We start from the raw sequence: 113,607 nt of genomic DNA, 5'->3' as shown, positions 1-113,607 counted from the left end.
TGCACGGCAGGCCCGCCACGCTGCACCTCGAAGAACTGTGGATCAAGAACGTGACGATCACGACCGGGCTGGTGGACACCCACTCGACGCCCACCCTGCTGCGGATGGCCGCGGCCGGCCGGCTGCCCGTCTCCGCGCTCGTCACGCACACCTTCCCGCTGAACGAGATGCAGGAGGCGTACGACATCTTCGCCCGCGCCGCCGACACCGGCGCCATCAAGGTCGTACTCGGCGCGGAGCGGCCCGAAGCCGTCGTGGTCCGGGACGGCTGAGGGGAACGGACAGGGTGCCGGACAGGGCCGGGGAAGGCCGGAGAAGACCGGACAAGGCCGGAGAAGAACAAGGGGACGAGTAGGTCGAAAGGGGTAATCCTGAAGTAGAAGCGACAGCGGGACAGCCGGCGCACGACGGCCGGGCGGCCGGGCGGCGCGACCAGCGTGATGACAAGGAGTGACGGGACATGACAGCACCGACCCCTTCGAACGCGCACGAGGACATCGCCCTGGGCGACCTCGGCCGTCGGCTCGTCCAGCGCCGCGCCCAGCTCGGCCTCACCCGGCGGGAGACGGCGGCCCGTGCGGGCATGGCCCCGGGATATCTCCAGTACCTGGAGGAGCATCCCGCCGCGGCACCCGGCATCAGCACCCTGCTCCGCCTGGCCGAGGTGCTGCACACCACCGTCACCGAGCTCACCGGAGGGGAGACCCATATGCCGCCCGGCCCGGGCCGGGCGGCACGTCACCCCGAGTTCACCGAGCTCAGCGTGCAGGAGTGCCGCACCCTGCTGGGCACCCACGGTGTCGGCCGGATCGCCGTCCCCACCGCCGAGGGCCCGCTGATCGTGCCCGTCAACTACACCGTCATCGACGGCGGGATCGTCTTCAGCACCGCCCCCGGGACGGTCCCGGCGCAGGCCGACGGCTGCCGGGTGGCCTTCGAGATCGACCGTATCGACGACGTGTTCAGCCAGGGCTGGAGCGTGCTGGTGCGCGGTCTCGCCCGTGCTGTGACCGACCCCGACGAGGTGCACCGGCTGATCGACCGGGCCTACAGCGAACCCTGGGCGGGCGGACGCCGCTCCATGTGGGTGCGTGTCGAACCCCTGCGCATCACCGGCCGCCGGATCAGGGTCTGAGCCGGACGACAGCCCCGCGGTGCCGGACCGGCAGTCCTATTGTCCGGACTTTCGGGACCGATGGCCCTTGGAACCCCGGCGGGGAGCAGCGAAAGATGGACGCGCACCTCCTTTTCCCAACGCCCCGGCGACGGACGACTGGCTGAGAGACGACTGGCTGATGTATCCCAATGACGGATTCCGCGAACTAGAGCAGCAGGAGTGCCTCCGCCTGCTGGCGAAGGTGCCGGTCGGCCGTATCGTGCACACGCGTCAGGCGCTGCCCGCGGTGCTGCCGGTCAACTTCTGCCTCGACGTGGACGGCGCCGTGGTGCTGCGCACGTCGGCCGAGTCGGAACTGGTCCGCGCCATCGACGGCGCGGTCGTCGCCTTCGAGGCGGACGAGGTCGACGCCTCGGTGCACTCCGGCTGGAGCGTGGTCGTCACCGGCTCGGCCACCGTGGTCGCCGACCCCGACGAGCACGAGCGGCTCGCCCGCGGCGGCCCCGCCTCCTGGGCGCCCTCGCCGCGGGAGGTGTTCGTGCGGATCGAGCCCGAACTGGTGACCGGACGGGAGCTGGTCGCCGGACGCACGATGTACGGGGTGAACCTGCCGAGCTGAACCGCCCGGGGCCGGACCCGCCGCCGCCCCCGCACAACCCCATAGCGCCCGTATCCCGCACCCCGTACCCCGCCCTCGCGCCCCTCCCGTTCCTCGCCCGCCCCTGTGCCGGCCCCCGCGGTGTCGCCGCCCGCCCGGGTCCACAGGGCCCATCGACGAAGGGGCCCTACGGCCGGGTCGTGGAGTGCAGGCGGACCCTGCCCGCCGTACGGGCGGGGCAGCACGATCGTGCGCGGAGCCGCCGCGCGCACCCATGGCCCCGGTGGCCCCTTCACGCCGCACGACAAGAGCACGGCACAGAAGGGAACGGGACATGACTGTGCACCATGTGGTCGCCGGAGTGGACGGCTCGCTGAACGCCGTACGCGCGCTGGACCGCGCCGCTGCGGAGGCCGAGCGGCTGGGCGCCGAACTGCGCGTCGTGTACGCCGTGACGGACCACGACGAGGCGGCGCCCATCCTGGAGTCGGCCGCCGCCCGGATCCACGACCGGTACCCGCTGCTCCCGGTCACCACCAGGGCGGTCCAGGACGGAGCCGCGAAAGCGCTGGTCCGGGAGAGCCAGGGCGCGGACCTCACCGTGGTCGGCACGCGCGGCTTCGCGGGGTTCACCGGGATGGTGCTCGGCTCGGTCAGTGTGCGCGTGGCCGCGGACGTGCACAGCCCGCTGCTGGTGGTGCGCGGGGACCCGCAGCGCGAGGAGAAGGGCGAGGTGCTGCTCGGTCTGGAGAGCGACGACGACACCGAGGCCGCGGCGTACGCCTTCGACGAGGCGGAGCGGCGCGGTGTCTGGCTGCGGGTGCTGCACGCCCACGGGCAGCGGCACCACACCCCCGAGCTGCCTTCCGTACTGCCCGCGACCAGTCCCGGTCAGCGGCGCGAGGCACTGGACGACCGCTCCGAGGACGCCGTGCCCCGCTTCAGCCTGGCCCGGCTCCAGGAACGCCACCCCAAGGTGGGCGTCGACGCGCGCACGGTGCGCTCGGCGCCGGCCCAGCTGCTGGTCGACGCCACCCGTGAGGCGTCCCTCGTGGTGATCGGCGTCCACCGGCACGGAGGCCGTCCGGGTCCCTGGCTCGGCCCTGTCGCGCACGCCCTGCTGCACCGCTCGCACTGCCCGGTGCTTCTCGTTCCCACGTCTGGCTGAGAGCGCTTTCACGCGGGGTCCCGAGTGGTCCCGCCGGAGGGGACTAACGGACCGTGGTCCGGGTCCGTGCAGCCCATCTGAGAAAGGCTCTGGGAGCGAGACATTGAATTCGCAACGACAACGCACGACAGCTCGACCGAAGGCCCCGAAGCCTTCCGCAAAGAGTCGTCCGCGAACCGCATGACACTCCATCAGAGGGGATGGACATCATGGCAGTGCACGACCAATCACAGGGCCACACCGGGTTCCACTTCTCGTTCCTGAACCGGGGCGAGGCTGTCGAGACGGACCTGGCGGCATCGACCACGACCCGCGGCCGTGTGCTCGCTGTCCTGCGGATCGTCACCGGATTCGTCTTCCTGTGGGCCTTCCTGGACAAGACGTTCGGTCTCGGCTACGCGACCCAGTCCGCCAAGAGCTGGATCAACGGCGGCTCGCCGACCAAGGGCTTCCTGAGCAGTGTGGCCGCCGGTCCGATGAAGGACACCTTCCACAACTGGGCCGGCGCGGGCTGGTGCGACGCGCTGTTCATGCTCGCCCTCCTCGGTGTCGGCCTCGGCCTGATCCTGGGTATCGCGCTCCGTCCCACCGCCGTGGCCGGCTCGCTGCTCATGGCCTTCATGTGGATGGCCGAGTGGCCGCCCGCGAAGAGCCTGGCCGACGGCAGCCCGAGCATGTCGTCCAACCCGCTCGTCGACTACCACGTGGCCTACGCCCTCATCATGATCGCCCTCGCGGCGGTCGGCGCGGGCGCCACCTGGGGCTTCGGCAAGTTCTGGGCCCAGCTCGTCAAGGGCAACCGCTGGCTGATCTGATCACCCCACCCGCACCACACCAGCAGGACACGGCGCCGCCACCGAGGGAACCTCCCCGGGGGCGGCGCCCCTTGTGGTTCAGGGACCCCTTCCGGGGTCCAAGGGACGAAGCCCCCTCGGGGTGGCGCGGGAAGACCTGAGCCCGGCAAAAGGACCCCCATCCGTCGCCAGGCGACCCACGGCCCCGGCGGGCCACGCATCCTCCCGGGGGGTCCAGGGGGCAGAGCCCCCTCGGGGGCCCCACAGGCGGGCCTGGGCCCCATGAAGGAACCACCCACCCGCCGTCAGGCGACCCGAGGCCCCGGCGGGCACCCTCCTCGACGGGGGTCCAGGGGGCGGAGCCCCCCCAGGGGTGCGGCGATAACCCCGGCAGCATTCGTCCCGCCCGCCCCGGAAGGGCACGGCGCAAGCCAGGGTGCATAGGGGGCGCAGGGCGTGCGCCCTGCCGGGGAACGGCGCCGTGCGCCTACAGTGGCGCCCCGGCCGCAGCGGCGGCTGCCGATGGCGGCACGTGCGACGCCGGGCTTCATCCCTGGGACGACCGCTCGGCCGCGCCACCGGGTGTGCGCGGCAGCGTGCGTCGTGAACCGCTGGAGGCCGCCATGTTCCGACCCGTGTTCGCCCTGATCGCCGATCCCACCTCCCCCGAAGGCTGCCGCGAGTATCTGGCCGAGGCCGTGGAACTGCTGACCGGAACGCCCCCCGTACGGATCGACGCACGGCACTTCGCATCCGGCGGAACCGGCCGCGGTACGCGGGACGGCGACCGCTTACGCCTCCAAGTCCCCGAGGAGGAGCTGGACTTCACCCCCGACGCGGTCGTCCTGTACGAGATCCCGCCGCACCGGCGTGCCGCGCTCGCCGGATTCCAGCGGCAGCTCGACGGCCATCGCACGGTGTCCTTCCACGCCGACCCGGCCGCCTGGCGCACCGCGACGGAGAAGGACCTCACCGTGCGGCGCTTCGAACGCGACGGCATCGCCCAGATGGAGACCGTCGTGCTGTCGCGCCCGAGCCCCGAGGAGGCGGCCGACGCCTTCGAACGGCTGGGCCGGGACACCTGGGCCCGCCCGGTCGTCGGCACCGGCGGCAGCGACACCTTCCACCTCACCACCTCCGCCCACCTGGAGAGCGCCGCCGCCTTCTACGCCGCCCACGGCACCGACTGGCTGCTGTCGCGCGACGCGGGCAACATCACCGCCGACGGCGACCGCCACCAGTTCCGGGTGTTCGTCCTCGGCGACCGGATCGTCCACGCCCGCGAGCACATCCAGCCCAGCCCCGACACCCCCTGCAACACCTGCCGCGGCGCCACCCCCCTGCACATCGCCCCCGAGGACCTCCCGCCCCGCCTCGCCGACCTCGCGGTCCGCGCGACCGCCTCCGTGGGCCTGCCGTTCGCCGGGGTGGACCTTGCCATCGAGAACGGCGGCGTGGTCTTCGAGGTCAACGTGCACCCCGCGTTCGTGGAGGGCGAACTCGAACTCGTCGCCGTCCCATACATCCAGGCGCACCTCGACACCATGGCCGCGACGGCCCCCGTAGGGGCCCCGGCGCCCCTTGGGCTGAGCGGCGCCGGGACCCTCGGGCCGATCGGCTTCACACAGGGACCTGTGGACCTACCTGCCTCAGGCGTCGAAACTGGAGAGTAATAAAGAGATCGCAAGGAGGCCCGCTCATGTCCCGCACCGTCACCGTCGGTCTGGACGGCTCCCCCGAGAGCCGTGCCGCCGCCGACTGGGCCGCCCGAGAAGCCGTGTTGCACTCGGCCGCGCTGCGGGTGGTGTACGCCGGGGAACAACAGCCGTCCAGCTACGTGCCGTTCGGCGGCGAGGACGTGGCGCCGCCCGGGACGGACCGGGCCGCCCATCTGCTGCACGACGCGGAGACCGTCCTCGCCCACCGTCATCCCGGACTGCGCGTCACCGCGGAGCGGCTGCCCGGCCGGCCCGCCGGGGCCCTCCTGGACGCCGCGCGGAACGCCGACGTCCTCGTCCTCGGCTCCCGGGGCCTGGGCCGGGCCGCCGGCTATCTGCTCGGCTCCCTCGCCACCACCGTGGTGAGCAGGACCGAGCGGCCCGTCGTCCTGGTGCGCGCCGGGGCCGAGGCGGCGGACGAGCATCAGCCGGACGCCGCCGGGATCGCCTCCGAGAACACGCCCTACCGGGACGTCGTGGTCGGTCTCGAACTGTACGACCAGACCCACGACGACGTCCTGTGGTTCGCCTTCGAGGCCGCCGCGCGCCGCGCCGCCGTGCTCAAGGTGGTGCACGGCTGGCGGCTGCCGCCCTACGGCACCGCCTGGTCCGGTACCCCCGACCAGGCGCAGCAGGACGAACTGGAGGCCCGCGGGCAGCAGACGCTGGAGGCGCTGCTCGAACCGTGGCGCGCCAAGTATCCCGGTGTCGAGGTCGTCAAGGAGGCCGTGGTCGGCCAGGCGGGCGCGCATCTGGTGGACGCCTCACGGGGCGCCTCGCTGGTCGTCATGGGGCGCCGGAGCCGGGGCACCGCCCTGGTCGGCACGCTGATCGGACCCGTCACCCACGAGGTGCTGCGCAACGCCGCGGCCCCGGTCGTCGTCGTCCCGCACGACTAGGGCTTGTCCGGCGGATCATGCCGGAGACGCGGGGGTTGGCACGCACATCTGCGGCGTTGTCCTCGGTCGCCGACGCTCCGCGTCGACTCCCTCCTCCGCCTTGCAGCTGCACGCACCAACCCCCGCTCACCTGGGTTGACGGGTACCGCCGGTTTCCTCCGACTTGATCCGCCGGACAAGCCCTGATCCGTACCGCGGCGGACGGCGGACCGCACCCGTCACACGCACGTCCCCGTCGGGTCAGTCGTCGGCGGGGACGATGCGGATGCCGGTGACCAGATCGGGGCGGATACGGACCGCGTAGTCCATGGTCCGGTCCACCCACGGGCGCAACAGGGCCTGGTAGCGGGAGAGTTCGCCGGGATCGGTGACCAGCTGGGCAAAGCCGGTGACCACCACGCTCCAGCCGAGATGGGCCGCCGGATCGATCGAGTCGGCCTCGTAGGCGACGACCACCCCGGGCGTCCCGGCCTGCCGGGTGCGTGAGGTCAGTGCCGCGCGCTCATGGGTGCGCAGGACGATGTGGCCGTCGTCGAGGACATGGTTGACCGGGCGGACGGTCGGCAGCGCGTGCTGGGTGAAGACGATCCGCCCGACCGTGACGCTGCCCAGCAGCCGCAGGGCCTCGGCACTGTCGAGCGCCACGCTCGCGCGGGGGCCGGCGGCGAGCAGCGGCCGGGCTTGGTCCAGGGCCATGGGGCTTCCGTGTTGGGTGCGGCGGATAGGGGCTCGTGCGTCTGGTGTGGCTCGTGCGTCTTGTACGGGTTCTGCGTCTTGTACGGGTTCTGCGTCTGGTACGTGTTCCGCGGCGCGTGCGGTCCGGCCGTCCGGACGGGTGCCGGTGCCGGTGACGCAAGGGCCGTACGGCCCTGTGGCGGGCCGCTGCTCCCGGCCTCCGCGGCACACCCGCCGTGAACGCCGGGTGAACGGTGCCGGAACGCCAGGGGGAGCGACACCGCGGGGGATCGGCGCCGCTCCCGAGTTCAGTGTCGTACCGGCCCCTGGGCGCCCCAAGGACCAATGGTCCCTCCTCCAGGGCCGGTCGGCCCAGCGGGGCGCCGGGCGCCGGTGGCACGGCCGGGCGGCCGGAGGCTCACCCCTGTGCCGCCCGTGCGTCGTCCTCGACGCGGAACCTGAGGCCGTTGACCACGCCCACGACCCCCTCGACCTGCCATGCCGAGCGCACCGCCGCCGGGATGTCGTCACGGCGCTCCACGGTCCCCGCCAGCGTGACCATTCCGTCCCGCACCGACACCTCGACCGCGTCGGGCGCCAGCCCGAGCCGGGTCACCAGCACCTCCTCGATCACCTCGGCGCGGATCGCGCCGTCGGTGCGCAGAAAGACCCGCAGCAGGTCGCGCCGGGTGGCGATGCCGATCAGGCGGTCCTCCTCGTCCACCACCGGCAGCCGCTCGATGCCGTGCCGCTCCATCACCCGGGCCGCGTCGGAGACGGCCTGCTCCGGGTGCACGGTGATCGCCGGGGACGTCATCAGCGCGCCCGCGGTGGACGCGGCGGGCCGGTGCCGGCGGGCGCGGATCGCCTGCGCCCGCACCAGGTCCGTCCCGGAGACCACACCGACCACCTTGTCGTCGTCGTCGATCACCGGTACGCCGCTGATGCGGTGCCGGTCCAGCAGCCTGACGAGCTCCTTGAACGGCGTCTTTCGGTGGGCGAGGACAACCTCGCTGGTCATCACCTCGCCCACGGTGTGCGGTTTCACGGCACCTTCCTCCTCACCTGCACGGGGACGGGGGCGTCCCGCACCGGGACGCCCCTGCCTGACGGCGGAACTGTTCGGACGACGCGCGCTACACCTGCTTCCCGTCCGCCGTGCCACCGCGCCACGGGGGCGGGGCGGCGGACCTGCGGGCCGTCTCCCTGCGGTCGGCCACGCGCTCCAGCCGGCCCTTCAGCCGGTCCTGGAGCCGGTCGCCGAGCTCATGGGCACTGGCCTCGCGCGCGTGCACGACCAGGAGGTCGCTGCCCACCCGGAACTCGCCCCCGGCCCGCCAGGGGAATTCCGCGTGGTGCGCGGTGGCCCGGACGATCCGGACCTCGCCGTCCACGACGGGCAGGCCCGGACGGTCCAGGGCCGCGTTAACCTTGGTGCGGACGTACTCCAGTGCTTCCTCGCCCACGTCGCCTTCCGCCCGTACGCGGACGGCGTCGGTCGCGGAGGCACGGGTTCTGGTGTCCCTGAGGGTCATGTGCCGCTCCTTAGATCGTCGTCCGTGAGCGATTCCAGGGTGGCGCGGGCCCCGGCGAGCCCCCAGGGGCCGCCCGGCCCGGGCACCGGGGCCGTGGGTCCTGACGGGCCCGGATACGTCCACAGGTCCTGCCCCGGAGGTCCCGGGGCGGGGAGGAAAAGGCGCCGATCAGGGTCGTACGGCCCTGGCCCTTCGGCCCGCGGACGTGCAGAATCGCGCCACGGGAGAGGGTTTTGCGGTAGACGCGCGGAGCCACGAGACGTACGAGGAGCATTCTGATGGCGGACGGCCAAAGGCCCGGCCCCGAGGGACCGATCCGGGTCTTCCTGCTGGACGACCACGAGGTGGTACGCCGCGGTGTGCACGACCTGCTGAACGACGAGCCCGACATCACCGTGGTCGGCGAGGCCGGCACCGTGGAGCAGGCCCTCGTGCGCGTCCCCGCGCTGCGTCCCGATGTGGCGGTGCTCGACGTCCGGCTGCCGGACGGCGACGGCGTCACCGTGTGCCGTGAGCTCAGGTCCCGGATGCCGGAACTGACCTGTCTGATGCTGACCTCCTTCGACGACGAGGAGGCCCTGCTGGACTCGATCATGGCGGGCGCGTCGGGGTATGTGCTGAAGCAGATCCAGGGCTCCGACCTGGTGTCGGCGGTGCGCACGGTCGCCTCCGGGCAGTCGCTGCTCGACCCGAGCGCCACCACCCGGCTGATGGCCCGGCTGCGCCACGACCAGCAGCAGGAGGAGGAGCCGGACGCGCTGCCCGGCCTCACCGACCGTGAGCGCGAGATCCTCACCCTGATCGGCGAGGGCCTGACCAACCGCCAGATCGGCCAGCGCCTGTTCCTCGCCGAGAAGACGGTGAAGAACCACATCTCCCGCCTCCTGGCCAAGCTGGGCGTCGAACGCCGCATCCAGGCGGCGGTCATCGCCACCCAGGCCCAGGACCGCCTCCGTCCTCCGGGCCAGTAGCCGCCCCCGTCAACCTCAGCCCCCGGCCCCGACTTCGTCGACGGCCGGGGCTGTGGCTTGTCCCGGCCCGGCCCGGTGCCCGCGCCCGGCGGCCATGCGACCGGCTCGCCGGATGCGGCCCGGCCGCCCCCGCAGCCGACTTCCGCTCCTGACCGTCTCGACCGTCCCTGCCTTTTCGGCTGCGCCCTCGGTCCCGGTCGTCGAGTCGTGGCGTCGGACGCAGGCCCGGCCTGGACGCGGGCACGCTGAACCGAACGGCGTGAGCGCGACGCCGCACGGCGGGTTTCGCCCCCGCCGCCCCTTCCCGTTCCCGTCCCTGGGGGCTGCGCCCCCAGACCCCCCTTTCGGCCCTTCGGGCCTCGTCCTCAAACGCCGGACGGGCTGAAGATTCAGCCCCTCCGGCGTTTGAGGAGCGGGGGTACGGGGGGCGGAGCCCCCGGGTCGGGACGGGAAGGGGCGGCGGGGGCGAGGAACCCACTAGGCCTGATGGCCCGGGCTGCGAAACGGCCGTAGGGCCCCCGCTCCGGGGCGGCGCCGTGAACGCGTCATGTGCACCGGACGGGTGGTGTGTGCGGCGAAACAGGGGACCGTTACCGTGGCAGGTGGCCGGGGCGGAAGGCTCTCGGCCGGGTATCGGATCTGGAGGACCACCGGTGGGACGCTCCGAGGACACCGGGGAGGCCCGCCTCAGGCTGCCGCAGCTGAGGCTGGACGAACTGCTGGAGGAGCTGCAGGCACGACTCGACGCGGCCCGCGGCACACGCGACCGGGTGCACAGCCTCCTGGAGGCCGTGCTGGCGGTCGGCCGCGAACTGGACCTCGAACAGGCCCTGCACAGCATCGTCGAGGCCGCCGCCGTCCTGGTGGACGCCGAGTACGCGGCCCTCGGCGTGATCGGCCCGGACGGCCGCACCCTGTCCGCCTTCCACACCGTCGGCGTCACCGACGAGCAGATCGCCAGGATCGGTTCCTTCCCGGAGGGGCACGGCATCCTCGGCGAACTCATCCGCCACCCCGAGCCGCTGCGGATCGCGAAGATCGCCGAGCACCCCTCCTCCTACGGCTTCCCCGTCCACCACCCGCCGATGAACACCTTCCTCGGCGTCCCCATCCGGGTCCGCGACCAGGTCTTCGGCAACCTCTACCTCACCGAGAAGCGCGGCGGGGCCCAGTTCGACGAGGAGGACGAGTCGGTCCTGTCCACCCTCGCCGTCGCCGCCGGCGTCGCCATCGACAACGCCCGCCTCTACGAGGAGTCCCGGACGCGCGAACGCTGGCTGCGGGCCAACGCGGAGATCACCCACAGCCTGATGTCCGGCGCCGAGCGGGCCGAGGTGCTCGGGCTGATCGCCGAGCGGGCCCGTGACATCACCGGCGCCGCCCTCGCCCTGGTGGCGATGCCCATGGAGGACACCGACTCACTGTCGGTCGAACTCGCCATGGGCAGCCTGGCCGACACCCACCGCGGCCTGGTGCTGCCCGTCGACGACAGCCTCATGGGCGCCGCCTTCACCGCCGCCACCCCCGTCACCAGCCAGGACATCTCCGACGACCCCCGCGTCTCGACCGGGCCGCAGCGCTTCACCGGACTCGGCCCCGCCGTGGCCGTCCCGGTAGGGACCGGCGTGGGCGATGTGCGCGGTGTCGTCCTGCTGGTCCGCGACAGCGCCCGCTCCCCGTTCTCCGAGAAGGAACTCCTGCCGCTGCAGGGCTTCGCCGCCCAGGCGGCCATCGCCATGGAACTGGCCGAGCACCGCCACGACGTCGAGGAGATCGCGGTGCTCAAGGACCGCGACCGGATCGCCCGCGACCTCCACGACCTGGCCATCCAGCGGCTGTTCGCGACCGGTATGACCCTCCAGAGCGCCGGCCGCTTCATCGAGCACCCGGCGGCCGCCGAACGCGTGGTGCGGGCCGTGGACGACCTCGACGAGACCATCAAGATCATCAGATCGACCATCTTCGGGCTGCGGGCCCGCGACGGTGCCTCCAGCACGGGACTGCGCGCCCGCGTCGTCCATGCCGTCGGCGAGGCCGCCCCGGTGCTCGGCTTCACGCCCAGTGTCCGCATGGAAGGGCTGGTCGACACCGACGTACCGCGCGAGATCGCCGACCATGTCGTCGCCGTGCTCTCCGAGAGCCTCACCAACGTCGCCCGCCATTCCCAGGCGGACCGCACCGCCGTCGTCCTGGTCACCGACGGCCGCGAGGTACGGCTGAAGGTCACCGACAACGGCGTCGGCATCCCCGCCTCGGGCCGCCGCAGCGGGCTGCGCAACATGGCGGAGCGCGCCGAGCAGCTCGGCGGCTCTCTCACCGTCGACTCACCCGAAGGCGGCGGTACGACCCTGGTGTGGCTTGTGCCGGTCGAGTGACAGCGCGCGGGCAGGGCGCAGCCCACCGGCGTCGTACGCCCAAGTGGGGCCCTGTGGCCGCTGCGCACGGCCAGCCGGCCCCTCCCCGGCCGTCCCGCACCGGCACACGCTGGGAGCAGACAGGCCCTCCAGGAAGGAGGAGTGTCATGAAGGCCAAGCGGCTGTTCCTCGGTACGGAAGAAGGAGTGCTCTACGCGCTCGTCGCGCTGCTGCTCCTCCTGTCCGCACTGCTCGCCTTCTCCATGGTCGGGATCATCGTCGTACCGTTCACGTTCTTCGGCGCCGTAGGGGCGTTCATGCTCGCACGGCACCTCGCGGAGGTACGGCACGCCCCGACGCCCCGCCACTGAGACCCACCGAGACCTCACCGAGACCCCGACGGGGTCCTCGGGCCCCGCAGCCGGGGCCGTTCGGCCTCTCCAGTGTGCCGCCGCGCCCAGGTGAGGTGGGAGGGGACAAGAGCACAGGCTGACACGTGGGAGGTGCCATGGACGTGCCCACCGCCCTTCCGGCACCCGCGACCCGGGCGGCGCACGAGCGACTCGTGACGCCGCCCGACGGCGCGCCCGCCTCCCGCGTGCCCGGCCCGGCCACCGAAGCCCGGCGGCGCCGCACAGCTCACGAGGCACTGCGCCCCGGCGGCCGCCGCCTTCCCTCCTCACGCCGTACCGGCGACGCGCACCCCGCCCCCGCCCCCGCCCACGAGACCGCCCTCCCACCGTCCCCGGCCGCTCTCCCGCCGCTCTCAGAGCCCCGCACGAAATGGGAGCCCGGCTCGCGACGCCTGGCACGCACGCTCGCCGCGTTGCCGAAAGGCCCTAGTAGCTCCTCCCCCAAGCTCTCGGCTTCGCTCGAGCAGGGGGGACCCCCATCGAGGACCTTCCGGCGCCTTGCGATCGCACGCACCAGACGCCGCGAGCTGATCGGGCTCCCATTTCGTGCGGGGCTCTCATGGCCGTCCCACGGGCCCGGCGGCACTGCCGTATCTGGACCGGCCGGCACCCCGAACCGTCCGGGCCGGGCAGGCCCGCCGAGAGCCGCCGAGGAGTGCAGCGCCATGCCGGCGAACCTCCGGAACGGAAACGCCGGACGCGTCACCGCGACCGAAGCGGCACACCGGGCGATCGCCGCCCTGCGGGCCGCCCACGGCGGACCGGTGATGTTCGTCCAGCCCCGCGAGCACGGCGACGGCGGCGGCCGGGCCCCGGACGGCGGCGACCCGTGGTGCTTCCCGGGCGGTCAGGTCCACGTCGGCGAGGGCGACATGCTGCTCGGCGTCCTGGACGGCTGCACGTTCCACATCGACGCCGACCTGTACCAGGCGCTCGGCCGCCCCCGCCTCCTGCTGGACGTGGCCCCCGGCGACCCCGACGGACACTCCCTGGCCCCCGGCCTCGGTCTCCGCTTCGTCACCCGGGTCAACCGCCCCCGCCACAAAGCCGGCTGAACCGACGGCACAGCGACAGCGACCTCAGCAGCGAGAGCAGCGACAGCAGTGACGCACCACAGCTCACCCGTTCCGGCGGACGCCGGACGCATCACCGATCCAGGAGCACACCCGAGGCACCATCACCCCGGCCCACCGCCGGACGAGCAACAGGCAGCAAGAACGGACTAGGGACGCCGGCGGTACCGCCGGCCGAGGAGCGGATCATGAAGGCAGCGGTCGTCACCGACTTCGGCAAGCCCCTGGAGATCCAGGACCTCCCCGTCCCCGCACCCGGCCCCGGCCAGGTGCAGGTGAGGATGGAGGCCTCCGGGCTCTGCCACACCGACATCCACGCCGCGCACGGCGACTGGCCGGTCAAGCCCCGGCCGCCGTTCGTCCCCGGCCACGAGGGCGTCGGCCCGGTCACCGCCGTCGGCACGGGCGTCCCGGCCGACCTGCTCGGCCAGCGGGTGGCGATCCCCTGGCTCGGCTCGTCCTGCGGCACCTGCAAGTACTGCGTCTCCGGCCGGGAGACCCTCTGCGAGCAGCAGGTCAACTCCGGGTACTCCGTGGACGGCTGCTACGCCGAGTACGCCGTCGCCGACGCGGGCGCCGTCGTCAGGGTCCCCGACGGCGTGACGTCCTTCGACGCGGCGCCGCTGACCTGCGCGGGCGTCACCACGTACAAGGCGGTCAAGGTCGCGCAGGTCGTCCCGGCCGAACGGGTCGCCGTCTTCGGCATCGGCGGCCTCGGGCATCTCGCCGTCCAGTACGCGCGCCTGGTCGGCGGCTTCGTCACCGCCGTGGACGTCGAGCCCGACAAGCTCGGCATGGCCCACCGGCTCGGCGCCGACGAACTGGTCAACGCCCGCACCCACGACCCCGTGGAGGAGATCAGGAAGGCCGGCGGAGCCGATGTCGCCGTCGTCCTCGCCGCCGCTCCCCGCGCGTTCGAACAGGCGTACCGGTCGCTGAACCGCGGCGGCCGTCTGGTGATGGTCGGCCTCCCCGCCGACAACGCCGCGATACACATTCCGATTTTCGGGACTGTGCTCGGTGGTATCACCGTCATAGGCTCCATCGTCGGTACTCGCCAGGACCTGTCCGAGGTGTTCGCCCTGCACGCGGCCGGACGCACCCGGGTCGTCGCGGAGAGCCGGCGGCTGGACCAGGTCAACGAATCCTTCGATGAGGTACTGGGCGGACGGGCCGAGGCACGGCTCGTCTTCCGGTTCTGAACGCAGGACCCAAGCAGTCCGGCGCCACCCCCGCGCCCCCGGACCCAGAGGAAGAGGCAGTAGAACATGGGAACCGTCACCGTAGGTGCCGTAAGGGAACGAGCGCCCGGCGAACGCCGGGTCGCCCTCGTCCCCGAGGCCGTCACACTCCTGCGCCGGGCCGGGATCGACGTCCTGGTCGAGTCCGGTGCGGGCTCCGGCGCATGGTTCACCGACGCCGACTACACCGAGGCGGGCGCCACCGTCGTCCCGGCGGAGGAGCTGTACGAGCGTGCCGACGCCGTGCTGTGCGTGGCTCCGCCGGAGGCCGAGAACGTCGGGGCGCTGCGCGAGGGGCAGGTCCTCGTCGGCCTGCTCGAACTGCGCCGCCACCCGGAGCTGGCCGAGCAGCTCGCCGGGCGCTCCGTGCGCACGGTGAGCCTGGACCTGCTGCCCCGCACCCTGAGCCGCGCCCAGTCCATGGACGCGCTCACCTCGCAGGCCAACGTCGCCGGCTACAAGGCGGCGGTCCTCGCGGCGGACTCGTACGACCGCTTCTTCCCGATGCTGACCACTGCGGCGGGCACCATGCGCCCGGCGCAGGTCCTCGTCCTCGGCGCCGGTGTCGCCGGCCTCCAGGCCATCGCCACCGCCCGCCGGCTCGGCGCCGTCGTCACCGCGTACGACGTGCGTCCCGCCTCGCGCGGCGAGGTGGAGTCGCTGGGCGCGAAGTTCCTGGACCTCCAGGGCGCCGCGCAGGGCGGCCAGGGCGACGGCGGGGGCGGCTACGCCCGTGAGCTGACCGAGGAGGAGTCGAAGGCCCAGCGCGCCGCCCTCGACGCGCACATCGCCAAGACCGACATCGTCATCACCACGGCCCAGGTGCCGGGCCGCAAGCCCCCGCTGCTGGTCACGGCGACCGCGGTCGAGGCCATGAAGCCCGGCTCGGTCGTCGTCGACCTCGCGGCGAGCGAACTCGGCGGCAACGTCGAGGGCTCCGAACCCGACAAGACCGTCGTCCTCGACAACGGCGTGACCGTCATCGGCGCCGGACGGCTGCCGTCCGCGATGGCCACCGCCGCGTCCACCGCCTACGCCCGCAACCTCGCCGCGCTGCTGCGGCACCTTGTGCGCGACGGCGAACTCGTCCTCGACGCCGACGACGAGATCACCGGCGCCCTGATGGGCGGAACCTCACCCACCGAAGGCGTGTCCTCATGAACAACCTCGACCTGCTCACCGCGATCACCGTGTTCGTGCTGAGCGTGCTGGTCGGCATCGAAGTGATCAGCAAGGTCCCTGCGACCCTGCACACTCCGCTGATGTCCGGCTCCAACTCGGTGCACGGCATCGTCGTCATCGGCGCCATGCTGATCGCTGCCGAGTCGCACAACTGGATCGGCTACACCCTCGCGTTCGTCGCGATGGTGTTCGGCGCGATGAACGTCGTCGGCGGCTACGCGGTCACGGACCGGATGCTGGAGATGTTCAAGCCGAAGACCCCCGAGAAGCCGGCGGAGACGGCGGCGGAGCCAGCGGCAGAATCAGTGTCCGAGGCCGCTCAGCAGCAGCCGAAGGCCGGGGTGTGAACGCCATGGACAACGTCACCAACGCCATCCACTACATCTTCCTCGCGGCGGCCGCCTGCTTCGTCATCGGCCTGCACCTGATGAACCACCCGCGCACCGCCCGCCGCGGCAACACGCTCTCCGCGGGCGCCATGGCCGTGGCGATCGCCGCGACCGTGTGGCTGGTCGCCCACGAGGGCAATATCAGCACCACCGGCTGGCTGGTGCTCGCCTCCGGCGGCCTGATCGGCGGCGCTCTCGGGCTGTACATGGCCCGCGAGGTCAAGATGACCGCCATGCCCCAGCTGGTCAGCCTCTTCAACGCGGTGGGCGGCGGGGCGGCCGCACTCATCGCCGTCAACGACCTGCTCCAGGCCGAGGATCCGGCCGTGCTCGGCGCCCGGGTCTCGCTGCCCGGTGCCCTCGACATCATCATCGGCGCGGTCACCTTCTCCGGCTCGCTGATCGCCGCGGGCAAGCTCCAGGGCCTCATCTCCGGTGCGCCGGTGGTGTTCCCGGGGGCCCGGCTGCTGAATGTGGTGCTGCCGGTGTCGTTCGTCGCCGGGACGGTGTGGCTGGTCCTGGCGCCCGACTCCCTCTTCGCCCTGTACGGGCTGCTGCTGGTGGCGCTGCTGTTCGGCGTGACCATGGTGCTGCCCATCGGCGGCGCCGACATGCCCGTCGTCATCGCCCTGCTGAACGCCTTCACCGGCTCCGCGGTCGCCATGGCGGGCTTCGTCCTGAACGAGACCGCCCTGATCATCGCGGGCATGCTGGTCAGCTCCTCCGGCGGCATCCTCACCAAGCTGATGGCCGACGCGATGAACCGGTCCATCGCCAACATCGTGATCGGCGGCTTCGGCACCGGTGACGGCGGCACGGCGGACGCGGGCCCCGGCGGGGCCCCGGCCCAGGTGCGGTCGGTGTCCGCGGACGACGTGGCGATCCAGCTGGCCTACGCCAGCAAGGTCATCTTCGTCCCCGGCTACGGTCTCGCCGCCGCCCAGGCCCAGCACGAGCTCGGCGACCTCGCCAAGCTGCTCACCGAGAACGGCATCGACGTCAGCTACGCCGTCCACCCGGTCGCCGGCCGTATGCCCGGGCACATGAACGTGCTGCTGGCCGAGGCCAATGTGCCGTACACGCAGCTGAAGGAGATGGACGAGGTCAACCCGGTGTTCCCGCAGGCCGATGTCGCCCTGGTGATCGGCGCCAACGACGTCACCAACCCGATGGCCCGCCGCTCCGGCAACGCCATCTCGGGCATGCCGATCCTCGATGTCGACAAGGCCAAGAGCGTCGTCGTCATCAAGCGGTCCATGGGCCACGGTTACGCGGGCATCGACAACGAGCTCTACACCGATCCCAAGACCGGCATGTTCTTCAGTGACGCGAAGAAGGGTCTGAGCGAACTGAAGGCGGCCGTCGCGGAGTTCGTCTCCTGACACTCCGGCCCGGCACGACGCGTGCCCCCTGCGGTGGACGTCCGCAGGGGGCACACGGCTGTGTTCCCGGTGACCGCGCTACGAAGGCCGCGTCACCGGAAACCTTCGAGGATGCCCCGTCCTTCATTTCCTGCCGGGTAGGAATCACCCTTGCGCAGCAGGGCGAGGAACGGCGACTTCGCCCCCGAGGTGAATCCCCGCCCGCGCGACCGGGTAAGGTAGTTCGTGCGCGTTGCGAGAACCAAGCACGTGCACCCCTCTTGAACTTGTTTCAAGACCCCGGGCTGGTTTCAACCCGGCTGGTGTTGATCGCGGAAGACTCGATTGCTCGCTAAGCAACCGAGCAGCGTGAGCCAGGAATCTCCCAACTTCAGCTGGGAGAGGATTCAAACCGAAGAAGAACCGCGCGGGCTGCGCCTCATGTCACTTGGCCATCTGCCGAACTATCGGCATCAGGCGCTAGCCCGACCGCCCGCCACGAACCAGCGCGGCCGCAGCCCCGTCTCCCGCAGCCCGAACGCGCCCTGCGGGCCCTGCACCGTCAACGAGTCGCCGATCCGGGCCCGTTCGGCCAGATACCCGGAGAACAGCCCGCCCGGCCGCAGCCGGACGAACAGCTCCACCCGGCCGTCCCAGTTCCCGGTGTTGGCGAGCGAGTACGCCCGCCGCTCCTCGCCGCCGGGCACCTGCACCTCGACGAACTGCCCGGCGTCGAACTGGAATCCGGCGCCCTGCTCGTCGTCCTCCGTGAGCGTCAGCTCCAGCCGTACGGTGTCCCGGGCGACCGTCTCCAGCGCGGTGACCGTGCCCTTGCGCACCGGGATCCCGCCGTACAGGATGCGGGAGTCGTCGTAGGGGAGGGCGGCAGCCAGCTCTCCGCGCGGGTAGGTGCGGCACAGCAGGACGCCGCCCGCCTCCCGTTCGGCGGTCGGCAGGGCGTCCGCACCGCACGCGCCGAGGTCGTAGGCGCCCTCGGCGACGGTGGCCCGGCAGGAGCCGCAGGTGCCCTGGCGACAGGCCGCGGGCAGGGCGGCGCCCCACTCCGCGGCGGCCTCCAGGACGTTCTGCCCGTCCTCGCAGCCGAACTCCAGGCGCTGCCCGTCGGCGGTGGCCAGGGTGACGGTCATGCCCCGGCCCTCTGCAGCGCGGCGGCGACATCGGCCTTCGCGTCGCCGACCGGGCGCAGCGCGAACCGGTCCACCAGGACGCCCAGCAGATCCGGTGTGAGATAGGCGGGCAGGGTCGGGCCGAGATGGATGTTGCGCAGGCCGAGGGCGAGCAGGCTGAGCAGCACGGCGACCGCCTTCTGCTCGGTCCACGACAGGGCGATGGTCAGCGGCAGGTCGTTGAGGCCGCAGTCGAAGGCGTCCGCGAGCGCGGCCGCGATACGCACCGCGGAGTGCGTGTCGTTGCACTGGCCGAGGTCCAGCAGCCGCGGGATGCCGTCGATGGCGCCGAAGTCGTGCTGGTTGAAGCGGTACTTGCCGCAGCCGAGGGTGAGCACGACCGCGTTGTCCGGGGCGGCGAGCGCGAAGTCGCGGTAGTAGTCCCGGCCGGTGGTGGGGCCGTCGCAGCCGCCGACCAGGAAGAAGTGCCGGATCGCGCCGCGGCGTACGGCGTCGGTGATGTCGTCGGCGGCGGCGAGCAGTGCGTCACGGCCGAAGCCGACGGTGATGTACCGTTCCGGCGCGTCCGCGCGGAAGCCGGGCATCGCCTTGGCCGCCTGGACCAGCGGGGTGAAGTCGCCGTCGGCGAGGTGGCGAACGCCGGGCCAGCCGACCGGTCCGGTGGTGAAGATGCGGCGCCGGTAGGCGGGGTACGGCTCGACGATGCAGTTCGACGTCATCAGGATCGGGCCGGGGAACTTGGCGAACTCGCGCTGCTGGTCCTGCCAGGCGCCGCCGTAGTTCCCCACCAGGTGCGGATACGACCGCAGCTCGGGGTAGGCGTGGGCGGGCAGCAGCTCGCCGTGGGTGTAGACGCTGATGCCGGTGCCCTCGGTCTGCATCAGCACCGCGGCCAGGTCCCGCAGATCGTGCCCGCTGACCAGGATCGCCTTGCCGGCGACGGGGGTCGTGCGCACCACGGTCGGCTCCTGGGCGCCGAACGTGCCGGTGTTGGCGGCGTCCAGCAGCTCCAGCACGGCGAGGTTGAGATGACCGAGGCCGATCGCCCGTTCCAGCAGGTCGTCCACATCGGCCGGTTCGCCGGCGAGATAGGCGAGCCCGTCCTCGACGCCCGCGAAGACCTGCGCGCTGTCCTTGCCGAGCACATGGGCGTGGTGCGCGTAGGCGCAGATCCCCTTCAGTGCGTACAGGTGCAGGGAGCGCAGTCCCACGACGTCCGGGCCGACCAGATCGAGACCGGCGTCCACCCGGAAGGCCGGGGCCTGGGTCAGGAGGCCCTCCAGATCCGGCGCGGGCTGCCACAGGGCGGGCCCGGTGAGCCGGTCGGGCTCCATGCCGTGGTCGTGCGCGGCGTCCTCGTAGCGGGCCCGTACCCGGTCCCGTACGGCGGCTGCCTCCTGGAGCAGGGCGACGAAGCGGGTCGGGTTGAAGTTCACGTTCGTCAGGGTGGTGAACATCGCCGACAGGACGAACGCCGCCGCCTCGTCGTCGGGGGCGCCCAGCGCCCGCGCCCGCACCGCGTACTGGGCGATGCCCTTCACGGAGTGGATCAGCAGGTCCTGCACCTCGGCGGTGGCCGGATCCTTCCCGCAGTTCCCGACCGGTCCGGCACACCCCGGTACTACGCCGGTGCGGTCGGCCTGCTCACACTGGTAACAGAACATGCGTGTGCTCCTAGGGACATGTCGATTCGACTGCGAAGTCGATTGCGATGCCGACTGCGATCCCGACGGGCATGCCGGCCGCGATGTCGACTGCGATGGATGTGCTTTCCGCGGCGCAGCAGCCGCGCGAGGGCGGGTCCCGGGTAAGCGGTCGGTGCCGCCGGGCCCGATCGCCCGTCGTTCCCACGGCGGCCGGAGAAGGGGCGGCCGTAAGAGCCCCGAACAAAATGGGCGCCCGGCTCGCGGCGTCTGGCACGCACGCTCGCCGCGTTGCCGAAAGGTCCTAGTAGCTCCGCTACGAGGACCTTCCGGCGCCTTGCGATCGCACGCACCAGACGCCGCGAGCTGATCGGACTCCCATCTTGTTCGGGGCTCTAAGAACGACGGGCGATGCCGGTGGGGTTCGGGCTCCGAGGGGGCGGACGGGGTCATACCGTGGTGTCCTCCTCCGGGGTCATCTCGATCGCCCCGCACGGGCACTCGGCGGCGCACAGGCCGCAGCCCTTGCAGTAGTCCAGGTCGATGGAGAAGCCCTTGCCGGGGCCCAGCTTGGTGATGGCGTTGTCGGGGCAGACGCCGTAGCAGTTGTCGCACTCGAAGCAGTTGCCGCAGGACATGCAGCGGCGTGCCTCGAACAGCGCCGTGGATTCGTCGAGCCCCTGCACCACCTCGTCGAACGTCGTGATGCGCCGCGCCAGTTCGAGCCTGGGCCGGACCGACGCCGGCGCGTCGGAGTAGTACCAGGTGTTCAGGTTCCCGAACTCGGCGACCGGGTGCTTGGCACCGGGGTCGTGGGACGTGCCGCGCAGATGGGCGTCGATGTGACGGGCCGCCCTCTTGCCGTGGCCCACGGCCACCGTGACCGTGCGCTCGTCGGGCACCATGTCGCCGCCGGCGAAAATGCCCTGATGGCCCGTCATCAGCCCTTCGGCGACCTGTACCAGACCGTGGTCCAGGGTGAGGTCGGGCACGTCCCTCAGCAGGGACAGATCCGACTCCTGGCCCAGCGCCAGCACCACCGTGTCGGCGTCCAGATCCTCGAACTCGCCCGTGGGCTGCGGGAATCCGGTGTCGTCCAGCCGCATCCGCTCGATGGACAGCCGGCCGCCGTCGGCGTGTTTGATGGTGGAGAGCCACTTCATCCGCACGCCCTCCTCCAGCGCCTCCTCGACCTCGATGTCGTGTGCGGGCATCCGGTCCCGGGTGCGCCGGTAGACGACGACCGCGTCCGTGGCGCCCAGCCTGCGTGCCGTGCGCGCCGCGTCCATCGCGGTGTTGCCGCCGCCGTACACGGCGACCCGGCGCCCGAGCAGCGGCGGGCCCTCGCCCTCCATGCTGCCGAGCAGCGACACGGCGTCGAGGATGCGGGCGCTGTCGCCCGCAGGGATGTAGGCACGCCTGCCGATGCCCGCCCCGACGGCGAGGAACACCGCGTCGAAGCGGCCCTCGCGCTGCGCCGCGAGCACGTCGTCGACCCGTGCGCCGAGCTCGAGCGTGACGCCGAGCGCGGTGATCCGGTCGATCTCGGCGTCCAGCACCTCGCGCGGCAGCCGGTAGCGCGGGATGCCGTAGCGCATCATGCCGCCGGGGCGGTCCTGCGCCTCACGGAGCGTCACCTCGTGCCCCAGCAGGCGCAGTTGGTAGGCGGCCGACAATCCCGCCGGGCCCGAGCCGACGACCAGGACCCGCTTGCCGGTGGACACCTCGGGCGGCGGCACCCGCCAGCCGCGCCGGATCGCCTCGTCGCCCAGGAACCTCTCGACCGCGTTGATGCCGACCGCGTCGTCCGACTGCGCGCGGTTGCACGCTGTTTCACAGGGGTGGAAGCACACCCGGCCCATCACCGCGGGCAGCGGGTTGTCCCGCATCAGCTGCCGCCACGCGGCCTCGTAGTCGCCGCTCTCCGCGTGGTACAGCCACTGCTGGATGTTCTCCCCGGCCGGGCACGCCTGGTTGCAGGGCGGCAGCAGATCGACATAGCCGGGGCGTTCGGTGCGCCAGGCGCCGGTGCGGTTGGCCAGGCTGGAGCCGACGTCGAGGGTGATCGCGAACGGTTTCTCCTTCATGACGGCACCTCCGCGGCGTGCCCCAGCAGCCCGTACCGGGCGATGTTGCGGTCGGCCACCCGCTGGAGACGGGCGACGACGTCCGTGCGCACCCGGGGCTCGAAGAGATGCGCGTACCGCTTCTGCGCCCGCAGATACTCCTCCACCGGCACCTGCCGGCGGATCGGTGTCACATCGGTGACCACTCCGCCGGTCGCCTCGAACACGGGGAACAGACCGCTCTGTTCGGCCAGCCGCGCGACCCGCACCGTGTCGCAGGACGCCGTGCCCCAGCCCAGCGGGCAGGGCACCAGCACATGCAGATAGCGGGCGCCGCGCATCCCCATCGCCCGGTGCACCTTCGCCTCCAGGTCGCGCAGCCCGGCGACGGTCGCGGTGGCGACATAGGGGATCTCGTGCGCCATCGCGATCAGCGGCAGGCTCTTGCCCTGCCCGAACGGGGCACCCGGACTGCCGCCCACCGCCTGCGTGGTCGCGGTGCGCGCGGTCGGGGGAGTGGCCCCGGAGCGCTGGACGCCGGTGTTCATGTACGCCTCGTTGTCGTAACACACGTACAGCACATCGTCGTTGCGCTCGAACATGCCGGACAGACAGCCGAGGCCGATGTCCACGGTGCCGCCGTCGCCGCCCTGCCCGACCACCCGCACATCGGTGCGGCCCTTCGCCCTCAGAGCTGCGGCGACCCCGGCGGCCACCGCGGGGGCGTTGCCGAACAGCGAGTGCAGCCACGGCAGTTGCCACGACGTCTCCGGGTACGGCGTGGAGAACACCTCCAGACAACCCGTGGCGTTCACCGCGATCACCCGCCCGTCGGCGGCACGTTGGGCCGCGTCCAGGACGTAGCGGGCGCCGAGTGCCTCACCGCAGCCCTGGCAGGCCCGGTGGCCCGAGGTCAGCGCGTTGGAGCGGCCCGGGTCGGCCTGGTCGGACTGCAACTCGGGGGCGAGCAGCCGGTTCCCGGCGGCGTGGCTGCCCACCTGGTAGAACCTGACCTGCGGTGCGGCGCTCATCGGTTGCTCCCCACGTCGCGCAGGATGTTCTCCGCGGACGGACCCGACCGCCTGGTCGCGGCCATCCGCGCGAGCTCCCGCTCCACCAGCTCCGTGTCGAGGTCGAGGAAGGTCAGCTGCCCCAGCCGCCCGGCGAGCGCGTCGTCGAACAGCCGGTGCAGGGACTCCTTGGTGACCGCCCGTCCGCCCAGCCCGGCGATCACGGTGTGCCCGTCGAGCTGGATCCCCGACAGCGCCGTCCGCACGTTCGCGGAAACGATCCCGCCGACGCCGACGGCCAGCGCCCGCTCCAGCACCACCACCTGCTGCGCCCGCCCGAGCACCGTACGCACCGCCTCCAGCGGGAACGGCCGGAACGACGTGATGGCCAGGGCGCCGATCCGCACCCCGCGCTCGCGCAGCTCGTCCACGGCGTCGCACACCGTGCCGAACACCGACCCCAGCGCCACGACGACCGTCTCGGCGTCCTCGCACCGGTACGGATGCACCAGCCCGCCGCTGGCCCGCCCGAACACCTTCCGGAACTCCCCGGCGATCCGCGGGATCTCCTCCAGCGCCTGCATCTGCTTGGCGTGCGCCAGATACCGCACCTCGGTGAAGGCGTCCGGACCGACCATGGCGCCGATCGACACCGGGTCCTCGGGATCCAGCACCTGCCGCGGCTCGTACGGCGGCAGGAACGCGTCGACCTGCGCGGGCTCCGGCACCTCCACCCGCTCCCAGGCGTGCGTGAGCACGAAGCCGTCCATGCACACCATCACCGGCAGCGACAGCTCCTCCGCCAGCCGGAACGCCTGCGGATGCAGATCGGCGGCCTCCTGGTTGTCCCGGGCGTAGAGCTGGATCCAGCCCGAGTCCCGCTGCGACATGGAGTCGCTGTGGTCGTTCCAGATGTTGATGGGCGCCCCGATGGCCCGGTTCGCCACCGTCATCACGATCGGCAGCCCGAGCCCGGCGGCGTTGTAGAGCGCCTCCACCATGTACAGCAGGCCCTGGCTCGCGGTCGCCGTGTAGGCGCGCGCACCGGCCGCCGACGCCCCGATGCACATCGACATCGCGGCGAACTCGGACTCCACGTTGACGTACTCGCACGGCGTCAGCTCACCCGACTTCACCAGGCGGCTGAGCTCCTCCACGATGTGGGTCTGCGGCGAGATGGGGTAGGCGGAGATCACCTCCGGACGGCAGTACGCGACCGTCTCGGCGACCGCCAGTGACCCCTCAGTCTGCTTCAGCACGGGCCAGCTCCTCCCGTTCCGCGCCGACATGCTCGAACGCCTCACGGGCGGCGGCCGCGTTGGCCGCGCCCAGCCGGCCGGGGAAACGCTCCTCGATCGCCGTGGTGAGCGAGCCGATCAGCACACACCCGGTGAGTGCGGCGAGCCCGCCCAGCAGTACGGCGCTGGGCACCGGCCGCCCGACATGCCGTACCGCCATGGCCGTGGCCGACACGGTGAGGACGACCGCGCCCGGCACGGTCCGGGTGAACTCGGCGAGGTCCGCCGCACCGATCCGGTGCGGCGAGTTGATCAGCACTGCGCCGCCGGGCCGCAGCCCCTCGAGGACGTTCACCTGGTGCAGCAGCGTGGCGTCCTGGACCACCACCGTGTCCGGCCGGGTCACCGGCTCGTGCGCCCGGATCGGCGCGTCGTCCATCCGGCAGAAGGCCACCACCGGCGCCCCTGTGCGCTCCGAGCCGAAGCTCGGGAACGCCTGCGCGTGGCGGCCCTCCAGAAACGCCGCCAGCGACAACAGCTCCGCGGCCGTGACGGCCCCCTGGCCGCCCCGTCCGTGGATGCGAACCTGGAACACGGCACCCTCCTCCCAGAGGTCGGCCGTTCTGTCCTTCAAGTCGTAGCCCTGATCCCGCCGGGACCCACAAGGGCCGAACGGCCCACTGCGGGGACCGACGGGACCACAGGGACTCCCGGCCCCTGGGCCACCATGAGTTCCAGCGGTCGCCGGCGCAGTCGGGTGTGCGGTACGACGGCAACACGACCGCGAGTCCCCCGGAACTCGCAAGGGCCGAACGGGCCATGGCTGGGACCTGTGGACCCACAGGGCCTTCCGGCCCCGGTGCCGACAAAGGCCCCAGCCGATGCAACGGACCAGGTCAGGCGTGCGGTACGACCACGACTGGGCAGCGGGCGTGGTGCATCGCGGCATGCGCGACCGGTCCGGTGTGTGTGCCCAGCCTGCCGCGGCGGGTTCTGCGGCCCACCACCAGCAGTCCGGCGTCCGCCGCCGCGCGCGGCAACTGCTGCGCCGGGCGGCCCTGCTCGACCCGCTCGTGGATCTCGACCGACGGGAACTTCTCCCGCCACGGCAGCAGCGCGGCGGCCAGCGCCTGCCCGGCCGCCTCCCGCAACGCCGTTTCCGCTCTGGCGTCCGAGACGCCCGGCAGACGCGTCGTCTGCCAGGTGTGCACCGCCACCAGCGGGGCGCCGCGCCGTTCCGCGCTCTCGAAGGCGTACGCGACGACGTCCTCGCACGGATGCGCGGCGTCCACCCCGACCACCACCTCACGGTACGGGGCGTGCGCCGACGGCCGTCCCTCCGGGCCCGGCAGATGCTCGTCCTCCAGGGTCTGCTCGGCCCGTACGAGCACCACGGGCCGCGGCACACGGGCCACCGTGGCCAGGGCCACCGAGCCCGCCATGAACCCTCCGAGCCCGCTGAACGCCCGGCTGCCGAGGACCAGCAGCTCGGCGTCGGACCCCGCCGCGACCAGCGCGTCGGCGGCGGGCCGGGCGACCTGATCGGCGCTCAGACACACCTGTGGGTAGCGCTCGTCGAGCCGGTCGAGAGCCGCCCGCAGGATCCGCCGCGCCCAGTAGCGCGGCGCCTCCAGTTCGGGCAGCTCCGACGCATCCGGCGGCAGTCCCTCGTACGCGTGCACCAGCCGCAGCGGCAGGCCGCGCCGGAGCGCCTCCCGGGCGGCCCAGTCGGCGGCAGCGAGACTCTCGCGGGAACCGTCCAGCCCTACGACAACGGGGCGTAGCACGGCCAACACCTCCCCGGATCGGTGCCCGCGCGGTCCGCTCCGTCGCGGGCCCTGCCCCTCAAGGATCCCGGGACCGCCGGAACCCGGGGCAGGGCCCGCGTGGTCTGGCCACGGGGTCCAACGGCCCGTTTCGCGCGGCTTAGAGCCCCGAACAAAATGGGCGCCCGGCTCGCGGCGTCTGATCGGACTCCCATTTTGTTCGGGGCTCTTAGGCCGCGGCGGGTGCGACCTGCCTGGTCAGGGCGCGGCGCACACCGGTCCCGGTGAACACCAGGGCGGCGCAGGCCACCACCGCGAGCAGCAGCAGGCCGCCCGCGTAGGTGCCGTAGGTGCCGTACAGCGAGCCCATCAGCAGCGGCGGCACGAATCCGCCCAGGCCGCCCGCGGCGCCGACCACGCCGGTGACCGAACCGGTGCGGTTGGCCGGGGCGAGCATCGCCACGAAGGCGAAGGTCGCGCCGCTGCCGGCACCCAAGGCGGCGGCCATGCTCAGGAAGGCGACGGTGCCGAGCGGGGTGAGGTCCGGGGTGAAGGACTGGATCAGGGAGCCCACCACGACCACCGCGAGCGAGCCGCCGAGCACCCGCACCGGGTCGAGGCGGTCGGACAGCCAGCCGCCGATGGGCCGCGCCGCCACCGCCAGCACCACGAACCCGGCCATGCGGTTCGCCGCGTCGGCCTGCTCCAGGCCGTAGCCGGTCTTCAGGTAGGTGGGGAGGTACACGGAGAAGGCCACGTAGCCGCCGAACGCCACCGCGTACAGCGCGGACGCCTGCCAGGTGATGCCGAGCTTCAGCGTGGCCGCCAGACGGGTGCCCAGCGGCTCCGTCGGGACGGTGCGGCCGGGCGCGTCACGCAGGAACAGGGCCGCCACCACGGCGTACGCCACCAGCACCACGGCGGTGATCACGAAGGGCCGCTCGATGCCGTCGGCCTTGACCAGCTTCACCGTGGTCAGGGCGCTGATCGCGGTGCCGCCCATGCCCATGCCGAACAGGCCGATCGCGAGCCCCCGACGCTCCGGCGGGAACCAGGCGTTCACGACCGGCACGCCCACCGCGAACGCGGTGCCGCCGATCCCCAGGAAGAAGCCGCCCGCCAGCAGCGCGGTCAGCGAGGAGTGCCCGGCGAACCCGAGGTACAGCACCGGCAGCACGGTGGCGCCCGACACCAGCGGGAACATGACCCGTCCGCCGAACTTGTCGGTCAGGGCGCCGACCGGGATCCGGCCCAGCGAACCGACCACGACGGGCACCGCGACCAGCAGCGACTGCTGGAACGACGACAGGGCCAGCGTGTCCTTGAACCGCGGGCCGAGGGGGCTGAGCAGCGCCCAGGCCCAGAAATTGACGGCGAAGCCGACGGTGGCCAGGGCCAGCATCAGCCAGGCACGGCCGGGGACCTGGCTCCCCGGGCCGGCGGCGGTCTGCCCCTGCGGGGGCTCGTTGGAAGGCCGGAGCATGGTGCGGGTTCCTCCTGCAAGTGTCTTGCCGAACCGCCCGCCATGGTGTGGGCTGTTCGGTGCGCGTCGATGACGACGACGCACACACTTGTGGACCATCGGCAGAGATCGCGTGGGCCGTAGGGCCCGGGATTCGGGCCGTATGGAGCCCACGCAGGGACCATTGGCCCAGGGTGGGGCCGAAGGTCGCCCCATAGCGTCGCGCCTCATGGAGAACGATCAGAAGACACGGCGTGGTGCGTCGGCCGCGGACGGCGGCTGGCCTTTGGCGGCCCGGAGGCTCTTGTCCCGACGTGAGATTTCGGATGACGGGCGCGCCGTGTTCGGTACCGGGGACCCCGGATGGGAAGACTTCTACCGGGACCGGTGGTCGCATGACAAAGTGGTGCGTTCCACACACGGTGTGAACTGCACCGGCTCGTGCTCGTGGATGGTGTATGTCAAGGACGGCATCATCACCTGGGAGCACCAGGCGACGGACTATCCGTCGATCGGGACGGACTGTCCCGAGTACGAGCCGCGCGGCTGCCCGCGCGGCGCTTCGTTCTCCTGGTACACGTACTCGCCGTCGCGGGTGCGGTACCCGTATGTGCGGGGTGCGCTGCTGAAGCTGTGGCGTGAGTCACGCAAGCGGCTGGGCGACCCGGTGGCGGCGTGGGCCGAGATCACCTCGGACCCGGCGAAGGCGCGCGCGTACAAGAAGGCGCGCGGCAAGGGCGGCCTGGTACGCGCCGACTGGGACGAGGTGGCCGAGCTGATCGCCGCCGCCCAGGTGCACACGGTGCGGGAGTTCGGCCCCGACCGGGTGGCCGGCTTCTCGCCGATCCCGGCGATGTCGATGGCGTCGTTCGCCGCGGGCGCCCGCTACCACTCGCTGATCGGCGGCACGCTGCTGTCCTTCTACGACTGGTACGCCGACCTTCCGGTGGCGTCGCCGCAGGTGTTCGGCGACCAGACCGATGTGCCCGAGGCCGCGGACTGGTGGAACGCCGGCTATCTGGTGATGTGGGGCTCCAACATCCCCGTCACCCGGACGCCGGACGCGCACTTCCTCACGGAGACGCGGTACAACGGCACCAAGGTCGTCGCCGTGTCCCCGGACTACGCGGACAACGTGAAGTTCGCCGACGAGTGGATGGCGCCGCACCCGGGCACCGACGGCGCGCTGGCCATGGCCATGGGGCATGTGGTGCTGCGCGAGTTCCTGGTGGACCGTCAGGTGCCCTACTTCGAGGGCTATCTGCGGCAGTTCACGGACGCGCCGTTCCTGGTCACCCTGCGTGAGCACGGCGAGGGGCTGACCCCCGGCGGCTTCCTGACGGCCGAGGACCTGGGCGATGACGGCGAGAACGCCGGGTCCAAGACGGTGCTCATCGACTCCGCGACGGGTGAGGCCGTGGTGCCCAACGGGTCGCTGGGCTTCCGGTGGGCGAAGGAGGAGTCCGGCCGCTGGAACCTCGACCTCGGTGAGGTCGTCCCGGAACTGAGCCTGCTGGAGAGCGCCGAGGACCGGGTCGAGGTCGCGCTTCCCCGGTTCGACGAGGGCGCCACCGAGGGCGGCTCCGTGATGGTCCGCGGCGTGCCGGTGCGCCGGGTCGGAGGCCGTCTGGTGACGACCGTGTTCGACCTGATGCTCGCTCAGTACGGCGTCCACCGCCCCGGACTGCCGGGCAGCTGGCCGGAGTCGTACGACGACGCCTCGCAGCCCTACACCCCGGCCTGGCAGGAGACCATCACCTCCGTGCCCGCCGAGCAGGCGGCGCGTATCGCGCGGGAGTTCGCGCGCAACGCGGAGCGCACCCAGGGCCGTTCGATGATCGCGATGGGTGCGGGAACGAATCACTGGTTCCACTCCGACACCATCTACCGTGCCTTCCTCGCCCTGACCACCATGACGGGCTGTCAGGGCGTCAACGGCGGCGGCTGGGCGCACTACGTCGGCCAGGAGAAGGTCCGCCCGGTGACCGGGCAGCAGCATCTGTCGTTCGCGTTCGACTGGCAGCGCCCCACCCGGCACATGGCGGGCACGTCGTACTGGTACCTGCACACCGACCAGTGGCGCTACGAGGCCTTCGGCCCCGACGAGCTGGCCTCCCCGCTGGGTGAGGGACGCTTCCAGGGCAAGGGTTTCGCGGACTGTCTGGCGCAGGCGGTGCGGCTCGGCTGGACGCCTGGGCACCCCGGCTTCAACCGCAACCCGCTCGACATCACCGACGAGGCCGCCGCGCAGGGCAAGTCCGTGCCCGACCATGTCGTGGACGAACTCAAGTCCGGCAAGCTGAAGTTCGCGGTCGAGGACCCGGACGACCCGGCCAACTTCCCGCGCGTGCTGACGGTCTGGCGGGCCAACCTGCTCGGCTCGTCCGGCAAGGGCAACGAGTACTTCCTGCGGCACCTGCTGGGCACCGACGCCGCCGTCCGCTCCGACGAGGCCCCCGACAGCGCCCGCCCCGAAGAGGTGGTGTGGCACGAGGAGGCACCGGAGGGCAAGCTCGACCTGCTGGTGTGCATGGACTTCCGCATGACCTCCACCGGCCTGTTCGCCGACGTCGTCCTGCCCGCGGCGACCTGGTACGAGAAGGACGACCTGTCGTCCACGGACATGCATCCCTTCGTCCACGCGTTCACGCCGGCCATCGCGCCGCCGTGGCAGGCGCGCACGGACTACGACACGTTCCTCACGATCGCCGACAAGTTCAGCGCGCTCGCCGCCGACCACCTGGGCACCCGCACCGACGTCCTCCCGGTTCCGCTGACCCACGACACCCCGGACGAACTCGCCCAGCCCGGCGGTGTGGTGAGGGACTGGAAGCACGGCGAGTGCGAGCCGATCCCGGGCCGCACCATGCCCAAGCTCGCGGTGATCGAGCGGGACTACGGCGCCATCGCGCAGAAGATGCGCGCGGTCGGCCCGCTGCTCGACACCCTCGGCACCACCACCAAGGGCGTCACGGTCAAGCCCGACCGTGAGATCGACGACCTGCGCCGCCGCAACGGCACCGTCCGCGACGGCATCGCCGAGGGCCGCCCCTCCCTGGCCACCGCCACCGACATGTGCGAGGCGATCCTCGCCCTCTCCGGCACCACCAACGGCCGCCTGGCGACCGAGGGCTTCAAGGAACTGGAGCGGCAGACCGGCAGCGAGGGCCTCGTCGAACTCGCCGCGGAGCGCGAGGCGGAGCGGATCACCTTTGCCGACACCCGCACCCAGCCGCGCTCGGTGATGACCTCCTACGAGTGGTCCGGTTCGGAGACCGGCGGCCGCCGCTACTCCCCGTTCGTCATCAACACCGAGCACAAGAAGCCCTGGCACACCCTGACGGGCCGTCAGCACTTCTTCGTCGAGCACGACTGGATCGCCGAACTGGGCGAGCAGCTCCCGGTGTACCGCCCGCCGCTCAACACCAACCGCCACTACGGCGACGAGCACCTCCACGAGGGCGACCGCGCCGAGGTGACGGTCCGTTACCTCACCCCGCACTCCAAGTGGTCCATCCACTCCGAGTACCAGGACAACGCCTACATGCTGGCGCTGTCCCGCGGCGGCCCGGTGATCTGGATGTCCGTCGAGGACGCCGAGAAGGTCGGGGTGAAGGACAACGAGTGGATCGAGGCGTACAACGGCAACGGCGTCGTCGTGGCGCGCGCGGTGGTCACGCACCGTATGCCCGAGGGCACGGTGTACATGTACCACGCCAAGGACCGCACGGTGAACGTCCCCAAGACCGAGGTCTCCGGCAAGCGCGGCGGCATCCACAACTCCCTGACGCGCCTGCTGCTCAAGCCGACGCATCTGGCGGGTGGGCACGCCCAGTTCACCTACGCCTTCAACTACTACGGCCCGACCGGAAACCAGCGCGACGAGGTCACCGTCATCCGCCGTCGCTCGCAGAACGTGGAGTACTGACATGCGTGTGATGGCGCAGATCGCCATGGTCATGAACCTGGACAAGTGCATCGGCTGCCATACGTGCTCGGTCACGTGCAAGCAGACGTGGACCAACCGCACCGGTGTCGAGTACGCCTGGTTCAACAACGTCGAGACCAAGCCCGGCATCGGCTACCCGCGCCGCTACGAGGACCAGGAGCAGTGGAAGGGCGGCTGGATGCTCGACAAGCGCGGCCGTCTGGTGCTGCGCTCCGGGGGCCGGGTACGGCGGCTGCTGTCGCTGTTCTCCAACCCCAACCTGCCCTCGATCGAGGACTACTACGAGCCGGTCACCTACGACTACGACAACCTGATCAACGCCCCGGCGGGCACCAACATGCCCGTCGCCCGGCCGCGCTCCGTCCTCACCGGCAAGCCCACCGAGATCACCTGGGGAGCCAACTGGGAGGACAGCCTCGGCGGCGCCCCCGAGCACGCCGGCGGGGACCCCAACCTGACCGGCGAGTGGGCCGAGAAGGTCAAGTTCGAGTTCGAGCAGACCTTCCTCTTCCATCTGCCCCGGCTGTGCGAGCACTGCCTCAACCCCGCCTGTGTCTCGGCCTGTCCGTCGGGTGCGATGTACAAGCGGGTCGAGGACGGCATCGTCCTGGTCGACCAGGACGCCTGCCGCGGCTGGCGGATGTGCGTGACGGCGTGCCCGTACAAGAAGGTGTACGTCAACCACGCCACCGGCAAGGCGGAGAAGTGCACCTTCTGCTTCCCCCGCATCGAGGCCGGCCAGCCCACCGTCTGCTCCGAGACCTGCGTGGGACGCCTGCGCTACCTCGGCCTGGTCCTCTACGACGCCGACCGCGTCGGCGAGGCCGCCGCCACCCCCGACGAGCTGGACCTCCTGGACGCCCAGCGCGGTGTCTTCCTCGACCCGCGCGACCCCGAGGTCATCGCGGCGGCACGGGCGAGCGGAATGCCCGAGGACTGGCTGGACGCGGCGCGCCGCTCCCCGGTCTACGACCTGATCTCCCGTTACAAGGTCGCCCTGCCCCTGCACCCGGAGTACCGCACACTGCCGATGGTCTGGTACGTGCCCCCGCTCTCCCCCGTGCTGGACGCGGTCACCGGCGCGGGCGGCGACCAGGACGACGCCGACCATGTGTTCGCGGCCGTCACCCGGCTGCGCATCCCGCTGGACTACCTCGCCAGCCTGTTCACCGCGGGCGACACGGACGTCGTCGCGGGCGTGCTGATGAAGCTCACCGCGCTGCGCTCCTTCATGCGCCAGCGCACCCTCGGCGAGGTGGGCGACGACACGGTCCTCAAGCAGGTCGGCCTCACCGTGCGCGAGGCGGAGGACATGCACCGCCTGCTCGCGGTGGCCAAGTACAAGGACCGCTATGTGATCCCCGCCGCCCACAAGGAGGACGCCGCCGCCCTCAGCGCGATGGAGAACCGCTGCCCGGTGGAGTCCTCCGGCGAGCAGCCCGGCGACGGCCGCAAGGTCATGCTCGGCCTGCCCACCCTGCGCCGCTCCACCAGCGGAGGCCAGGCATGAGCCCCCTGCCGGGACTGGTCCGCACCCGAGTGCGGGCCGCCGCCCGCCGTCCCGCGCCCCTCACCCCCGAGGAGGCGCGGACCCGCCCGCTGCTGCTGCGGCTGATCTCCCTCCTGCTCCAGTACCCCGACGCCGAACTCGTCGCAGGACGCGAGCAGCTGGCCGCCGCACTGGCCGAGCTGCCTGCGTCCGAGGCGGCGAGCGAACTGGCCGAGTTCACCGGCTGGTTCGGCGCACAGGAGCCCGAGGACCTGGAACGGCACTACGTCGAGACCTTCGACCTGCGCCGCAAGAGCAGCCTCTACCTCACCTACTACCTGCACGGTGACACCCGCCGCCGCGGCATGGCCCTGCTCACCCTCGCCCAGCGCTACCGCGCCGCCGGCTGGGACGTCGACGGCGGCGAACTGCCCGACCACCTCCCGGTGGTGCTGGAGTTCGCCGCCCTCAGCGGACCCGGCAAGGGCGAGGCCCCGCTGCGCCAGCACCGCCGCGGCCTCGAACTCATCCACCACGCCCTCACCGACGCGGGCTCGCCCTACCGGCATCTGCTCGCCGCGTTGCTCAGCCTGCTGCCCCCGGCCACCGAGGAGGACCTGGCGGCCGTGGCGAAGCTCGCCGCCGAGGGCCCGCCGAACGAGGACGTCGGCATCGACCCGTACGGCAGCGGGGAGTTCGCCCCGCCCGGCACCTTCGTACCGCCCATGCAGGCACCGAACACCCTGGTCCCGCAGAACCCCGCCGCGCCCGCATCCCAGGAAGACCTCTGATGAACGTCTCCGGCCCCGACCTGCTGCTGTGGGTCGCCTTCCCCTACATCTGCCTGGCCGTGTTCGCCGTCGGCCATGTCTGGCGCTACCGCCACGACCAGTTCGGCTGGACCTCCCGCACCAGCCAGCTCCTCGAACACCGCTGGCTGCGCTGGGGCAGCCCGCTCTTCCACCTCGGCGCCCTCATGGTCGTCGGCGGCCATGTCATGGGCCTCGTCATCCCCGCCTCCTGGACCGAGGCCGCCGGGATCAGCGAGGACGCGTACCACACCACCGCCCTCACCGCCGGTTCCTTCGCGGGTGTCTGCATGGTCACCGGGCTCGGCATGCTCAGCGCGCGCCGGCTGCTGACCCGCCGGATCCGCCTCACCACCGACCGCAGCGACAAGTTCCTCTTCCCGCTGCTCGCCCTGACCGTCCTGCTCGGCCTCACCGCCACCGGCGCCCACAATGTGTTCGGGTCCGGCTACGACTACCGCGAGACCATCTCCCCCTGGTTCCGCGGGATCTTCACCCTCCAGCCGCAGCCCGACGACATGAGCGGCGCCCCGCTGCTCTTCCAACTGCACGCCCTCAGCGCCTTTGTGCTCTTCGCGGCCTGGCCGTTCACCCGGCTGGTGCACGTCTGGAGCGTTCCGGTCGGCTATCTCGCCCGCCCGTATCTGGTCTACCGGCGGCGTGCCGGGGTACGGCCGATGGGCAGGCCCGTCCCAGAGGAGGTCCGTTGATCGTTGCGGTCGGGCACGGGGATCTGACCCCTGCCACCCTGGAGTTGGTGGAGAGCGAGCTGCGGGCGCGCATGGAGCGCGTCGGCGAGGGCGTGACCGGACTGGTGCGCGCCGGTGCCGGACTGCCCGTGGCCTTCGGACGCGCCGTGCGGGCGGCCGGGCGCAAGCTCGTGGTGCTGCTGCCCGCGCAGCAGTCGGTGCCCGCGGTGCCGCCGGGGCACGAGGGGACCGGGGCCGGTGAGCTGCTGATGCTCGCCGAACAGGTCCGCCTCCTCGCACTGGATCCCGCCGACCGCAACGCCTGCATCGGCGCCGACGAACGTCTCGTCGGCGCCAGCAACGGCGTCCTCGCCGTGTGGGACGGTTCACCGTCCACCGGCAGGGACGCCACCGCGCATCTCGTCGCCTACGCCCGCGCCCGGGGCATCCCCGTGGACATCGTGTGGCCGAGCGGCGCCAGCCGTTCGCAGGACGGCGGACCGGGGGACAGCTGAGGGGGGACGGCTGACCGGGGCACGGCGGCCCGGGGGACGGACTCAGAGCCGCAGAGTGAACCAGGTGGTCTTGCCCTCGTCGGTCGGTCTGACCCCCCAGTCGGCCGCCAGGGCACGGACCAGGCACAGCCCGCGCCCGGACTCCTCGTCCTCACCCGCCATCCGGGGCTGGGGCAGCTGGGGGCTGCGGTCGTCGACCTCCACCGTCAGATCGGTGGTGTTGCGGTGCAGCCGAAGGGTCAGCGGGCCCTCGGCGTGCTGCACCGCGTTGGTCAGGGTCTCCGACAGCAGCAGCAGCGCGTCGTCCGCGCCGCCGGTGCAGTTCCACAGGGTCAGCGCCTTGTGCAGGAAGGCCCGCCCCTCGGGCACCGAGGACGCCAGGGCCGGCAGGTCCGTGCTCAGCGCGGCCAGCGGCGCGGCCGGGAGTTGCGCCAGCAAGAGCGTCACGTCGTCGTTGTGGCCCTCCGCGCCGGGCAGCATGCTCGCCAGCACATGGTCGGCCGCGTGCTCCAGGCTCGGCGTACCCGCGAAGCACCGCTCCAGGACGACGGACAGATCGTCCACCCGGCCCTCGATGTCGCTGTCCGGCGTCTCGATCAGACCGTCGGTGTAGAGCACCAGCGTGGCTCCCGGCGGAATGGCCGTGGTGGACTGCTCGAACAGCACATTTCCCACGCCCAGCGGCGCGTTGACGGGAGCGGACAGGCCGTTGACGCCCGGACCGGCGGACAGCCCCTCCGAACTCCCCACCTCGTCACCCGTGCAAGATCCCACGACCAGGACCGGCAGATGCCCGGCCGAGCACACCGTGACCGTCCCCGCGTCGGGGGCGATCACCAGATAGCAGCAGGTGACCAGCTGGTCGGGCACGTCCAGATCGGCGACGCAGATGTCCAGGGACTGCATCAGCTGGCGCGGCTGCATCCCGGTCTTGGCGAGGGCGTGCGCCGCCGAGCGCAACTGGCCCATCACCGCGGCCGCTTCGAGCCCGCGGCCCATGACGTCCCCTATCAGCACCCCCACCCGGTCGGCGCCCAGCGGAATGAGATCGAACCAGTCGCCGCCCACCCCGGCGCCCTGGGTGGCGGGCCGGTAGCGGCTCGCGGTGGCCAGGCCCGGCAGCGCGGGCGGGGTGCCCATTAGACTGCGCTGGAGGGTGAGGGCGATGTGCCGCTGCTGCTCGTACAGCGCGGTGAGCTCGGCCCCCGCGCGCTTGAGGTCGCTGATGTCCCGTACGATCGCGCACGCCCCGACCACCGTGCCGCGGGTGTCCCGGGTCGGCCACAGCGTGACGTCGACGTCCAGCATGCCGCCGCCCTTGGTGACGCGCAGCGTCTCGAAACGTTCCACCTTCTCGCCGTGCCGCAACCGCTCCAGCAGGATGCTGACCTCCTCGCGCAGCTCGGACGGCGCGAGAATCGACACATGGCGGCCGATGGCCTCCTCGGCCGTGTAGCCGTAGAGGTCCTGGGCGGCCTTGTTCCAGTACGTGATGTAGCCGTCGAGGGTCTTGGCAAGGATCGCGTCCTGCGACGACTCCACGAGCGCGGCGAGTTCGTTGATCCGGGCCTCGGCCGCCTTGCGTTCGCTGACGTCCCGTACGGCCGCCGACACCAGCAGCCCGTCCGCCGTCTCCAGCGGGCTGAGGCTGATCTCCACCGGGAACTCCCTGCCGTCCTTGCGGCGGCCGTGGAGATCCAGTCCGGCGCCCATGGGTCGCACCTGGCGGTTGGAGGTGTAGTCCCGCCGGTGCCGGGTGTGCTGGAGACGGAACCGGTGCGGCATCAGCAACTCGACCGGACAGCCCAGCAGTTCCTCGCGCCGGTAGCCGAACAGGGCCTCGGTCTGCGCGTTGACCAGTTTGATGGTCCCCGCGTCGTCGACGATGACCATGGCGTCCGGCGCGGCCTCCAGCAGCCCCCGGAACCTTTCCTCAGCGCCGCCGGACCCGTCCGGCCCGCTCTCCTGCGCGGTCGCGCCGCAGCGGCACCGTTCCGGTGCGCCCGCCGGGGGTTCGTCCCCCGTCTCGACGAAGTCGGTCACCTTCGTCTCACCTCCAACCGAGCAGGACGACCGTCCATCCGAGCAGGACGACCGAGGACAATCTCACCCCTTCCCCGCAGTCCGCGGGCCGCGTTGTCGTTTACTGTCCGTATCCTGTCCGTTCCTGTCCGTCGCGGCGGCGTCACCTGGCCGTCCGTCAACTCGGGACGGGTGGTGAGGCGATACGGAAGTGCCTGTCGGGGTCCGGACCGTGGGCCGGTCGGCCCTGCCGCGTGATGGTCTGCGGGGTCAGCCTGGAAGACAGGGACCCCGAATCAGGCCCGGAGGTCACCATGTACGGCACCGCGCACATCGTCGGCGATGTGATGACCCGTACCGTCGTCGCCCTGGACCGCGGGGCGGCGTTCAAGGACATCGTCAGGGCGATGCGGAAGTGGAAGATCGGCTCGCTGCCCGTCGTGGACGACGAGTACCGCGTCCTCGGCGTCGTCTCCGAGGCCGACCTGCTGCCCAAGGAGGAGCTGCGGAACGGCGCCACCGACCCCGGCGCCGTGCCGCTGCCCGCCCGGCTGAGGCTCGCGGCCCTGGTCAAGGCCGGGGCGCGGACCGCGGGGGAGCTGATGAGCGCGCCGCCCGTCACCGTCCGGCCCGAGGAGACCATCGCGCAGGCCGCGCGGACCATCGCGCTCCACCAGGTCAAGAGCCTGCCGGTGGTGGACGAGGGCGGCGTCCTCAAGGGCGTCGTCAGCCGCTCCGACCTGCTCAAGGTGTTCCTGCGCGAGGACCTCGACATCGCGGGCGAGATACGCCGGGAGGTAGTCGCCAAACTGTTCCCCGAACCGCTCCGTGAACCCCTTGATCCGGTCCGGGTGGCGGTGTGCGACGGCGTCGTCACCCTCTCCGGCCGCGTCCCGGACGCCTCCCTCGTGCCCGTCGCCGTACGTCTGGCACGGGCCGTGGAGGGCGTGGTCGACGTGGACAGCGAGCTCACCGGTCCGCGCCGCCGGGTGGACCTCGACCCGGACCTGCCGGAGACGGACGCTGCCTCGGACTCCGCCCCGGACGGTGCGGGGTCCGACGACTCGGCCCGGACGGGCCCTTGAGCGGTCCGTAGGTCCCACGAACACGCCTTGTCGGCCCCTCTCGCGCCGGACCACGACGTGAGACGTTGCACGGTGAGGGGACACCGGGGGAGGACGCCGTACGCGCGCGGAAGGGGTGCTGAGCGATGACGACAGCACGTCGTGGCCGAGTGAGGAAGCTGCCCTTCTGGAGGTGGCGCGGCAACACACTGCGCCGCCGCAGCGACCGCGTGGAGGCCTGGGTCGTCCTGGCCGCCTGGATCGTCGGTGCGCTGGCCACGCTGGGCACGGGACTCGCGGCGAGCCTGTGGGTCGATCACGACCTCACCGCACGGCGTGCGGCGGCACGCGAGGTGTCCGCGGTGCTTCTGGAGGACGCCCCGGAAGACGCCGCCCTGACGCCCTACGGCGCCGACGGCACCGTATGGGCGCAGGTCCGCTGGACGGACCCCGACGGCAGCAACCACACGTCACGCGCCAAGGTCGATCCCGGCGGCGAGGAGGGCAGCCGGGTCACCGTGTGGATCGGCGGCCAGGGCACCCCGGTCCCGCGGCCCCCGGGCACCGTGGAGGCACGGCTCCAGGCGGCACTGCTCGGCGTACCGGCGGCCATCGGCGCGGCGTCGCTGACACTGATCGCCACCCGTCTGGTCCTCACCGGCATGGAACGCCGCCGCATGGCGGAGTGGGAAACGGAATGGGCCCAGATCGGCCCGGGCTGGCGCAAGCGCATGAACGGCTGACGGCCCCTTTGCTGTCGCCCGCACTCGCGGGGGCCGTCCGACGCGGCTTCCTCGCCCCGGCTTTCGCCAGGACGATTGCCGTATTGCCGTATTGCCGAGCCGTCGCGTCAGCTGTTGTGGTTCGTCTGCCCGAGCAGGGTGGGGATGGCTTGGGCATGCCGGTCAAGAGCCCGCAGCATCTGATACCCGGTGTGGGCGGTATCGACGCCGATACGGACGGGACGTCCGCCGCTCGGGTCCTCCGCTCTCCACACGAGCGAGGTGTCGACGTACTCCTCCCCGGCGGCCAGGAGCAACTGCGTCACGACGCTTACGTCAGCCCGGTGGTAGCGAACCACCATCACGAGCGGATACGTGTCCCGTTCTTGATCTACTTCCGGGCCGGTGAACCCCAACTGCTCCAGCCCGGCACCAATCCGACGACAGGCCTCAGCTACGAAGGTCTTCACCCTGATGTCCACTCACCGAGTATGAACCGAGGCAGAGATCAGCAAGAACGCCCCCAAGTACCGGGGGCGTTCTTCGTGAGCGTCGCGGGGTCGGCTCGCGCCTGGTCGGGACGATCAACCGTCAGCTGGCCACGACCGTCAGGTATCACGGTTCACATGCGCCGAGGTCATTGCTTCGCCTGTCGTCTTCAACAGCACGTCGAGCAGCGCCGTACGCGCCTGGTCTTCAACCGGTCCTCGCGAAGCCCGGATGCCGCTGGGCAGGATCAGCGGCACGTGATCGAAAGGTCGCAGCTCGACTGGGAGCCCGAGGGGCAGTTCGGCCCACACGACTTTCCCGCCGACGCGCGGCTGGTAGACGTCCCAACGCTTGGCGAACTGCTCGACCAGTAGCAGACCGCGCCCGTTTTCTGCCTCAAGGCTTGGGTTCTTCCGTACGGGCGCCGCTTCGGTTCTGTCCCAGACCTCGACGTAGAGGCTGGCGCCGAGAGCCCGAAGCTGTACCCCGATGACGTGCTCGGCGCTAATCCGCCACGACTTCGGCTCCGGCTCGGTGATGCCGTTCGCCTTCACGGCGTTGGTGACGAGCTCGCTCATGATGAGCTTTGCCGTCTCCACGTGGTCTTCAAGCTGCCAGAGCTTCAAGGTGTGGCTGACGAACATCCGTGAGCAACCGACGGCCGTAGGTACGGCAATCAGGCGAAGCGAGGATGCGTACAGCGGGATCGAGTTCACAGTGTCGGCGCTCATGACGCAGCACCCTTCGGTTGCGCGCCGGTGCTTCGGATGACCCACAGTCGCGCGCCCAGCACGCGCTCGATGTGGTCGCGCATGGCGGCTTGCAGACCGGGCGGCCGGGCGAAGTGCCACAAGGACGGCACGATCACGTGCTTGGCGTCGGCCGTCTTGAGCGCATCAACGAGGGCGAAGAAGGCGGACTCGTCATCGGCGTCGAGCCGCTCGATGAACAGGCGCTCCGGTTCGAACCCCTCACGGTTGGCGTACGTCGCCAACTCCCTTTGAATTTCCTCTGGGTCATCACTGGCGGCAAGCCGCATGTAGCCGAACATGGCTGGTCGCATCCGTTCCTCCGGGGGACTGGAACGGTTGACAAGCGGTAGTCGTGGGTTCCATCTGCTCGCCAACCTGACAGCAGAGAAGCGGTTTGACCCACGCAAACACCACAGCAAGGCTGCTGCACGGATGACGCATCCGTGTGGCATTTCTAGGTCTGGTCTGCGCAGATGTCCTGTGCGCCGTTACGGTGGCCACTCGCCCCCATGCACCGGAGGGATGGGCGATGGCAGCGAAGCGCGTACGCCTGGCTCAACGTCGCAAAGCGGCAGGCTTCACGCAAGAGGGGCTTGCGGCGGCGAGCCGCCGTCCCCCGTTCCAGGAGATGCCCGTCCCGGTCGTCGCGGAGGCTCTGAGCTACCACTGGGTTACCACGGCCAAGGTGGCCTCCGAGACAGTCGGCAAAGACAGCCGGGGCTGGGATGAAGCCAAGAAAATCAATGGCCGCAAAAGGCACCTGATCTGCGACAACAGGGGCCTGGTGCTCCTGGTCATGGTCACTGCCGCCGACGTGACCGACCGCGACGCGGCCGAAGGAACTGCTGTTCCGCCTCGCGCTGACGCATCCCGAGATCGCCATCGTCTGGGCCGACTCCGTGCTATGCCGGGAACTGGTGCCCTGGGCCAAGACCTACCTCGAAGTCACCATCAAGACGGTGCGCCACCCACCGGAGGTGAAGGGCGCCGCTGGGTGGTCGAGCGGCCGTGGTCATGGATCATGAGGGGCCGCCGGCACTGCCGCGATCACCAACGCCTGCCCGAGATGAGCGAATCGCTGATCACATGGGCCGCCACAACGCTGATGACCCGACGGCGCACCCGACGCAAGGCCCGTTCCGCCCAACGCCGTGACGTCGCCCGCGAACATCTGATGCCCAAGGCCGCCTGACCGCTTGCCCCGGAACACTGCACCGCGACGAGCCAGCTCAACGGTCACGATGAAGCCCGACGACCAGGGTCACTTACATCCGGCCTGTTTGAGTAGCCAGTTCTTCGCCGCCTCCAGGACCTGGTCCGCGGCTCCCAACCTGAGCCCCATGGTGGGGATCTCCTCGTCAGGGGGGATCGGAGCGTCGTAGCTACGGCCGGTGCGGTCGGCGTCCTTGAGCTCGGTGAGCTTCAGCACTGCGCCATCGGACAGACCATGGTCATTGTTCCCCGTGGGGACGCCGAAGGTGTCCTCTCCGAAAGACCGCGTCCGTGGCCGTCCCCGGAATGCGACCGCCACGGCCTCACCAGCGCTGGCCGTTCTGCCGTCGGTCAGGACCGCGACCGGGGCGTGGGCGTTGGTCACAGGAGTGCTGTCTCCCCAATTGTAGGGTTTGCCGTTCTGACGCGGGCTGCCATGGTGAATAGTCCATGGGTAGGTCTTGCCGTCAGGATCCACGAACATGCCGACCTTGCCGTCCCCCAGGATCGGGCCCGCGACTGCAAGCATGGGCCAGTTGTTCCCGCCTTGGTTGTGACGAAGGTCCACGACCCAACCGCAGGCCCCCGGGCGGTCATCCTTCGCCACAGCCTCGCGGCCTTCCCGCACATACCGCACGTACGTCGCGTCAGATCCCTGCACAGTAGGAAGCGACAGGTATCCGATGTGATCTCCCAATGAGCGACCCTCGGGTCCCTGGAAGGAAAAGTAGGGCGGTGTCCCTGAACCGTTCCGGGTTCGGTAGAGATCTCAGATGTTGGTTGTGACCTGGGGTTTCGTGGTTACGAGGTAGTGGTTGTTCTCGTATTCGACCGGCGGGACGTGGCCTATCTCACCGTGGAGTCGTCGGTGGTTGTACCAGTCGACGTACTCGGCGGTGGCGAGTTCGACGTCGGACAGCGTCTTCCACGGCCGCTGGGGCTTGATCAGTTCGGTCTTGAACAGGCCGATCGTGCTCTCCATCAGGGCGTTGTCGTAGGCGTCGCCGACCGATCCGATGGATGCGGCGATGCCGGCAGCCTCCAGATGGTCGGCAAGCCGGAAGCTCGTGTACTGCGACCCGGCATCCGAATGATGTATCAACTTGCCTGGCTGGACCGGGTGTTGGTCGCGGTCGCGTTGCCAGAGCGCCATCTCCAGGGCGTCCAGCACGAAGACCGTCTCCTTCACGGTGGCAGCGGACCAGCCGACGATCCGGCGGGAGAAGGTGTCCACGACGAAGGCGACGTAGACGACACCCGCCCAGGTCTTCACGTGGGTGAAGTCCGCGACCCAGCACCGGTTCGGGGCACCGGCGACGAAGTCGCGGTCGACGAGGTCCGGGGCCCGCTCGACCTGCCCCCCGGGCAGCGTGGTGATCACACGCCGGCCGCGGACGGCGCCGCAGATGCCGAGCTCGCGCATCAGACGTTCGACGGTGCAACGTGCCACCGCATGTCCCTGCCGGTTCAGCTCCCGCCAGATCTTCCTCGCTCCGTATACACGGTAGTTGGACTCGAAGACCTTGCTGATGTGCTCCTTCAGCTCGGCGTCCCGCACGGTGCGGGCAGCGGGAGAGGCCCGGCGTTTGTGGTGGGCGTAGTAGGTGGACGGGGCGATCCTGCAGTCGTGGTCGGTGAGGACCCGGCAGATCGGCTCGACGCCGCCGAAGCGGTCCCGGTGCTCGTCGATGAACGCTACGAGCGTGTGTGTGGCCGGTCGAGCTCGGCAGCGAAGAAAGACGCTGCGGCCTTGAGGATGTCGTTGGCCCGCTTCAGCTCGGCGTTCTCCTTCTTCAGCCGCTTCAGCTCGGCAGACTCCTCGCTCGTCGTGCCCGGACGGGTCCCGGCGTCGATCTGGTCCTGCCGCACCCACTTGCGCAGCGTCTCGGTCGTGCCGATGCCGAGCTTCTGGGCGACCGCTTTCATCGCGGCCCACTCGGTGTCGTAGTCGGGTCGCACCTCGGCGACCATCCGCACCGCACGACGGCGCAGCTCAAGCGGGTACTGGGAAGGACGTGCCATGACTCGATCCTCTCAAACGATCGAGTCCCCACCGAACCCGGAACGGTTCACCCTTTGATGCTCTCGACCTGCTTGGGATCGTAGAAGGCACTGTGCCCGTGGCCGACTGTCCGCAGCGCGAAGCGGATCGCGTTGTAGGTGTCTGACGGCTTCTGGGCGGCCCTGGCTTGCGAGAACGCCTGGCGGCGTACCTCTGCCCAATCCACCTGATGCCGGAGAAGCGCGTTCTTCTCCATGATGTCCAGCACCTTTGACAGGTAGGACCGGGCGCCGGGCGACATGGCCGACCCCTCCGAGCGGTCTGTACATCCCGTCCCGGCAACAAGCACACTCGCCAGTCCGACACCTGCAGCCAAACGCAGCGACCGTCCCCGTCCCACGCAATCCCCCACTCCACGAACACGAGCAACCCTAACGCTGTTCATCAACTCACCTTAGCTGCACGACAGTTCAGACATAGGCACTGCGGAGCCTTCAGCAGTCGGGGTGATCATTGACTGTCTGGAGGTCCGGGGCGCCGGTCGAGTTTCTGACGGATTCGAAGGCTGCGGCGTGCGCGGCCTACGACGGGGCGCCGTCGCGTACGGAGTTGGAGCGGTTCTTCTTCGTGGACGACTCGGATTGGGTGCTGATCGAGCCGAAGCGGCGGGCCTACAACCGGCTGGGGTTCGCGGCCCAGCTGACGACAGCGCGGTATCTCGGGTGTTCCTGCCAGCCAGGGCCGACCGGGAGGCACCGAAGGAGAAGCTGAAGACGCCACTGAGGGTGGAGCGGGCTGGGGCAAAGCCGGCCACCGCGTTCCAGGTCGTGTTCGACACCACGAGCGAGCAGCGCGGGTCGCGTCCAGGATGGCCACTACTCCCTCGCCCGAAAGATCTTCCACGGACGTTCGGGACAGTTCTACCAGCGCTACCAGGACGGCATGGAGGACCAGATAGGCGCGCTCGGCCTGGTCCGCGACGCCGTGTGCTGTTCACGGTATGGCGAGTACGCATGGTCACCCCGAGGTTGGGGTCGTCGGTGCACCGGCGACAGTTGAACACGAGAGCACACCAGCATCGCCCCCCGAGTGAAGGGTGGCAGCGCCGCGCCCCGCCTGGCGACCGCACCAACGTTTTACCTGGTCAAACGGGGGTGTCTGCGGGTAGATGGGGCAATGCCCAGGGGATGCGGTGCGTCCGGCTCGGACCTCCGGGCGTAAGGTTCACCATCCCTTGCCGCTCACCGCGGTCTGCTCCGGACGGACTTCCTCGCTCGCCTCGCAGGCTGGCTCTCCGGCGCACGGTGTGGGAATGGAGTACTTCCGACGTACCGTCAAGTTCCTTTGCTACTGGGTTCGTTGGTCTGACCGGACCCTGTGGATGAGCCGTTCGGCCCGTCGCACGGGGCACTTTGCGGTGCCAGGGTGAGAGGCGAGCCCGCGGGACGGGCGGCGAAACGTGCCGCGGGCAGCGCCGGAAGGGGGCCGGCGCGGGCCGCCGGGGAGCGGCCGTCCGGAAGGGGCGGGCCGGGTTTTCCCGCCCTACCGCCGGGCCCACGTGAGGCCGAAGGGGAAGCGACAGGGTCGCCCGGGAGGGGCCCCTTCCCGGCCCGTGGGCCCGGCATTCCGCGCACTGCGATCGTGAACAGGTCCTGCGCGAGCGGCGCGCAGAGCAAGCCCGTTCGGGCGGTTCCGGCCCATGGTCAGGGGGTGTGGCGGCGGACCGCGTCGAGGAGTTGGTCGATGTCGTCCGGTGTGTGGGAGAAGGAGGTGACGAACCGGACGATCCCGGGTGCCCAGCGGTCGTGGTAGAAGGTGTAGCCCTCTGCGAGGAGCTGCTCGGTCGCCTGTCGGGGCAGGCGGCAGAAGAGGATGTTGGCCTGTGGGCTGCCCAGGAGTTCGGTGCCGGGGATGGCCTTGAGGCCGTCGCCCAGCCGGGCGGCCATCGTGTTGGCCTGGCGGGCGTTGCCCAGCCACAGGCCGTCGGTGAGGTAGGCGTCGAGCTGGGCGGCATGGAAGCGCATCTTGGAGGCGAGCTGGCCGGCGCGCTTGCTGCGGAAGGCGAGTTCGCTGGCCAGTGCGGGGTCGAAGGAGACGATGGCGTCGGCGGTCATGGCGCCGTTCTTGGTGGCGCCGAAGGACAGCACGTCGATGCCGGCCTTCCAGGTCATCTCGGCCGGGGTGGCGCCGAGATGGTCCAGGGCGTTGGCGAAGCGCGCGCCGTCCATGTGGACGCGCAGTCCCGCGTCCTTGGCGATGACGCCCAGGCGGCGGATCTCGTCGAGGGAGTAGGCGCTGCCGCTTTCGGTGGCCTGGCTGATGCTCAGCACGGACGGCTGGACGCTGTGTACGTCGCCGGCCCGGCGGCGTACCGCCCGTCCCAGGGCGTCGGGGTCGATCTTGCTTTCGTCGCCGGGGACGGTGACGAGCTTGGCGCCGTCGGTGAAGAACTCGGGCGCGCCGCATTCGTCGTTGTTGATGTGGCTGTCGGGGTGGCACAGCACGCTGCCCCAGGGCGGGGTGAGGGCAGCCAGGGCCAGGCAGTTCGCGGCGGTTCCGGTGGAGACGGGGAAGATGTCGACGTCCCGTTCGAAGATCTCGCTCAGCCTGCGGCGGGCGCTGTCGGTGAAGGGGTCGTTGCCGTAGGGCGGGGTGTTCCCGGACGCTGCCGCGGCGACGGCCCGCACTATCTCGGGCGAGGCACCGGCCATGTTGTCGCTCATGAAGGCGCGCGCGGACGAGGTGACGGCGGTAGTGCTCATGGGGGCGGTTCCGTGGCTTTCAGGTGCTGATGGGGGAGGCGAGAACGACGGTGATGTCCGCCGGCTCGGTGTCGGTGCGGTAGAAGTGCGGGGCGTCGCCGGCGAAGGCGAGCAGGTCGCCGGGGCCCAGGTCCTGCGGGGCGTCGACCGGACCGGCGGTCACGCGTCCGGTGGAGACCAGGAGGTGTTCGATCGTGCCGGTGGCGTGGGGCACGCCGGCCAGCTCCGTCTCGGGCGGAACGCGCAGGCGCCAGATCTCCAGGCTGTTGCCGCTGCTGATACGGCGCAGCAGTTCTCGGGAGACTTCGCCGGGCTCGGCGGCCGTACCCGGCCGGTAGACCGGGCCGGTGTCGGCCTCGCGTGCCAGCAGGTCGGCGAGCGGGATGCTCAACGCGATGGCGATCGCGTCCAGGGTGTCGATGGTCGGATTGCCCTTGCCCGCTTCCAGTTGCGACAAAGTGGCCTTGCTCAGCCCGGCGCGGCGTGCCATCTCCGCCGCACTCATGCCGCGCTGCTGTCGGCGCAGGCGGATCTTCGCGCCGACCGCGGCGGCGGTGCTGCTCACCGGCTGCCGGCCCGGCACAGAGGCCGCCATCAAAGGCTCCTGTGGGCAGCGGTGTAGGAGACGCGGATGCGCCCCTTCTTGACCTTCAGCGTCGGCAGGTCCACCTCGTCCAGATCGCCCAGGCTGCGCACGTGGGTGCCCCCGCACGGCGCGGCATGCAGATCGTGGAGGTGCACCACACGCCGCCCCTCGCCCTCGTACCGCGCGAAGACAGGCAGATCCTCGGCGATCGCCGCCGCCACCGAAGCCCGCAGGGCGGCGGTCACCTCCTCCCGGCCCTCCGGATCCGCCAGCCGCGTCTCCGCCTCCGGCACCCGGAACTCGATCCGCGCCTGACCCGGGAAGTGGTTGTTGCTCACCATCTCCCAGCCCTGCATCCGCCCCGCAGCCTCGACCAGGTGTCCGGCCGTGTGCAGCGCGGCATGCCTCATACGCGCTGGCAGGTCGATCCGCGCCCGTACCTGTTGCCCCTCGCTGACGAGAGGCAGAGTGCCGCCCTCCGGCGCCATCGCCACGATCAGCCCCGACTCGTGGTCCCGGACCGGGACGATCTCCGCGTCCTCCAGCCAGCCCCGGTCGGCGGGCTGGCCGCCGCCCTGCGGATGGAACGGACAGTGCTCGACAGCCGCCCACAGAGCCCCGTCCCGCTTGCCGACCGCGATCACCCGCGTATCGGCCCGTTCCAGGTAGGTGTCATCGAGATAGGCACTGATCTGCACACCGTGCAGACTGGTCTCGATTGACTCGATTGAATGAATCATACGTTCAGTATAACGAACCTCCTCAGGGATGCTGAACTTTTCGTTCGATGTAATGAACGGTGCAGGCTTACCAGTACCCGCACCCGCACCCGCCGCGCTGCCCGTCGGCCGGCCGGTCAGCGGGGTGATGTCGTCGCCGTCGGCCGTGTGAGGTGTGCGGTGAACCAGTCGCGGGCGAGTGCGGCGACCGTGGCCAGGGCGTCGGGCTCGGGGAACAGATGCGTGGCGCCCGGTACCACCGCGATCCGGTGCTCGCACCGCATCCAGTCGGCGGCCAGCCTGTTGAGGCTGAGGACCCGGGTGTCGCGCGAGCCCACCACGAGCAGCGTCGGCGCCCGCACCCCGGCCAGCGCCGCTGGGGACGCCAGGTCCGGTCGTCCGCCGCGGGACACCACCGAGAGGATGTCGGCGCCGGGCACGGAGGCGGCCTCCAGCGCGGCCGCGGCGCCGGTGCTGGCCCCGAAGTAGGCCACGGGGAGCCCGCACTCCTGGCCCAGCCAGACCGCGGTGGCGTGCAGCCGCCCGGCGAGCATGCGGATGTCGAAGACGTTGTGCCGGTCGCGTTCCTCGGTCTCGGTGAGCAGATCGAGCAGCAGGGTGCCCAGACCGGCCTGGTTGAGGATCCGGGCGACGTAGCGGTTGCGGGGGCTGTGCCGGCTGCTGCCGCTGCCGTGCGCGAAGGCCACGACGACCGGCGCCGTCTCAGGCACCGCCAGCTGCCCGGTCAGCCGCACTCGCCCGGCGGGTACATCCACCTCACGGCCTTCGGGGAGAGGGGACCCGGAGCGCCCGGAGTGCCCGGAGTGCCCGGAGTGCCCGGAGTGTCCGGACGGCTGTCCGCCAGCCTCGGGCGCAGTGGGCGGTGGCCCGTTCCGGCCGGCGGCAGGATCACCGCCGTACACCTTCCGGAAGACGGCCCGGTACGCCGTACCGGCCCGCCGACTGGGGGCGGCGGGCGGCGACGCCTCCGAGGGCGTGGCGGGCGCGGCGGGTGCAGGGGCGTCCGCGGTATCGCGAGCCTTTCCCTCAGCCGACCCCGAGTCCGGGTCTGGCCCCGACCCCGACCCCGACCCCGACCGCGCCAGCAGTTCGTTCACGTCCTCGTCCTCCGTCTGGGAAAAGTCGTCGTACCAGGCACCCACCGAGCCGAAGAAGTGCGGTGTCTGGAGGCAGATCACCTCGTCGGCGACCTGCCGCAGGCGGCGTGCGGCGTCCTCCGCGCCGACCGGTACGGCCAGGACCACATGGTCGGCGTTCCGGCCGCGCACCACCAGACAGGCCGCCTCGGCGGTGGCGCCGGTGGCCAGGCCGTCGTCGACGACCACCACCGTGCGTCCGGCGAGCGGTACCGGCTCGCGGTCCCTTCGGTAACGGCGCACCCGCCGCTCCAGTTCGGCGCGCTCGGACCGCTCCACGTCCGCGCGGGCACCCTCACCGATATGGATCTGACTCAGCACGTCGTCGTTGAGGACACGCACCCCGTGCTCACCGATCGCGCCGAAGCCCAGCTCCGGCTGCCAGGGCACGCCCAGTTTGCGCACCACCAGCACATCGAGGGGCGCGCCGAGCGCGGCCGCCACCTCGTGGGCCACGGGGACACCGCCCCGCGGCAGGCCCAGGACGACGACGTCCCGGCCACGCAGTTCCTCCAGTCGCCGGGCCAGCCGTCGACCCGCATCGGTACGGTCCCGGTAACGCATGGGCCACCTCCTCATGCGTGCACGACGGGCGGCGGGACCGCCTCCCGCCCTTCCATTGGACCGCCTCCCGGGTCGGTCCGGCAGGGGCCCTTCGGTCCCCACGCTCTCCGGGCGCCCGCAAAGGCCGGGAAGGGCAATCCGCGGGGCCCTTGGTCCCCTGCCGGCCGGTGCGTCGCACAGCACGCTGGAGACACACGCAGTGGAGGGAGAACGACCATGACTGTCTCCACCCGCATCACGGTCATCGCCGTCGGAGACCGCTCACGGCACGACGACGGCATCGGCCCGGCGGTGCTCGCCCGGCTGAGGGAACGCGCCGCCGAACGGCCGCTGCCCCCGGGTACCGGGCTCACGGAGTGCGACGGGGAGCCGGGGCGGCTCGCCGGACTCTGGGAGGGCGCGGATCTCGCCGTCGTGGTGGCCTCCGCACAGGCCCACCGGGGCCGTCCGGGCCGCGTCTACCGGCTCGAACTCGACGAGCGGGCCCTGCGCCGCCCGCCGGACACCGGCACCCCGGACACCGACCCGCACGGGCTGGCCGCCGCCGTCGAACTGGCCAGGGAACTCGCCCGGCTGCCGCACCGCCTCGTGGCGTACGCGGTCGAGGCCGCCGACACCTCGCAGGGCACCGGGCTGTCCGCGCCTGTCGCGGCGGAGGTCGGCGCGGTCGCCGAACTCGTCGAGGATGAGATCGTCCGCCACCGCTCGACGACGGCCCACGGCGGGTCGTGACGGGGCACGACGGGGCGGGAAGGACCCTACCCGCTTCTCGCGGATCCGGATTGCGCGGTGCGCGGCCGAGGCCGCTTCCCCGCGTCTGTGGCGGGTCCTTCCCGCCGACTACAGCACACCACATCGGCCGCCCGACCGCCAGGGCCGACCGGCCCGCCCCGCGAAGGAGACCCCCGCCATGAGCGACGACGCCATGAGCGACAGCAACGGCACGAACGGCAGCGCGAACGACAGCACGAAGAACGGCACGAACAACGGCACGAACAACGGCACGAGCGGCGACACGACCGTCGACGACGCCCCGCCCAACGGCACTTCCGGCCCCGAGGCCCCCTCGGCGCACCGTTCCCGGCCTGCCCTGCTGACCTTTCTCGGCGGTACCGGCACCGTCACCGGGAGCAAGTTCCTCGTCGAGAGCGACCACGCCCGCGTCCTCGTCGACTGCGGGCTCTTCCAGGGCGTCGCCGAGCTGCGGCGGCGCAACTGGCGGCCGCTGCCCTGCGACGCCGAGGACATCGAGACCGTCGTGGTCACCCACGCCCATCTCGACCACTGCGGCCATCTGCCCCGGCTGGTGCGCCACGGCTTCCGGGGCCGGATCGTCACGACCTCCAACACCGCCCGGCTGATGGAGATCGTGCTGCGCGACAGCGCCAAGCTCCAGACCGAGGCGGCCCAGCACGCCAACGAGCACGGCTGGTCCAAGCACCGCCCCGCGCAGCCGCTCTACGACGACGATGACGTCGACCGCACCCTCAAACTCCTCGACCCGGTGCCGCTGCTCACCGAGACCCGCATTGCCACCGGCACCACGCTCACCCTGCACCCCGCCGGGCACATCCTCGGCTCCGCCTGGGCCCGCCTCGCCCTGGAGGACGGCCGCACCCTCGTCGTCAGCGGCGACCTGGGACGCCCCGGGCACCCGTTGCTGAAGCCCGCGGAGCCTTTCTCCGGAGCGGACGTCCTGCTCGTCGAGTCGACCTACGGCAACCGGCGCCACGAGGAACTCCAGAGCCGCGCCCATTTCGCCGACGTCGTCACCCGTACCCTGGCGCACGGCGGCACCGTGGTCATCCCGGCGTTCGCGCTGGACCGCACCGAGGTCGTCCTGCACGAACTCGCCGCGCTGCGCCGCGACGGCCGTCTCCCGGCCGGGGTGCCGGTGTACGTCGACAGCCCGATGGCCCTCGCCGCCCTCGACGTCTACCGTGACGCCCTCGCCTCCGGCGCGCCCGAACTGCGTGACGACATCGCCGACGGCACAGCCGCGGGTACGGTCGCCGCGCTCAGCCCCGAGCCGTTCCGGGCCGTCCGCTCGATCCAGGAGTCCGCCGAACTCGCCGACGCGGGCGGGCCCGCCGTCATCGTGTCCGCGTCCGGCATGGCCACCGGCGGGCGGGTGCTGCACCATCTGCGCCAGCTGCTGCCCGACCCGCGCAACGCCGTCGTCGTGGTCGGCTTCGCGGCCCGCGGCACCCGTGCCCGCGATCTCGTCGACGGCGCCAAGACGCTGAAGATGTTCGGTGAGTACGTCCCGGTCCGCGCCCATGTCGCCGACGTACCGCACTTCTCCGCGCACGCCGACGCCGGCCAGATCGTCGACTGGCTGCACGGCGCGCCCGCCCCGCACACCACCTATCTGGTGCACGGCGAGCCGGACGCCGCCGAGGCGCTGCGCGACCGTATCGACCAGACCCTCGGCTGGACCGCCGTGGTACCGCGCTCGGGGGAGCGGGTGCTGGTCCGCTGACGGCTGCAAGCCCTCGGGTAATGACCCTGCCCTGTGTCAACAACCCCTGGAAATAGGGCCGTTGCATACCCGAACCCGGGACCCTCGGCTCATGCGCCGTACCCGGCGGGGGAGTTCGCTGGAAGCAAGAGAGTGACGCCCTGGAGGGCCCCGGCCGAGAGGAGGGAACACAGTGGGTACGACCCTGACACCGGAGTTCTGGGAGCGGTTCGCCGTTCTCCTGGTCGCGGCAGTGGCGGTGACCTTCGCCCTGACCGCCGTGTTCGACACGCTCGCGCAGCGGCTGACGGACCGTCATGACCGTCACGGCGACCGGCCGTCGGCATCCTCGGAGCCGACACCGCACCGGCCGGCGCCCGCGCGCCGTCACCGCACTCGCACGTCCGTCAACTGCTGAGCGCCGCACGTCCGTCAAAACCGCTGAGCGCCGTACGACCGTCAACTGCTGACGCCGTACGACCGTCGAGCCGCCGTGGATCCGCACCGCTGAGCACCCGCTCCGTCCCGCGGCGGTCCGTGATCGCCACCGCCCCGCACCGCGGTGGCCCGCCATGGACCGGTCGGTCCCTGTGCCACTGAGCTGCCCCCTGTCCCCGATCCCATCAGCCCCCCACGGCCTCCGGAGGACCGGTCGATTTCTGTTCCGCATATACCCCCTGGGGTATAGTGGGAAGAGAGGTTCACCGGAACAGATCTCACGAAAGGGTCATGCCATGTGCCAGCGGGCTGTCTGCCGCACCTGCGGAAAGATCACCTACTCGGGCTGCGGTCAGCATGTCGACCAGGTGCTGGCAGGTGTGCCGGCCTCCGAGCGCTGCCGCTGCAAGGCGGAGCAGAACGACTCCGGCCGCACGTTCTGGTCGCTGTTCGGTCGTCGCTGAAACGACGCCCCTCCACACAGGGACGTCGCTTCCCCCGCCTTCCGGCAGGTTCTTGCGGCTATGCCACGGTGAGCGTCAGGGCCCCGGAGTAGGTGGTGCCCGCGGCGAGGGCCGTCGCGGTCCCGTCGACGGTGAGGACGAGGCTCTTGCCGGACGGCGCCCGGACCTCAGCGTCGGCGTCGACGACCAGCTTCGTCAGGTACGACGTACCGGTGACCGTCCATACGGACCCGCTGCCCAGCTTCACGATCACGCCGTTGTTGACCGCAGCCTGCGCGGTGTTGGTGACGTGGTTGATCTGCTTCCACTCGGCCGAGGTGATGGTGGAGACCGCATGCTTCGACTTCGATGCGGAGATGACGCCCTCGACGCTGGTGCTGTCGAAGGTGACGACCAGGTTCTTGCCGGTGCGCATCGCGTTGAAGAAGTCCCCCTTCAGCTCGATGTCGGTGAAGGAGGCGGTGGCGTCGGCGCTGTGTTCCGCGGTGGTGTCGAAGGCGCTGTCCTTGTCCGCGGCACCGGTGGGTTCGGTGTAGGTACCGGTCATGGACCCGGGGTCGTCGGTCTCCATGATCTGCACCAGGACACCGTTGCCCGCGTTCAGGCGGGCGCCCTGCGAGCCGTCCACCGTGATGGACATCTGCTTCGCCTTGTCCAGGAACATCGTTTCGGCCGTGGAGAACTGGGTGCCGCCGCCGATGTCCACCGAGCCGCCGTCGCCGTTGTGCCACATGACGCCGAAGCCCCGGGAGACGACGACCGACCGCCTCGGCTCGATCTCCGCCAGCTCCGTCGCGCTCAGCCCGAGGTCCAGTTCGGTGTTGAGCGCGGCCACGGCCTTGCGGGTGCTGTCGGCGAAGGCGACGGAGCTGCCGGTGGAGATGGCGGCGAAGGTGGCCACGTCGAAGCGGGTGCCGAGGAAGACGTTCTGCTGGCTGCCGCCGTCGGCGTAGGTGCCGTAGCCGGAGTCGCCGGTGATCTCGACGGAGCCGTTGATCGCGTTGAGGCGTGAGTTGCGGACGGAGTCGGTGGACAGGACGCCCCACGCCTCGGAGGAGACACGGGTGTTGACGTACGTGGCCGTGGTGTTCTCGCCGAGCACGTTCGTCGCCCGGACGTTTCCGCTCAGCCCGAGCATCCAGGGCACCGTCATCATGTTCGGGCCGAAACCGGGCTCGTAGTCGTCGGGCAGCACGCCCTCGTGGGCGCGGATACGGGAGTTCTTGACGATCACGTTGGCGCCGTCACGGGCGATGAGGCCGGAGCGCACCACACCCCGGCTGTCGATGTCCGCCCTGTTCACCACCAGGCGGGTGCCGTCTCCCGAGCCGGTGACCGCGGCGCCGTAACTGGCGAAGTCACAGCGGCCGTTGCCGTCGAAGGTGAAGCGGGGCTGCTCCAGGGTGTACGAGGCGCCGTCGGCGACGAAGAAGCCGTTGAACGCCTCGCCGGTGGACGTCATGCTGATGTTCCTGGCGTAGGCGTCGGTGAGGCGCCCGCCGCGTACGCTCGACAGCACCGAGTTCTTCCGGACGACACCGGCGGAGCCGACGTAGACGCCTTGGCGCAGGTGGAAGGTGGCACCGGCGAAGGACTCCAGGTGCTCCACGGCCGGGGTGATGACGATGTCCCCGTAGTAGGTTCCCGCCGCGATCACGGTGGTCCAGCCGTAGGTGCCGTCCAGGGCCGAGCCGGTCTCCACACCGTTCACGGTCATGGACAGGATGTATCCGGACGGGGCGGTGAGGCTGGCGCCCTCCTCCACGACGAGGGCGTGGAGCCGGGTGATCTCCGTGACCTCCCAGACCTCGCCGGAGGCGACCTTCTTCGTCCGTCCGGTCGTGCTGTCAGGCTCCGCCGCGTGGGCGACGGCCGGGCTGAGCAGCATGGGTGACGCGACGCCCGCTCCTACGGCGAGCAAGGCGCGTACCCGTGAGCGCATGGTTACTTCGCGGTCCCCGAGAGCCTTGGTCGCGTCTCGGGTGGTCAATCTGGCCATACACAACTCCTTTGCACCCCATGGCAGTTCATGGGGCTGTTCGAGTCGGAGAGGTGTGACGGGGAGTGGAGCGCCCTCTCTTGGGACCGCGGTGCCCGGTTCCTGCGAACCCGGACCGTGGTCGTGGCCTTGGCCATGCCACAGCCTGAGCGCCGTCGACCCGGACAGCATCGCCGCATCGGACTAACGCGCAGGTGAAGGCGGTTCTTGCGGGCAGCATTCACTCTCCGTCAATCGCCCGGCAAAGTTACGGTCAATGAGGATAGGAGCCATTCCTGTGATCGCGGTAGATGAGTGGGGCCACTGGGGCCACTGGGGTCGCCAAAGCCGCGACGCCGATCCTGGGAAGCGCGGGGGATCGGCGTCGCGGCGAGACCGTGGTTTTACTTCGTGTGGCCCGTCACCTTGCCGATCCACGTCATGAAGTCGCCCGCGTCTTCGTTGCTGCCGTGTCCGCCGTCCCAGTACATCAGGGCGTTGACGTTGTCACCCAGGTTCTCCAGGCCGGCGGCGAGGTTGCCCACGACCGTGAGAGAGGTGGCGGTGTCGCTGGTGCCGACGCGGATCCACCAGTTCTTCGCCCGGGCGGGGTTCCTGTGCCGGATGAAGTACATGGGGTTCATCAAGTTGATCTTCTCGGGCAGGTCCGCGTCGAGCTGCGCGGTGTCGTCGCCCGTCGTGTGACGGAGGCTGTACGGCGTGAAGTGCCGGGCGTTGGCGGTCTCGTTGCCGAACTCGATGGTCTCCGCCGATGTGAGGTCGAAGTCGTCGAAGGCCGGCACGCTCTTGGACCGTCCGACATGCTCGACGAAGTCGGTGAACGTGAACGCCGCCTTGTCGTCGGACCAGGTGATCCACGAGTTCTTGGACAGATAGGTCGAACGGTCGGAGTCCGACAGGGCCTTGAGATACGTGGTGGCCGCAGGCTCGAGGTAGGTCTGCAGGAGGTGATCGGCACACCGGCCCGCCGTGATCTTGCCGAAGCCGTCCTTCCCCCTCAGCTTGAGGGAGGCCTGATAGCGGGCGAAGGCCGTGCTCAACTCCTTGGAGACGGTCTGGTCGACGACCGCGCCGGAAGAGTCCAGCGCGGTCCCGCCGAACATCCACTCGTACGCCATGTCGGCATGTTCGAGATCCGTGATGGGGCAGTAGTCGGCGCTGCCGAAGATGGCGTCGCTGGCCTTCGCGGCGCCGAGCTCCTTGAGATACGAGTCGTACAAGCGGCTGTCCGCGGACGCTCCGAGAAGGGCGGACAGCGCACCGCCGGCGCTGCTTCCGCTGGAGACGATCCAGTCGGTGTTCCCGGGAATCCGGCCCTTGTTGTACCGCACGTACCGCACGGCCGCCTTGAGGTCCACGATGGCAGCCGGTGCTTTGCCGTAGTAGGTGCCGCCCGAGGTGACGTTGTCGCGGCCCCGGCAGCCGGGCGCCACGACGACGTAACCCGCCGCCAGGGCCAGGTCCGCGTTGCTGATCATCTGGCCGCCGCCCACCTGGGCACCGCTGCCGGATGGAACGGACGCGCTCGCGCTCGGTGATACCCCGGTGCCGGACGGGGCGCCGCCGCCGGGCGCACCGCCGCCGTTGCCGCCCGACACGGGCGACGACATGTAGCCGCCCACTCCGATGCTGAAGAGAATGGGAGCGCCGGTGGCATCGACAGCCGTGCCGTCGATGGCGACGGGAACGCTGACGTTCAGGCTCTGGTAGTCCGTATCGACCGGGTTGGCGACATACGGGATGGCGCTGTAGAAGTGGTAGGTCACCTTCTTGTCGCCGTCTTCCGTGGACACGGTCTTCGTCTGTTCTGTGTAGGTGTCCTTGTCGAAGACCAGCGAATGCGAGTCGCTGCTGTCCGATGTCGTACCGGCGCTCGCCTGACTGGCCGCCCAGCCGGCGACCGCCGGGGTCGCGGTGGCCGCGGCAATCCCCATGATCATGGTCCTGCGCTTCACTGCTGTCTCCTTTCCCGTCGCGGCAGATCTGAACTGCCGCCGACTCGTGGGCCCGCGGCGGGTGGGGTCGTCCCGGAGGCCGCCGCTCAGGCACCACTGCTGGTGGACGTCATCCGGGACGAGGCGGTCCGTCACCGTGGGCGGCGGGACGGACAGGCTCGGGACCGGGACCGGGACCGGGGACCGGGGCCGTGAAGCCGCACGCCCGCGGCGCGCCTCGGTCGGCCTCCTCCGGACGACGAGAGCCGATGCCTGCGTCAGCGTATGGAGCGCTTCTGAATCCCGGCTGACTGCTGAAAGCCCGCTGAACGCTCCAAGAACCGCTGTCACATGGGGCCCACAGCCGCCACCGCGACAATGGACCCATGTCCGCACCCGTCAAGACCGGCCGTGTTCTCGTCGTGGACGACGAGCCGTCGATCCGAGACGCCGTCGCCACGGCGCTGCGCTACGAGGGCTTCGACGTCGATGAAGCCGCCACCGGCCGTTCGGCGTTGGAGTCGGCCACGGGACACCCTCCGGACGTGGTCATCCTGGACCTGATGCTCCCGGACGTCGACGGGATCCAGGTCTGCCGCATGCTGCGGGAGGCCGGGCAGGACTGCCATGTGCTGTTCCTCACCGCACGGAACAACGTGGCGAACAAGGTCACCGGCCTCGGCGCAGGCGGCGACGACTACATCACCAAGCCCTTCTCGCTGGCGGAGATCGTGGCACGCGCCAACGCCGTCATGCGGCGCAGGCTGATGCCGGTTGCTCCGCATCCCTTCGAGCCGTTCGGCCCCGGCCGCCTGCCGGAGACGGTGTCGCCGGAGAGCCGCCGTCTGGTGTGCGGTGACGTCATGCTCGACCGCGACAGTCACCAAGTCTGGCGCTCCGGCGTCGAGATCCAGCTGACCGCGACCGAGTTCCGGCTCCTCGCCTTCTTCCTCGGCAACCCTCGGCAGGTGCTGTCCAAGCAACAGATCATCGACGCGGTGTGGAACGAGGACTTCCGCGGAACGCTGAACAACGTCGAGGCGTACGTGGCCCACCTGCGGCGCAAGCTCGACCGGCACGGACCGGTGCTGATCGAGACGATCCGTCTGGTGGGCTACCGTCTCCATCCCCACGAAGCCGCACCCGCGACGGCACGGGACGGCGCACGGTGAAACCCGGCCGACGGAGACCGCCGACCGTGAAGCCCGGTCGGCAAAGACCGTTGCACGCACGGCTGACGATCGTGCTCGCCGCGGTCCTGACCGTCACCCTGGCCCTGTCCGGAACCGTCACCTATCTGGCCTTCGCGGCGTACCTGCGGGACCGGCTCGACACCGCGCTTCGCGACACCCCGGTCGTTCTGAGCAGCAACACGGGCAGAAGCACGGACGGCAGCACCGACGGCAGCACCGACCGGCGCGTGACGGCGGAGGACAAGGACTGGGCCCCGGGCCCGCGAGTCGAACCGTACTACCGGCTCACCAGCGCGGACGGTACGGTGCTCCGCACCCGAGCAGGTCGCGACTCCGCAGGGCGTACCTTCACTGCCGACCTGCCGTCCGTCCTGCCCGAGGTCAGCCGATCCGACGCGCGCGGAGGACCGGCGGCGTTCTTGGACGCGCGCTCCCGAGAGCCGTCCGGCCCACGGCTGCGGGCCAAGGTCTCGGTCGACACCAAGGGCAGGGTGATGGTCATCGCCCTTCCCGCCACCGACAACGGCACCTTGCTGCACCGACTGGCGCTGGTCCAGGGGTGCGTGGCGGCGGCCGCCCTGCTGCTGACATCCGCGGCGGCTTCGCGGATCGTCCGGTACCGCCTCACGCCGCTGCGCCGACTGGCACATGACGTGGAGTCATTGCGCCCCGACGAGCTGGCAACGCGTGTTCCGGTCGACATGACGACGCGTGAGGTACACGATCTGGCGGCCGCGACGAACGTTCTGCTCCAGCGGATGCATGACGCGTTCACACAGGAGAAGGCCGCGCAGGAGCGCCTGCGGCGGTTCGTCGCCGACGCCTCGCACGAACTGCGGACACCGGTCGCCGCCGTGTCGGCCTATGCGCAGCTTTTTGAACTCGGTGCCCGGGACCGGCCCGAGGACCTCGCCCGCTCGATGTCCGGCATCCAGCGCGAGACCTCGCGGATGCGCGACCTCGCCGAGGAACTGCTGACCCTCGCCGACGCAGAGGGAGCCACGGCGTCCGAGACCCAGGCCGTCGACGTCGCAACGGTGATCGGTCAGGCTGTCGATGCCGCACTCGCCGTCGATCCACGCTGGCCCGTGACCACGTCCCTGGGCACGGGTGCCGGAGCCGTGGCGGCCGAGCCGGCCCAGCTCCGCCGGGTACTGGACAACCTCATCGGCAATGTCCGGGTGCACACTCCCGAGGGGACCTCCACCCGGGTCGAGGCCCGGCAGGAGGGCACGCAGGTGGTCGTCGTGGTCGCCGACGACGGTCCCGGGCTCACAGCTGACGAGCGGGCCCAGATGTTCGACAGGTTCTGGCGCCAGGACCCGTCACGCTCCCGGGAGGCCGGCGGCAACGGCCTCGGGCTGTCCATCGTGGCCACCATCGTGAAGACCTGGGACGGCCATGTGGCCGCCTCCCGAACCCCGGGCGGCGGCCTGACCGTGACCCTTGTCCTCCCCGCCGCCTCGCCTTGACCGGCGGGCGGATACAGCCCCCGCACACCCGACAACCCGGGTCGTGCGGGGGCGCACCGTACGGCTCGCAGCGCATGACTCGCCATGACTCACAGCGAGTGCATCACGCCCGCAGCTCGCAGCAGGAGAATCCCGCAGCTCGCAGCAGGAGAATCACGCCCCGCAGCTCACAACAGGAGCATCACGCCCCGCGGCTCACAGCTTGTTCAGCCAGCCGTCCGCGACACCGTGCAGCGCCTGCTCGGCCGGCTGCAGACGGGCGTCGTCGAGCCGGTAGGTCAGATGGTCGACGACGCCGACCACGCCGTCCAGCCGCGCTGTCATGGAGGCGGCGATCGTCTTCTCGCTGCGCCGCTCCAGACGCCCCACCAGGGTCACGACACCGTCCTGCACGGTGATCGTGACGACCCGCGGCGTCAGCCACAGCGTCTCCACGAACACCTTCTGCTCCACGTCCTTGCGGATCTCGTCATCGTCGCGCCGGAATACGCCGAGCAGGTTCGAGCGGGTGACGATGCCCGCCAGACGGCCCGCGTCGTCCAGCACCGGCAGCCGCTCCACACCGTGGCGGGCCATCATCCGGGCCGCCTCCCGGACCGTGTCGTCGGTATGCACCGTGACCGCGGGCGACGTCATCAGCCCGCCCGCCGTACGGGCTTTGCTCTTCTCGTGCTCGATCCGTCCCCGGCGGGTCAGCCGCCGCAGCCAGCCGACCGACGGTGCTTCCTCGTACGGTTCGTGCGCCTGCCGCAGTACGAGGTCGGTCTCCGACAACACCCCTATGACCCGGCCTTCATCGACCACCGGCAGCCCGCTGATGCGGTGCGCACCAAGCAGTCGCGCCACCTCCTTGAAGGGGGTGTCGCGATGCGCGGTGACGACGTTGTCGACCATCACATCGGCGACCTTCGTGGGCTTCATGACGGATCCTCCTCAACGGCAGGCGGATCGGCCTGTGCCCGGTCCTCTTTGCCCGCCGCACCATTACTGTCAGGCCCCGACGGTGCTTACCCCATGGGCTGATCGGGCAGGTTACGGGACCAACGGCCCACGATCTTCGTACATTCGGCCCTGGTGTCGTGACGGTTGTAGGGGGCACGGGTCGGCCGCGCCCATAGAGGTACTCCTGCGCTTTCCCGGGTCCGGATATGCGGACCGAACGTCCCCCGACGGGGCCGAACTTCCCCTCACCGCGGCCCTGCCCCGGCTGCCACCGTGAGGGTGGAGCCCCGTGCCCAGGCCCCTTCCCCAGGCGCCCGGACCCGGGATGCTCCGGACCCAGCACGCTCCGGCCCAGGACTTCTCAGGCCCCCCGGAAGGCGGTGGGAAATTCATGGATCAGCCCCTCGTCGTCGGTGTCGACGGATCGGCGTCGAGTCTCACGGCTGTCGACTGGGCGGTGGACGAGGCGGCCCGGCACGGTCTGTCGCTGCGCCTCGTGCACGGCTCCCTCTGGGAGCGCTACGAGAGCGCTCTGCCGCACGCCGAGTTGTCACCCGGGCCCTTGCCCGGCCCGACCGCCGAACAGGAGGCGGCCCGGATCGTCGTCACCGCCGCGGCCGAGCGCGCCCGCCGCCGCGACCCCGCGCTGAAGGTCTTCGCCGACGTCGTCCCCGACGAACCCGCCGACGCCCTGCTGCGCGCCGCGCACGACGCCTTCGCCGTGGTCACCGGCTCCCGCGGGCGCGGCGAGCTGACCGGCCTGCTGCTCGGCTCCGTCGGACTGACCGTCGCGGCCCGCGCACACTGCCCGGTCGTCGTCGTCCGCGGCGACCGCGCCGGACTCACCGGCGGCCACCGGCGGATCCTGCTCGGCGCGGGCGACCCGGCCACCGGGGGCCAGGCGGCCCGGTTCGCCTACCGCGAGGCCGCCGTCCGCGACTGCGCCCTGGACGCCGTACGGGCCTGGCGACGCCCCGCCTACGACAGCGCCGAGACGACCGCCTACCACCAGGACCGGGCGTCCGCCGTGCTCCAGGCGCTGCTGCACGAGGCGGCCGACGGGTATCCCGGATTACGGGTGTGCCGTGCCACCGTGGAGGGACCGGCCCGCAAGGTGCTGCTGAACCGGTCGGCGGCCGCCGATCTGGTGATCATCGGCGCCCAGCGCCGGTACGGCCACTTCGGCCTCCAGCTGGGCCGCGTGGGGCACGCCCTGCTGCACCACGCGTACTGCCCGGTGGCCGTGGTACCGCAACTGGTGTGACCGCACATCCGGTGCGACCGCACCCCGCCCTCGCACGGGAGGACAGCCGCAGTGAACGACTGGATCTGGGAGTACGAGGGCTACGACCCCGTCGACGAACGGCTGCGGGAGTCCCTGTGCACGCTGGGCAACGGCTACTTCGCCACCCGCGGCACCCTGCCCGAGTGCGCCGCCGACCAGGTGCACTACCCGGGCACCTATGTCGCGGGCTGCTACAACCGGCTCGTCTCCGACGTGGCCGGACGCAGCGTCGAGAACGAGGACGTGGTCAACGTCCCGAACTGGCTGCCGCTGCGCTTCCGGCTGCCCGGCGGACCCTGGCTCACCCCCGACACGGCGACCGTGCTCGACCACCGCCAGCTGCTCCATCTGGCCTCCGGACTGCTGGAGCGGCGCACCCGCTTCGGGCTCGGCACGGGCCGGGCGTTCACCGTGCGGCAGCTGCGCCTCGTCCATATGCTCGACCCGCATGTCGCCGCCCTGCGCACCGAGTTCACCCCCGAGGGCTTCTCCGGCCCGCTGGAGGTGGAGGCAGCCCTCGACGGCGGCGTCCGCAACGCGGGCGTGCCCCGCTACCGGGACCTGGACGGCGGCCACCTCACCCACGTCCACACCGGCACGGCCGAGGAGGCCGGCGGCACCGTGTGGCTGCGCTGCCGCACCCGCACCTCCGACATCCGTATCGGCATCGCCTCCCGGCTCACCGCCGACGCGACCGTCACCGCGACCGCCCCGCACGACGACCCGCGCGCCGTGCAGCGCCTCACCCTCGGCCTCACCGACGGCCGCACCGCCACCGTCGACAAGTGCGTCGCCCTGCACACCTCCCGTGACCCCGCCATCAGCGACCCGCTGTACGCCGCCATCGCCCGGGTGGACCGCGCGCCCGGCTTCGACACGCTCCTCGACGACCACATCACCGCATGGGACCAGCTCTGGCGCCGCGCCGAACTCGAGGTGCCCGGCGGGGCGGGCCGGATCCTGCGGCTGCACCTCTTCCACGTGCTGCAGACCCTCTCGCCGCACACCGCCGAGCTCGACGTCGGCGTGCCCGCCCGCGGGCTGCACGGCGAGGCCTACCGCGGCCATGTCTTCTGGGACGAACTGTTCGTCCTGCCCTACCTCAACCTGCACTTCCCCGAGGTCTCCCGCGCCCTGCTGCACTACCGCCACCGCCGCCTCGAACAGGCCTGCACCAGCGCCCGGGGAGCGGGCCGCAGGGGCGCCATGTACCCCTGGCAGAGCGGCAGCGACGGCCGCGAGGAGACCCAGCAACTGCATCTCAACCCCAAGTCCGGCCGCTGGCTGCCCGACCACTCCCGCCTCCAGTACCACGTCGGCTCGGCCATCGCCTACAACGTCTGGCAGTACTGCGAGGCCAGCGGCGACACCGAGTTCCTGCACACCAAGGGCGCCGAGATGCTCCTCCAGATCGCCCGCTTCTGGGCCGACTGCGCCGTGTACGACGAGGATCTGGGCCGCCACCGCATCAAGGGTGTCGTCGGCCCCGACGAGTACCACGACGCCTACCCCGGCGCCGACCGCCCCGGCCTCGACGACAACGCGTACACCAACGTCACCGCAGCCTGGGTGCTCACCCGCGTCCTGGAACTGCTGCCCGCCCTGCCCGAGCCCCGCCGCCGCGAACTCGTGGAGCGCACCGGCCTCGACGCCGGCGAGCTCGAACAGTGGGAGGACATCTCCCGCACCCTGCACGTGCCCTTCCACGCCGGTGTCATCAGCCAGTTCGAGGGCTACGGCGACCTCGCCGAACTCGACTGGGACGGCCTGCGCGCCCGGCACGGCGACATCCGGCGCCTCGACCGGATCCTGGAGGCCGAGGGCGACACCGTCAACCGCTACCAGGCGTCCAAACAGGCCGACGTGCTGATGCTCGGCTACCTGTTCTCCCCGGCCGAGCTGAGCGCCCTGTTCGGCCGGCTCGGACTGCGGATCGACGACGAGACCTGGCGCCGTACCGTCGACCACTACCTGTGCCGCACCAGCCACGGCTCCACCCTCAGCACCCTCGTCCACGGCTGGGTGCTGGCCCGCGCCCGGCGCGCCGAGGCGTGGAAGTTCTTCCAGGAGGCCCTCCAGGGCGACATCGCCGACGTCCAGGGCGGCACCACCGCCGAGGGCATCCACCTCGGCGCCATGGCCGGCACCGTCGACATGGTCCAGCGCGGTCTCACCGGCCTGGAGACCCGCGGCGGCGCCCTCCGGCTCCACCCCGTCCCGCTGCCCGAACTGTCCTCCTACGGCTTCGCCCTGCGCTACCAGGGCCACTGGGGCGTACGGCTGCGGCTGAGCCGGGGCAAGCTCGAGGTCGCCGTACCGGCGTCCGACGCGTCCCCCATCGACGTACGCCTGCCCGGTGCCGGGGTCCGTCTCCAGCCGGGGGAGACCCGGGTACTGCCGTTGCCCGACTGACATTCTTGCGGCAGATCGGACCGTATCCCGGCGTTCTTCCGGCCGAAGCCGTCAGAATTCGGCCAGATTCCGGTCTGGCTTGGGCCGGTCGGTCCCGCACCGGGCGCCTGGCGGCCCATACCGGGGGCCAGGGGTGCGGAGCGACGCTGATGGTGTCGAAGGAGACGGAACGGCGGAGGTGGCTGCCATGCTCGCGCGGGTGATTGCTGGGGTGGACGGATCCGCCGAGAGCCTGGCGGCCGCGGAATGGGCCGCCCACGAGGCCGAACGGCGCGGCCGCCCGCTGCGCCTGGTGCATGCCTGGACCCGTATGCCGCGCAGCGGGGAGCAGGAGTCCGCCGGTGCGGTCCAGCGCTATCTGGGCCGCCGGGTACTGCGCGGCGCCGAGGACCGCGTCCGCACCGCGCATCCCGGGCTGCGCGTCGACGACCGCCAGATCGAGGGCCCCGCAGCACCGGTCCTCAACCACGCCGCCGGACGCGCCGACCTGCTCGTCCTCGGCTCCCGAGGCCACGCCGGACGGCTCACCGGCCTGCTGCTCGGCTCCGTCTCCCGCGGTGTCCTGGGCGGCGCCACCCGCCCCGTGGTCCTGGTCCGCGCCGGACAGCACCCCACCAGCCCCACCGACTCCGACGGACCCGGCGACGTCGTCGTGGGCCTCGACCCCGCCGCCCTCTCCGACGAGGTCCTCGCCTTCGCCTTCGAGGCGGCCCACATCCACGGGGCCCGGCTGCACGCGGTGTACGCGAGCCCGGCGCCCGACACGTCGGACGATCTGCAGCAGTTCCTCTCGGACACGCTGCACCGCTGGCAGGACAAATACCCCGAGGTCCCGGTCGTGGAGACGGTCACCCCCGGCCGCGCCCGCACCGAACTCCTCCGAGCAGCATCCGGCGCCGGCCTCCTGGTGATCGGCCACCGCCGCACCCCCCACCTCCTCGGCTCCCGCACCGGCCGGGTAACCCAAGCAGCCCTGGTCCACAACGTGGGCTGCCCGGTAGCAGTAATCCCCCACGACTGACCCCACCCCCACCCGACCAACACCCCACCTACACGCCCACCCCAGCCCGCGGCTCCCGGCCCCCGCCCCCAGCCCGCGGGCTGCGGCTTCCCCCCAGCCCCCCAGCCCCCCAGCCCGCAGCCGCGGGCAATCGTGCCCCCTCAAGCAAGCCGCGGGCAATCGTGCCGCTGGGGCGGCACGGGTGGGCGCGGCGGCACCCCGCCAGCACCGGGCTGTGCAACCTCCCCCGCCCAGCCACCCACCGCGCCGCAGGCGACGCACCCGCCCCGGTGGGCCCACGCGCCGCCCCGGGAGGGCCCACACACCGCGCCGCAGATGACTCACTGCCCGGAAGGAACGCCGCACTCACCCCCCGATGCCCAGCAGCCGACCCCCGCGCGCCCGTACGGCTGAGTACCCCGTGCCGCCAGTAAACCCATTCCCGCTCCCGCACGCCTGAGAGGAAACGCCCGTGATGTACTGGAACCGGCATGACACGACCGGTGGCCGTCCCGCCCGGCACCCGAGGGGAGGCGCGGCCCATGGAGGCTCAACCACTCGACATGACCACCGTCACCGACCTGGTGACCGCGGCCACCGCCGCCCCCTCGCTGCACAACGCCCAGCCCTGGCGCTTCCACTACCGCACCGCCACCGGCACCTTCGAGGTCCGCCCCGACCTGAGCCGTGCCATGCCCCGCACCGACCCCGACCACCGCGGACTCCACCTCGGCTGCGGCGCGGCCGTCTGCAATCTGCGCGTGGCCGCTGCCCACGCCGGACTCCACACGGACACCAGGATCCTCCCCACCCCCACCGACCCCTTGCTCCTGGTCAGCGTCACCGTGACTGAGACCGAGCAGCCCGACCCCCAACTGGCCCGCCTGTACCCCGCGATCGCCCGCCGCCGCACCAGCCGCCACCCTTTCGAGGACCGGCCCGTCCCCGCAGACATCGCCTACGCCCTGGCCGACGCCGCCCGCCAGGAGGGCGCCCGGCTGGCCTTCCCGAATCCCTGGCACGTGGAAGCCCTGCTCGACCAGGCCAACGACGTCGAGGGCCGGGACACCCTGGACCCGGGGGCCTACGAGGACGTCCGGCACTGGACCCGTATCGGCGACGAGCGCACGGCGACCACCGTCGATGGCATCCCCGACTACGCCTTCGGCCCCACCCGCACGGGCGGCCGTGCCCCGGTCCGCGACTTCGCGGTCACGCGCGATGTCCCCGGCCGTGCCGGCGCCGTCTTCGAGACCGCCCCGAACCTCGCCCTGCTGGGCACCGTGCACGACCACCCCGCCGACTGGCTGCGCGCGGGCCAGGCCATGGAACGGATCCTGCTGCTCGCCACGCTGCGCGGCCTGGCCACCTCGCTGACCTCGCACTCCCTCGAACACCACGACCTGCGCGAACTGGCCCGGGACCCCGAGTCGTCGATGGGCTACGTCCAGATGGTGCTGCGCCTGGGCTACGGCCCGACGGGCGAAGCCACCCCGAGGCGCCCCGTGGGAGAGGTACTGGAGATCGACTAGGCGCCGACGTGACACGGCCGACCCCGCCCGCCCGTCCGTCAGTGAGCCGCGTCCAGCGACTGCGCCGCCAGCTCCTTCATACGGGCCTTCTTCGCCCGCAGCCGTTTGCCTTCCGCCAGCCAGCGGTGCCGGGCCAAGGGATGCCACCGGCTCGGCTCACGGCGTTGCCAGTCCCGTAGCGCGATCACCGCGCACGCGTCCTCGACCACCAGCATCATCACCGTGGGCAGTTGGAGGGCGGCCTCCACACCCACGGTGCGCTCCGCGTACGGCAGATGCACGACCGTAGCGGGACGCCGGCCTGACCGGCGGGACGGAACCGTACTCATGGCTGACCACCTCCGGAAGCACCCACCGCACGCCACGCTGCGTCACGACAGGGTTTGGCCGACATGCTGGAGCCCCCGCCTTCGCCCCGAACAGGGCCCAGTGGTCCCTGGTGACGGCCGGATGGCCCCTGGACATCGTCCGCAGTCTGCGGATGCGGTCAGCTTCTACGATGGAGCAATTCGCTCCCACAGCCAGGAGCCGATACCGCTGAGTGCCGTCCCGGCCATTGCCGTGGGGTGGCCCGTGAAACCGTGGGGTGACTCGGGGTAGACGCGGAGTTCGACGTCATTGCCGGCCGCTGACAGACGGCCTGCCAGTGCCAGGTTGTCCTCCAGCAGCACGTCTGCGCTTCCGACGATCAGCAGGGTCGGGGGAAGTCCGTTGAGGTCGCCGTAGAGGGGAGAGATGTCGGGGGCGGTGCGGTCTTTCACGTGGCCGGCGTATGCCTGGATGAAGTATTCGTCCGCGATGCGGCGACCGGCCGGGGTTCGTGCGCTCAGGTCGTAGGTACCGAACTGGAGCGCAGCGCCGGTGAATTGGGCAACTGCTCCTCTGTCTCTCAGCCGGAGCAGGGTGGCCAGGGCGAGTGTGGCTCCCGCGGAACTCCCGCCGATCGCAAGCCGGGACGTTCCGAAGCGGGCCTCGGCTTCTTCGACGAGCCAGAGTGCCGCCGCTTCACAGTCGTCGGGTGCCGCCGGCCAGGGGTGCTCAGGGGCCAGCCGGTAGTCGACGCTGACGACGGCGACGTGCAGGGCGTCTGAGAGCTCGCGGTTGCGTGTGTCTCCCCGTGCTGCGGAGTCCATGTAGAAGCCGCCGCCGTGTATGTCCAGGTAGACGCCCTGCGGTGGACCGTCGAGAGGGGTGAAGATTCTTATCGGGATCCGTGCTTCCGCGGTTTTGATCGTCTCTTCCACGGCAGGCGGGTCGGAGGCGCGAGGAGCAGGCCTTTTCGCTCGGGCCTCCTTGAGCTCCTCCAGTGTGCTGGGGCCACGGCCTGCCGCCCTCGACTTGTAGAAGTCACGAGCTTCGTCCACCTGCTCCGCGGGCACGTCGGCGAACAGTGCGTCCAGCGCGAATCGCACGCGCCCTCCTCATCACTCGGATCTCAGCTCCACCCTGCCCCGTGCGAAGGTCACGGCGCCAGCGAGAAGTAGTTCTCCTCCTCCTGCGTGAAGTGCAGCCGCAGCACCGTGTACAGCCCGTACAGGCTGGCCCGGAGGTCGTCGAGCTGGTCGGTGGCCGCCGCGCCGTCAGGTCCGGTGAGCGCGACATGTGTCGCGATGCGGCGGGCGAGGCGCTCGATCTCGGCGTGCGCCCGGCTCATCGTGGCGGTGGCCTCCGGCCCGCCCAGTGTCGGCGCGAGCGCGGGATACAGCTCGTGCTCCTCGGCGTACTCGTGAGGCAGCAGCCGTTCGGCGAGCAGCCGGTCGACCTCCTTCACCGCCCGCAGCGCGTCCGGCTCCGGGCCGTCCGCGAGCCGGTCGGCGGCGTCCCGTACGGCCTCCAGGACGTCCTGGAGATCGTCGTGTTCGGCGGCGAAGCGGTGGATCAGAGCCTCGGTCGACGGTTCCAGCGGGGGGCGTGCCGTCCGGTCGTCGCGCAGCGCGCGCAGGGCGTTGAGGATGACGGCGACGTCGATGGCCTCCTGGAGCAGCGCGCCCGCCGCGGGCGGGAGCAGCCCGAAGGCGGCCGCGACCATGGCGGCCAGCGACATGATCATGCCGCCCAGCGCGCTCTGCACCGCGATGCGCCGGGCCCGTACGGCGATGGTGACCGCGTCGGCGAGCCGGTCCACCCGGTCGGTGGTCAGGACGACGTCGGCGGCCTCGGAGGACGCGGTGGAGCCGCGCGCCCCCATCGCCACCCCGACGTCGGCGGCGGCCAGCGCGGGGGCGTCGTTGACGCCGTCGCCGATCATCACCGTCGCCGCGTTCTTCGCGCTCCCGCGTTCCGCGCGCACCGCGGCGACCTTGTCGGCGGGGGAGAGCCCGGCGCGCACATCGTCCAGACCGAGCACGGCGCCGACCTCGCGGGCGGGCTCGGGCCGGTCGCCGGTGAGCATCACCAGCCGACGGATCCCGGCTGCTCGCAGCCGCCGCAGGGTGCGCGGCGCGTCCGGGCGCAGCGGGTCGCTCAGCAGCACCGCGCCGACCGGCTCGCCGTCCACGGTGAGCCAGGCGACCGCCGCGCCGTCCAGCACCGCCCGGTTGTCGGCGGCCCGCGCCCAGCCGGGACGCTCGGCGCCGGCATCGAGCCGGCCGACGGCCATCCGGCGGCTGTCGACGGTACCGGCGGCGCCCCGGCCGGGTTCCTCGGCCACGTCCTCGGGCACCGACAGCTTCAGCCCGCGGTCGTGCGCCGCGTCGACCACGGCGTGCGCGAGGACGTGCGGCGAGTACCGGTCGACGGACGCGGCCAGCCGCAGCACCTCCGACGCCTGCCATCCGGGCGCGCCGACCACGTCCAGCACCCGAGGCCGTCCCCGGGTGAGCGTGCCGGTCTTGTCCATCAGCACGGTCCGGGCGTGTCCCAGGCTCTCCAGCGCCCCGCCGTCCCGGATCACCACACCCAGCCGCGACGCCTTCGACAGCCCCGAGACCACCGCCACCGGGGCCGCCAGCAGCAGCGGGCAGGGCGTGGCGACCACCAGGACCGCCACCGCCCGTACCGCTGAACCCGACACCAGCCACGCCAGCCCGGCCGCCGCCACGGACAGCGGCAGGAACCAGGCCGCGTACCGGTCCGCCAGTCGCACCACGGGAGCCGACTCCGCACCGGCCTGCCGGGCCAGCCGTACGATCTCGGCGTAGGCGCTGTCCTCCTCGGTCGCCGTGGCCCGCAGTTCGAAGGCACCGCCCGCGTTGACGACACCGCTGCGCACCTCGTCGCCCTCGGGCCGCCGCACGGCCAGGGACTCGCCGGTGAGCACGGACTCGTCGAGGACGGCGGTCGCGCCGGTCACCCGCCCGTCCACGGGGACGACCTCGCCGGGCCCCACGACCAGCAGATCACCGACCGCGACCTCGGCCAGCGGCACCGTGTCGACCTCCGCGCCGGAGCGCCGCCGCGCCGAGCGCGGGGCGTGTTCCAGCAGGGCCCGCAGATCGTGCGAGGCCCTGCGCTGCGCGGCGGCCTCCAGGGTGCGGCCGGTGGCCAGCATCAGCGCGATCAGCGCACCGGCCAGATACTCGCCGACGGCCAGCGTGCCGCCGAGCGCCAGCACCGCGATCAGATCGACCCCCGCCTGCCCCTCGTGCAGGGCGTGCAGCACCCAGCCGATCGACGGTCCTACGGCGGCCACCGTGCCGATCGCCCAGCACAGATCGGCGAGCGAGCCCGCACCGGCCAACCAGAACACGCCACCGCTGACCAGCGCCAGGACGGTGACGGCCAACAGCAGCGGCTCCAGCCCAGGCAGCCGGAACCGGCCACGCGGCGCCTGCGGCTCGTCAACCGGGGGTACGGACTCCATCTCGGCCTCCTCGGCCGCTCAGCCGTGCGGGACCACGGCCACCGGGCACGGCAGATGGTGCAGTGCCCCGTGCGCCACGGGCCCCAGCCTCCAGGCGTGGTGGGCGGGACGCAGATGCCGTCCCACGACGGTGAGTCGGCTGCGCGCCGACGCGGACAGCAGCGCCTGCGCCGCCGAGTCCCGGACGACCTCCTCGGTCACCGGCACACCGGGGAACTTGGCACGCCACGGCGCCAGCGCCGCCGTGAGCACGGTGCGCTGCGTTGTTTCGTCGGAGTCGGCCGGGGTGAGCGGGCGGCCCTGGACGCCGGTGAGCGGTATGGCCCGTACGGCGTGCACCCGGTCCCCGTGGGCGTGGGCCTCGGAGAAGGCGAACTCCAGCAGGGTGTCGGAGCCGGCGCCGATGTCCTGCACGCCGACCACGATCTCGTCGTGCCCGTCCGCGGCCGGATGCGCGGGCCCCGCCTCCACGGCCGGATCACCGGCCCGGACGGTCACCGCCGGACACGGCGCCATGCCGAGCACATGCAGGCTGATCGAGCCGAGCAGGAAACTAGCCACCGTACCCAGCCCGCGCGAGCCCATCACCAGCAGCGACGCCGTCTCGGCGAAGTCGAGCAGGGCCGGAGCCGCGGGCTGCGACACCAACTCCGTGGTGACGGTCAGGCCGGGGTGACGGTGCAGCAGCTCGGCCTCGGCGCGCTGGAGCACCTGCCCGCCGTAGCGCTGTTCGGCCAGGGCCTCCCGCGCGATCGGCACGTCCAGGGGCTGGTTCGTCCAGGAGTGCAGCAGCAGCACCGGCACATGCCGGTCCGCGGCCTCGCGTGCGGCCCACCAGGCGGCCGTCACACTCGCGGGCGAGCCGTCGAGTCCTACGACGACAGGGCCGGTCATGGCACACCTCCAGGTCGGGCGCGGCAGCCGGGCCCGCCACTGCCGCGCGGGTCCTTCCTCTGCCGCGCGGGTCCTTTCCCACCCTCTCCTTTCAGAGTCGTCCGTGCTCCCGTCGCCCGGGAGGGCCGGTCGGTGCGTCCTCGGGCCCGGACGGCCCAGTGCGGGTGTCCGCGCGCCGGACGGACGCTGGTCGGCGGACGCCGGGCGGGCACCGCCCCGCCGAGAGGGGAGCATTTGCCATGAGCGGTCAGGTCGCGGTGGGTCCCGTGGTGGTCGGAGTGGACGGGTCGCCGTCCTGCCTCGCCGCCGTGGAGACCGCGGCACGTGAGGCGCAACGGCGCGGTGTACAGCTCCAACTCGCGCACGCCCTGTCCTGGACGGGCCGGGTGACCCCCGGGGTACCGCCCTGGGACCCCGACGGCGATGAGGTGCGGGAGTTGGTGAACGGCGCCCTCACCATGGCGGAGGGCCGCGCCCGCCGAGTCGCGCCCAAGGTCGCCATCACCCGGGAGGTGCTGGTCGGCGAGCCCGGCACGGTCCTGGAGTCCGAGTCCCGCACCGCCTCGCTCACCGTCGTCGGCAGCAGCCCGCCGAGCCCGCTGCGCGGCCTGCGGCACGTGTCCGTCGCCGGGCATCTCACCCAGCACGGCCGCGGTCCGGTGCTCGTGGTGTGCGGCAGGCCCACCCGCACCGGGCCCGTAGTCCTCGCCGAGGACGGCACACCGGGGGTCAGGGCCGCCGCCGAGTTCGCCTTCGCCGAGGCCCAGGCGCGCGACACCGACCTCGTCGTCGTGCACTCCCGTGGCGAACGCCGCCGCTCCGAGACCCCGGCCCCGGGCTCCGACCTCACCGACCTGGTGAGGAAGTACCCGTACCTCAGGATCCGCTCGCGCTGGATCCGCCACCGTGCGCACCGCGCCCTGATCGACGCGAGCGCCGGCGCCCAACTGATCGTCCTCCCGGCCCACCCCCGGCACACCCCGGCCCTCCCGCTCACCGCCGACCACACGATCCTGCGCCGGGCGCTGTGCCCGGTGGCGGTGATCCCGGCGGGGCGGGGCTGAGGCCGCGCGGCCCGGGGCGGCGTGACGGCAGCCCGCCGCCTGGCGCGTCGCCGCCCGGGTGGTGGGTCGTGGTCACGGGACGGTGAGCTGTCCGGATCTGAGGTCGACCCGCCACCCCCGAGAGGGAGGCACGTCCGTCGGTGCGGCAGTTTTCGGCGGTTCAGTCGTGTGGGACGGTTCAGCCGTGTGTGGCCGGAGTGCGGCGGAAAAGGGCTGTCCAGAGGAAGGGTTCGCCGAAGCGGGGGGAGCTCGGGGGTTCGTCCCGCATGCGGCGTATCTCGACCTCCGTCAGGTCGGTGAAGATCCCGCGCAGTGACTTGGCGGTGTAGGCGAGGCCGCCGTCCAAGCCGCCCCGGCGGTAGAACTCCGTGTCGCCCGCCTCGGAACCCATGGCACCCGCGGCGAAGCAGGCCAGGCCGAACAGGCCGCCTGGGGCGAGGAGTTCGTCGAGGAGAGCCAGATAGCTGATGCGCCGGTGCGGCGGTAGATGGTGGAAACAGCCGGAGTCGTAGACGAGGTCGTACGGTCCGTCGAGCTCCCCGGCGCGGGCCAGGGCGAAGGCGTCGCCGCGCAGGAACCGCACCTCGGCACCGGCCTCACGTGCCCGTTCCCCCGCCCAGGCGATCGCCGTCGGCGACAGGTCCACGGCGTCCACCGTGAAGCCGAGCGACGCCAGGTGCAGGGCGTTGCGGCCCGGGCCGCACCCCAGGTCCAGAGCGCGGCCGGGGCGGAGCAGCCCTCGTTCCCCGTAGGCGACCAGGCTCTCGTCCGGCTTCGCCGCGAAGAACGGCACCGGGCGCTCGCGGTCCGCGTAGAAACGGTCCCACCAGTCCCCGGCGTCCGCGCTCCAGCGGTGCGCGTCGGGGGCGAACAGCCCGTCCAGAAGGGTGAGTACGTCCTCGACGGTGCGGATGTGCCGGTCCATACGCTGCCTTTCGTCGCCCGTCCCGACGGCCCGGTGATCGCCGCTGATCATAGGTCTGATCAGCGGAAAGGCGTAGGGCTGCGGTGGGTGACGGAGGCTTTGGGCGGCCGGGTGACGGGCTGCTGAGGAGGGGGCGGACGGGTCCCCTCCGGGGGTGGGTGGAAGGGGGCGCAGGGGTGCGCCAGGGCCCGGCAAAGGGCCTTGGGACAGCCACGGTGGGCGCGGTTTTTCCGCGAGTTCGGGGGTTCGTGGGTTCGTGGTGCTGGGCTCTGCCGTTTACGGCTGGGCGTTGGGGTGTGTCTGGTACTTCGCGTCGGATGGAGGCGCGGCGTCCGGTCCGTACTCGAATGGTCCGAATTCGGACGGGGAGCTGGGATGGTCCGTACTCGGACGGTCCGACAACAGGTCGAGGTGCCATGCCGCGCCAGGCGTCGCGCCCGGCGGGAGAGCCAGACGCGCTCTGGGACGGGGGAGGGGTCTTCCGCCGGGACCGGATGCGTGCCCGGGCGTGGGCGTTGACGGGGATCCGCCCGCCGGGGCCGGGCGCCCGGAGTCGCACCCGCCGGGCCGGTCGGTTTCCCGGGCCCGGGTGGGGCGTTGGGGGCCCGGGAGGAGGGACCGTGATCCCGCAGTGCGGAGCGGTCAGGCGCGGATCCGTTCGCCGGGTGCCCCGGGTCGCGCCGACCGGGCCGGTCGGCTTTTCGGGCCCGGGGTGGGGTGCCGTGGGCTGGGGGAGGGGCCGTGATTGCTCGGTGTGCAGCGGTCAGGCGTGGATCCGCCCGCCGGGTGCCTGGTCGCGTCCCGCGAGGTGGTGCAAGCGATCACGCGCTGCGCCCTCCGGTACCTGGCTCGCAATGGTCTCCCCGTCGGCGCGGCACGCGAAGTGGCCCGGTCAAGCGCCAGGAGTGGCCCAGCCGGTCGAAGCATCCGGCGTGACCAGCGAGTTCCGGTCCCTTGATCGGCTGCACCACCCGGCGGGACGCCATCGGGTGCCTGCGTCGCATCGGCTGGGCCGGTCGATTTCCCAGGTCCCGGGTGGGGCGTCGTGGGCTGGGGGGAAGGGCCGTGACCGCTCGGTGCGTAGCAGGGTCAGGCGCCGCCGGGCGCCCGGTGCCGCATCGGCCGGGCCGGTCGGCTTCCCGGGCCCCGGGTGGGGCGTTGTGGGCCCGGGATCAGGGACTGCCGTCGCTCAGTGCGTAGCGGTCAGGCGCTGCTGCTCCAGTACCTGGGACGCCTCGCGGCGGGGCGACGCGGTGCCCTCGGGGCCGTAGCCGAGGCGGATCACCATCTGAGCGTGGGCACGGCGGTCGTCGGGGTCGCCGATGACCTGTTCGCGCAGGTCGGGCCATTCCAGGGCCTGGTGGAGCAGCGAGGCGCGCAGGCCGTGCGAGGTCGCCACCAGCAGCACCCGCTCCAGTGCCTGGCCCGCCCGCAGCCAGTCGGTGCGGCGGTCGTGCGGGGTGGCGAGCACGGCGAGCGAGGGCCGGGTCTCGAAGGCGCGGGCGGCCAGCACCGAGGGGTGGCGGTGGGCGCCGAAGTCCCGCATCGGGATGTGGTCGCGGTAGTCTTGCGGCCCGATCGCGGCGGGCGGCACCCCGATCGACGCGGCGCCCGGCAGCCGGACGATCCAGCGCCGGCTCTCCGCGGCGCGGTCCGCGTCGGCGCGGTTGCGCTGCTCGGCCTCACCGGTCAGCCGCAGCAGGCGCTCGGCGTAGGCCGGGTCGGGGTGCGTGAACAGGCCACCCTCCTGCTGGGCGGCCTCGGCGAGTTCGGTCAGCACGGACTCCGGCAGCTGCCGGTCGGCGAACGGCAGCCGGCTGCTGTGCCGCATCCACAGGGCGTCGTAGAGCTGCTCGAGCCCGGTGAAACGGGAGGCGCCGGCGAGGCGCACGGTGGCGAGCAGATCGGGTTGCTCGGGCTTCGGCAGCAGCCTGGTCACCGGCTCCCAGCCGAAGTACGCGACCGCGACCCGCAGATTGAACAGCGCGCAGCCCACTGACACGTGCAACGCGCGGCCCGAGGGATCGCTGAAACGCAGACCGCGGTCGGCCGCCGCGCGGATCTCCAGTGTCACCGAGTCGGGATCGAGCCGGAACCGCCACGGTTGGGTGTTGTGCACCGACGGGGCCGCCACGGCCGCCGCGATCAGTTTTTCGAGGGTAGGGACGTCGAGGACCGCCGTGGACATGAGGTTCTCCTCCCCGCCCCGCGCAGAGGGGGCCGTCCGGGTAGCAAGATGGCCCTGTCCACGGTGGTCGCGGCCGACGGGGCCGCGGGAGGGGCCGGAAGGCCCGGACTCCCGCCGGAAGGCCCCGGAAATCTTGGCTCAGCGCGCGGTACGGTCTCCCCCTTCGCTCTGCTCGAGCTGCGAGGCGATGACGGCCGCCTGCACCCGGCGCTGCACGCCGAGCTTGGCCAGCAGCCGGGAGATGTGGTTCTTGACCGTCTTCTCCGACAGATACAGCTTCTTGCCGATCTCCCGGTTGGTGAGCCCGTCGCCGATCAGCGTCAGGATCTCCCGCTCGCGCGGCGACAGGCCGGCCAGCTCGGGCGGCAGTTCCGGGCTGGCCGTCGGCTCGGTGCGCAGCGTGCGCATCAGCCGGGCGGTGGTCGCCGGGTCGAGCATCGACTGCCCGGAGGCGACGGTGCGGACCGCCGAGACGAGGTCCGAGCCCTTGATCTGCTTGAGCACATAGCCGGACGCCCCCGCCATGATCGCGTCGAGCAGCGCGTCCTCGTCGTCGAACGAGGTGAGCATCAGCACCGCCAGGTCCGGCATGCGGTTGCGCAGTTCACGGCAGACGGAGATGCCGTCCCCGTCGGGGAGACGTACGTCGAGGACGGCCACATGCGGCCGCACCGCGGGTGCCCGCACCAGCGCGTGCTCTACGTTCTCGGCGTCACCGACCACCGAGATGTCCGGCTCGGCGTCCAGAAGGTCGGCCAGTCCGCGCCGGACGACCTCGTGGTCGTCGAGCAGGAAGACGCGGATGGGATCCTCCGCCGTGAAGGTGCGTGCCTCGGTCATTTCGACCCCTGTTCCCCGGATTGTGGCGGACTGCGAGCCGCCAGCAACGATGATCATGGCCCGATCGGACCATGGTAGCCAGGCCGATCGGCCCAAACGGTACCTGGTGACCACCCCGACCGGCCCCATCGGGGCGGACCAGCGGCCCCTCACGGTCACCGGCCGCACTGTGGGACCGTGCGTGCGGTGTTCGTCCTCCATTGTGCCCGCGAGGGGGTATGACCCATGCGGAAGCACGGGAACGGAACGATCGTGGGATGCCGCTGGCGGGACAATCCGCTGTGCAGGCCGAGCGACACCACAGAGGCGCGGATCGTTCTGGTCGCCTGGACAGTGGCGATCGTCGGCGGTACCGCGCTCGGAGCGGCGGCCGCGTACTCCGTGGACGACACCATCGAGCGCGACGCGGCGGCCCGTACACCCGTCGCCGCCGTGATGACCGGAACCGATCCCGCGCTGCGCGGGCTCAAGCTCGATTACGTCCCCGCCAAGATCCGCTGGACCGGTGCCGACGGCACCGTCCGCACCGCCACCACGGATGTGAAGTCCGGCATCGAGGTGGGCGAGACGGTGCATGTGTGGTGCGACGCGGAGGGACATCTCGTGGCTCCGCCGGTCCACCGGGCCGAGGCCGTCGCCCGCGGGGTGCTCGCGGGGGTGTGGGTGGCGGGCGCGTCAGGTCTGGCGATCCTGGCCTGCGGCCGGGTCGTACGGCTGCGGGTCGAACGGCGGGCCACCGAGCGCTGGGGCGAGGAGTGGGCGCGCGCCGACCGCGAGTGGGGGAGCCCCACCGGCTGAGCGGCACGGGCTGACCGCCACCGGCCGAGCGTCAAGGGCTGGGCACCGCCGACCGAGCGCCACACGGTGCCGCGCGGCCCACCCGCTGCTCACGTACCGCGTACGGCTCCGGCGGCGACCGCACCGCCGGAGATGTCCCCGTATCCCCGCTACCGCCCCGCGTCCGGCACGTCCAGCGCGAACCGTACGTCCACGACACCTTCCACGGCACGCGCCAGACGCTCCGCCACCGACACCAGCGAGGTGTCGCGGACCCGGCCGGACAGCTTCACGATGCCGTCCTCGACCGCCACCCGCACCGCCGACGCGGGCGCAGGGAACAGATAGGCGACCACATCGCGGCGGACCTCCTCCGCGATGTCCTCGTCGGGACGCAGGAACACCTTCAGCAGGTCGACCCGGCTCACGATGCCCAGGAGGCGGTCCTCTTCGTCGACCACGGGCAGCCGCTTGACCTTGGCGCGGGCCATGGTGCGGGCCGCCTGGGCGAGCGTGGCGTTCGCCCGGATGGTCAGCGCGGGCGACGTCATCAGATCGCCGGCGGTCACGGAACCGGCCTTGGCGATGTCGGTCAGCCGCTGCAACTGGGTCTGGCGATCGGGATCACTGTCGCGGAACTCCTCCTTGGGCAGCAGATCCGCCTCGGAGACGATGCCGATGATCCGGCCCGACCGGTCCACCACGGGCACGGCGCTGACCCTGCGGTCGTGCAGGGCGCGCACGATGTCCTTGAACTCGGCGGCGCGTCCCACGGTGGCCACGACGCGCGTCATCACGTCGCCCACGACGTGCGGGGAGCCGTGCACACTGCCTCCCTCGTGCTGCTCGGCGGCGGCCGGGCCGGTGGTCACCGCGCGCCGCCGCTGCCGTACGGGCCGTACAGGTCGAGCAGCCGGGTACGCGCGGAGTGCAGCCGGTGCGCCACGACGGCGCCGACCCACTGGGCGATGCTCTGTCCGAACACGGGGTCCTCGGTGCACATGGTGCGCACGGCCTCGGCGTCGAACTCGTAGGCCCGCACCGGGGTCGCGGCCTCGGCGCCGAGGTGCCAGGTGTGCGGTACGTACAGCCAGGACCAGCCGATGAGTTCATTGTGACCGAGCGACTCGATGACCGCGGCGCGACGGCCGGGCACATGGATGTCGAGGTCGACGGTGCCGGTACGGATGAGCCAGAAGCGGTCGGCGCGACCGCCCTCCTCGAAGAGGCGGGTGCCCTGGGAGAAGGACGCCTCCCGTGCGATGGCCATCAGCCGTTGCCGGACTTCGGCGGGCAGGGCCTGCGGCTTGCTCGTGGCGGGAGCGTTCATAGCATTACTCCTGGAAGCGGCGGACGGACCTACCACGCCCAGAGTGGTCGCGAGGGTCCCTGTGTTCCATGGGCCACCCGGCCCCTGGTGCAGGTCCACCGGCAGATCCGGGGTGACTTTCAGCACCTCCAAGGGCCGGTGGGCGGGCTGTTCGATGGATGGGTCCTGCCGGTGCACGCCACGTTCGCTAAGGACCGAGCCATGCGCATCGTCATCGCTCTCGGCGGCAACGCCCTCCTCCACCGGGGCGAGCGCCCCGACGCCGCGGTCCAGCGGGCCAACATCGTCCGGGTGGCGACCGCGATCGCCGCGCTCGCCCATGACAACGACATCGTCATGACGTACGGCAATGCCCCGCAGGTCGGCCTGCTGGCCATGGAGAGCGCCAACGACCCCGGGCTCAGCGCCCCTTACCCGCTGGACCTGCTCGGCGCGCAGACCCAGGGCATGATCGGCTCGCTGCTGTCGTGCGCGCTGCACGACGCGCTGCCCGAGCGCCGGGTGGCCGCGCTGGTCACCCACACCCTGGTACGGGCGGACGACCCCGCCTTCGAACGGCCGGACCTGTTCGTCGGCCCGGTCTACCCGCAGCGGCTCGCCATGAACCTCGCGGCCCGCTACGGCTGGCACGTCTCCCGGAGCTCCCAGGGCTGGCGGCGCGTCATTCCCACGCCGAGCCCGGAACGGGTCGTGGAGACCGAGACGGTGCGGGCGCTGCTGGACGCGGGCACCCTCGTGGTGTGCGCAGGGGGCGGGGGAGTGCCGGTGGTCGCCGACCGCACCGGGGCGCTGCGCGGTGTGGACGCCGCCGTCGACAAGGACCTCGCCGCCGCACTGCTCGCCGAGGACCTCAAGGCCGACTTCCTGCTCATCCTGACGGATGTGCCGAACGTCTACGCCGACTACGGCACCCCGCGCCAGCGCCCGGTCCTCGACGCCACCCCCGGCGAACTGCGCCGCGCCGGCTGCGGGGAGCACACCATGGGCCCCAAGGCGGAGGCCGCCGCCCGCTTCGTGGAACACACCGGCGGCCTGGCCGCGATCGGCGCCCTGGACGCGGCCTACTCCATCGTCCACGGCCGCTCCGGCACGCTGGTCCGTCCGGACCTGTACCCGGTCTGACCCCGGCCGCTCCCACCGGGGCTGCGCCCCGAGCCCCGTTTCCAGGGCCACCGGGGCACAAGCCTCCCCCGGCTCCGGAGCCACGGCCCTCGCCCCGACGGACCGCCCGGTGTTCCGGGGCCTGCCACCGGGGATCGCTGCCGGTTGCCGGGTGCGGGCACGTCGTGGTTCCCCGCGCAGTTCCCCGCGCCCCTCAGGGGGTTGCAACTGGCGTCGGCTGTATGGCTCGCCTCCTTCCCCCCGGCAGCGTCCACCCGCGCCTCCCCCAAGCTCGTCGAGCGGGGACCCCTAGGCGGCACAGGTGGGCGCGGTCGGTTCCCCGTGAGCGCAGGGCTGACGGTCCTACTGCGCGCGGCGCCACGCGCGGTACGCCGCCACCGCAGTCGGCAGGGTGGGGAAGATCAGGGCTTGGCCTACCGAGTCGGCCAGGCCGTAGGCCTTCAGGTCGTCCAGGAGGTCCTGTTTGACGCGGGCGAGGGCGAACACGATGCCGCGGGCGACCAGTTCGCGGCGCAGGGCGTCGACCGCGTCCAGGGCGGTGATGTCCACCTCCACATTGGCCTCGGTGTTGAGGACGAACCACAGGACGTCCCCCTTCTGTTCCTCCACGGCGGCCAGCGCGCGCCGGTGGAAGTCCTCGGCGTTGGCGAAGAACAGCGGTGAGTCGTAGCGGTAGACGAGCAGACCGGGGACGGTGCGGGCGGTGGGGTAGTCGTCTATGTCGTGCATCCCCGCAACTCCGGGCACCAGGCCCTCCACGGCGTCGTGCGGGCGGGCCACCCGGGTCAGCAGCTCGGCCACCGACATGCCGACGGCGACGATCACGCCGTAGAGGATGTCCAGCGCCAGCACGCCGGCCAGGCAGCCGACCGCCAGCAGGAGTTCACGGCGCCGGAAGGTCGCCAGGCGGCGGAAGCCGGCCAGGTCGATCATGCGGACCGCCGCGTACACCACCAGCGTGCCCAGCACCGCGGACGGCGTGCGGTGCAGCAGCGGACTGAGGAAGAGCAGCACCGCCAGCACCACCGTGCCCGCCACCAGGGAGTACCCCTGGCTGCGCGCCCCGCTGGAGGAGGCCAGCGCGGTGCGGCTGGCGCTGCTGCTCACCGGGAAGCCGCGCAGGAAGCCGGCGCCGATGTTGGCCGCGCCGAGTGCCAGGAACTCCTGGTTGGCGTCGTGCTCGGGCTCGTCGTCGGCGCCGCCGGTGAAGGCCCGGGCGGTGAGGATGAAGTCGGTGTAGCCGACCAGCAGGACGCCCAGGGCGGGCAGGACGAGGTTCGGGAATTCGGAGAGGTCCGGTACGGCGAACGAGGGCAGCCCGGCCGGGAGGTCGCCGACGACCTTCAGGCCGTACCGTCCGTCGAGGTCGAACGCGATCACGGCGAGCGTGCTCAGCACCACCGTGAGCAGCGGTCCCGGCAGCCTGGGGAACCAGTGGGCCACGGAGAACAGGAACGCCAGCGCGAGCGCGGAGAACAGCACGGTCGCGCCATGGGCTTCGCCCAGGTGGGTCAGGAAGGACCACAGCACCGCGAAGAACTTCGAGCCCGTGGTCGGTACGCCGGTGAGTTTGGTGAGCTGGTCCACCATCATGATCAGGGCCACGCCCGCGAGATAGCCGATCAGGACGGGCCGGGAGAGAAGGTCGGCGACGAAGCCCATGCGCAGCGCCCATGCCGCCACGCACAGCAGCCCGACCGTCACGGCGAGCGCCGCGGCGAGCCCGGCGTAGCGGTCCGGGTCCGCACCGGCCAGCGGGGCGACCACCGTCGCCGTCATCAGGGCCGTCGTCGACTCGGGGCCGACCGACAGCAGCCGTGAGGAGCCGAACACCGCGTACAGGCCGAGCGCGGGCAGGATCGCCCACAGCCCGGTGACCGGCGGCAGCCCGGCCACCTCGGCGTACGCCATGACCTGCGGGACGAGATAGGCGGCCACCGTGACCCCGGCCAGCAGATCGCCGCTCAGCCAGGCGCGGCGGTAGTGCATCAGGTAGCCCAGACCCGGGGTCAGCCCGCGCAGCACGGCAACGGGGCCGGACACCGCGTCCCGCCCGCCCCAGCCGGAGCCGTCCGAGCCGGAGCTGTCCGAGCCGTGCACCATGCCCGTTCCTTCCGCTGCGCCCCTCCAGGATCCCCCGAGGTTCGCACATCCGCCCCGCCCGTGACTTGCGAGGTGGCCGGACTGCGGTCGCGCCAGGGCCCCCAGGGCCTCTTCCTGCGGACCTTAGGCCTGCGCGCGGGGACGGCAGGGCGGCAAGGCTGGGTGGTGAAGGGCCCGGCAACGGGAATCGTGGCTGGTCCTCGCCCTGAGGCCCGTCGCGCCGGTGGTCCGCGCCTGTTGGGCCGAACGGTCCCCCCGAGGGAAAGGCGGCCCATGCTGTGCCGGACACTTCTCCGTGAATCTGGAGCCAGATCATCGATCAGGAGGCAGAAACATGGTGCGCAGTGTTGTCGCAGGTCTCGACGGATCCCCGGAGAGCCGCGCGGCGGCCGAATGGGCGGCCCGTGAGGCGAAGTTGCGCGGCCTGCCGTTGAAGATCGTCCATGTCTGGGAGCCGGTCCCGGAGCCGATGGCGCAGGCCCCGCTGCTCGGTGCGGAGACCCACCAGCACTGGAGCGAGCGCATCCCGCGGGAGACCGCGCAAGGTCTGGAGGAGCGCCACCCCGGTGTCGAGGTGATCGCCGAGCAGCGCAGCGGCCAGGCCGCCGAGGCGCTCACCAAGGCGGCCGGGGACGCGGAACTGCTGGTCCTCGGTTCGCGTGGGATCGGCGGGCTCGCCGGGTTCCTCGTCGGCTCGGTCGGCCGGTCGGTGATCGCGCACACCGAGACCCCGGTGGTCGTCGTCCGCGCCGGTGAGGTGGCCGCCGACGAGCACGAGGCCGACGCGGCGGGCGAGCCGTCCGGTGAGACCCCGTTCAAGCCGGTCGTCGTCGGGCTCGACACCCGCAGTGTCGACGCCGTTGAAGGAACAGTTCTTGCGTTCGCCTTCGAGGAGGCCGCCCGGCGCGGCACCTCGGTCCGTGTGGTGCACGGCTGGGACCTGCCGCCGTACTACGCCTACGGCCTCGCCGCGGACCCGCAGTTCGACCAGGACGTGGCCCGCGAGCAGGCCGCGCGACTGGCCGAGGCGCTGCGGCCCTGGCGGGAGAAGTACCCGGCCGTCGAGATCGCCGAGGACTCCGGCCCCGGCGGTGCCTCCACCCGGCTGATCGAGGCGTCGGGCGGGGCGTCCCTGGTCGTCGTGGGACGCCGGGTGCGCCGCAACCCCTTCGGCATCCACATCGGCTCCGTCACGCACGCCGTCCTGCACCACGCCGTCGCGCCCGTCGCCGTGGTCGCCCACGACTGACAAAGTAAGAACAATACGGGCAAAACTAACAAAGACGGCGAGAAGTAGCCCTACGAACTGACCATCCAGCCGCAGCCGTGGGCCGCCCCCGCGGCTGCGGCGCCCCCGAACCCTTACCCGCACAGCACCACCCTGAGGAGTGTGAACCATGAAGGCAGCAGTCGTACGAGCCTTCGGCGAGCCCCTGGTGATCGAGGAGCGCACCGACCCCCGGCCCGGCCCCGGCGAGGTCCGTATCCGTGTCGAGGCCTCCGGGCTGTGCCACACCGACATCCATGCCGCGAACGGCGACTGGCCGGTCAAGCCGAACCCGCCGTTCGTACCCGGTCATGAAGGTGTGGGTCTCGTCGAGGAACTCGGCGAGGGAGTCACCCACCTCAGCGTCGGGGACCGGGTCGCCGTGCCGTGGCTCGGCAAGGCATGCGGGCGGTGCGAGCACTGTCTGTCCGGCTGGGAGACGCTGTGCGAGCAGCAGATCAACACCGGCTACGGATGCGACGGCGGCTACGCCGAGAAGATGCTGGCCTGGGCCGACTTCGCCCAGCTGGTCCCCGAAGGCGTCGACCCCTTCGACGCCGCCCCGCTGACCTGCGCCGGCGTCACCACGTACAAGGCGCTCAAGGTCGCCGACATCAAGCCCTCCCAGCTCGTGGCGATCTCCGGGATCGGCGGGCTCGGTCACCTTGCCCTCCAGTACGCCAAGATCGCCGGTGCCACGGTGGCCGCGATCGACGTGACCGACGAGAAACTGGCCCTGGCGAGCGAGCTCGGCGCGGACATCGTCATCGACGCCCGCAAGGAGGACGTCGGCGCGGTGCTCAAGGAGCACGGCGGAGCGCACGCCGCGGTCGCCCTCGCCGTGAACGAGGCCGCGTTCGCCGCCGTCTACACCGGTCTGCGGCGCGGCGGCAAGCTCGTCATGGTGGCCCTGCCCGCGCACGGCACCATCGAGGTCCCGATCTTCAACACCGTGCTCAACGGCACCTCCGTGATCGGCTCCATCGTCGGCACCCGGCAGGACCTCGCCGAGGTGTTCCAGCTGCACGCCGCGGGCCGCACCAAGGTCATCTACGAGACCCGCCCGCTGGAGACCGTCAACGAGTCCATCGACCAGGTGCTGCGCGGCCAGGTCACCGCGCGGATCGTCTTCGACCTCGGTGCGGGGCGGTGACGGAGATGACCCCGGCGCTGGTCGTCGGCGTCGACGGCTCGGAACCGAGCCTGCGCGCCGTCGACTGGGCCGCCGACGAGGCCGCGCTGCGCGGTCTGCCGCTGCGGCTGGTCTACGCCGACCTGTGGGAACGCTACGAGGGCAAGGCCTTCGCGGGCGAGCTGGAGAAGTCCCCCGAGGAGATCCGCGCGAACGACATCGTCGAGAGCGCCGAACAGCGGGCCAGGGCACGCCGTCCGGAGCTGGAGATCGATTCCGAGGTGCTCCCCGAGGAACCCGAGTACGCCCTGGTGCACGAGGGCCGGGACGCCGCCCTCCTGGTGGTCGGCACCCGGGGCCGCAGCGGTGTCGCCGAGCTGCTGCTCGGCTCGGTCAGCCTCACCGTGGCCTCGCACGCCGACTGCCCGGTGGTCGTGCTGCGCGGCAGCCACGACAACCAGGCCGTCCCCGGCACGTACGGCAGGGTCCTGCTCGCCGTCGGCGACGGGGGCGAACAGTCCCCGGCGGTGCGTTTCGCCTACGACGAGGCACGCCGCCGCGGGGTGCCCCTGGAGGCCGTACGGGTGTGGCGTTGCCCGGCGCACGAGACGACCGACCATCCGCTGATGGCCGGCGAACCCGCCCGGCAGCACGAGGAGAAGGCCGCCGCGATCCTGGAGGCGGCGCTCGCCGACGCCCCCGGCGACATCGAGGTGGTCCGGCGCACCGTCGAGGGCCACGCCCGCCGTGCCCTGGTCGACCTCTCGCACGGCGCCGATCTGCTGGTGATCGGCACCACCCGGCGCGAGGCCGCGTTCGGGCTCCAGCTCGGCCGGGTCGCGCACGCGGTGCTGCACCACTCCGCGTGCCCGGTGGCCGTCGTACCGCACCGCGACTGACCCGACGGGCGGGGCCACACCGCGAGTGGGCCCGCGGGCGGGCCGTATCCACCGGCCCGCCCGCGAGAGCGCTCAGACCTTAAGGCTCGCCGCGTGATCGGGGACGTAGTTCTGCAGATCGCGCGGCGGCCGCTCGTAGCCGGTCGACGGCGGCCGGGGCGGCAGCTCCAGCACGGTCGGCGGCACCTCGCGGTACGGCACCGAGGACAGCAGATGCGCCATCATGTTCAGCCGCGCACGCCGCTTGTCGTCGCTCTCCACCACGAACCACGGCGCGTCGTACATGTCGGTGTGCACCAGCATCTCGTCCTTCGCCCGCGAGTACGCCTCCCAGCGGGTGATCGACTCCAGGTCCATCGGCGACAGCTTCCAGCGCCGCACCGGGTCGTCGAGACGCCGCCGGAAGCGCTCCTGCTGCTCCGTGTCGCTCACCGAGAACCAGTACTTGCGCAACAGGATCCCGTCCTCCACCAGCATCCGCTCGAAGATCGGGCACTGCCGCAGGAACCGCTGGTGCTCCTCCTTGGTGCAGAAGCCCATCACCTGCTCGACCCCGGCCCGGTTGTACCAGCTGCGGTCGAACAGCACGATCTCCCCGGCGGCGGGCAGATGCTCCACATACCGCTGGAAGTACCACTGGGTGCGCTGGCGCTCCGTCGGCTTCGGCAGCGCCACGATCCGCGCCACCCGCGGATTGAGATGCTCCGCGACCCGCTTGATCGTGCCGCCTTTGCCCGCCGCGTCCCGGCCCTCGAAGACCACGACCAGCCGGGCGCCCTCCGCCTTCACCCACTCCTGGACCTTCACCAGCTCCGTCTGAAGACGCAGCAGTTCACGCTCGTACACCTTGCGCGGCAGTGCCGCCGCGTTCTTGCCGGCCAAAATGCCGCCTCCACAGCCGTCGGCTCTCGCCGCCGGGCGGTGCCGCCCGGCCGCCGGGCCGTCCGTTCCCAAGGTCGAACACCTGGACGCCACCGTACTGACCGGCGCCGAGCCACGCACCCCCGGCACCCCCCGCCCCGCCCAACTGCCCTGCCGCAGGCCCCCGAACGGCCCCTGAACGGCACCGACACGCCCGGGCGCACAGGTGAGGGCCGGACGGCCCACATGAGGCGCCCGTACAGCCCATGGGGGCCGTACCCGACGGGCGGGACGCTCATAGTGTCCCGACAGGTGGAGGAGATCCGCGATGACGTCAGACGCGCTCAGCCGGCCCCCCGTCCACGCACTGCTCGCGGACGGCACCATCGTGTGCATCCGCACCGCGCAACCCGGCGACCACGACCAGCTCCAGGGCCTCTACGAGGAGATGTCCCCGGAGAACCTCCGGCTGCGGTTCTTCTCCGCCAGCCGCCGCTCCGCCCAGCTCGCCGCCGACCGCGCCTGCACCCGCCGCCCCGGCTACCGGGCCCTGCTCGCCGAACGCGAGGGCCGGGTCATCGGGCTCGCCGAGTACGACACCGGCGGCAGCGGCGACGAGGCCGAGATCTCCATCGCCGTCGCCGACGCCCTCCACCACCGCGGCGTCGGCACCCTGCTCGTCGAACACCTCATCTCCGCCGCCCGCGCCGACGGCATCAGCACCTTCACCGCCGACGCGCTCAGCGAGAACCGCGAGGTGCTGCGCCTCTTCTCCGACCTCGGACTGCGCATGGCCCGCCGCTTCGACGGCCCCGAGGTGCGCTGCACCATCAGCCTCGACGAGAGCGACGGCTACCTCACCGCCGTGGAGGAACGCGGCCGTGCCGCCGAGGTCGCGAGCCTCCGCCCGCTGCTGCGGCCCGAAGCGGTGGCCGTCGTGGGCGCCGGACGCCGGCCCGGCTCCGTCGGCCGCGCCGTCCTGCACCATCTGCACACCGGCGGCTTCACCCGCCGCGTCTACGCCGTGAACCCCGCCGCCCACTCCATCCTCGGCGTGCCCTGCTACCCCTCCGTCGGCGCCCTGCCCGTCACCCCCGACCTGGCCGTCCTCGCCGTACCCGCCGCGGTCGTCCCGGCCGTCGCCGAGGAGTGCGGCAAGTCGGGCGTCAAGGCCGTCCTCGTCGTCACCGCGGGGCTCGACGCCGTGCAGAACAAGGCCCTCCTCGCCACTTGCCGCGACCACGGCATGCGTCTGGTCGGCCCCAACTGCCTCGGTGTCTCCAACACCGACCCCGGCATCCGCCTCGACGCCACCTTCGCCGCCGACCACCCCCGCCCCGGCAGCGCGGGCGTCGCCGTGCAGTCCGGCGGCGTCGGCATCGCCCTGCTCGACGGGCTGTCCCGGCTCGGCATCGGCGTGTCCACCTTCGTCTCCCTCGGCGACAAGTTCGATGTCAGCGGCAACGACCTGCTCCAGTGGTGGGAGAGCGACTGCCGTACCGACCTCGCCCTGCTGCACCTGGAGTCCTTCGGCAACCCGCGCGCCTTCTCCCGCACCGCCCGCCGGGTCACCCGCCGTATCCCGGTGCTCACCGTCGACGCCGGACGCACCGACGCCGGACGCCGCGCCGCCGCCTCCCACACCGCGGCCGCCGCCACCCGCACCATGACCCGCGGCGCCCTGTTCACGCAGGCCGGCATCACCGCCACCCGCTCCGTCGCCGAACTGCTGGAGACCGCCGCCCTGCTGCACTCCCAGCCGCTGCCCGCCGGACCCCGGGTCACCGTCGTCACCAACGCGGGCGGCCCCGGAGTCCTCGCCGCCGACGCCTGCGCCGAGGCCGGCCTCACCCTGCCGGTGCCCACCGCGCCGCTCGCCGACGCCCTGCGCGCCGTCCTGCCGCACACGGCCCGCATCGGCAACCCCGTCGACGCCACCGCCGCCGTCACCGAGGAACAGCTCAAGGAGTGCGTGGATCGCGTCCTCGACCACGACGGCACCGACGCCGTGCTCGTGGTCCTCGTGCCCACCGCGGTCTCCGCCGCCACCGGCGACGACCTGGTCCGCGCCATCACCCGCGCGCCCGGCCGCCGTGGCCGGCCCGTGGTCGCCGTACGCCTCGCCCAGGACCGGTCCGTCGAGCTGCTGCCCGCCGCCGACGGCGGCAGCATCCCCTCCTACGCCGACTCCCAGGCCGCCGCCCGCGCACTGGCCCACGCCGCCCGCCGCGCCGCCTGGCTCGCCCGCCCCGCCGGGACGCTGCCGCAGCTCGACGACGTCGACACCGAGCGCGCCCACGCCGTCGTTGACGAGTACCTCGACCGGCATCCGGACGGCGGCTGGCTCGAACCGCGGGTGTGCGCCGAACTCCTCGACTGCTACGGCATCCCCCAGCTCCCCTGGGCCTGGGCCGACACGGAGGACGCCGCCGTCCTCGCCGCCCAGCGGCTCCAGGGCGCCGACGGCCGTGTCGTCCTGAAGGGCCACTGGCCCGGACTGCTGCACAAGACCGCCGAGCACGCCGTCCACCTCGACCTGCGCGGCGACTTCCAGGTCCGCGCCGCCTACCGCGACCTGGAGACCCGCTTCGCCGGACTGCTGACCGGCGTGGTCGTCCAGCCGCTCGCCGACCGCGGCACCGAACTGTTCGCCGGTGTCGTCCAGGACCAGGTCTTCGGACCGCTGGTGCTGTTCGGGCTCGGCGGCACCGCCACCGAGGTGCTCGCCGATCACGCCGCCCGGCTCGCCCCGCTCACCGACCACGACGTGCACGACCTGATCACGGCCCCGCGCTGCGCCCCGCTGCTGTTCGGCGCGGACGGCGGCCGCCCCGTCGACCTCCAGGCCCTTCAGCGGCTCCTGCTGCGGCTGTCCCGCATGGCGGGCGACCTGCCGCAGCTCGCGGAGGCCGACTTCAACCCCGTACTGGCGACACCGGGCGGAGTGTCCGTGCTCGACGCACGCGTACGCCTGCTGCCGCGCCGGCCGCAGGACCCCTACCTGCGCAGGCTTCGCTGAGGAGGGAACAGCCATGAGGCACAACAAGGTCGGCTCCGTGATGAGCACGCAGGTCGTCCGCGCCGCTTACGGCACTCCGTTCAAGGAAGTGGCACGGCTGCTCGGCAAGTACCACATCAGCGGACTGCCGGTCGTGGACGACGACGAGAAGGTCATCGGGGTCATCTCCGAGACGGATCTGATGATGCGGCAGGCGGATCTGCCCGACCCCTACGACCCGAAGAAGCGATTCCGCCTCGCCGACCTGACGCCCGCCGCGCGCCGGCAGGCCGCCAAGGCCCACGCCCGCACCGCGGGACAGCTGATGACCGCCCCCGCCGTCACCGTGCACGCCGCCGACACCATCGTCGAGGCCGCCCGCGTCATGGCCCAGCGCCATGTCGAACGGCTCCCCGTCCTCGACGAGGAGGACCGGCTCGTCGGCATCGTCACCCGGCGCGACCTGCTCAGCGTCTTCCTGCGGTCCGACGAGGACATCCGCACCGAGGTCGTCGAGGACGTGCTCATGCGCGCCTTGTGGCTGCCGGCCCGCAGTGTCGACGTCAGCGTGACCGAGGGCGTCGTCACGCTCACCGGCCACATGGAACGCAAGAGCGAGACGGAGATCGCCGTCTCCATGACCCGGCAGATCGACGGCGTGGTGGCGGTCGTGGGCAAGCTCACCTACCGGCTCGACGACTCGCGCATCCAGCCCGAGGAACAGACGATGCACGGCGTCGCGGACCACTGGCTGCGCGGGCTGTGACGCGAGCAGCGACACGGACGTCGACACGGACCGCCACACGGACATCGACACGGACATCGGCACGGACGACGAGACCACGAGGAGGCTGACCCCCATGACTGGCAAGGTCCTGGTGACCTACGGGACGAAGTACGGTTCGACCGCGGACATCGCCAAGGCGGTGGCCGGGGTCCTCACCAAGGAGGGCATCGCGGCCGAGGCCGCTCCGGCGGGCGGCGTCAAGGACGTCACAGCGTACGACGCGGTCGTCGTCGGCGGCGGGCTGTACGCGGGCCGCTGGCACAAGGACGCCCGGCGGTTCGTACGGCGCAACCGCCGCGCCCTGGCCGACCGGCCGGTGTGGTTCTTCAGCAGCGGCCCGCTCGACGCCTCGGCGTCCGAGAAGGACATCCCGCCGGTGTCCGCCGTGCGGCGCGCCATGAACGAGGTCGACGCCCGGGGACATGTCACCTTCGGCGGCCGTCTGGACGCTGACACCAAGGGGGCCGTCGCCCACATGCTCATCCGCAACGGCATGACCGGCGACTTCCGCGACTTCACCGAGATCGAGGTATGGGCGCAGCAGATCGCCGGTGAGATCGAGGGCGGGAGCGGCGAGGAGAAGGGCGGTGAGGGGACGGGGAAGACCCTCTGACCCGTGTCCCCGTCACGGCACCCCACAGCCGGCACCCCGGCGCGGTCGCGTGCGCCGGGGTGCTGTGGTACCTCACCGGCCGACGGTCAGCGGCACGGTGTCCACGGTGACCCGCTTGCCGTCCTGGGACAGGTAGTACGCCGTCAGCAGCCCCGGCCCGCTGCGGACGGCCCGGTACGGGACGGTCACGTCGAAGGTGCCGCGGGTGCCGGTCCCGGAGGACGCCTTGACCTGGACGTCGGCGGCGGTGCGACCGGCGGCGTCGGTGAGCCTCAGCCGGAACACCGCCTCGAAGGTGTTGGCGGTGCCCCAGACCCGCAGCGGGGTGTGCACCGACTGGCCGATCATGGGGGACTCGACGAGCACGGCGGGCGACAGGTCCTCGAAGTCGGCGCGTCCGACCGGCCCGCCGAGGACGACGCCCTCCCCGCCGAACGACTTCACCGGCTTGCCGTCGATCTTGAAAGCGACCTGCTGGACACCGGGGAACCGGGTCGCCGTGAACACGACCTGGGCCAGCCGCGCCCGCAGGGACAGGCTGCCGCCTCCGTCGTCGTAGCGGCCGGACAGATCGACGGTGGCGGTGTGACCGCTCAGCGTCAGCGAGCGCAGCGCGGTGCCGGACGGGATCGCGGTGGTACGGCCGTGGGCGCGTTCGTAGCGGTCCGGCCCGGCCAGCAGGGCGCGGACCGCGCCGGTCGCGGTGGCCGGCGCGGTCACCGTGCGCGGGGCGGCGGAGACATGCTCGCCGTGCAGGAAGTACACCGCCGCCGTACGGGTCCTGACGGTGGGTGACGGCGCGGCGGGGGCCGCGGTGGTGGGAGCGGCGGGAGCCGTGGACGCCGACGTGGATGCGGACGGGGCTCCCGAGGTTCCGCCGGACGTGCCCGAACCTGCCGCGGACGAGCCGGGCGTGCTCGGCGCACCTGACGTCCCGGGGGTGCCGGGCGAGGCGCCGGTACCCCCGGATCCGCAGGCGGCGAGGGTGAGAAGGGGGAGTGCGAGGGCCGCGGTGACCACCCTGGTGGTGCCGCGTCGGCGGCCGTTCGGCCGCGGTGAGAGTCCGAGATACCTGCGGTACATGGCATCCTCCTCCGACACGACCAGACAAGCTTGCGGGGGCACGGTGACCCAGGGCCGACCGGCCCTGACATGGGGCCGAACGGCCGGACAACCCGGGCCTGTTCGGTACGGGAGGTACAAAAACCAGCAAAGCCGCCCAATGGTACCCCGGATGGGACGCCCAGGCCCGAGCCCGGGACTGAAGGCCCATGTCGTCAGGACCAGGGGCCAGGGAGGCTGGGAACGACGGTTCACGAAGGGCGGAGAATCATGACCGTGTCGAAGGAGAGCGTGGGGCGCGCGGCCCTGCATCTTGCCCGCGCTGCATCCCTGGCGCCCTCCCCGCACAACACCCAGCCGTGGTACTTCGCGGAGGAGGGCCGCGACCGCGGTTTCGAGGTGCACGCCGACGCCGGACGCAGGCTCACGCTCGCCGACCCGGGCGGCCGGGAAATGGTGATCGCCTGCGGCGCGGCGCTGTTCAACGCGCGGATCGCGATGCGCCATCTGGGATTCCGGCCGGTCGTCGACGTGATGCCGGAGCCGGGTGACTTCGACTATCTGGCCCGCCTGGGCTTCGGCGCGCACTCGGCGCCGTCGCGCGAGGAGGACATGATGGCCCGCGCGATGGCCCACCGGCACACCCACCGTGGACCGTTCGAGCACGAGGCGCTGGCCGAGGACCTGATCGAGGAACTGCGCGAGCAGGCCACCGCGGAGGGCGGTGTGCTCCAGGTCATCGACAGTGCGGAGCAGCTGGAACTGCTCGCCCAACTGGTGCGCACCGCGGAGGACGTGCACCGCAACGATCCCTGGCGGTCCGCCGAGGTGTCGAAGGCCATCGGGCCGTTCGGGATCCCGCACGAGGCCTGCCGCCACCACCCCGACCGCACGCTGCTGCCCGGCCGCGACTATCTCGGCCTCGCCCACCGGTACATCGTCCCGGGCCGCAAGCGCAACGAAGGGACGGGTACCGTCGCCGTCCTGTCCACGCCGTACGACGGCCGCACCGACTGGCTCCGTGCCGGTCAGGCCCTCCAGCGCGTCCTGCTGTACGCCTCCGGCCACCAGATCAGGGCCGCCTTCCACACCCAACCCCTCGAACTGCCCGATTCCCGCGCGGAGGTACGCACCAGGATCACCGCCGGCCGCTTCCCGCAGGTCATCCTGCGGCTGGGCCGGGCCAACCAGTTCTGCGCCACCCCGCGCCGCCCGATGTCCGACCTGATGCTCCCGAACCGCGTCCCCGCAACAGCGGGCCGCCCCGCAGGCTGACCCCCGACCCGCGCACCGGACCCTCACCGCCCCGCTCGCGGTGAGCCTCCGGCGCGGGGGCACGGCCGGCGCGACCGCCCCAGCCTGCGGGCAGTCGTGCCGCTGGGGCGGCACGGGTGGGCGCAGGCGGCACCCCGTCAGCGCCGGGCTGCGCAACCCCCGCCCCCACCGGCCCGCACTCGCCACAGAGCAAGGCCCCAACGGAGTGTGACCGCGGTCGTCGAAGGTCGCAGGGCAATGGCGCCCTGCGGCCCTCCGCGACCGCGGTCAGCGCGACCCTCCGCGACCGCGGTCAGCAGATGCGGGGGAGCTGTTCGCCCAGCGGCAGCTCCACGATCCGGCGGGCGCCGATCAGCGTGCGCAGGGTGACCCGCCCGGGCGGCCCCTCGGTGAGCACCTCGCCGATACGGACCGCCGAGTCGCCCTCGGGCAGGGCGCGCAGCGCGCTCAGGGCGTCGTCGGAAGAAGGCGCGTCCACGAAGGCGACCAGACACCCCTCGTTGGCGACGACCAACGGGTCCAGCCCGAGCAGATCGCAGGCCGCGGCGACAGCCTCCGGCACCGGCACCGCGGGCTCGCCGATCTCCACGGCGACCGACGAATCGCGGGCGATCTCGTTCAGCGCGGCCGCCAGCCCGCCCCGGGTCGGGTCGCGCAGCACATGCACGGCGCCGCCCAGCGGAGCCAGCGCGGCGACGAGCCGGTGCAGCGGGCGGGTGTCGGAGGCGATGTCGCCCTCGAAGCCGAGGCCCTCACGGGTGGACAGCACCGTCGTGCCGTGCAGACCGACGGGACCGGAGAGCAGCACCGCGTCGCCGGGCCGGGCCGCCGCCGCGGACGGTGAAAGTCCCGGGTGCCGTTCGCCCACGCCCGTCGTGTTGATGAACAGCCGGTCCGCCGCGCCCCGCCCCACCACCTTGGTGTCCCCGGTGATCACCGGCACCCCGATGTCCTGCGCCGCCTTCCCCAACGAGCCCATGACCGCCCGCAGTTCCGAGAGCGGCAGGCCCTCCTCCACGATCAGCGACACCGACAGGGCCAGCGGCCGCGCACCGCGCATCGCGAGGTCGTTGACCGTGCCGTGCACGGCCAGGGACCCGATGTCCCCGCCCGGGAAGAACAGCGGACTGACCACGAAACTGTCCGTGCTCATCACCAGCTCCGGGCGGCCCGGCAGCAGCGCCGCGTCCTCCAGGGGGCCCGCTTCGCCGCCCACCGCGGGAAGCACGACCCGCTCCAGCAGTTCAGCCGTCAGCCGCCCTCCGGCGCCGTGGCCCAGCAGGACCACCTCGTCCTCATGGTGCGGTACCGGGCATTCGGGGTTCACGGTGTGCTCCCGGTCGTCGTGGCCGCGGTGCGTCCCGCGGCGTGGAAGGCGGCGCAGGTGCCCTCCGAGGACACCATCGGCGCGCCGAGCGGGCTGCGGGGTGTGCAGCGGGTGCCGTAGGCGGGGCAGTCCGTCGGCAGTCTCGCCCCGGTGAGGATCGCGCCCGCTATGCACTCGGGGTCCTCGACCGGGCGCAGCCCGCCCACGTCGAAACGCCGGGCCGCGTCGAAAGCGGCGTACTCCGGGGCGAGTTCGAGCCCGCTGCCGGGCAGCGCGCCGATGCCCCGCCAGGCCCGGTCGGTGACCGTGAACACCCTGCGGACGGTGTCCTGGGCCGCGGTGTTGCCGGAGCGCCTCACGGCCCGCGCGTACTGGTTCTCCACCTCGTGGCGCCCCGACTCCAGCTGCCGTACGGCCATCAGGATGCCCTCCAGCAGATCCAGCGGCTCGAAGCCGGTCACCACGATCGGCACCCGGTACCGCTCGGCGATCGGCTCGTACTCCCGCCAGCCCATGACCGCGCACACATGCCCGGCCGCCAGGAACGCCTGCACCTCGCACTCCGGGTCGTCGAGCAGCGCGGTCATCGCGGGTGGCACCAGGACATGGCTGACCAGCATCGAGAAGTTGGTGAGGCCGAGGCGGGCGGCGTGCAGCACGGCGGTGGCGTTGGCGGGGGCCGTCGTCTCGAAGCCGACGGCGAGGAACACCACCTCACGGTCGGGATGCGCGGCGGCCAGCCGTACGGCATCCATCGGCGCGTACACCACCCGTACGTCCGCGCCGCGCGCCCGCAGCGACAGCAGGTCGGTGTGTGTGCCGGGCACCCGCAGCATGTCGCCGAAGCTGGTCAGGATCACCCCGGGCCGGGCGGCGATCGCCATGGCCCGGTCCAGGGTCTCCAGCGGGGTGACGCAGACCGGGCAGCCCGGCCCGTGGATCATCCGCATCCCGGCGGGCAGCAGTTCGTCGATGCCCTGACGGACGAGGGTGTGGGTCTGGCCGCCGCACACCTCCATGATCCGCCAGGGCCGGGACGCGGTCCGCCGCAGCTCGTCCAGCAGCCGCCGGGCGAGCACGGGATCGCGGTACTCGTCCAGGTACTTCACGGCGTCACCGCCCGTCTTTCACGGTCACGCTTTCACCGTCACCCGCCCGGCTCTCACCGGTGGGACAGATCCAGCCTGATGTCCACGACCCCCTCTACGGCCCGCACCGCGCGGGCGACCACCGGCACCAGCGCCCGGTCGGGCAGGGTGCCGCCCAGTGTCACCACGCCCTCCGTCACGGAGACGGAGAGGCCCGAGGTGGTGGCCGGGAGCTGGGTGAGGACGCCGTGCCGGACCTCCTCGGCGATCTCCTCGTCGGAACGCAGGAAGACCTTCAGCAGATCGCTGCGGCTGACCACGCCCTGGAGCAGCCCGACGGAGTCCACCACCGGCAGCCGCTTGACGTGCTGGCGGGCCATGATGCGGGCGGCCTCGGCGAGTGAGGCGTTCGCGTGCACGGTCACCGCCGGGGTCGTCATCAGCTCGCCCGCGGTCAGCCCGCCCGCCTTCACCCGGGACTTCAGATCGCCCTCGTCGGTGTCGCGGAACTCCTCCTTGGTCAGCAGATCCGCCTCGGAGACCACCCCGATGACGCGGCCCTCACCGGCCAGCACGGGCAGGGCGCTGACCTTCCACTGGTCGATCAGCTCGACGATCTCCTTGAAGGGCGCGTCGCGCCCGACTGCGATGACGGTGTGTGTCATCACATCGCTCACGTTGTACGGCGATTCAGACATCACAGCCTCCTGAGGTGTCCCGAGCGGCCCGCGGGGCCGCCGCCGGGGTGCGGACGATCGTCAGGTCCAGGAAGTGCGTGGAGCACGAGATGCACGGGTCGTGGTTGCGGATGGCGCGCTCGCACAGCGCCGTCAGCTCGTCGTCGGTCAGCTCCGGCCCGTCCACCGCGCGCTGGGCGAGCCGCAGCAGGTCGTCCTCGATGGCGCCCTGGTTCTGCGCGGTCGGCGGCACCAGCACCGCGTCCGTCAGAATACCGCCGGCGTCGATGCTGTAGCGGTGGTACAGCATCCCGCGCGGCGCCTCGGTCGCCCCGTGGCCGGTTCCGGCGCGCGGCGGGACCTCGACGTACGGGCGGTCGGGCGGCTCGTAGTCGTCGATGATGCGCAGCGCCTCTCCGATGGCGTACACCACCTCCACCGCCCGCACCAGGATCGACCGGTACGGGTTGCGGCACACCGCGCCGCGGTGCGGATCGCCGAGCCCGGCCCCGACGGCGGCCTCGCGGGCCGTCGGCGAGAGCTGCCGGCCGCCCACCGCGAACCGGGCGAGCGGCCCGGTGAGATGCAGCCGCCCGTCGAGGCGCGAGTGCAGTGCCGTGGAGTGCTGGGCATGGGTCTCGGCGACATGGCCGGGGAAGTCCCGCACCGGGAAGCTGCCGCGGCTGCCGTCGGCGCGCACCACCGTCGGGGTGCCGCCCTCGATGGCGTACGTGTCCGGGTCGGCCAGCGCCAGCAGGTCGGCGTCGGTGTGCGCGTCGGGGATGTCGAAGCCCGTCACCCAGCGCACGGTCTCCAGAGCGTCGTCCAGTGCCCCCTTCAACTGCTCCTCGACCGGCCGGAATTCGGTGCGCGAGGGCACCCGGTAGAAGCCGCCGAGCCGTACGTTGACGGGGTGCACGGCGCGCCCGCCGAGCAGCTCCATCAGCGCGTTGCCCGCCTTCTTCAGCCGCAGCCCCCGCTCCACCTCCGCCCGGTGGGTGCGGGCCAGCTCGATCGCGCTCGCGCCGCCGAGGAAGTCCGGGGCGTGCAGCAGATAGATGTGCAGGGCGTGGCTCTCGATCCACTCGCCGCAGTACAGCAGACGGCGCAGTTCCGTGAGCGCCGGGCCGACCCGCACGCCGCAGGCGTCCTCGATCGCCGCGCAGGCGCTCATCTGGTACGCCACCGGGCAGATCCCGCAGACCCGCGCGGTGATGTCGGGGGGCTCGGTGTAGGACCGGCCGCGCAGGAACGCCTCGAAGAACCTGGGCGGTTCGTAGATCTGCAACTGGGCCTGGGTGACCGTGCCGTCGTGGACATGCAGGCTCAGCGCGCCCTCGCCCTCGACCCGGGAGAGGGAACCGACGTGCAGTACACGGGACCCGCGGTGCGTCATGTCCTCAACTCCTTCTCGAAAGCGGCGGTGTTGAAGGTGTGCAGGAAGCGCTCCACATCGTCCTCGCCGAGCCCGTCGCGGCGCAGCAGCGGGATCAGCGCGGGCAGGTTCACCGACCCGGAGGGGCCGAAGCAGCCGAAGCAGCCCCGCCGGTAGGCCGGGCACAGCGCCCCGCACCCGGCGTGTGTGACCGGGCCCAGACAGGGGGTGCCCTCCGCGACGGTGACGCACACCGTGCCGCGCCGCTTGCACTCGAAGCAGACGCTGTGGTTCGGCACGTCCGGCCGGCGCCCGGCGAGGAACGCGGTGATCACCTCCAGCAGCTGCCGCTTGTCGATCGGGCAGCCGCGCAGCTCGAAGTCGACGTCCACATGGGCGGAGACGGGCGTGGAGGTGGTGAGCGTCTCGATGTACTCGGGGCGCGCGTAGACGGTACGGCGGAACTCGTCGACGTCGGTGAGATTGCGCAGCGCCTGGATGCCGCCCGCCGTGGCGCAGGCGCCGATCGTCACCAGATGCCGGGAGGCGGCGCGGATCTCATGGACCCGCTCGGCGTCCGACGGCGTGGTCACCGAGCCCTCGACCAGGGACAGATCGTACGGTCCGGGCCGTACGTCGCTGGACGCCTCCAGGAAGTGCGCGATGTCCACCCGGCCCGCCAGCGCGAGGAGTTCGTCCTCGCAGTCCAGCAGGGTGAGCTGACAGCCGTCGCAGGAGGCCAGTTTGAACACGGCGAGTTTGGGTGTCATCACAACTCCCTCACCGAGAGCAGGGGTTCGGCGGCTGCCCAGTCGACGACCGGGCCGTCCTGGCACACCAGCAGCGGGCCGAGCTGGCAGTGCCCGCAGTGTCCGGTGGCGCAGCGCATGTTCCGCTCCAGGGAGACCCGGATCCGCTCCCGCGGGATGCCGCGGTGCGCGAGTTCACGGGCGGTGGCGCGGATCATCGGCTCGGGCCCGCAGACGAACGCCCAGGTCACCTCGGGGGCGAAATGGGCCCGCCCCATCAGCTGGGTCACCACGCCGACGTCGCCCCGCCAGCGCCGGTCGGGCCGGTCCACCATCACCCCGGTGTACGTTGTCTTCCAGCCCGCCAGCTCATCGCGGGCGATCAGATCGTCCGGGGTGCGCGCGCCGACCAGCAGATTCACCCGGCCGTACGCCTCCCGCTCGGCCAGCACGGCGAGGATCAGCGGCCGCAGCGGGGCGAGCCCGATGCCGCCCGCCATGATGACCAGGTCCGCGCCGCGCGCCCGCTCCAGCTCCCAGGTGGTGCCGTAGGGGCCGCGCAGCCCGATGACATCGCCCACCCGGACCGCGCACAGCCCGTCGGAGACCGCGCCCACCGAGCGCACGGTGTGCGCCAGCCCGCCGGTGGACTGCACGGAACTCACCGACACGGGGATCTCGCCGCGCCCGAAGCAGTGCACCATCGCGAACTGGCCCGGCGCGAAGTCGGGCAGCGCCGCCCCGACCGGTTCGAGGCGCAGCGTGACCGTGTCGTCGGTCTCCTGCTGCCTCGAGACCACACGGTGGGGCACCGGCACGGCCGTCATGGCTCTTCCTTCGTCTCGTAGGTGCCGTAGAGGTCGACGAGCCGGGCGCGCGCCGAGTTCAGCCGCTTGGACAGGACCCGGCAGACCCAGCCGCCGATGTCCCGGCCGAACACGGGGTCGTCCTCGCACATCCGGCGTACCACGACGGCGTCGAACTCGTAGGCCCGCACCGGCGTGATCGCCAGGGCGCCGAGCTGCCACACATACGGCTCGAACAGCCACGACCAGCCGAGCAGATCGCCCTCGCCGATCGTCTCGACCACCGGCGGGCGGTGGCCGGGGACGTGCACGTCGAGCGCGACCGTGCCCTCGCGGACGATCCAGAAGCGGTCCGCCGCGCCGCCCTCGTCGAAGATCCGGGTGTCCTGGCGGAACTCGGTCTCGCGCGCGATGCGCAGCAGCCTGTCGCGGTCCCCGGCGGGCAGGGCGTGCGACATCCGCAGGGTGTGTGCGGGGTTCATCGATGGATCTCCGTCTCTGTCCTCGCCGCGTGCTCGGCCTGCAACGCGGCGACCTCCTCCGTGATGTCGATACCGGCGGGGCACCAGGCGATGCAGCGCCCGCAGCCGACACAGCCGGAGGTGCCGAACTGGTCGTGCCAGGTGGCGAGTTTGTGGGTGAGCCACTGCCGGTAGCGGCTCTTGCCGGAGGTGCGGACCGGCCCGCCGTGCAGATACGAGAAGTCCAGGCCGAAGCAGGAGTCCCAGCGCTGCCAGCGCTCGGTGTGGTCACCGGTGAGATCGGTGACCTCCTCCGTGGTGGTGCAGAAGCAGGTCGGGCACACCATGGTGCAGTTGCCGCAGGTCAGACAGCGTCCGGCGACCTCGTCCCAGCGGGCGGCGGTGGGGCTGCCGGTGAGCAGCGCCCGCAGATCGACCTCGGGCAGCGCCCGCCCCATCCGCTTCCTCGCGGCGTCCACCGCGCCCCGTGCGGACTCCTCGGTGCCCGGGTCCGCCGCCCGGTGCGGCACCTGCTCCAGCAGCCGGGCGCCCGCCTCGCTGCCCACCCGCACCAGGAACCGGTGACCGGAGGCGTCGACGGCCTCGGTGAGCGCGAGATCGTAGCCCTCGTCCGCCTCGGGACCGCCGCCGGCGGACACACAGAAGCAGGTCCCGCCGGGTTCGGTGCACTCGGCGGCGATCACCAGCACGTCCCGCCTGCGCGCGCCGTACCCGCTGTCCTCGAACCGCCCGCCGGTCAGCACCCGGTCCTGGACGGCGACGGCCCGCAGATCACAGGGCCGCACCCCGAGGAACGCGTACGACGGCGGCTCGGCGTCCTCCGCGGCGAACACCACCTCGCCCTCCGGCGTCCGGTCGGCGCTCCACAGCCGCTCGCGCGCCGGGTGCAGGAAGGACTTCCAGGACTGCGGCCCGGCGCTGTGCGCGAACGCCGCCCCGTCCTGCCTCGGCACCAGCCGGTACCGCCCGGCGTCCGTCTCCACCCCCCAGCCGTACGGCAGCTGGGCGGCGGAGGTCAGCTCGGCGAGTGCCACGGCGCCGTCCCGCACGGTGGGCCCCACGACCGTCCGGCCCTGCGCCAGCAGAGCGACGACCAGTGCCTCCAGCCCGTCGCGATCGAGTACGGCCGGGTCTGCGGTGGTCATCTTTGACCTCCTCGAAGGTGGGCGCTTCAGGCTCCGCTCCCCTTCCACCCTCGAACCGCCACAGGTCCCCTCGGCAGGGGTCAACCGTCCCTATCAGCAGTGCCAACTGGTTCCCTCGGGGGCGGCCGTCTATGTGGTGCGGGCCGTTGTACGGGTGCAGGTCGTACGTGGCTGGTCGCGCAGTTCCCCGCGCCCCTGGGGAGTTGCAGTCCCGCAGGCGGAAGGCGCGGGTTTCCGGCAGAGCAAGAAGGCTCACGCCTTGGACGCAGGGCACTGCAACACCCTGCCTGGGGGCGCGGGGCTGTATCGATGTGCGGCTCCGCCGCGTGGGCGCGACCAGCCCACCACGACCCGCACCAATGACCCGGCCCGAAACGCCCGGCGAAAGGAGGCTGCCGCCTCAGGCGCAGGGGACTGCAGCACCCTGTTTGGGGGCGCGGGGAACTGCGCGACCAGCCACGACGGCGCCGCACCCGCCCCGCAAGGGCGACCCATACCAACGCGGGCCTACGGCAGTGGCTCGCCCAGCTCACCCGCGACCGCGTCGGACATCTCCCGCAGAACCGCCAGCGTCCGCCGAGCCTCAACCTCGTCCACGACGGTGATCGCAAACCCGACGTGCACGATCACATACGACCCCACCGACGCCTCCGGTGTGCAGGACAGACACGCCTCCCGCCGCACCCCGCCGAAATCGACCGTCGCCATACGGAGCCCCGCCTCGTCGTGGATCTCCAGGATCCGGCCGGGAATACCCAGGCACATACAGCCTCACCCCTCCCGGGCGAGCCTCGCGGCCGCGACGACCGCCTGGCCGTAGCTGATGCCTCCGTCCCCGACGGGAACCTGCCCGCCGACGAGGACGCGCAGTCCCTCCGCGTGCAGTCGGCGCTTGACCTCGGTCAGCAGCCGCCGGTTGACGAAGCAGCCGCCGCCCAGGCACACCGTGCGCGGCGCGCCTTCGGCGACCGCGCGGGCGACCAGGTCGGCGGTGACGATGCCCAGCGTGAGATGGAAGGCCGCGGCCAGCCGGGCCACCGGCTCCCCGTCGGCCTGCCGGGCCAGCAGATCGGCGAGGGTGGGCGTCGGGTCGTAGACCCACACGTCGTCCACCCGCAGCACCCGGTGCGCGAGCGGCACGGCGTGCGCGTCGCCCGCCGCGGCCTCCAGCAGCACGGCCGCCTCGGCCTCGTAGCTGACCGGGCCGTCGACCAGGCCGAGCAGCGCGGCGACGGTGTCGAACAGCCGGCCGGCGCTGGAGGCGGGCGGGCAGTTGAGCCCGCGGTCGAGCATGGCCCGTACGGTGGTGAGCTCGGACGGGTCGAGCCGGTCGGTGAAGCGCTGGACGAGCCGTGCGTCGGGGCGCGCCGAACCCAGCGGCTGAGCGCCGAGCGGCTCGGCGCCCAGCAGATGCCCCAGCGCGGTGCGCTGCGGATGCCGTACGGCCGCGTCGCCGCCCGGCAGCGGGGCCGTGGCGAACCGGCCCACCCGGCGGTAGCCGGCCAGATCGCCGAGCAGGATCTCGCCGCCCCACAGGGTGCCGTCGTCGCCGAGCCCGAGCCCGTCGAAGGCGACCCCGAGGAAGGTGCCGCGCACCCCGTGCTCGGCCGCGCACGCCGCCACATGGGCGTGATGGTGCTGCACCGGGATACGGCGCACCGGCTGCGCCTCGGCCCACTGCGTGGACAGATACCCGGGGTGCAGATCGTGTGCGATGACGCGCGGCACGATGCCGGTGAGCCGGGTCAGCTGGTCGTACGACGACTGGAACGCCTCGTAGGCCGCCAGGTCGGACAGGTCCCCGGTGTGCGGGCCGACGTGGGCGCGGCCGTCGGCGGCCAGGGTGAAGGTGTGCTTCAGCTGGGCCCCGGCCCCGGCGACCGGCTCGCGGGAGGGCAGCGGCAGCGCGGCGGGGGAGAGGCCGCGGGCCCGGCGGACGGTGATGCGGGTGCGGCCGGCGAACGTCACCACGGAGTCGTCGTAGCGGGACCGGATGGGCCGGTCGTGGGTGAGGAAGCCGTCGGCGACATGGCCGAGGGCCTCGCGGGCCTCGGTGTCGTGGTGGGCGATGGGCTCGTCGCTGAGGTTGCCGCTGGTGACCACCAGCGGGCGGGCCAGCATGTCGAGGAGGAGGTGGTGCAGCCCGGTGGTGGGCAGGAACAGGCCCACCCGGCTCAGCCCGGGGTGCACCCCGGGGGCCAGCGGCGAGGCACCGTGCCAGGGGAAGCGGGCCAGCAGCACCACGGGGCGCTCCGGCGCGGTCAGGGCGGCCAGCTCGGTCGCGCCGATGCGGGCGAGCCGGGCGGCCGCCGCCACGTCGGGGACCATCACCGCGAACGGCTTGGAGGGACGCTGCTTGCGGCGCCGCAGCTCGGCCACCGCGCCCTGGTCGGTCGCGTCGCAGATCAACTGGTAGCCGCCGAGGCCCTTCACCGCGGCGATGCCGCCCGCGTCGATCGTCTCGACGGCGGCGCCGAGCGCGGCCTCGCCGAACAGCCCGTCCCAGGACAGCCGCGGTCCGCAGACCGGGCAGGCGACCGGCTCGGCGTGGAAGCGCCGGTCACCGGGGTTCGTGTACTCGTCCTCGCAGTCGGAGCACATCGGGAAGCCGCGCATGGTGGTGCGGACCCGGTCGTAGGGGAGGTCCTCGATGATTGTGGCGCGGGGGCCGCAGTCCGTGCAGTTGATGAACGGGTAGCGGTAGCGGCGGTCGCCCGGGTCGCGCAGCTCGCGCAGACAGGCGTCGCAGATCGCCGCGTCGGGCGGCACCTCGCGTACCGCCGAGCCGCCCGGACCGGGGGCGCTGTGCCGGACCTGGAAGCCGGGCCCGCACACCTGGCGCGGCAGCCCGTCGGTCAGCCGCACCCCGCGCACCCGGGCGAGCGCGGGCGCGTTGGCGCGCAGCCGGCCCGCGAACTCCTCGATCACCCGGGCGGGTCCTGCGACCTCGCCCTCCACATGCCCGTTGACGTTCGCGACCCAGCCGTCGAGCCCCAGCTCGGCGGCGGTGCGGTAGACGAACGGCCGAAAGCCCACACCCTGGACGATGCCGTCGACCCGGAAGCGGCGCACGCTCATGCGGGCCCCCTGGACGCCGTGTCCCGGTACCGCACGATCTCCTCCTCGACAGCTCCCGCCAGCGGTTCCACCGCCGCCTCGACGGCCGGTGTGAGACCGGTGCCGAAGTCGCCGTCGGCGCCCTCCACCGCGTACACCACGAGCCGTTCCGGCAGCAGTCCGAGGACCCCGGCGAGCTCCACGGCCTCGCCCAGGCCCAGCCCGTGCGTGCTGCTCGACGAGGGCGGCGCCAGATGTCCGGAGTCGAGTTCGAGGCGGTGCACCCGGCCGGGGGTGCCCGGGTGGGCGTGGGCCGCGTCGACGACGATGGCGAGGGCGGCGTCCTCCCAGAGGCCGATCAGCCGTCCCGGGTCGCCGTCACAGGTGGCGACCACCGTGTCGGGCGGCAGCGTCCGCTCCCGCAGCCGGGCGGCGACGGCCCAGCCCACCCCGTCGTCCCGCCGGAACTCGTTCCCGACGCCGACCACCGCGATCCGTGTGCACGCCGAACTCGTCCTCATAGCTCTTACCGTGGCCTTTCCGCGCAGTGGCCCCACAGGGGCCGAAGGACCCATGAGCGGGGCCGACACTCCTCGCGGCACGACCTGCGGCACGCCCCTGGCTGCCTTGGGGCTTCCGCACATCACGCCGCGCACCACGTTTCGCGGCTCACCTCACGGTACGACCGCCACCGGGCACTCCGCCCGTCCGAGCAGGTTGTGCGCGGTGGCGCCGGTGCCGCGGCCGACGACCACCAGGGCCGCCGAGTGCGACGCCCGGGCCAGTGCCTCGGCGGGAGGCAGCGGCACCACATCGGCGGTGACGGCGACGTCCGGGTAGCGCTCCCGCCACGGGTCCAGCACCTCGTGTACGAGTCCGCTCTCGGGGTCCGCCGCCCCGCCGGGACCCCCTTCGGGGCCGGAAGGGGGCCGGTCGGCCGCTTGCGAGGCATCCCGTGCCTTTGCAGACGCATACACCGCGTGGAGGGGTGCGCGGCGCCGCCGGGCGGTCTCGAAGGCGAAGCCGAGCGGACCGTCCGAGGGGTCCCGGACGTCCACCCCGACGATCACCGGACCGGTGCGGCCGGGACGGTCCGGGGCGGGCACCAGCACCACCGGACAGGAGCACACCGCGGTCACGAGAGCGGCGGTCGTCCCGGCCCCGCCGCCGGTGTTGTCCAGGCCGACGACCAGCAGTTCCGCATGGTCGGTGAGGGTGCGCAGCACGGCCGCGGCGGCACCCGGAAGACGCACACTGCGCACCGTCAACGACGGGTGCCGACCGGCGAGTTCGGCCACCGAACGGTCCGCCGGGCTCCCGGATGCGTCGCCCTCCGCACTGCGAGACAATTCGGGCGAACCCTCTGGAGTCACTTGCACCACCCTCAAGGGCAACCGACGCCGAAGCGCCTCCCGGGCGGCCCAGCCGGCAGCCGCCCGGCCCAGGTCCGAGCCGTCCACGCCGGTGATGATCACTCGTTCCACGACTGTCGCCTTCCGGATCGGTGGGTGACGAACGGTCCCGCCTTGATCGTCCGTACGGGGTGGGTGAAGGGGGCCGAACGGACCCGGGCAGAGTCCCTGGCGGCCCCTACCTGGATACCGAGCCTGGCACGACGCTGGCAAAGGACCAGCAAAGATGCTGGAACAGGCACGTGCAGCCGGAGCAGTCCGGCGCCAGGAGGTGCGCACATGCTTTCGCCCGTGATCGCCGGAGTGGATGGCTCGGCCGAGAGCCTTGCCGCTGCCGAGTGGGCCGCCCGCGAAGCCGTACGCCGCGAACGCTCCCTGCGCCTTGTGCATGCCTGGAACTGGCACCCCCACCAGAACACCGAACCCGCCTCCGCCGCCGCCCGGCATCTCGCCCGGCGTGTGCTCCGCCAGGCGGAGGACCGCGTCGCCCGTCTCTGTCCCGGCCTCGTCCTGAGTGACGAGCAGGTCGAGGGGCCCGCGACAGCGGCCCTGCTCCAGGTGTCCCAGGGCGCCGATCTCCTGGTCCTCGGCTCGCGCGGCCTCAGCGGCCTCGCGGGCTTTCTTGTCGGATCCGTCGCCCTGGGCGTCGTCGCACGGGCCGACGTGCCCGTCGTCCTCGTCCGGGCAGGCGAAGAACCCGCCGACGAGCATCTGCCCGCCGACGACGGAACTCCCTCCACCCGCACCGGCTACCGCGACGTCGTCCTCGGCGCCGATCTTTCCCGCCCGTGCGACGAGGTGATCGAGTTCGCCTTCCAGGCCGCCCGCAGCCGGCGGGCCCGTCTGAAAGTGGTGCACGCCTGGCAGCCGCCCGCTCCGTTCGCCCTCGGCCCCGGTGACATCGGGCTCGTCGAGGGCCCCCAGCGGGCCGGTGAATGGGAGAGCTTCCTCACCGCCGTCCTCCAGGTCTGGCGGGACAAGTACCCCGAGGTCGAGGTTGCCACGGCCGTGACCGAGGGGCGTGCACAGTCCGCACTGATCCGGGCGACCACGGGGGCGAGTCTCGTCGTCGTCGGCCGTCGTACCACCGCACGACCTGCGGGTCCGCGAACCGGACCCGTCACGCACTCAGTAATCCATCACGCCGGCTGCCCTGTGGCCGTCGTGACCCACGAATGAGAGGTCCGAGCCCTGATGAGCGCACCGATCAAGTACGTGTACGGATTCGCCGAGGGCAGCCGGGACATGGCCGACCTGTTGGGCGGCAAGGGCGCCGGTCTGGCCGAGATGACCCGGATGGGACTGCCCGTGCCTCCCGGCTTCACCGTCAGCACCGACGCATGCCGGGCCTACCTGAAGACCGGCCAGGAGCCGCCGGAGCTTGACGAGCAGGTCGCCGCCGCGCTGTCCCGTCTCGAGGACACCATGGGCCGCACCCTGGGCGAGGCCGGTGACCCCCTGCTCGTGTCCGTCCGTTCCGGCGCCAAGTTCTCCATGCCGGGCATGATGGAGACCATCCTCGACATCGGCCTCAACGACCACTCCGTCACCGGACTCGCCAAGGTGTCCGGCAACGAGCGGTTCGCGTGGGACTCCTACCGCCGCCTCGTGCAGATGTTCGGCCGTACGGTGATGGGGATCGAAGGCGACCACTTCGAGGAGGCCATCGCCGCCCACAAGGAGGCGAAGGGCGTGGCCACCGACCACGACCTCGACACCGAGGACTTCGTGGCCCTCACCGACGAGTTCAAGCAGATCGTCCTGAGGGAGACCGGCGAGGAGTTCCCGCAGGACCCGAAGACGCAGATGCACCGCGCCATCAAGGCGGTCTTCAACTCCTGGAACGGCGAACGCGCCCACATCTACCGCATGCGCGAGCACATCTCCGAGGACCTCGGCACCGCCGTCAACGTCCAGGTGATGGTGTTCGGCAACAAGGGCGACGACTCCGGCACCGGTGTCGCCTTCACCCGCGACCCCGCCACCGGCGACACGGGCGTGTACGGCGACTACCTGCCCGACGCGCAGGGCGAGGACGTCGTCGCCGGTGTCCGCGACGCACTGCCGCTGATCGAGCTGAAGACGCTCGACCCGGCCGCGTACGACACCCTCATGAGCCACCTGCACTCGCTCGAGGACCACTACCGCGACATGTGCGACGTGGAGTTCACCGTCGAGCGCGGCAAGCTGTGGATCCTCCAGACCCGTATCGGCAAGCGCACCGCCGAGGCGGCGTTCTGCGTCGCACGCGACCTGCGCGACGAGGGCATGATCAACGCGGCCGAGGCCCTCAACCGGGTCAACGGCACCGCCCTGACCCGCCTGATGTTCCCCCGCTTCGACACCAACTCCGACGTACCGCTGGCGCACGGCGTGGCCGCCTCGCCCGGCGCGGCCGTGGGCGCCGTCGTCTTCTCCTCCGCCGAGGCCGTCAAGTGGGCCGGCGAGGGCAAGCACGTCATCCTGGTCCGCCGCGAGACCACCCCGGACGACCTCCCCGGCATGATCGCCGCCGAGGCCGTACTGACCAGCCGCGGCGGCAAGACCAGCCACGCCGCCGTCGTCGCGCGCGGCATGGGCAAGGTCTGCGTCTGCGGCGCCGAGGCGCTCACCGTGGACATCGAGGGCAAGAAGTTCACCACCGCCGAGGGCGTCGTGGTCTCCGAGGGCGACGTCATCTCCGTCGACGGCACCGCCGGCAGCGTCCACCTCGGCTCGCTCCCGCTGACCGCCTCCATCGTCGGCGAGGCCCTGGAGTCCGGCACCTCGACCGGCCGTCTCACCGACGCCGTCCTCGAAGCCCTCACCGAGGCCGACCAGGTCCGCCGTCTGGAGGTGCGGGCCAACGCCGACACCCCCGAGGACGCCGTACGCGCCCGCGCCCTCGGCGCCCAGGGCATCGGCCTCTGCCGCACCGAGCACATGTTCCTCGGCGAGCGCCGGGAACTCGTCGAGGCCATGATCCTGGCCCGCGACGACGAGACGCGCAAGCAGGCGCTGGACGCCCTGCTGCCCATGCAGCGCGAGGACTTCGTCGGCATCCTGACCGCCATGGACGGGCTGCCGGTGACGATCCGCCTGATCGACCCGCCGCTGCACGAGTTCCTGCCCGACCTGGTGGAACTGTCCGTCCGCCTGGCCCGCACCGAGGACCCCGACCCGCGCGACCGCGAGCTGCTCACCGCAGTCGAGCGGATGCACGAGATGAACCCGATGCTCGGCCTGCGCGGTGTGCGGCTCGGCCTCGCCGTGCCCGGCCTGGTGGCCATGCAGTGCCGCGCCATCGCCGAAGCCGTCGCCCAGCGCCAGGCCGACGGCGGCACCCCGCGCGCCGAGATCATGATCCCGCTGGTCTCGACGGTCGAGGAGCTGAAGCTGGCCCGCGAGGTGGCCGAACGCGTCCTCGCCGAGGTCACCGAGGAGACCGGCCAGACGCTCGACTGCCCGATCGGCACCATGATCGAGCTGCCGCGCGCCGCGCTCACCGCGGGCAAGATCGTCAAGGCCGCGGACTTCTTCTCCTTCGGCACCAACGACCTGACGCAGACCACCTGGGGACTCTCCCGCGACGACGCCGAAGGTTCCTTCTTCCCGCTCTACATGGACCACGGGATCTTCTCGGTCTCGCCGTTCGAGTCGATCGACCAGGAAGGCGTGGGCCAGCTCGTCGAGATGGCCGTGGCCTCCGCCCGCGCAGTCAAGCCCGGCTTCCACACCGGCGTCTGCGGCGAGCACGGCGGCGACCCCGAGTCCATCCACTTCTTCCACCAGGCCGGCCTCGACTACGTCTCCTGCTCGCCGTTCCGGATCCCGGCGGCCCGTCTGGAGGCCGGCCGCGCGGCCCTGGCCGACGACACCAGCAAGAGCGACAGCCGCTGACACCTTGGAGGTGACTCACAGCCGGTGACACCAGGGAGCGTGTCACCAGGCCGGGCGGCCGCCCGCGGCGTGGCACTACGCCGCGGGCGGCCACCCGGCCGTTCTGCGTTTTTGTTTGTTCCGCTCGTTTCCGCGTGTTCCGCGATGAGGGGGTGCCGGGTTCGCTCCCGGTGGGCCCCGGTCCTAGTGGGCTCCCAGCCCGCCCCCGCCGAACGATCCGCTGGAGCCCCGGCTCCACCTCAGCCGTTTCGTCTCCGGGCTCGGCCGGGTCGACCGGTTGCTCAGCTCGTACGGGGTGAGCGGACGGCCGCCTTCCTCCACGACCACCTCCTCGGACTCCCGGTTCTCCAGCACCTCGTGGACCGCCCCGCCCTCCGGAAGATGCGGCTGTTCCTCCGGACGCGGCCGGGGCAGCTCCGTCTCCCGCACCCGGGTGGTCAGCCAGGCACCACCGGCCAGGACCGCGACGACGGCCACGGCCACCACGAAGAGACCTATGCTCAGCAGGCCGCTGGCGGCCAGCTGCATCGATGCAGTACCCATACCGGCCGAATACCCCCCGATCCGGGCGTCAACCGGGAGTCGACCGGGCGCCAACCGGCTGTCACGCACCGTGACCGTCCGGTCGCCGCTCGGTGCCGTGGCCGGGTGTCGGCCCGGCCGGACCGGTTTGGCGGCGGCCGGTGCGGTTATCCGGGTTGTGTGGTGACGACTACATCCCGGCAGGAGCTCATCCGCTTCCTGGAGGACCGCTTCGGCTGCGCCCAGGCCTGCACGGAGTGCGCCCACGCGTGCGCGGTGCGGGCGGGACTCCTCGACGGGGTCGGGCGGAGGGAGTCCGTACGGCGCCGGGGCATTCTGTGCGCCGAGGCGTGCGACGCCACGTGCCGGCTGCTGTCCGAGGAGCGTCAGGACGAGCACGGTCTTCGTGTGCAGGTGGAGTGGTGTCGGGCGGTCTGTCTGGAGACGGCGCAGGCGTTTGACACGGTGCCGTCCGCTGCGGGCGCGGCGGCTGCGTGTCGGACCTGCGTCCGGGCTTGCGCGGACTTTCTCGCCACGTTGCGGTGAGGCGGTGCGGCGGCTTGGGTGGTTGTTCGGGGCGGTTGTTCGGGTGCGGCGGCGTCGTGGCTGGTCGCGCAGTTCCCCGCGCCCCTTAGGGAGCTGCTCCGCCGCCTGCTGACAGGGGCCCGGCGCCTCTGAGGGGGGTGCTGTGCCCGGTCGTCGGCACGGTCCCGTGCGGTGTTCGTCGGTCAGTCGGCCAGGGGTCTTCCCGGTCGTAGGTTCCAGCGGTTCGAGCGGCCGCTCAACTCCACGGCTGTCAGGGGTGGTACGTCCACGCGCCAGAACGCTGTCTCCGGGGCGCCGAGCGCAAGCAGCACCGCCGCCCGCACCACCTCCGGTTCGACGACCGCTGTCAGCCGGCCCGATTCCGCCGACTCCAGCCATCTGCCCACCCGGGTGCACAACTCCCGTACGGATTCTCCGCCGTGAGGTGCCGCCGTCGGGTCGGACAGCCAGGTGGCCAGTGCCTCCGGCTCGCGGGCGCTCACCTCCGTGAGGCTCAGTCCGTGCCAGCGTCCGGCGTCCAGTCCCGCCAACTCCGGTGTCTCCACGGCCGTCAGGCCGAGCGCGTCGGCGGTCTCGCGGCACCGTACGCCGGGCGAGACCCGGACCCGCCCCGGTGCCGGAAAGGCATCCGCGGCCGAGCGGGCGGCGCGCAGTCCGGCGGGGTCGAGCGGGGTGTTGTCGTAGAAGCGGGCCTCCCGCAACGCCGTGCTGAAGGCGGGTGAGATCAGGATCACTCGGCTCGTCAACTGCCCATCCCCGCGCTCCAGTTCCCTTCGCATCCTGGCCGGTGACGGAGGGAAACCCCCGGTCGCCGCGCCCGCGTCCACTCCGTGCGGTCTTGGCCCCTTCCGCACTTCGCGGTACGGTCTCGTTCGATACGACGACGGTTCGGTTGGAAGCCGGTGAGATTCCGGCACGGTCGCGCCACTGTATGCCCGGTCCGCACCCCGTGTGCGATCCGGGCGAGTCAGACCCCCTGCCGTCGTCTCCTGCACCACCGAGACGGGACGCGAGTTCCCCAGGAGGTCCTGCCATGGCGCAGTCCGCTGTCCAGCCGACCGCTACGCCCACCGCCGTGCCCGCGAAGCTGCCGATCGGCGCGATCGTCCCCTGGGCGGTCTTCTTCGGCATCCTGATGCTGGTCCTGCTCTACTTCGTCGGCGCCGAACAGGGCGCCACTTCCGTGATGTCCGGAGACAACGTCCACGAGTGGGTGCACGACGCCCGCCATCTGCTCGGTTTCCCCTGCCACTGACGGCGGTCCGGAGACCCGGCAGCCCATGAACTCGGCAACTGTCCGCAACCTCCTGGTGCGTGGCATGCTCGCGGGTCTCGCCGCGGGCCTGCTCGCCCTCGTCGTCGCCTACTTCCTCGGTGAGCCGCGTGTCGACTCGGCCATCGCCTACGAGGAGGCGCATGCCCACGCGCACGAACACGGCGTGGAAGCCGTCAGCCGTACGATGCAGTCCACCGCGGGTCTGACCACCGGTGTACTCGTCTACGGCGTGGCGTTCGGCGGTATCGCCGCCCTCGCGTACTGCTTCGCGCTCGGCCGGATCGGCCGCTTCGGGCCGCGCGCGAGCGCGCTGCTCCTGGCGGCCGCCGGACTGATCGCGGTGTACGTCGTGCCGTTCCTCAAATACCCCGCCAACCCGCCCTCCGTCGGCGAGGCCGACACCATCGCCCGGCGCACCACGCTCTACTTCCTGATGGTGGCGCTCAGCGTGCTGCTGGCCGTCGCCACCGTGATCCTCGGCAATCGCCTCGCGCCGCGGCTGGGCAACTGGAACGCCACCGTCGCAGCGGGCGCGTTCCTCGTCCTGGCCGTCACCCTGGCCTATGTGTTCCTGCCGTCCGTCAATGAGGTCCCCAAGGACTTCTCGGCCACCCTGCTCTGGCAGTTCCGGCTGGCGGCACTCGCCGTCCAGGCCACCCTGTGGACCGCCTTCGGGCTGGTCTTCGGGGAGTTGGCGGAACGGCTCCTCGCGCCCCGGCCCGCGCAGCAGGCCGTCGCGGACAGCCCCGACCGGACCACAGCCGCCGTACCGCACTGACCCACGAGACCGCCGAACCCACCGCATCCGCCACACTCACCACACCCACCACACCCACGACCATGCTCCCCTCCAGGAAGGGCCCCCGGTACGCCGGGGGCCCTTCCCTGTGCCCGATCCCCGCCTCCCCGCCCCCGTTCCTGCCCGCCCCGCCATTCCCAATTTCTGAAACACGTTCTACCGTGTGCGCCGACAGGACCGCCCTGGTTCGCCTGGAGGCGCCGTGCATCTCGACCACACACCCGAGCAGCACCGGCTGCGCGCGGAACTGCGCGCCTACTTCGCGGAGTTGGTGCCACCCGGCTCGCACGCCGAGCACACGGAGCCCGGCGCGCAGAAGCGCTTCTACCGCGCGACCATCCGCCGCCTCGGCACCGACGGCTGGCTCGGCGTGGGCTGGCCCAAGGAGTACGGCGGACGCGGACTGACCGCGACGGAGCAGTTCGTCTTCTTCGACGAGGCCGCCCAGGCCGGAGTCCCGCTGCCCCTGATGGCGCTCAACACCGTCGGCCCGACGATCATGCAGTACGGCACCGACGAGCAGAAGGCCTGGTTCCTGCCCCGGATCCTCTCCGGCGAGATCGACTTCGCCATCGGCTACAGCGAGCCCGGCGCGGGCACCGACCTCGCCTCCCTCACCACGCGCGCGATCCGGGAGGGCGACGAGTACGTCGTCAACGGGCAGAAGATCTGGACCACCAACGGCGACACCGCCGACTGGGTGTGGCTCGCCGTGCGCACCGACCCCGACGCCCCGCCACACAAGGGCATCACCATGCTCCTGGTGCCGACCACCGACCCCGGCTACTCCTGCACCCTCATCACCACCCTCGCCTCCCACGACACCACCGCCAGCTACTACGAGAACGTCCGCGTCCCCGTCTCCCACCGGGTCGGCGCGGAGAACCAGGGCTGGCGGCTGATCACCAACCAGCTCAACCACGAGCGCGTCACCCTCGCCGCACACGGCACCATGGCGATCCGCGCCCTGCGCGACGTACAGCACTGGGCGATGGAGACCAAGCTCGCCGACGGCCGCCGAGTCGTCGACCTGCCCTGGGTACGCCGCTGCCTCGCCCAGACCCACACCCGCCTCGACGCCCTCAGACTGCTCAACTGGCGGATGGTCGGCGCCGTCCAGGACGGCACCCTCACCCCGCAGGACGCCTCCGCCGTCAAGGTCTACGGTTCCGAGGCACGCCGGGACGCCTACGCCTGGCTCATGGAGATCGTCGCCGCCGCGGCCCCACTCCAGGAGGGCTCCGCGGGCGCCGTCCTGCACGGCGAACTGGAACGCGGCTACCGCTCGGCGGTGATCTTCACCTTCGGCGGCGGCAACAACGAGATCCAGCGGGAGATCATCTCCTGGATCGGCCTGGGGATGCCCCGGGTACGGCGCTAGCCTGCTCGTATGACAGCCTTGCAGACCGGTGATCCCGGGCTGTTCGGACCGGAGTCCGTGACCTGGCAGGTTCATAGCGACCCGATCATGTGGGTCGCCGGCATCCGCGCCCTCTACCTCCAGGCACTGCACCCGCGCGCGGTGCGCGGAGTGATGCAGAACTCGGACTTCCGCCAGGACGCCTGGGGCCGCCTGCTGCGCACCGCGAACTTCGTCGGCACCACCACCTACGGCACCACCGAGGCCGCCGAACGCGCCGGAGCCCGGGTCCGGAAGATCCACAGCATGCTCGGCGCCACCGACCCGGACACCGGCGAACGGTACGGGGTCGACGAGCCCGAACTGCTGCTGTGGGTGCACTGCGCCGAGATCGACTCCTATCTCCAAGTCGCCCGCCGCTCCGGCTTCCGCCTCACCGACGCACAGGCCGACCGGTACATCGCCGAACACCGGGTCAGCGCCCGCCTGGTGGGCCTCGACCCCGGCGCCGCACCCGCCTCCCGGACCGAGATGGCCGCCTACTTCGAGCGGGTACGCCCCGAACTCGCCGCCGGACCCGAGGCACGCGAGGTCGACGACTTCCTGCGCCACCCGCCGATACACCCCCTCCTCGTCCCGGCCCGCGAACTGCTGTGGCGGCAGGTGGCGGGACTGGCCTACGCCTCCCTGCCGCCGTACGCCCATGAGCTCTA

The 113,607-nt window shown here is 71.9% G+C and carries 100 protein-coding genes, 2 pseudogenes and 1 riboswitch (2 of these 103 cut by a window edge); of the genes and pseudogenes, 51 read left to right on the top strand and 51 right to left on the bottom strand.

Annotated features, from left to right (window positions below; translation table 11 throughout):
* The 7 genes from ACSYGN_RS39810 to ACSYGN_RS39780 form a co-directional block, all read left to right on the top strand.
* Positions 1-272 carry the final stretch of a zinc-dependent alcohol dehydrogenase family protein gene (locus ACSYGN_RS39810; protein WP_460405487.1) on the top strand. Its footprint begins 799 nt before the window's first position, so the window shows 272 of its 1,071 coding nt (coding positions 800-1,071); its start codon lies off the left edge, out of view; its stop codon occupies positions 270-272.
* Positions 273-460: 188 nt separating this feature from the next.
* Positions 461-1,135: a helix-turn-helix domain-containing protein gene (locus ACSYGN_RS39805; RefSeq protein WP_460405485.1), complete on the top strand. Its 675-nt coding sequence runs from the start codon at positions 461-463 to the stop codon at positions 1,133-1,135.
* Between the two features lie 160 nt (positions 1,136-1,295).
* Positions 1,296-1,736, top strand: a complete 441-nt coding sequence (locus ACSYGN_RS39800) for a pyridoxamine 5'-phosphate oxidase family protein (RefSeq protein ID WP_460405483.1) — start codon at positions 1,296-1,298, stop codon at positions 1,734-1,736.
* Positions 1,737-2,049: 313 nt separating this feature from the next.
* On the top strand, positions 2,050-2,883 hold the full coding sequence (locus ACSYGN_RS39795; RefSeq protein WP_460405481.1) for a universal stress protein: 834 nt from the start codon (positions 2,050-2,052) through the stop codon (positions 2,881-2,883).
* A 209-nt stretch (positions 2,884-3,092) separates the two neighbouring features.
* Entirely contained in the window at positions 3,093-3,698 is a 606-nt protein-coding gene (locus ACSYGN_RS39790; RefSeq protein WP_460405479.1) for a hypothetical protein, read from the top strand.
* Between the two features lie 602 nt (positions 3,699-4,300).
* Entirely contained in the window at positions 4,301-5,350 is a 1,050-nt protein-coding gene (locus ACSYGN_RS39785) for an ATP-grasp domain-containing protein (RefSeq protein WP_460405477.1), read from the top strand.
* 26 nt (positions 5,351-5,376) lie between these two features.
* The gene (locus tag ACSYGN_RS39780; RefSeq protein ID WP_460405475.1) at positions 5,377-6,294 is read left to right on the top strand and encodes a universal stress protein; all 918 of its coding nucleotides are present in this window, start codon (positions 5,377-5,379) and stop codon (positions 6,292-6,294) included.
* A 240-nt stretch (positions 6,295-6,534) separates the two neighbouring features.
* Here the strand turns inward: ACSYGN_RS39780 and ACSYGN_RS39775 are convergent, their stop codons facing one another.
* The 3 genes from ACSYGN_RS39775 to ACSYGN_RS39765 form a co-directional block, all read right to left on the bottom strand.
* Positions 6,535-6,990 (bottom strand): pyridoxamine 5'-phosphate oxidase family protein, encoded by a 456-nt coding sequence (locus ACSYGN_RS39775; protein ID WP_460405473.1) that lies wholly within the window; start codon positions 6,988-6,990, stop codon positions 6,535-6,537.
* A gap of 397 nt (positions 6,991-7,387) precedes the next feature.
* A complete protein-coding gene (locus ACSYGN_RS39770) occupies positions 7,388-8,017 on the bottom strand; it encodes a CBS domain-containing protein (RefSeq protein ID WP_460405471.1) in 630 nt (209 codons plus the stop codon).
* 88 nt (positions 8,018-8,105) lie between these two features.
* Complete coding sequence (locus ACSYGN_RS39765) at positions 8,106-8,504, bottom strand: hypothetical protein (RefSeq protein ID WP_460405469.1); 399 nt, start codon at positions 8,502-8,504, stop codon at positions 8,106-8,108.
* Between the two features lie 278 nt (positions 8,505-8,782).
* Here ACSYGN_RS39765 and ACSYGN_RS39760 point away from each other — a divergent pair, with 278 nt between their 5' ends.
* The 8 genes from ACSYGN_RS39760 (at position 8,783) to ACSYGN_RS39725 (ending at position 17,509) form a co-directional block, all read left to right on the top strand.
* On the top strand, positions 8,783-9,475 hold the full coding sequence (locus tag ACSYGN_RS39760; protein WP_460405467.1) for a response regulator: 693 nt from the start codon (positions 8,783-8,785) through the stop codon (positions 9,473-9,475).
* A 653-nt stretch (positions 9,476-10,128) separates the two neighbouring features.
* Complete coding sequence (locus ACSYGN_RS39755; protein WP_460405465.1) at positions 10,129-11,850, top strand: sensor histidine kinase; 1,722 nt, start codon at positions 10,129-10,131, stop codon at positions 11,848-11,850.
* 146 nt (positions 11,851-11,996) lie between these two features.
* Positions 11,997-12,200, top strand: a complete 204-nt coding sequence (locus ACSYGN_RS39750; RefSeq protein ID WP_460405463.1) for a hypothetical protein — start codon at positions 11,997-11,999, stop codon at positions 12,198-12,200.
* A 707-nt stretch (positions 12,201-12,907) separates the two neighbouring features.
* Positions 12,908-13,297 carry a DUF779 domain-containing protein gene (locus ACSYGN_RS39745; RefSeq protein WP_460405461.1) on the top strand — a complete coding sequence of 130 codons (390 nt, stop codon included), beginning with the start codon at positions 12,908-12,910 and terminating at the stop codon, positions 13,295-13,297.
* Positions 13,298-13,503: 206 nt separating this feature from the next.
* A complete protein-coding gene (locus tag ACSYGN_RS39740) occupies positions 13,504-14,517 on the top strand; it encodes a zinc-dependent alcohol dehydrogenase (RefSeq protein WP_460405459.1) in 1,014 nt (337 codons plus the stop codon).
* A 66-nt stretch (positions 14,518-14,583) separates the two neighbouring features.
* The gene (locus tag ACSYGN_RS39735) at positions 14,584-15,717 is read left to right on the top strand and encodes an NAD(P) transhydrogenase subunit alpha (protein WP_460405457.1); all 1,134 of its coding nucleotides are present in this window, start codon (positions 14,584-14,586) and stop codon (positions 15,715-15,717) included.
* Positions 15,714-16,085, top strand: coding sequence for an NAD(P) transhydrogenase subunit alpha part 2 (locus ACSYGN_RS39730; RefSeq protein WP_460405455.1), 372 nt, complete (start codon positions 15,714-15,716; stop codon positions 16,083-16,085). Before ACSYGN_RS39735 ends, ACSYGN_RS39730 begins: the two co-directional genes overlap by 4 nt.
* 5 nt (positions 16,086-16,090) lie before the next feature.
* Complete coding sequence (locus ACSYGN_RS39725; protein WP_460405453.1) at positions 16,091-17,509, top strand: NAD(P)(+) transhydrogenase (Re/Si-specific) subunit beta; 1,419 nt, start codon at positions 16,091-16,093, stop codon at positions 17,507-17,509.
* Positions 17,510-17,961: 452 nt separating this feature from the next.
* Here the strand turns inward: ACSYGN_RS39725 and ACSYGN_RS39720 are convergent, their stop codons facing one another.
* From ACSYGN_RS39720 to ACSYGN_RS39685, 8 genes are all read right to left on the bottom strand, one after another.
* Positions 17,962-18,636 (bottom strand): FAD-binding oxidoreductase, encoded by a 675-nt coding sequence (locus ACSYGN_RS39720; RefSeq protein ID WP_460405451.1) that lies wholly within the window; start codon positions 18,634-18,636, stop codon positions 17,962-17,964.
* Positions 18,633-20,300, bottom strand: a complete 1,668-nt coding sequence (gene hcp, locus ACSYGN_RS39715) for a hydroxylamine reductase (RefSeq protein ID WP_460405449.1) — start codon at positions 20,298-20,300, stop codon at positions 18,633-18,635. Before hcp ends, ACSYGN_RS39720 begins: the two co-directional genes overlap by 4 nt.
* Positions 20,301-20,728: 428 nt before the next feature.
* Complete coding sequence (locus tag ACSYGN_RS39710) at positions 20,729-22,366, bottom strand: NAD(P)-binding protein (protein WP_460405447.1); 1,638 nt, start codon at positions 22,364-22,366, stop codon at positions 20,729-20,731.
* Complete coding sequence (locus tag ACSYGN_RS39705; RefSeq protein ID WP_460405445.1) at positions 22,363-23,376, bottom strand: thiamine pyrophosphate-dependent enzyme; 1,014 nt, start codon at positions 23,374-23,376, stop codon at positions 22,363-22,365. Before ACSYGN_RS39705 ends, ACSYGN_RS39710 begins: the two co-directional genes overlap by 4 nt.
* Positions 23,373-24,614 (bottom strand): transketolase C-terminal domain-containing protein, encoded by a 1,242-nt coding sequence (locus ACSYGN_RS39700; protein ID WP_460405443.1) that lies wholly within the window; start codon positions 24,612-24,614, stop codon positions 23,373-23,375. The genes ACSYGN_RS39705 and ACSYGN_RS39700 overlap by 4 nt, the downstream gene beginning before the upstream one ends.
* Positions 24,598-25,188: a 2-oxoacid:acceptor oxidoreductase family protein gene (locus ACSYGN_RS39695; protein WP_460405441.1), complete on the bottom strand. Its 591-nt coding sequence runs from the start codon at positions 25,186-25,188 to the stop codon at positions 24,598-24,600. The genes ACSYGN_RS39700 and ACSYGN_RS39695 overlap by 17 nt, the downstream gene beginning before the upstream one ends.
* A gap of 301 nt (positions 25,189-25,489) precedes the next feature.
* The gene (locus ACSYGN_RS39690) at positions 25,490-26,380 is read right to left on the bottom strand and encodes a universal stress protein (RefSeq protein ID WP_460405439.1); all 891 of its coding nucleotides are present in this window, start codon (positions 26,378-26,380) and stop codon (positions 25,490-25,492) included.
* A gap of 208 nt (positions 26,381-26,588) precedes the next feature.
* Positions 26,589-27,842, bottom strand: a complete 1,254-nt coding sequence (locus ACSYGN_RS39685; RefSeq protein ID WP_460405437.1) for an MFS transporter — start codon at positions 27,840-27,842, stop codon at positions 26,589-26,591.
* A 208-nt stretch (positions 27,843-28,050) separates the two neighbouring features.
* Between ACSYGN_RS39685 and ACSYGN_RS39680 the strand changes: the two genes are divergently transcribed.
* From ACSYGN_RS39680 to ACSYGN_RS39660, 5 genes are read left to right on the top strand one after another with little or no spacing between them, the layout of a single operon-like run.
* Complete coding sequence (locus ACSYGN_RS39680) at positions 28,051-31,749, top strand: nitrate reductase subunit alpha (RefSeq protein ID WP_460405435.1); 3,699 nt, start codon at positions 28,051-28,053, stop codon at positions 31,747-31,749.
* A 1-nt stretch (position 31,750) separates the two neighbouring features.
* The gene (gene narH, locus ACSYGN_RS39675) at positions 31,751-33,280 is read left to right on the top strand and encodes a nitrate reductase subunit beta (protein ID WP_460405433.1); all 1,530 of its coding nucleotides are present in this window, start codon (positions 31,751-31,753) and stop codon (positions 33,278-33,280) included.
* Entirely contained in the window at positions 33,277-34,050 is a 774-nt protein-coding gene (gene narJ / locus ACSYGN_RS39670; protein WP_460405431.1) for a nitrate reductase molybdenum cofactor assembly chaperone, read from the top strand. Before narH ends, narJ begins: the two co-directional genes overlap by 4 nt.
* Positions 34,050-34,778: a respiratory nitrate reductase subunit gamma gene (narI, locus tag ACSYGN_RS39665; RefSeq protein ID WP_460405429.1), complete on the top strand. Its 729-nt coding sequence runs from the start codon at positions 34,050-34,052 to the stop codon at positions 34,776-34,778. The genes narJ and narI overlap by 1 nt, the downstream gene beginning before the upstream one ends.
* Positions 34,775-35,272, top strand: coding sequence for a hypothetical protein (locus ACSYGN_RS39660; RefSeq protein WP_460405427.1), 498 nt, complete (start codon positions 34,775-34,777; stop codon positions 35,270-35,272). Before narI ends, ACSYGN_RS39660 begins: the two co-directional genes overlap by 4 nt.
* Before the next feature lie 42 nt (positions 35,273-35,314).
* On the opposite strand, the gene ACSYGN_RS39655 is transcribed toward ACSYGN_RS39660, so the two are convergent.
* The gene (locus tag ACSYGN_RS39655; RefSeq protein ID WP_460405425.1) at positions 35,315-37,315 is read right to left on the bottom strand and encodes a PAS domain S-box protein; all 2,001 of its coding nucleotides are present in this window, start codon (positions 37,313-37,315) and stop codon (positions 35,315-35,317) included.
* A 293-nt stretch (positions 37,316-37,608) separates the two neighbouring features.
* Here ACSYGN_RS39655 and ACSYGN_RS39650 point away from each other — a divergent pair, with 293 nt between their 5' ends.
* On the top strand, positions 37,609-38,379 hold the full coding sequence (locus ACSYGN_RS39650; protein ID WP_460405423.1) for a CBS domain-containing protein: 771 nt from the start codon (positions 37,609-37,611) through the stop codon (positions 38,377-38,379).
* 125 nt (positions 38,380-38,504) lie between these two features.
* Positions 38,505-39,101: an Rv1733c family protein gene (locus tag ACSYGN_RS39645; RefSeq protein ID WP_460405421.1), complete on the top strand. Its 597-nt coding sequence runs from the start codon at positions 38,505-38,507 to the stop codon at positions 39,099-39,101.
* A 107-nt stretch (positions 39,102-39,208) separates the two neighbouring features.
* Here the strand turns inward: ACSYGN_RS39645 and ACSYGN_RS39640 are convergent, their stop codons facing one another.
* The 3 genes from ACSYGN_RS39640 to ACSYGN_RS39630 all read right to left on the bottom strand — a co-directional run bounded on the left by ACSYGN_RS39640 (position 39,209) and on the right by ACSYGN_RS39630 (position 40,620).
* Complete coding sequence (locus ACSYGN_RS39640) at positions 39,209-39,406, bottom strand: hypothetical protein (RefSeq protein ID WP_460405419.1); 198 nt, start codon at positions 39,404-39,406, stop codon at positions 39,209-39,211.
* A 282-nt stretch (positions 39,407-39,688) separates the two neighbouring features.
* Entirely contained in the window at positions 39,689-40,300 is a 612-nt protein-coding gene (locus ACSYGN_RS39635) for an ATP-binding protein (RefSeq protein WP_460405417.1), read from the bottom strand.
* Complete coding sequence (locus tag ACSYGN_RS39630) at positions 40,297-40,620, bottom strand: hypothetical protein (protein ID WP_460405415.1); 324 nt, start codon at positions 40,618-40,620, stop codon at positions 40,297-40,299. The genes ACSYGN_RS39635 and ACSYGN_RS39630 overlap by 4 nt, the downstream gene beginning before the upstream one ends.
* A gap of 389 nt (positions 40,621-41,009) precedes the next feature.
* On the opposite strand from ACSYGN_RS39630, the pseudogene ACSYGN_RS39625 reads away from it, so the two are divergent.
* A pseudogene (locus tag ACSYGN_RS39625) lies at positions 41,010-41,447 on the top strand (transposase); the annotation flags it as partial.
* Between the two features lie 135 nt (positions 41,448-41,582).
* On the opposite strand, the gene ACSYGN_RS39620 reads toward ACSYGN_RS39625, so the two are convergent.
* The 3 genes from ACSYGN_RS39620 to ACSYGN_RS39610 all read right to left on the bottom strand — a co-directional run bounded on the left by ACSYGN_RS39620 (position 41,583) and on the right by ACSYGN_RS39610 (position 43,791).
* A complete protein-coding gene (locus tag ACSYGN_RS39620) occupies positions 41,583-42,230 on the bottom strand; it encodes a S41 family peptidase (protein WP_460405413.1) in 648 nt (215 codons plus the stop codon).
* Between the two features lie 72 nt (positions 42,231-42,302).
* Positions 42,303-43,555, bottom strand: a protein-coding gene (locus tag ACSYGN_RS39615; protein WP_460398115.1) for an IS3 family transposase whose coding sequence is annotated in 2 segments (ribosomal slippage) — positions 42,303-43,273 and positions 43,273-43,555 — 1,254 coding nt in all. Because the reading frame shifts where the segments join, the coding sequence is not laid out codon by codon here.
* A gap of 47 nt (positions 43,556-43,602) precedes the next feature.
* Positions 43,603-43,791 carry a hypothetical protein gene (locus tag ACSYGN_RS39610; RefSeq protein ID WP_460405411.1) on the bottom strand — a complete coding sequence of 63 codons (189 nt, stop codon included), beginning with the start codon at positions 43,789-43,791 and terminating at the stop codon, positions 43,603-43,605.
* A 257-nt stretch (positions 43,792-44,048) separates the two neighbouring features.
* On the opposite strand from ACSYGN_RS39610, the pseudogene ACSYGN_RS39605 reads away from it, so the two are divergent.
* Positions 44,049-44,258, top strand: a pseudogene (locus ACSYGN_RS39605) (DUF4158 domain-containing protein); the annotation flags it as partial.
* A gap of 980 nt (positions 44,259-45,238) precedes the next feature.
* Here the strand turns inward: ACSYGN_RS39605 and ACSYGN_RS39600 are convergent.
* From ACSYGN_RS39600 to ACSYGN_RS39585, 4 genes are all read right to left on the bottom strand, one after another.
* Positions 45,239-46,297: a threonine aldolase family protein gene (locus ACSYGN_RS39600; protein ID WP_460405409.1), complete on the bottom strand. Its 1,059-nt coding sequence runs from the start codon at positions 46,295-46,297 to the stop codon at positions 45,239-45,241.
* A gap of 19 nt (positions 46,298-46,316) precedes the next feature.
* Positions 46,317-46,892 carry a helix-turn-helix domain-containing protein gene (locus ACSYGN_RS39595; RefSeq protein WP_460405407.1) on the bottom strand — a complete coding sequence of 192 codons (576 nt, stop codon included), beginning with the start codon at positions 46,890-46,892 and terminating at the stop codon, positions 46,317-46,319.
* Positions 46,892-47,623 carry an alanyl-tRNA editing protein gene (locus ACSYGN_RS39590; RefSeq protein WP_460405405.1) on the bottom strand — a complete coding sequence of 244 codons (732 nt, stop codon included), beginning with the start codon at positions 47,621-47,623 and terminating at the stop codon, positions 46,892-46,894. Before ACSYGN_RS39590 ends, ACSYGN_RS39595 begins: the two co-directional genes overlap by 1 nt.
* A gap of 116 nt (positions 47,624-47,739) precedes the next feature.
* A complete protein-coding gene (locus tag ACSYGN_RS39585; RefSeq protein WP_460405403.1) occupies positions 47,740-49,323 on the bottom strand; it encodes a phosphoribosyltransferase family protein in 1,584 nt (527 codons plus the stop codon).
* A 216-nt stretch (positions 49,324-49,539) separates the two neighbouring features.
* Here ACSYGN_RS39585 and ACSYGN_RS39580 point away from each other — a divergent pair, with 216 nt between their 5' ends.
* The 4 genes from ACSYGN_RS39580 (at position 49,540) to ACSYGN_RS39565 (ending at position 52,686) form a co-directional block, all read left to right on the top strand.
* Complete coding sequence (locus tag ACSYGN_RS39580; protein WP_460405401.1) at positions 49,540-50,055, top strand: hydrogenase maturation protease; 516 nt, start codon at positions 49,540-49,542, stop codon at positions 50,053-50,055.
* Between the two features lie 178 nt (positions 50,056-50,233).
* Complete coding sequence (locus tag ACSYGN_RS39575; RefSeq protein WP_460405399.1) at positions 50,234-51,805, top strand: MBL fold metallo-hydrolase RNA specificity domain-containing protein; 1,572 nt, start codon at positions 50,234-50,236, stop codon at positions 51,803-51,805.
* A 172-nt stretch (positions 51,806-51,977) separates the two neighbouring features.
* Positions 51,978-52,202, top strand: coding sequence for a hypothetical protein (locus ACSYGN_RS39570; protein ID WP_460405397.1), 225 nt, complete (start codon positions 51,978-51,980; stop codon positions 52,200-52,202).
* A gap of 316 nt (positions 52,203-52,518) precedes the next feature.
* Positions 52,519-52,686 (top strand): hypothetical protein, encoded by a 168-nt coding sequence (locus ACSYGN_RS39565; RefSeq protein WP_460405395.1) that lies wholly within the window; start codon positions 52,519-52,521, stop codon positions 52,684-52,686.
* 58 nt (positions 52,687-52,744) lie between these two features.
* Here the strand turns inward: ACSYGN_RS39565 and ACSYGN_RS39560 are convergent, their stop codons facing one another.
* Both ACSYGN_RS39560 and ACSYGN_RS39555 read right to left on the bottom strand, forming a co-directional pair.
* A complete protein-coding gene (locus tag ACSYGN_RS39560; protein ID WP_460405393.1) occupies positions 52,745-54,685 on the bottom strand; it encodes a hypothetical protein in 1,941 nt (646 codons plus the stop codon).
* A gap of 383 nt (positions 54,686-55,068) precedes the next feature.
* Complete coding sequence (locus ACSYGN_RS39555; RefSeq protein ID WP_460405810.1) at positions 55,069-56,619, bottom strand: subtype B tannase; 1,551 nt, start codon at positions 56,617-56,619, stop codon at positions 55,069-55,071.
* A gap of 386 nt (positions 56,620-57,005) precedes the next feature.
* On the opposite strand from ACSYGN_RS39555, the gene ACSYGN_RS39550 reads away from it, so the two are divergent.
* Both ACSYGN_RS39550 and ACSYGN_RS39545 read left to right on the top strand, forming a co-directional pair.
* Complete coding sequence (locus tag ACSYGN_RS39550; RefSeq protein WP_460405391.1) at positions 57,006-57,791, top strand: response regulator transcription factor; 786 nt, start codon at positions 57,006-57,008, stop codon at positions 57,789-57,791.
* Positions 57,792-57,841: 50 nt separating this feature from the next.
* Entirely contained in the window at positions 57,842-59,284 is a 1,443-nt protein-coding gene (locus tag ACSYGN_RS39545; protein WP_460405389.1) for a sensor histidine kinase, read from the top strand.
* A gap of 195 nt (positions 59,285-59,479) precedes the next feature.
* Here ACSYGN_RS39545 and ACSYGN_RS39540 read toward each other — a convergent pair whose 3' ends face one another.
* Positions 59,480-60,205, bottom strand: a complete 726-nt coding sequence (locus ACSYGN_RS39540; RefSeq protein WP_460405388.1) for a CBS domain-containing protein — start codon at positions 60,203-60,205, stop codon at positions 59,480-59,482.
* 412 nt (positions 60,206-60,617) lie between these two features.
* Between ACSYGN_RS39540 and ACSYGN_RS39535 the strand changes: the two genes are divergently transcribed.
* The 4 genes from ACSYGN_RS39535 to ACSYGN_RS39520 all read left to right on the top strand — a co-directional run bounded on the left by ACSYGN_RS39535 (position 60,618) and on the right by ACSYGN_RS39520 (position 66,455).
* On the top strand, positions 60,618-61,490 hold the full coding sequence (locus tag ACSYGN_RS39535; protein ID WP_460405386.1) for a universal stress protein: 873 nt from the start codon (positions 60,618-60,620) through the stop codon (positions 61,488-61,490).
* 51 nt (positions 61,491-61,541) lie between these two features.
* Complete coding sequence (locus tag ACSYGN_RS39530) at positions 61,542-63,923, top strand: glycoside hydrolase family 65 protein (protein ID WP_460405384.1); 2,382 nt, start codon at positions 61,542-61,544, stop codon at positions 63,921-63,923.
* A gap of 187 nt (positions 63,924-64,110) precedes the next feature.
* Positions 64,111-64,944, top strand: a complete 834-nt coding sequence (locus tag ACSYGN_RS39525) for a universal stress protein (RefSeq protein ID WP_460405808.1) — start codon at positions 64,111-64,113, stop codon at positions 64,942-64,944.
* 521 nt (positions 64,945-65,465) lie between these two features.
* On the top strand, positions 65,466-66,455 hold the full coding sequence (locus ACSYGN_RS39520) for an Acg family FMN-binding oxidoreductase (protein WP_460405806.1): 990 nt from the start codon (positions 65,466-65,468) through the stop codon (positions 66,453-66,455).
* 38 nt (positions 66,456-66,493) lie between these two features.
* On the opposite strand, the gene ACSYGN_RS39515 is transcribed toward ACSYGN_RS39520, so the two are convergent.
* The 4 genes from ACSYGN_RS39515 to ACSYGN_RS39500 all read right to left on the bottom strand — a co-directional run bounded on the left by ACSYGN_RS39515 (position 66,494) and on the right by ACSYGN_RS39500 (position 71,151).
* Positions 66,494-66,784, bottom strand: a complete 291-nt coding sequence (locus ACSYGN_RS39515; RefSeq protein ID WP_460405382.1) for a hypothetical protein — start codon at positions 66,782-66,784, stop codon at positions 66,494-66,496.
* 165 nt (positions 66,785-66,949) lie between these two features.
* On the bottom strand, positions 66,950-67,867 hold the full coding sequence (locus tag ACSYGN_RS39510; protein ID WP_460405380.1) for an alpha/beta hydrolase: 918 nt from the start codon (positions 67,865-67,867) through the stop codon (positions 66,950-66,952).
* A 50-nt stretch (positions 67,868-67,917) separates the two neighbouring features.
* Entirely contained in the window at positions 67,918-70,257 is a 2,340-nt protein-coding gene (locus tag ACSYGN_RS39505; RefSeq protein WP_460405378.1) for a heavy metal translocating P-type ATPase, read from the bottom strand.
* A gap of 18 nt (positions 70,258-70,275) precedes the next feature.
* A complete protein-coding gene (locus ACSYGN_RS39500; protein WP_460405376.1) occupies positions 70,276-71,151 on the bottom strand; it encodes a universal stress protein in 876 nt (291 codons plus the stop codon).
* A 239-nt stretch (positions 71,152-71,390) separates the two neighbouring features.
* On the opposite strand from ACSYGN_RS39500, the gene ACSYGN_RS39495 reads away from it, so the two are divergent.
* Positions 71,391-72,215 (top strand): universal stress protein, encoded by an 825-nt coding sequence (locus tag ACSYGN_RS39495; protein WP_460405374.1) that lies wholly within the window; start codon positions 71,391-71,393, stop codon positions 72,213-72,215.
* A gap of 178 nt (positions 72,216-72,393) precedes the next feature.
* Here ACSYGN_RS39495 and ACSYGN_RS39490 read toward each other — a convergent pair whose 3' ends face one another.
* The 3 genes from ACSYGN_RS39490 to ACSYGN_RS39480 form a co-directional block, all read right to left on the bottom strand.
* On the bottom strand, positions 72,394-73,140 hold the full coding sequence (locus ACSYGN_RS39490) for a class I SAM-dependent methyltransferase (RefSeq protein WP_460405804.1): 747 nt from the start codon (positions 73,138-73,140) through the stop codon (positions 72,394-72,396).
* Between the two features lie 1,189 nt (positions 73,141-74,329).
* Complete coding sequence (locus ACSYGN_RS39485; RefSeq protein ID WP_460405372.1) at positions 74,330-75,328, bottom strand: Acg family FMN-binding oxidoreductase; 999 nt, start codon at positions 75,326-75,328, stop codon at positions 74,330-74,332.
* 138 nt (positions 75,329-75,466) lie between these two features.
* Complete coding sequence (locus ACSYGN_RS39480) at positions 75,467-76,168, bottom strand: response regulator (protein WP_460405370.1); 702 nt, start codon at positions 76,166-76,168, stop codon at positions 75,467-75,469.
* Positions 76,169-76,393: 225 nt separating this feature from the next.
* Between ACSYGN_RS39480 and ACSYGN_RS39475 the strand changes: the two genes are divergently transcribed.
* Positions 76,394-76,966, top strand: a complete 573-nt coding sequence (locus ACSYGN_RS39475; RefSeq protein WP_460405368.1) for an Rv1733c family protein — start codon at positions 76,394-76,396, stop codon at positions 76,964-76,966.
* 149 nt (positions 76,967-77,115) lie between these two features.
* Here ACSYGN_RS39475 and ACSYGN_RS39470 read toward each other — a convergent pair whose 3' ends face one another.
* Positions 77,116-77,772 carry a CBS domain-containing protein gene (locus tag ACSYGN_RS39470; RefSeq protein WP_460405802.1) on the bottom strand — a complete coding sequence of 219 codons (657 nt, stop codon included), beginning with the start codon at positions 77,770-77,772 and terminating at the stop codon, positions 77,116-77,118.
* Positions 77,773-77,813: 41 nt separating this feature from the next.
* On the bottom strand, positions 77,814-78,275 hold the full coding sequence (locus tag ACSYGN_RS39465) for a Crp/Fnr family transcriptional regulator (RefSeq protein WP_460405366.1): 462 nt from the start codon (positions 78,273-78,275) through the stop codon (positions 77,814-77,816).
* A gap of 201 nt (positions 78,276-78,476) precedes the next feature.
* Between ACSYGN_RS39465 and ACSYGN_RS39460 the strand changes: the two genes are divergently transcribed.
* The gene (locus ACSYGN_RS39460) at positions 78,477-79,397 is read left to right on the top strand and encodes a carbamate kinase (RefSeq protein WP_460405364.1); all 921 of its coding nucleotides are present in this window, start codon (positions 78,477-78,479) and stop codon (positions 79,395-79,397) included.
* A 342-nt stretch (positions 79,398-79,739) separates the two neighbouring features.
* On the opposite strand, the gene ACSYGN_RS39455 is transcribed toward ACSYGN_RS39460, so the two are convergent.
* Positions 79,740-81,386: a SulP family inorganic anion transporter gene (locus ACSYGN_RS39455; protein ID WP_460405800.1), complete on the bottom strand. Its 1,647-nt coding sequence runs from the start codon at positions 81,384-81,386 to the stop codon at positions 79,740-79,742.
* 448 nt (positions 81,387-81,834) lie between these two features.
* Here ACSYGN_RS39455 and ACSYGN_RS39450 point away from each other — a divergent pair, with 448 nt between their 5' ends.
* The 3 genes from ACSYGN_RS39450 to ACSYGN_RS39440 all read left to right on the top strand — a co-directional run bounded on the left by ACSYGN_RS39450 (position 81,835) and on the right by ACSYGN_RS39440 (position 84,798).
* Positions 81,835-82,749 carry a universal stress protein gene (locus ACSYGN_RS39450; RefSeq protein WP_460405362.1) on the top strand — a complete coding sequence of 305 codons (915 nt, stop codon included), beginning with the start codon at positions 81,835-81,837 and terminating at the stop codon, positions 82,747-82,749.
* 148 nt (positions 82,750-82,897) lie between these two features.
* Positions 82,898-83,920 (top strand): alcohol dehydrogenase AdhP, encoded by a 1,023-nt coding sequence (gene adhP, locus ACSYGN_RS39445; protein WP_460405360.1) that lies wholly within the window; start codon positions 82,898-82,900, stop codon positions 83,918-83,920.
* A 5-nt stretch (positions 83,921-83,925) separates the two neighbouring features.
* Positions 83,926-84,798, top strand: a complete 873-nt coding sequence (locus ACSYGN_RS39440; protein ID WP_460405798.1) for a universal stress protein — start codon at positions 83,926-83,928, stop codon at positions 84,796-84,798.
* 72 nt (positions 84,799-84,870) lie between these two features.
* Here ACSYGN_RS39440 and ppk2 read toward each other — a convergent pair whose 3' ends face one another.
* Entirely contained in the window at positions 84,871-85,680 is an 810-nt protein-coding gene (ppk2, locus tag ACSYGN_RS39435; protein ID WP_460405358.1) for a polyphosphate kinase 2, read from the bottom strand.
* A gap of 307 nt (positions 85,681-85,987) precedes the next feature.
* Between ppk2 and ACSYGN_RS39430 the strand changes: the two genes are divergently transcribed.
* The 3 genes from ACSYGN_RS39430 to ACSYGN_RS39420 all read left to right on the top strand — a co-directional run bounded on the left by ACSYGN_RS39430 (position 85,988) and on the right by ACSYGN_RS39420 (position 90,057).
* Positions 85,988-88,678, top strand: coding sequence for a bifunctional acetate--CoA ligase family protein/GNAT family N-acetyltransferase (locus ACSYGN_RS39430; RefSeq protein WP_460405356.1), 2,691 nt, complete (start codon positions 85,988-85,990; stop codon positions 88,676-88,678).
* A 13-nt stretch (positions 88,679-88,691) separates the two neighbouring features.
* Positions 88,692-89,423, top strand: a complete 732-nt coding sequence (locus ACSYGN_RS39425; RefSeq protein ID WP_460405354.1) for a CBS domain-containing protein — start codon at positions 88,692-88,694, stop codon at positions 89,421-89,423.
* A gap of 94 nt (positions 89,424-89,517) precedes the next feature.
* Positions 89,518-90,057 carry a flavodoxin domain-containing protein gene (locus ACSYGN_RS39420; protein WP_460405352.1) on the top strand — a complete coding sequence of 180 codons (540 nt, stop codon included), beginning with the start codon at positions 89,518-89,520 and terminating at the stop codon, positions 90,055-90,057.
* 72 nt (positions 90,058-90,129) lie between these two features.
* Here the strand turns inward: ACSYGN_RS39420 and ACSYGN_RS39415 are convergent, their stop codons facing one another.
* Positions 90,130-91,140, bottom strand: a complete 1,011-nt coding sequence (locus ACSYGN_RS39415) for a GerMN domain-containing protein (RefSeq protein WP_460405350.1) — start codon at positions 91,138-91,140, stop codon at positions 90,130-90,132.
* A 249-nt stretch (positions 91,141-91,389) separates the two neighbouring features.
* Between ACSYGN_RS39415 and ACSYGN_RS39410 the strand changes: the two genes are divergently transcribed.
* Positions 91,390-92,394: an Acg family FMN-binding oxidoreductase gene (locus ACSYGN_RS39410; protein WP_460405348.1), complete on the top strand. Its 1,005-nt coding sequence runs from the start codon at positions 91,390-91,392 to the stop codon at positions 92,392-92,394.
* 292 nt (positions 92,395-92,686) lie between these two features.
* On the opposite strand, the gene hypE is transcribed toward ACSYGN_RS39410, so the two are convergent.
* The 12 genes from hypE to ACSYGN_RS39350 all read right to left on the bottom strand — a co-directional run bounded on the left by hypE (position 92,687) and on the right by ACSYGN_RS39350 (position 104,584).
* Entirely contained in the window at positions 92,687-93,721 is a 1,035-nt protein-coding gene (gene hypE, locus ACSYGN_RS39405) for a hydrogenase expression/formation protein HypE (protein WP_460405346.1), read from the bottom strand.
* Entirely contained in the window at positions 93,718-94,830 is a 1,113-nt protein-coding gene (gene hypD / locus ACSYGN_RS39400; RefSeq protein WP_460405344.1) for a hydrogenase formation protein HypD, read from the bottom strand. The genes hypE and hypD overlap by 4 nt, the downstream gene beginning before the upstream one ends.
* A 53-nt stretch (positions 94,831-94,883) precedes the next feature.
* Complete coding sequence (locus tag ACSYGN_RS39395) at positions 94,884-95,507, bottom strand: CBS domain-containing protein (RefSeq protein WP_460405342.1); 624 nt, start codon at positions 95,505-95,507, stop codon at positions 94,884-94,886.
* Positions 95,500-96,882: a Ni/Fe hydrogenase subunit alpha gene (locus tag ACSYGN_RS39390; RefSeq protein WP_460405340.1), complete on the bottom strand. Its 1,383-nt coding sequence runs from the start codon at positions 96,880-96,882 to the stop codon at positions 95,500-95,502. Before ACSYGN_RS39390 ends, ACSYGN_RS39395 begins: the two co-directional genes overlap by 8 nt.
* On the bottom strand, positions 96,879-97,631 hold the full coding sequence (locus ACSYGN_RS39385; protein ID WP_460405338.1) for an NADH-quinone oxidoreductase subunit B family protein: 753 nt from the start codon (positions 97,629-97,631) through the stop codon (positions 96,879-96,881). Before ACSYGN_RS39385 ends, ACSYGN_RS39390 begins: the two co-directional genes overlap by 4 nt.
* Entirely contained in the window at positions 97,631-98,437 is an 807-nt protein-coding gene (locus ACSYGN_RS39380) for an FAD/NAD(P)-binding protein (RefSeq protein WP_460405336.1), read from the bottom strand. The genes ACSYGN_RS39385 and ACSYGN_RS39380 overlap by 1 nt, the downstream gene beginning before the upstream one ends.
* The gene (locus ACSYGN_RS39375; RefSeq protein WP_460405334.1) at positions 98,434-98,898 is read right to left on the bottom strand and encodes a Crp/Fnr family transcriptional regulator; all 465 of its coding nucleotides are present in this window, start codon (positions 98,896-98,898) and stop codon (positions 98,434-98,436) included. The genes ACSYGN_RS39380 and ACSYGN_RS39375 overlap by 4 nt, the downstream gene beginning before the upstream one ends.
* Entirely contained in the window at positions 98,895-100,043 is a 1,149-nt protein-coding gene (locus tag ACSYGN_RS39370) for a 4Fe-4S dicluster domain-containing protein (protein WP_460405332.1), read from the bottom strand. The genes ACSYGN_RS39375 and ACSYGN_RS39370 overlap by 4 nt, the downstream gene beginning before the upstream one ends.
* Before the next feature lie 507 nt (positions 100,044-100,550).
* On the bottom strand, positions 100,551-100,808 hold the full coding sequence (locus ACSYGN_RS39365) for a HypC/HybG/HupF family hydrogenase formation chaperone (protein WP_460405330.1): 258 nt from the start codon (positions 100,806-100,808) through the stop codon (positions 100,551-100,553).
* A 6-nt stretch (positions 100,809-100,814) separates the two neighbouring features.
* Positions 100,815-103,121 (bottom strand): carbamoyltransferase HypF, encoded by a 2,307-nt coding sequence (hypF, locus tag ACSYGN_RS39360; protein ID WP_460405328.1) that lies wholly within the window; start codon positions 103,119-103,121, stop codon positions 100,815-100,817.
* Positions 103,118-103,621 carry a hydrogenase maturation protease gene (locus ACSYGN_RS39355; protein ID WP_460405326.1) on the bottom strand — a complete coding sequence of 168 codons (504 nt, stop codon included), beginning with the start codon at positions 103,619-103,621 and terminating at the stop codon, positions 103,118-103,120. Before ACSYGN_RS39355 ends, hypF begins: the two co-directional genes overlap by 4 nt.
* A gap of 153 nt (positions 103,622-103,774) precedes the next feature.
* Positions 103,775-104,584, bottom strand: a complete 810-nt coding sequence (locus ACSYGN_RS39350) for a universal stress protein (RefSeq protein ID WP_460405324.1) — start codon at positions 104,582-104,584, stop codon at positions 103,775-103,777.
* A gap of 207 nt (positions 104,585-104,791) precedes the next feature.
* Here ACSYGN_RS39350 and ACSYGN_RS39345 point away from each other — a divergent pair, with 207 nt between their 5' ends.
* Complete coding sequence (locus ACSYGN_RS39345) at positions 104,792-105,691, top strand: universal stress protein (protein WP_460405322.1); 900 nt, start codon at positions 104,792-104,794, stop codon at positions 105,689-105,691.
* A gap of 15 nt (positions 105,692-105,706) precedes the next feature.
* Complete coding sequence (gene ppdK / locus ACSYGN_RS39340; RefSeq protein WP_460405320.1) at positions 105,707-108,391, top strand: pyruvate, phosphate dikinase; 2,685 nt, start codon at positions 105,707-105,709, stop codon at positions 108,389-108,391.
* 183 nt (positions 108,392-108,574) lie between these two features.
* Here ppdK and ACSYGN_RS39335 read toward each other — a convergent pair whose 3' ends face one another.
* A complete protein-coding gene (locus tag ACSYGN_RS39335) occupies positions 108,575-108,934 on the bottom strand; it encodes a DUF6479 family protein (RefSeq protein WP_460405318.1) in 360 nt (119 codons plus the stop codon).
* A 162-nt stretch (positions 108,935-109,096) separates the two neighbouring features.
* On the opposite strand from ACSYGN_RS39335, the gene ACSYGN_RS39330 reads away from it, so the two are divergent.
* Entirely contained in the window at positions 109,097-109,459 is a 363-nt protein-coding gene (locus tag ACSYGN_RS39330; RefSeq protein WP_460405316.1) for a ferredoxin, read from the top strand.
* Between the two features lie 182 nt (positions 109,460-109,641).
* On the opposite strand, the gene ACSYGN_RS39325 is transcribed toward ACSYGN_RS39330, so the two are convergent.
* Positions 109,642-110,205, bottom strand: a complete 564-nt coding sequence (locus tag ACSYGN_RS39325) for a histidine phosphatase family protein (protein ID WP_460405313.1) — start codon at positions 110,203-110,205, stop codon at positions 109,642-109,644.
* Positions 110,206-110,326: 121 nt separating this feature from the next.
* Positions 110,327-110,457: riboswitch (cobalamin riboswitch) on the top strand.
* Between the two features lie 35 nt (positions 110,458-110,492).
* Here ACSYGN_RS39325 and ACSYGN_RS39320 point away from each other — a divergent pair.
* The 4 genes from ACSYGN_RS39320 to ACSYGN_RS39305 form a co-directional block, all read left to right on the top strand.
* A complete protein-coding gene (locus ACSYGN_RS39320) occupies positions 110,493-110,714 on the top strand; it encodes a CbtB domain-containing protein (RefSeq protein WP_460405311.1) in 222 nt (73 codons plus the stop codon).
* A 25-nt stretch (positions 110,715-110,739) separates the two neighbouring features.
* Positions 110,740-111,513, top strand: a complete 774-nt coding sequence (locus ACSYGN_RS39315) for a CbtA family protein (protein WP_460405309.1) — start codon at positions 110,740-110,742, stop codon at positions 111,511-111,513.
* Between the two features lie 223 nt (positions 111,514-111,736).
* Entirely contained in the window at positions 111,737-112,915 is a 1,179-nt protein-coding gene (locus tag ACSYGN_RS39310; protein ID WP_460405307.1) for an acyl-CoA dehydrogenase family protein, read from the top strand.
* A 9-nt stretch (positions 112,916-112,924) separates the two neighbouring features.
* A protein-coding gene (locus tag ACSYGN_RS39305) for an oxygenase MpaB family protein (protein WP_460405305.1) crosses the window boundary here: on the top strand, positions 112,925-113,607 show its 5' portion. 211 nt of this gene lie beyond the right edge of the window; the window shows 683 of its 894 coding nt (coding positions 1-683); it begins with the start codon at positions 112,925-112,927; its stop codon lies off the right edge, out of view.

The sequence above is a fragment of the Streptomyces sp. YIM S03343 genome (genome assembly GCF_054729195.1).
Note: the sequence above shows the minus strand (reverse complement) of the source record. Positions and strands in the feature narration are given on the sequence as shown.

Coding starts and splice junctions, on each gene's coding strand:
- ACSYGN_RS39805 (WP_460405485.1), top strand. CDS start 461: ATGACAGCACCGACCCCTTCGAACGCGCACGAGGACATCGCCCTGGGC.
- ACSYGN_RS39800 (WP_460405483.1), top strand. CDS start 1,296: ATGTATCCCAATGACGGATTCCGCGAACTAGAGCAGCAGGAGTGCCTC.
- ACSYGN_RS39795 (WP_460405481.1), top strand. CDS start 2,050: ATGACTGTGCACCATGTGGTCGCCGGAGTGGACGGCTCGCTGAACGCC.
- ACSYGN_RS39790 (WP_460405479.1), top strand. CDS start 3,093: ATGGCAGTGCACGACCAATCACAGGGCCACACCGGGTTCCACTTCTCG.
- ACSYGN_RS39785 (WP_460405477.1), top strand. CDS start 4,301: ATGTTCCGACCCGTGTTCGCCCTGATCGCCGATCCCACCTCCCCCGAA.
- ACSYGN_RS39780 (WP_460405475.1), top strand. CDS start 5,377: ATGTCCCGCACCGTCACCGTCGGTCTGGACGGCTCCCCCGAGAGCCGT.
- ACSYGN_RS39775 (WP_460405473.1), bottom strand. CDS start 6,990: ATGGCCCTGGACCAAGCCCGGCCGCTGCTCGCCGCCGGCCCCCGCGCG.
- ACSYGN_RS39765 (WP_460405469.1), bottom strand. CDS start 8,504: ATGACCCTCAGGGACACCAGAACCCGTGCCTCCGCGACCGACGCCGTC.
- ACSYGN_RS39760 (WP_460405467.1), top strand. CDS start 8,783: ATGGCGGACGGCCAAAGGCCCGGCCCCGAGGGACCGATCCGGGTCTTC.
- ACSYGN_RS39750 (WP_460405463.1), top strand. CDS start 11,997: ATGAAGGCCAAGCGGCTGTTCCTCGGTACGGAAGAAGGAGTGCTCTAC.
- ACSYGN_RS39745 (WP_460405461.1), top strand. CDS start 12,908: ATGCCGGCGAACCTCCGGAACGGAAACGCCGGACGCGTCACCGCGACC.
- ACSYGN_RS39740 (WP_460405459.1), top strand. CDS start 13,504: ATGAAGGCAGCGGTCGTCACCGACTTCGGCAAGCCCCTGGAGATCCAG.
- ACSYGN_RS39735 (WP_460405457.1), top strand. CDS start 14,584: ATGGGAACCGTCACCGTAGGTGCCGTAAGGGAACGAGCGCCCGGCGAA.
- ACSYGN_RS39730 (WP_460405455.1), top strand. CDS start 15,714: ATGAACAACCTCGACCTGCTCACCGCGATCACCGTGTTCGTGCTGAGC.
- ACSYGN_RS39725 (WP_460405453.1), top strand. CDS start 16,091: ATGGACAACGTCACCAACGCCATCCACTACATCTTCCTCGCGGCGGCC.
- ACSYGN_RS39720 (WP_460405451.1), bottom strand. CDS start 18,636: ATGACCGTCACCCTGGCCACCGCCGACGGGCAGCGCCTGGAGTTCGGC.
- hcp (WP_460405449.1), bottom strand. CDS start 20,300: ATGTTCTGTTACCAGTGTGAGCAGGCCGACCGCACCGGCGTAGTACCG.
- ACSYGN_RS39710 (WP_460405447.1), bottom strand. CDS start 22,366: ATGAAGGAGAAACCGTTCGCGATCACCCTCGACGTCGGCTCCAGCCTG.
- ACSYGN_RS39705 (WP_460405445.1), bottom strand. CDS start 23,376: ATGAGCGCCGCACCGCAGGTCAGGTTCTACCAGGTGGGCAGCCACGCC.
- ACSYGN_RS39685 (WP_460405437.1), bottom strand. CDS start 27,842: ATGCTCCGGCCTTCCAACGAGCCCCCGCAGGGGCAGACCGCCGCCGGC.
- ACSYGN_RS39680 (WP_460405435.1), top strand. CDS start 28,051: ATGGAGAACGATCAGAAGACACGGCGTGGTGCGTCGGCCGCGGACGGC.
- narH (WP_460405433.1), top strand. CDS start 31,751: ATGCGTGTGATGGCGCAGATCGCCATGGTCATGAACCTGGACAAGTGC.
- narJ (WP_460405431.1), top strand. CDS start 33,277: ATGAGCCCCCTGCCGGGACTGGTCCGCACCCGAGTGCGGGCCGCCGCC.
- narI (WP_460405429.1), top strand. CDS start 34,050: ATGAACGTCTCCGGCCCCGACCTGCTGCTGTGGGTCGCCTTCCCCTAC.
- ACSYGN_RS39650 (WP_460405423.1), top strand. CDS start 37,609: ATGTACGGCACCGCGCACATCGTCGGCGATGTGATGACCCGTACCGTC.
- ACSYGN_RS39645 (WP_460405421.1), top strand. CDS start 38,505: ATGACGACAGCACGTCGTGGCCGAGTGAGGAAGCTGCCCTTCTGGAGG.
- ACSYGN_RS39635 (WP_460405417.1), bottom strand. CDS start 40,300: ATGAGCGCCGACACTGTGAACTCGATCCCGCTGTACGCATCCTCGCTT.
- ACSYGN_RS39630 (WP_460405415.1), bottom strand. CDS start 40,620: ATGTTCGGCTACATGCGGCTTGCCGCCAGTGATGACCCAGAGGAAATT.
- ACSYGN_RS39610 (WP_460405411.1), bottom strand. CDS start 43,791: ATGGAGAAGAACGCGCTTCTCCGGCATCAGGTGGATTGGGCAGAGGTA.
- ACSYGN_RS39600 (WP_460405409.1), bottom strand. CDS start 46,297: ATGAGCACTACCGCCGTCACCTCGTCCGCGCGCGCCTTCATGAGCGAC.
- ACSYGN_RS39595 (WP_460405407.1), bottom strand. CDS start 46,892: ATGGCGGCCTCTGTGCCGGGCCGGCAGCCGGTGAGCAGCACCGCCGCC.
- ACSYGN_RS39590 (WP_460405405.1), bottom strand. CDS start 47,623: ATGATTCATTCAATCGAGTCAATCGAGACCAGTCTGCACGGTGTGCAG.
- ACSYGN_RS39585 (WP_460405403.1), bottom strand. CDS start 49,323: ATGCGTTACCGGGACCGTACCGATGCGGGTCGACGGCTGGCCCGGCGA.
- ACSYGN_RS39580 (WP_460405401.1), top strand. CDS start 49,540: ATGACTGTCTCCACCCGCATCACGGTCATCGCCGTCGGAGACCGCTCA.
- ACSYGN_RS39575 (WP_460405399.1), top strand. CDS start 50,234: ATGAGCGACGACGCCATGAGCGACAGCAACGGCACGAACGGCAGCGCG.
- ACSYGN_RS39565 (WP_460405395.1), top strand. CDS start 52,519: ATGTGCCAGCGGGCTGTCTGCCGCACCTGCGGAAAGATCACCTACTCG.
- ACSYGN_RS39560 (WP_460405393.1), bottom strand. CDS start 54,685: ATGGCCAGATTGACCACCCGAGACGCGACCAAGGCTCTCGGGGACCGC.
- ACSYGN_RS39555 (WP_460405810.1), bottom strand. CDS start 56,619: ATGGGGATTGCCGCGGCCACCGCGACCCCGGCGGTCGCCGGCTGGGCG.
- ACSYGN_RS39550 (WP_460405391.1), top strand. CDS start 57,006: ATGTCCGCACCCGTCAAGACCGGCCGTGTTCTCGTCGTGGACGACGAG.
- ACSYGN_RS39540 (WP_460405388.1), bottom strand. CDS start 60,205: ATGAAGCCCACGAAGGTCGCCGATGTGATGGTCGACAACGTCGTCACC.
- ACSYGN_RS39535 (WP_460405386.1), top strand. CDS start 60,618: ATGGATCAGCCCCTCGTCGTCGGTGTCGACGGATCGGCGTCGAGTCTC.
- ACSYGN_RS39525 (WP_460405808.1), top strand. CDS start 64,111: ATGCTCGCGCGGGTGATTGCTGGGGTGGACGGATCCGCCGAGAGCCTG.
- ACSYGN_RS39520 (WP_460405806.1), top strand. CDS start 65,466: ATGGAGGCTCAACCACTCGACATGACCACCGTCACCGACCTGGTGACC.
- ACSYGN_RS39515 (WP_460405382.1), bottom strand. CDS start 66,784: ATGAGTACGGTTCCGTCCCGCCGGTCAGGCCGGCGTCCCGCTACGGTC.
- ACSYGN_RS39505 (WP_460405378.1), bottom strand. CDS start 70,257: ATGGAGTCCGTACCCCCGGTTGACGAGCCGCAGGCGCCGCGTGGCCGG.
- ACSYGN_RS39500 (WP_460405376.1), bottom strand. CDS start 71,151: ATGACCGGCCCTGTCGTCGTAGGACTCGACGGCTCGCCCGCGAGTGTG.
- ACSYGN_RS39495 (WP_460405374.1), top strand. CDS start 71,391: ATGAGCGGTCAGGTCGCGGTGGGTCCCGTGGTGGTCGGAGTGGACGGG.
- ACSYGN_RS39490 (WP_460405804.1), bottom strand. CDS start 73,140: ATGGACCGGCACATCCGCACCGTCGAGGACGTACTCACCCTTCTGGAC.
- ACSYGN_RS39485 (WP_460405372.1), bottom strand. CDS start 75,328: ATGTCCACGGCGGTCCTCGACGTCCCTACCCTCGAAAAACTGATCGCG.
- ACSYGN_RS39480 (WP_460405370.1), bottom strand. CDS start 76,168: ATGACCGAGGCACGCACCTTCACGGCGGAGGATCCCATCCGCGTCTTC.
- ACSYGN_RS39475 (WP_460405368.1), top strand. CDS start 76,394: ATGCGGAAGCACGGGAACGGAACGATCGTGGGATGCCGCTGGCGGGAC.
- ACSYGN_RS39465 (WP_460405366.1), bottom strand. CDS start 78,275: ATGAACGCTCCCGCCACGAGCAAGCCGCAGGCCCTGCCCGCCGAAGTC.
- ACSYGN_RS39460 (WP_460405364.1), top strand. CDS start 78,477: ATGCGCATCGTCATCGCTCTCGGCGGCAACGCCCTCCTCCACCGGGGC.
- ACSYGN_RS39455 (WP_460405800.1), bottom strand. CDS start 81,386: ATGCACTACCGCCGCGCCTGGCTGAGCGGCGATCTGCTGGCCGGGGTC.
- ACSYGN_RS39450 (WP_460405362.1), top strand. CDS start 81,835: ATGGTGCGCAGTGTTGTCGCAGGTCTCGACGGATCCCCGGAGAGCCGC.
- adhP (WP_460405360.1), top strand. CDS start 82,898: ATGAAGGCAGCAGTCGTACGAGCCTTCGGCGAGCCCCTGGTGATCGAG.
- ACSYGN_RS39440 (WP_460405798.1), top strand. CDS start 83,926: ATGACCCCGGCGCTGGTCGTCGGCGTCGACGGCTCGGAACCGAGCCTG.
- ACSYGN_RS39430 (WP_460405356.1), top strand. CDS start 85,988: ATGACGTCAGACGCGCTCAGCCGGCCCCCCGTCCACGCACTGCTCGCG.
- ACSYGN_RS39425 (WP_460405354.1), top strand. CDS start 88,692: ATGAGGCACAACAAGGTCGGCTCCGTGATGAGCACGCAGGTCGTCCGC.
- ACSYGN_RS39420 (WP_460405352.1), top strand. CDS start 89,518: ATGACTGGCAAGGTCCTGGTGACCTACGGGACGAAGTACGGTTCGACC.
- ACSYGN_RS39415 (WP_460405350.1), bottom strand. CDS start 91,140: ATGTACCGCAGGTATCTCGGACTCTCACCGCGGCCGAACGGCCGCCGA.
- ACSYGN_RS39410 (WP_460405348.1), top strand. CDS start 91,390: ATGACCGTGTCGAAGGAGAGCGTGGGGCGCGCGGCCCTGCATCTTGCC.
- ACSYGN_RS39395 (WP_460405342.1), bottom strand. CDS start 95,507: ATGTCTGAATCGCCGTACAACGTGAGCGATGTGATGACACACACCGTC.
- ACSYGN_RS39390 (WP_460405340.1), bottom strand. CDS start 96,882: ATGACGCACCGCGGGTCCCGTGTACTGCACGTCGGTTCCCTCTCCCGG.
- ACSYGN_RS39385 (WP_460405338.1), bottom strand. CDS start 97,631: ATGACACCCAAACTCGCCGTGTTCAAACTGGCCTCCTGCGACGGCTGT.
- ACSYGN_RS39380 (WP_460405336.1), bottom strand. CDS start 98,437: ATGACGGCCGTGCCGGTGCCCCACCGTGTGGTCTCGAGGCAGCAGGAG.
- ACSYGN_RS39375 (WP_460405334.1), bottom strand. CDS start 98,898: ATGAACCCCGCACACACCCTGCGGATGTCGCACGCCCTGCCCGCCGGG.
- ACSYGN_RS39370 (WP_460405332.1), bottom strand. CDS start 100,043: ATGACCACCGCAGACCCGGCCGTACTCGATCGCGACGGGCTGGAGGCA.
- ACSYGN_RS39365 (WP_460405330.1), bottom strand. CDS start 100,808: ATGTGCCTGGGTATTCCCGGCCGGATCCTGGAGATCCACGACGAGGCG.
- hypF (WP_460405328.1), bottom strand. CDS start 103,121: ATGAGCGTGCGCCGCTTCCGGGTCGACGGCATCGTCCAGGGTGTGGGC.
- ACSYGN_RS39355 (WP_460405326.1), bottom strand. CDS start 103,621: ATGAGGACGAGTTCGGCGTGCACACGGATCGCGGTGGTCGGCGTCGGG.
- ACSYGN_RS39345 (WP_460405322.1), top strand. CDS start 104,792: ATGCTTTCGCCCGTGATCGCCGGAGTGGATGGCTCGGCCGAGAGCCTT.
- ppdK (WP_460405320.1), top strand. CDS start 105,707: ATGAGCGCACCGATCAAGTACGTGTACGGATTCGCCGAGGGCAGCCGG.
- ACSYGN_RS39335 (WP_460405318.1), bottom strand. CDS start 108,934: ATGGGTACTGCATCGATGCAGCTGGCCGCCAGCGGCCTGCTGAGCATA.
- ACSYGN_RS39320 (WP_460405311.1), top strand. CDS start 110,493: ATGGCGCAGTCCGCTGTCCAGCCGACCGCTACGCCCACCGCCGTGCCC.
- ACSYGN_RS39315 (WP_460405309.1), top strand. CDS start 110,740: ATGAACTCGGCAACTGTCCGCAACCTCCTGGTGCGTGGCATGCTCGCG.